This window comes from Sediminibacterium goheungense (assembly GCF_004361915.1).
In the GTDB taxonomy this organism is placed as follows: Bacteria; Bacteroidota; Bacteroidia; order Chitinophagales; family Chitinophagaceae; genus Sediminibacterium; species Sediminibacterium goheungense.
Genome location: NZ_SNWP01000010.1, coordinates 1,672,911 through 1,767,879 on the forward strand (window position 1 = coordinate 1,672,911; position 94,969 = coordinate 1,767,879).

Genomic DNA, 94,969 nt, shown 5'->3' on the forward strand with positions numbered 1-94,969 from the left:
TAAAACTGTATTTCATTTTCTGATTTCTTATTCCTTATTAAGCTGTTTCTTATTTCATTTTTCTTGCTAAAGTTTATTTACTTTCACGCCCGAGTAAGTGCGTATGAGTCAGCAAACAGAATATTTATTACGGGTAGAAGCTGTAAGTAAAACGGAAGCCGGTAACCTGATTGTTCACCCACTAAGCTTTCAGTTACCTTACCAAAAAAAACTGGCAATTGTAGGAGAAACAGGATCGGGTAAAAGCTCCCTGCTTCGTATGATTGCCGGACATATTGCACCCAATGCAGGAAAAATATTTTTCAAAAACCAGCGGGTGTTAAGTCCGCCGGTAACCTTGTTACCCGGACATCCGGGCATCGCTTATCTCTCACAGGATTTTGAATTGCGCAATAATTATAAGGTTCATGAACTCTTAAGTTATAAAAACCTGCTGGCTCCCGAATCAGCCGAACAGTTATACCATGTTTGCAGGGTAGACAACCTGATGAACAGAAAAAATACAGAGCTTTCGGGTGGTGAACGGCAGAGAGTAGCACTGGCAAAATTGCTGGTAGGTGTTCCTGAACTTCTATTACTGGATGAACCATTCTCCAATCTCGACCTGCCACAGAAAAAAAATATCAGTGCTGTTATTCATGCCATTAGTGAACAGTTGAAGATTACCTGTATTATGGTATCACATGATCCATTGGATACATTAAGCTGGGCCGATGAAATCATGGTGTTTAAAAATGGTCAGCTCATACAATATGATGTTCCCAAAAACATCTATCAGCATCCTGCCAATGAATATGTCGCCGGGTTATTTGGTCCTTACAGTGTATTAAGCGGTCTCTATCATCCATTCAAAACCAAATGGGGTCTTCGCGATACACGCTCTCTTTTATTCATCAGACCTGAACAGCTACAACTCACCGATTCACATGAAAATGCAATAGACTGTGTAGTTACACAAGTACTTTATTGTGGTGCTTACTTTTTGGTAACAGTAAGTAATGGTGAACAATCGATGATTGTGCAGACAGATAAAGCAGGTTACCAGAAAGGTGATCTGGTATGGGTTACTATAAAAAGCTAACCGACCCTCCCTTTATTCCCTTCTCCCTGCGAAAAAAACTATACAAATCAGACATCCCGTTTTGCAAAACGGATTCTTGCAGGGAGAAGGGAATAAAGGGAGGGTGAGGATCAAGTTGTTTTAAAATACTGCCGCTGCTTTTAGTTTACCCCATAACTCATTATCAAAACTCGATAAAGCCAGCTGTGTTTGTCCGGCAGATTCTCCCAGTCTTATGATTACAAGTCCTTGTGAAGGCACTACATATATTTTCTGATCATCCTTACCCAAAGCAGCATAGGCATCGGCAGGAGCATTGGGAAAGAGATGAGTTGAAAACACAAACTGCAAGGTGGGCAACATATACGAACCCTTACCATTGAGCCAGGTTAGATAACCATAAGATGGATTAAGGCTTTGCGAGCTGTTGGTCTGCGCCTTGAAATAATTGGTATCAGCAAGTATGGTTGTCTGATCCCATTTGCCTTTGGCCAGCAAAAGCAATCCAAACCTCGCCATACTTCTTGCTGTACTGATATATACATTGTTATAACCGAGTTTTACCCATAAGCCATTCATACCAATACGATCACGTATTTTTTGCTGGAAGTATTGGTTGTACGTTAATCCACTGGCGCTTTCAATTACTTTATCAAGCAAGGTATAGGGGGCATTATGATAGGCCCATCTGGTTCCAGCATCTGCTTTGTACTGCAGGCAGGCGGGTGTGGTACAATCTGAATCGGCAACACCATCATCCAAACCAGTTGTCATAGTGAGCTGATGTTTTACCGTAATCAGGTTTTCTTTGGCGAGGGGTAAGGAGGTCCAGCCTGTACCGATATACTGAGATGTTCTGTAATTGATATTGATGATTCCCTGCTCCTGTGCAATACCCGTTAAAAAAGCCGTCATGGTTTTGCCTGCCGATGCCCAGTACCAGTTACTGTCTGCCGTGAAGGTTCCGAAATATTTCTCAGCAGCTATTTTACCATTTTTTAGAATGATAAACGCCTTTGTATTTTTTTGCTGGAGATACGTGTAAACATCATTCAGGCCCGTTTCATTCCAACCAAGGCTGGCAGGGGTTGCGGTTTCCCAGGTAGAAGATGGAAAATAAAGCGTCCCAGTATTGGTTACCGGTGCTGGAGCCGTTGTGGTATTCTTCTTGCAGGAAGAAATACAAATCATGATTAGTACAACGAAAAAAATATTTCTCATAGGATATATAAAACCGTTTGACCTGATTTTTCTTTTTCGGTTTAATGGGGTCTGATGGTTCGTGAATCCCCTTCTACTCGAATCTACGCGATTATTCAGCGCATATGAGCAGAGGTATGCAGTTTTCGGAGAGAACACCTGAATGTCTACAATTACCCTGCTCCGGATTGAAGTCCCTCGGAAAATAAAAGCGATTCTGATATATCAGACTAAAATTCAACTATCAATCCAAATGTTGGTGTTACCTGTACTTCTGCATTGGATAATATCAAAGGAATGGCATTACTTCCATTGGCAGCAATGGGTTGTCCGTTAGTAGTAAGGAATGATTTGTTATCTGGTGTACGCTGAAATGTATATTGTGGCATACCGCTTACGGTAGCACCATACCAGTTGGTAATATCAATAAACAGGTTGAGTGTTGTTTTTTTATAGTTCCATTTTTTATCGATGCGGATATCGCTGGCATGGAATGCCGGTAATCGGTTCGCGTTGAACCTTGTGTAATCCAATACACCTGTGCCCAGACTAAGGTAATTGAGTCTCGATGCATTCAAATCAAAAGGTGTTAATGGTGCTGCGCCCTGGTAACGGAACTTCAAACCCAGTTCCCAGTTGCGTGGTAATTTATAACCCATGGTAATACTGAGTAGCTGACCATTGTCCCAACCCGCCGGTAAATAATTACCGCTGCTCCCGGTAAATTCAGATTTATACAAAGTATAGCTGAGTATACCAAAGAAGCGTTTGGTAAGTTTTTTCTGCATAAACAATTCCATACCATAGGCTCTTCCTTTTCCGTTTTGTACAATGGCCTCATTACCAATACTGCCAAACTCCGTTCCCTTATTGGCAAGGCTTATGCCTTCGGTTATGCTTACGGGATACTGTCCATAATTTTTATAAAATCCTTCCACTGTTAAGCGAAAGCTGCCAGAGGGTATGTATTCCACACCAGCAGTATAGTGTGTGCTCTGAATATAGTTGCCCGGATTTTTACCCAACGTTCCCATAAATGCCAGCTGTGTGTAAGAAGGCAATTTGTAATAGCTGCCCACACTTGCGTTGAGGTTCCATTTGGGAGCCATTGCATAGCTTACTGAAATACGTGGTGATAACTGTTGCAATGGATTGGATTCGCTGTTCGATAAACTATTGGCATCCAACCGCACACCTGCACTGAGCGCAACCCTTTCATTCCATATTTTTTTGCCCGCCTGTAAAAAAGCACCATAGCGTAAAAAGTCTACATTGCTGTTCGCTTTGATCCTTACTTCTGGCTGAATGATATTTCCATTCTGATCACGCAGTTCTTTACGGTACAGGTTTTCAAATCGGTTTACAAAATCAACATACTGTAATACAGCACCATAACTTATTTTCCATCCGGCCGTATTACTGGTAACATCAAAGCGCAGTTTGTTTTCTGTTTCGCGGCTGTCGGTGTATAATGTTTGCGTGGCAGGTGTAGGGTTTTCGTTGTCTTCGTATTTTTCTACTGTGTTATTCAAAGTGTTTCTACTGATAGCCAGGTTCCAGAATCCTTTGGCAGTAAGTTTTTTCAGACTGGCACCAACCGTATAATTCCACTGGTTGATACTGGGATTACTATTGATTACATACAATTTCTCCGGCGTTGCTTTTTTTGGTGCCGCAAATCTGAACTCATCAATAGCACCCAAACCCAAAAAGCTCAGAGTGGTAGTTGGGTTGATTTTGGTCGTAGTTTTCAGTTGAAAGTCCCAGTAATTAGGCCTGATCGGCAGGTCAATGGCCTGAAACAATAATTGCAGGTAACTTCTTCTTACCGATGCCAGATAAGTGGTTTTATTACTGAGCGGACCATCTGCAGTTAATGCCAGTTCAGTGGCACTGAGTATTACGTTACCCTGTGTTCTTTTGTCATTGCCTGTTTTTTGTTTGAATTGCAATACGCTGCTTAAGGCATTATCATAACGGGCATCAAAAGCACTGGAGCTGAGTTTTACTTCTTCAATAAAATTCGCATTGAGAATACCCTGCGGACCACCGCCACTACCCTGCGTACCAAAGTGGTTGATCACCGGAATTTCTATACCATCGAGGTAATACACATTTTCATTGGGTGCACCACCACGTATAATGATATCGTTTCTGAATCCACCGCCACCAACACCACCACCTACGCCGGGGAGTGATTGAATCACTTTACTCACATCAAAATTACCCCCCGGGTTTCTTTTGATCTCTTCAATGGTCATGCGCTGCACACTCAGCGGCGTTTCTATACTGGCAGCACGTGCCGTGTTTCTTCTGCCCGTTACTGTTACATCAGACAATACAGTACCCATTGACTCCATTTCAACAGACACTACATTGATATTACCATTGGTAACGAGCAGGTTGTTTAGTAAAACGGTTTTGAAGCCAAGACTATTGATGGTTATATTATAAGTACCAGGTAATAACTGTGTAAAGCGGAATGCACCCGTCGTATCAGACAGGGTAGTAAGGCCAGCAGGACTTAATGAGATCGTTGCACCACTAATTGGTCTTTGTGAGTTTTTATCGATCAGGGTACCGGTGAGGTTTCCTTCTTTTATGGTTTGCGCATTTCCTGTAGACCATAAAGCGAACACTAAAAAAATCGTCTGCATCCATCTGTTCAACATATCTCCTGTTTTTCTGCTGTAATAAACAACAAAACAGGCTTTTTGTTTATATAATGCCACCCTTTCTTCTTTCCCTCTGCAAAAAAGGTTCGGTAATTAGTACTTCACGAAAAAACAGGGCGGTTTTAGTGTAGTACGATACTTTTCTCCATGTCTTCCAGCGCCACGCCTTTTGTTTCGGGCATCATTTTCCAGACATAGAGCAATTGCAATACCATCATTATAGCAAAGAAGCCGAAAATATAAGTACCAGGTACATTGGCCGCAAAGAAAGGAAATACCTGTGCCACCAGTGCCGCAAATACCCAATGTGTTAAACAGCCAAATGAAGTACCACTTGCCCGAACCGAATTGGGAAACAGTTCTGAAAGAAATACCCAGATTACCGCACCCTGCCCCACAGCATGCGCCGCTATGAATAAAAACACATAGTATACAATCATGCTTTTATCGGCACTGTTAAATGAAAAAGCAATCAGTGAGAGCGAAACAATATAACCGATGGAGCCAAGGTACATTAAAGCCTTTCTTCCAAAACGGTCTATCAGGTACCAACCTGTAATGGTAAACAAAAGATTTACCGCACCAATGCCGACCGTTGATAACAAGGCCCCGCTTCTTTCAATACCGGCCATTTCAAAAACCTTGGGTGCGAAATAGATGATGGCATTGATGCCCGACATCTGGTTGAAAAAAGCAATGAGAAATGCCAGTAATAAGGGCCAATAGAATTTTTTTGAAAATAGTTTTTCTTTTGTTGCTGAAACAGATTGCTGAATGGCGCTGATCATTTCGTCAGTAGCATCACCCGTCAATGCCAGTACTTTTTTGGCGGCTGCTGTATCTTTTTTATACAATACCAGCCACCGTGGTGTTTCGGGTGTAAATAACATGAGTACAGAAAACAATAAAGAAGGAACGGCCACCACGCCCAGCATCCAGCGCCAGTCCTGCTCTCCGCCCAAACCCTGTAACAGATAATTGGAAAAATAGGCCAGCATGATGCCTGCTACCACGTTGAGTTGAAAAGAGATCACCATACGGCCCCTGTATTTGGGTGGTGCTATTTCAGAAATATATACGGGTGCCACTACAGAAGAGGCACCGATACTCAATCCGCTCAAAAAGCGAAAAGCCATAAAGCTGTAAACATCCTGCGCCAGTGCTGCGCCGATAGAAGTAATGAGAAAAACTATACCTATCCAGAATAAGGTTTTCTTTCTGCCGATACGGTTGGCGGGAATATTGCCCAGTGCGGCACCAAAAACAGTCCCGTACAATGCCATGGCGATGGCCGTACCATGCATCCAGTCGCTGAGGTTCCATAAAGTCTGGATGGCCTGTTCAGCACCTGAGATAACAGCAACATCCAATCCAAATAAAAGTCCGCCCAAACCAACGGTTATGGACCATAAGGCTAGTTTCTTATTCATGGCAGCAAGCTTGTAGTTAAATATAAGACGGAAAGTCCGTCAGTCCGAAAGTCCGGAGATAATTTCTGTGTTTCTCTATGCTTTCAGAGGTATCTATAGTTGCCGCTGATAGCACAGAGCATTCAGCATACAAGAGTATTATAGAAACAAAAAGGAGCCACTTTGCAGTGGCTCCCGGATACACATGAGAACGGTACTGTCTGTAGAAACAGCCTGTAACGATGATGCTATAACGATTTTCTTAGGTAAAGGTTACCATAAGTCGATTTCAATGAATAGGCCGGACCCTTACCCAATGCTGTTGTAATAGAGGTATAGAAATCTTTCTCTACTTTATCAGTAATATTGAGTGTTAGGTTTGAGTATATCTGACCATAATGTGTAGTGGCAGATAATTTACCAGTCGTGTTTTCATTCACTGCTACATCAATACCACCATAGGTAGCGTCTACTTTAATGGGGGCATTGTAATTCACCATTTCAACGATCCCGTATTTTGCTTTGAGAAAAGTAGAGAGCTGGCTCTGCGGAACTTTTACCTCAATGGTAATTTCCATATCTACCCCTTCAGAATAATAACGCGCTCCTCTATTATCGGCTGAGAAAGTTTTGAAATCTTCCTTAGAAGTAAAGACTGTTTTTTTGCCATCCTGTACAATCGTATATCTCTTCGGAAGTTTATCCAGATCCTTGATAATGTTCTTAATACTAAGTGTATTACCGCTGGTATTTTCAATCAGCTGAAAAGCATCGTTGTTTTCACCATTGTTGATACTTACGCTTGCAGTAATGGATACTTCAGGTTTATCCCAGGTACTTACTTTAATGACTTTGGGATAGTCGAAAGAAAGTTCCAGTTCCTGACCAGCTTTCAGCGGGTAAGTTTTGGTAATAGTTTGCTGTGCCTGCAATGCGTACAATGAAATACTGCATAACAGGGTCAATAATATTCGCATGACCGTTGTTTTAGGAGTTGATTAGTTGGATTTACGCAGGTATACTTTTCCGTAGTTGGAAGTAAGTGTCATATCTACGCCGCCGCCATTCAGTTTACCTTTGATATGGTTATCGCTGTAGCTTACCATATCGCCCGACTTTTCAATATCGATTTTAAAATCAGAAGAAGCCAGTATTTCACCCCATGATGTATTCAGTTTCAGGTTGGCTTTGGCTGCTGGCGACATAGATACATCTACGTGTCCGTAAACAGATACCAGTGAAATAGGTCCTTTGATATTTTGTCCGAATTTCACGTCTACGCCGCCGTATACAGCTTTTACAGTGAGCGGACCGGTTACATTTTCAAGATCAACTTTATTGTACTGAACAGACACTTCAATTTCGCCTTCGAGGTTTTTAAAGGATGCCGTACTGTTCTCCATTACTTTGGAAAAGCTGTAAGAAATAGCCATTCCTTTCGGTACTTTAATTTTCAGTTTATTACTGCTTTTGCCAACAGGGGTTACTTCTACCGTTGTACCCTTATCACTTACGTTTACACCAAGGCCGGTATTATCCTGTAAGCCTGATGCGTTAATGGGTCGCAGGCCCTTGGCTCTTTCATCTTCTTCGCCTGATTTTTCACGTCCGGTGAAAACAATTTCATTGCCATCATACCCTTCTACTGTTACGCCAGGGGTGGTGATGATTAATTTTCCGGTTGATTTTGCCAGTTTAAATTCCTGTGCAAAAGAAGCTGCTGTTACCAGTAATGCTGCGATGGTGCTGAATATGATCTTTTTCATTTTTTTCTGTTTTCGTTTTTATATTTAGAGATGGGGGTCCGGGATTGAATCGTCATGCATGAACCGATGGATCCCGAATTGTGTTTATGTTGTTGTTTATGATCCTAAGGTTAATAAACTGGCATAGGCCCTGTCTTTCACTTCTTTATCTGTATTCACATCTTTCACTAGTTTTTCGAGTTCACCCAGTATACTGGTCTGTTTCATTTTGGTAAGTACCTGAATCAGTTCTACCTGTACAATGGGGTCTTTTTGTTTTTTAAGTGCTGCCGTGAGTTGTTTTCTTACATATGATTCACGATGAAATTTGGCTATCGCTTCCAATGCAGCCAGACGCACATTGGTATTGGGATCGTTATTCATAGTGTGAAATAATGCATCTACAATATCCCTGTCTGCATTTTTCATATCATAAGCTTTCATGGCTGCAGCAATACGTGTACTGGCAGATTCCATATTACCCAGATTGGCAAAGAGCATTTCTTTCCGCTGATCAACCTTCGCTACAAAAGATGCTGTTGGTGCTGTTACTATAGCGGCAGGGCTCAGCTCTTCTGTTCCCTGATTACCAATTTCCTTGTTCTCTGTTTCCTGCTCCTTTGTATCCTGTACCTTGCTCTCTTGTTGTTTTTGTATAACACCCGCCAACACCTGATCCTGTTGGCTATCGAGGTTCATCCACCAGATACCGAGTCCGGCCATTACCACCACACAGGCAGCGGCTACCCAGCGAATGGTACGGAAAGAAACCACGATGCCTTTTTTGGCTGGCGCTGCTTCCGTATGGCCCATGCGTTGCTGTATACGGGCCAGCACATCTGCTCCCGGCATACGGTCATCGAATGCTTCCCTGTTTTCTGCTACAAACTTTTCCAGTTCATTTTTCATACAAAACCTCCTTCACTGATGCTTTTCAAAATTTTTTGTTTGGACCGGTGGTACTGTATCCGCACATTGTTATAGGATATGCCCAGCATGATCGCTATTTCTTCCTGTGGTATATTTTCAAACAGGTAGAGTTGTACAATGGTCCGGTAAGTATCCGGCAGTTCTTCAATGGCCCTCTTCACTTCTTCTACTTTAAAACTAAAATGGGCCTCGTCGATACTCTCTTCTTCTGCAAAACCGGTTTTGGTATCATCCAGCTCTACCATTTTCAGTTTTTTCTGTTTCCTGATCCAGGAAATCGACTGGTTAATGGCTATTCTTTTCACCCAGGCCCTGAAACCACCCGTATTTTCAAATTTGTGAATGGCCTGAAAAGCCGACACAAATACTTCCTGCAACAGGTCTTCCGCCTCGCCGGTATGTGGCACCAGACGGAAAATGGTATTGTACACTTCTTTGGAATATTGATGGTACAACTGGGTGAAAGCAGACGTATCGCCCCTTTTACACCTTTCTACCACTTCATCCTGTGTTATTGTAAAAACCTGTTCCAAATCTGTTTGCCTGAGTACTTGTAATGATCTAATCGCAGCATCTTTCTCTATGTTACACAATTTACCCGAAAAAAATTTTGGAACAGATGAACTAAGAAAAACAGAAGAACCGAGAAACAGTAGAATATTCAACTTCGAAGTTTCTCTGTTTCTAGCCCCCTGTATAAAACAAAAGCGGCCCGATTGGGCCGCCTGAATTTTTCTTAGGATAGTGACGGGAGAAACGGAAGAACAGAAGATCTTTCAAGTTGGACATTCTTCTGTTTCTCTGTTCTTCCGTTCTAATACTTCTTCTTCTCCCTGATTTCCAGCACTTCTTTTTTCAGGGGTGCCAGTTCATTGGGGTCAAGGTGGTTCCAGGATGTATTGAATACCTGTTTGTAATAATCCTGCAGGGCCTCAATCAGCGGGTTAATTACACCGGGATCGCGGCTGAAACCAACATTATAGCTTCTTTCCAAAGTATTGTATACCGGTGCTATGTACACCTGTTTTTGTTTCAGCGGAATGCTCTTTGCCCAGAGTTTTTCTTTGGTGAGCGGTTCAGCCGCTACCAGGTTTACTTTTCCCGACAGTATAAAGAAGCCTGTGTATTTATACGCTGTTCTGTAGGTGGCATAACGCCCCTTACCTGATACATATTCAGAAAAAGAGTTCCAGTTTACATTAGAACCATTGATATCAAAGTCGATTTCAACCTGTAGGAGCAGGTCACTTTCTTTTTTATCGTTGTACACCACCTGGTCGTAGTATTCAAAGGGTCCGCGAACAGAATAGCCTTTTGCGGTGAGTGATTCATTATAATCTGCAGCCATGGCCTTAGAAAAATCACTGAATATTTTATAGTTGGAATAGGCAAATTTCTCCTGATAAGCCGGGTCTACCAGCAGGAACACTACCTGAGCCGATTTAGCTGGTGCTTTTTCAGGTGGTGCATAATCGTAATCCGGCGCTTTAATGGTAGGTACGGGTGGCGGTGCGGCCACTTTAGGGCCGGAACTGGCAATATACAATGCAGCATACGCTACTACTACGAATGATGCCAGTAAGTGAGTTTTGTTTCTCATATCAATTCAGATTTATGTAAGGTGTATACAGTAAAAAAAGCGAGTTGGTACATCAGCAGATCTATCCAGTCGCCCGTGCCTTGTAGCCAGCCGATCCATTGTAAGGGTTCAGTGAACATAACCAGTAACCACAATCCCCATTTCCACATCATTGGAACCTGGTTCCAACCTTTCCATATCCACACAAAACAGGTCCAGAGTGAAACACACCACAAATAATCGGGTATCCAGCCAGACCCGGGTAAAGAACTTGTTTCTTTATTCTGGTAAAACCAGGTTTCAAACAACACGGGATGTTTCCTTCCTTTCAGATAGATCCCTGTTCCCAATAGCAGCGGTAATACAATGAACGCAATTCTGGTATATGTTTTATTCTTCCCGTTCAAGTTCCTCTGTATTGATTTTGTCATCAAACGAAACCACTACATAGTTTTCAGATTTCAGTTTGCCGATCAGATCATTTTTATATTCCAGTATTTCTTCGAGTGAGGCAAACAAACGCGGCGATTTCCAGGTTTGTGTTACTTTATCTTTGAAATAACCCAGCTTTTCGAATTTCTTTTTAAAGTGCCCAACAGATCGGGTAGCCACTGAGCTGTAAAAATCTTTTGCTTTATAAATACCACTGATGATGGCAAACTTTTTATAATGCGCAGATCCTTTCGGATTACATTCTATACAGGTGGTAGAGAGATACATATATCCAAAACCACCTGTGGTATCGGCAAACTTGTCAATGGTCTGAACCTGCTTTGTGGTATCGGCATCCTGTGCCAAAAGACCTGCGCTACAAAACGCAGATAAGATGAATAATAGAATTATACGCCGCCGAAATCCCCCTGTATGCATTATAGTAAAATTAGGCTTGTAACGATATACAAAAAATACCTGAAAATGAGTAGTTTATGAGGTGAATGGTCAATACATTCATTCACCATTGAGCATTCACCATTCACATCCTGCTATTTCCTGCTGATATTATAAATCGCTACCGGCGGGTCGAGGTATTGGTTGCGGTCGTTCTGGAGGTAGATTTTTCTTACTACGCTCATGCCTTTGATTACTTTACCAAAAGCCGCATAACCCAGTTTGTCTTCTACATTTTCACCACCTTCATCGAGACCAGGCTGGTCATCAATACAGATAAAAAATTCGGCATTAGCCGTACCGGGTGCCAGTCTGGCCACAGAAATAATACCGTCTTTGTGTTTAATGCCGGTGGTGGCCGTGCTTTCATGAGGTATACCGGGTATGCTTCTTGCCTTATCGTTTTTGGTGCGCCACAAACCACCCTGCAGAATTTCTGTTTTGGGTGCATTGGAGGGCTGGTTATTTACATTAAGTACGCGATAGAAAGACGTGTTCTCATAAAAACCGGAGTCTACATAACTGAGAAAAGCGCCTGCTGTTTTCGGGGCCCTGTCTATATAAAGTTCAATTTCTATCTGCCCATACTTGGTTTCAATCACCACCACAGGATTACCCTTGCCTGTTTTTTCAGTACAACCCATCCAAAGGATCACGGCCAATATAATCGACAGAATACGATACATAGTTCCTCTTTATGTTCTACAACAATGGCTAAATTACTAAAACAACCCCTCCCTTTCTTCACATCTATCCCAATCATTGAAGGGTAAAAAGCAGCAGCTGTGTTTTTTCCTCTTTTGCAAAATTATTATCCGCTATCATCCATAAAGTTCTCTTTCCATTTGCCAATTTCGGACCGAGACACATGCCTTCTATATTGTCTGTATAAATACCCAGTTGATCCAGATTGAGTACTAATTTTTTCTGTAATGGTTTTGTTGGAGGTTGATTTTTGAGAGAGGAACTGTTTTGTATATCTGCCGCTACCGTCAGGTCTACTTCAAATATTTTAATGGTGCAGGGTATACGGCCTGTAGAAAAAGATCGCTCCATCACAAGCAATTTCTGGTTACCGAGGTAGAGAATATCCGGGATGCCATTTACCATGAAGCTGCCTGGGGGATTGGGTGCATGGGCTACCGGATCGAGTTTGTATGCATACTGCGCCGTGTTTTTTCCATCGATGCTATTAAAAGCATAGATACGAACCCAGGCTTCGTTGGGTATAAGATCTGCCTGAGGACCATCTTCATACCTTGGCTCTTCAAGACTTACATAGAGGGTTTTGAAATCAGTAGAAAAGCTGGCACCTTCGAGTACGCCATTTCTTCGGGGGCCATTCGCTGTTTGCTGCATCTGCAGGCCCGCCGGTAACGAGATGCTGCGCAGGTACTTACCAGATGTAGTTATGAAGTGAATGGCAGGATCCTGCAATATGGTGTCTTTTGCATTCAGTATTCTTTCCCCTTCGCTGGTCCATACCAGTTCTTTTGTTTTTGGGTTGAAGCGTATGGCCTCAGGATCGGGTGTTTTTGCGGGGTTTTGTTTAATGGAAGGGTAGGTAGTACCGTCTGGTTGTAAAAGGCTTACTGCTTCCTGAAACAGCACCGTATCTATTTTCTTTTCAGAAAAAGAAACGGAGAAGCGATAGAAGCGGGCCGGTTGTCTGTCTGAACGGTCGTCGCAAATGGTATAGAAAACATTCGACCCGGCATCATAATCTATCCCCGACAAACCACCAACCGTTGTACCCTTAAAAGAAAAATCATGTGGAATGGTGTATACATCTACCAGTTCCAACCCAGTAACCGTTTTTACCTGTCTTACTTTTTTTACACTACTACAGGATGCAACGATGGTTATACATACAAAAAGAATGAATTGTTTCAATGGTTTTCTTTTTCTGAGGGTTTAGGTATTATGGGGTAAGGAAAGTAAAATGCTTTCTAGGTTTATTCAAAAAAACTTCAAAAGAGTCAGTCATCCTAATTCCTAACACCTAGTACCCAGCACCTATTTCTTACTCAATTTTTTCTTATGCGAAAAAAGCCAGGGCAATAGTTTGGGTTCTGCGAATGCATTGTTCCAGCTATCATGCCCTACGCCCGGATATTCTGAGTAAGTAACATCGGTGGCGCCGGCCGTCATGAGGGCCTTATATAATTCGCGATTGGGCTCCGGAGAAACCACCGGATCTTTTTCGCCATGGAAAATCCACATCGGTACATCTTTGGCTTTCAGTACCAGCGCCGGAATATCTGCAATACCACAAATAGGGAAGGCCGCTGTAAAATAACCCGGATTACGCACCAGCAGATCATAACTACCAAAAGCTCCCATAGAAAGGCCCCCGAGATAAACCTGTCTTTCTAATATTTTTTTGTTCTGCAGGAGACTATCCATCAATGCTTTTACCAGTTGTTGTTCCACCGGTGGTTCCATATCTGTATTGGTAACCATTTTACCATCCACCCTTTTAAAGTTGGACCATGATTTACCGGTTGGACACTGCGGGAAGATAACAATGCTTTTGAAATATTTTCTGTTCTCTGGTTTCAGAAACAAGGCCGCACCATGCATAAGTTGTGCGTTATTATCATTGCCTCTTTCTCCCGCACCATGCAAGAACATCACCAGCGGGTAGGCCCTGTTTTTTTTATAGTTTTCCGGATACAATATGCGGTAACGAAGTGTATCTGTACCTTGTATAAACAGTTTCGACTGGAAGGCCGACAGGTCCTGCGCCTTTACAAGTGTAGCACAAAACAGAAACAGTATGAGCAGGCTGTTTTTCATATGAAATCGTTTAGGTAAATCTAATTAAAAATTTAAAAAGAAATACCAACAAAGACACTTGTGACTTATATTCTAAATACTTTTCCTTTTTGTGCTTACTCAAATGGTAAAGATATAAATCAGGCCTCTGTGATTGTTGTAATTGAGCAAAACACAGCTTTTTCGCAGTAATGGAAAAATACTTTCCCGGGATGATGAAAATATGATTGATATGCTCAAATATTTTTTGAATTAGAATCCTGCTATGATAATCCTTTCAGCGGTTTTCAACAGAAAGTGAATAATATGTTCTTCGCTTGAAGAGTTTCTGTTATTACTTTGAAAATAATATGGTTCCCGCTCCGGCGGGATTAAAAGGGAACCAGGTGCAATTCCAGGACTATCCCCGTAGCTGTAAGCTCCTTTATTAGTTGTTTATTCTGCACGCCACTGTTCACAAAACGGGAAGGCCTTAAACAACGGAGCAAGTCAGAAGACCTGCCGTATTCAAATAATTGGTAACAATGCTTTCGGTGGAAAAGTATGGTACTGCTGGTTAGGTCATACTTGACCCCAATCGTCAGCTCCTTAGGAATTTCATCTGCATTAAAAACTATAGTATGGAAAATTTTCCGTTGATACCCATTATCAACCAGTCTGGCAACCCTTTACCTGAATATGCTACACCCGGCTCTTCGGGTATGGATATCAGGGCCTTTCTCGATGAACCCCTTTCTCTACAACCGCTGGAACGAACACTGGTTGCAACTGGTCTATTTATTGCATTACCCGAAAATTATGAAGCACAGATAAGACCACGGAGTGGTCTTGCCATAAAACAGGGTATCACTGTTTTGAATACCCCGGGCACTATTGATGCAGATTACAGGGGTGAGATAAAAGTGATTATCATCAACCTTTCTTCTGAAACTGTTATCATTCAAAATGGCGATCGCATTGCACAGATGGTTTTTCAGAAAGTAGAGAAAATACTATGGGAAAAAACTGAGCAACTGTCAAATACAGAGAGAGGAATTGGCGGTTTCGGACATACTGGTAAACATTAGATATAACGAATTATAAAAAAAGAACCATGGGCTTATTTGATAAAAGAAACAATTACAAACCCTTTGAATATCCCGAAGTTTTACAATTTACAGAGGCCATCAACAAATCATTCTGGGTACATACAGAAGTAGATTTTACAGCCGACACTCAGGATTTTCATTCACACCTGAACCCTGCTGAACAAAACGCCATAAAAAACAGTTTGCTTACCATTGCACAGATAGAAGTAGCAGTTAAATCGTTCTGGGGAAATTTATATCATCATTTTCCGAAACCAGAACTGAACGGATTAGGAAGCACATTTGCAGAATGCGAATTTCGTCATTCTGAAGCCTATTCACGTTTGCTCGAAGTACTTGGTTATAACGATGAGTATGAAAAACTTATTGAAGTACCCATTATTAAACAACGTTTTTCCTTTTTATCGGGAGCACTCAAAAACGTAAATGCAGCCAATCAGAAAGAATACATTATTTCTTTTATTGTATTTACCATTCTTATTGAAAATGTTTCTCTTTTCAGTCAGTTTGCTGTTGTGCTTTCTTTTACCCGCTTCAAAGGTCTCATGAAAAATGTGAGCAATATTATTGCCTGGACCTCTGTTGATGAGCAACTACATGCCAATGCTGGTATCTATCTCATCAATAAGCTCAGGGAAGAATATCCCAATATGTTTGATGATGCCCTAATCAAAGAAACCGCGATGTTGGTACATGATTTTATAGAAATAGAAGAGCAGATTATAGACTGGATTTTTGTTGAAGGCCCCATCAACACCATTGATAAAACCAATTTACTAAACTTCATCAAATTCCGGGCCGATGAGAGCCTCCGAAAAATAGATTTCCCACAACAGTTCTTCATCAGCACCACACAATTTGCTCCTATGAAATGGTTTGAAGAAGAAGTATTTGCGAATAGCCTGGACGATTTTTTTGCTAAAAGACCTGTTGATTATACCAAACACGATAAGAGTATTACTGCCAACGACTTATTTTAACACCCATTTATACATCTTCTCAATAGATATACAACTCATGGAAATGACAACACCTTTGATTTCAAAAACACCACTTACAGAAAAACTCTGGTGGAAAAACGAAGAAAGTGAACAAATACTGAACAGAGGGTATCTGCTGAAGGGCGAAACCATTGATGGTGCCATAGACCGTATTTGTAAAGCCGCTGCACAACGCTTGTATAAGCCGGAGTTGACCGATGCCTTTCGTGAAATGATAGAGCGTGGCTGGATGAGTTTAAGTTCTCCTATATGGGCCAATATGGGAACCGAGAGAGGTCTCCCTATTTCCTGTTTTAATGTTCATATACCCGATAACATTGAGGGCATTACACATAAGCTTGGCGAAGTAATTATGCAGACAAAAATAGGAGGGGGTACTTCTGCTTATTTTGGTGACCTGCGAGGCCGCGGCAGTGCTGTTACCGATAATGGCAAAAGCAGTGGTGCTGTTAGCTTCATGCGATTATTTGATACAGCCATGGATACTATATCACAGGGAGGCGTGAGAAGGGGTGCTTTTGCGGCTTATCTCGATATCGATCACCCGGATATTGAAGAGTTCCTGAAAATAAAAAGCATTGGACATCCCATACAAAATCTGTTTTTTGCCGTATGCATACCCGACTACTGGATGCAGGATATGATTGAGGGGGATATTTCTAAAAGAGAGATCTGGGCCAAAGTGCTGGAATGCCGCCAACAAAAAGGATTACCCTATCTTTTTTTCACTGACAATGTAAATAGAGAAAAGCCACAGGTGTATAAGGACCAGAATTATACCATTCATGCAAGCAATCTCTGTAGTGAAATTCTGTTGCCTTCCAGCCTGGATGAATCTTTTATCTGCTGTCTTTCTTCCATGAACCTTGAATTATATGATGAATGGAAAGATACGGATGCCGTTCGTTTAGCCATTTTCTTTCTCGATGCTGTTTTGCAGGAATTTATTAATAAAACAGAGGGTAATCATTATCTGGCCAGCGCCAACCGTTTCGCAAAAAGACACCGGGCATTAGGATTGGGTGTTTTAGGCTGGCACTCCTACCTGCAAAAAAACATGATACCCTTTGAAGGGCTAAGGGCCAAACAGCTCACCACACAGATATTCAGTGATATTCGGGATAAAGCCGACAAAGCATCTACCGATCTTGCCCGTATTTACGGAGAACCCGAAGTACTAAAAGGTTATGGCCGCCGCAATACCACTACTTTAGCCATTGCGCCTACTACATCGTCTTCAGCCATTCTTGGACAAACATCTCCCGGTATAGAACCATTCAGCAGTAATTATTACAAAGCAGGACTTGCGAAAGGAAACTTTATGCGTCAGAACAAATACCTCAAACAATTGCTGGAGTATAAAGGTCTTGATACCGAAGATATCTGGCGTAGCATTATGCTGAACCATGGCAGTGTACAGCACTTAAATGAATTGAGCAAAGAAGAAAAAGATGTATTTAAAACATTTAAAGAAATAAGCCAGCTGGAAATTATTCAACAGGCTTCCATCAGACAAAAGTACATTGATCAGGCACAAAGCCTTAATCTAAATATTCCTCCCAATCTTGCCGTGAAAGAAGTTAATAAACTAATGATTGAAGCCTGGCAGCTGGGTATTAAAACGTTGTATTACCAGCGCAGCCAAAGTGTATCGAAAGAATTGGTAACCAATCTTGTGAGTTGTTCAAGTTGTGAAGCATAAAAGAATCTGTATGCAGATAAAAACTATTCTATCTTTTTTTCTCATCTTTTTGGTATCCTGTTCTACCGGCAAACAAAATCAACACAGCCTTAATGAAATACCTGATATATTAACCGGTAGTTTTGAAGATGACTATGGCATACAATATTCCATTACCCGACAATTATGGACGCAGGGTATAAAAGCAAAATACCATTTGCTTCAATATAATAAAACTGGTAATTACTTTATTGCAAGAAATGACAAAGCAAATCCTTCTGATGGTGGTTTATACACGCGTATTGATATTCTTTATCTTGACAATATGGATCCCTGGCATTGGGGTTATTGTCTCACAGCGTTTAAAGCCGGTAGCATAGAAGAAGCCATACATACCGCCGCTGCCGACAGAAAAAATCCAAAGAAAGGCTGCAATGGCTTTCCATTTTCAAGAATGCGTGAAATTATCAGGAAATAATAAAAGAACATAAATATCATTTCTTATTTAGAAAAGCTTCTCAAAATTTATTCCTTTTAAAACAAACTATAAGTAGTCTTTTTTCATTAGGGAAGTAATCTTCATACAACATCATTCTAATCCTATGGTTCGGAACCTTTTTCTTTAAAATATTGCAGGTTCAGATGCATACGACCCTTTTTTTACAAATAATTTTTTCCGCATAATCATCTTTTTCTATTAAGTACGTAACTTACTCATAAAGGAATGTTTTCCGTATTCATTATTGATAAAATTCTGCTGGAAAACAGCTTAGTAAACGTTGTATAAATAAGTACCCACTAATGATCTGAAATATGAAAAGTAAATCCTCTTTTTTCATTTCTACATTTCTTACAGGATTTATTCTTTTTTGCGGAATTTTTTCTATCTGTCATGCTCAAACAGCCAGGTCTGTAAAAATAAATACTATTCCTGCTCCGCTTTTCTGGAACAATATGCCCATCAGCTATTCTGCTAAGGCAAACAGTATTACCATTGTAGCCGGTGAAAAAACCGATATGTTCCGCGACCCTAATGTTACCTATAATACAGATAATGCCCCCAAGCTTTTATTTGAGCCCGACAACAACTTTGTTTTAACTACCTCTATTCAACATACTTTCTCCAGCAAATGGGATGGTGGTGCACTGGTACTCATTGAAGACAGTACCAAATGGATCAAGTTTTGTTTTGAAAAAGATTATACCGGGGCCAAAAGAGTCGTTAGTGTTGTTACCAAAGATATCTCAGACGATTGTAATTCCATAGCAGTTACAGGTAATAAAATATTTTACAAACTGGCTAAAGCCGATAATGTTATTACACTGTATGCCTCAAATGACGGTAAAAAATGGTTACTGATTCGTCATCTCCGGTTTAACCATACCCAACCCATTAAGGTTGGCTTCCTCGCTCAATCGCCTACCGGGAAAAAATGTGAAGTGTTGTTTTCAGATATTTCTTATCAGGCAAAAAAAATTGCAGATCCTTATAAGGGTGAATAAGATGATAGTTAATGCGTTGGCTCAATTCACTTTAAATGATACGGGTATTTGTTAACTATCATTCGAATGAAGGTCTCTTATTATTCACTTACCATATTGAAGTGCCTATTTATTAAACCTTAACGTATACACCATGGCAAAGAAAAAAACCTGGATCGACAAACTAAATGAAAAAAAAGAAGCAAAGGTGAAACGTACCGAAACAGACTTTGCAGACATACCTGCAGGTAGCAATATGCTAATTGCCACGCCCCAACTCATTGAACAGTACATCCGTGAAATCGCTCCCGGAAAACAGATTGATACAAAAACGATGAGAAAAGACCTTGCTTTATCAAATAATGCAGATTATACCTGTCCGGTTACCACCGGAATATTTTTAAGAACAGTAGCAGAAGCCAATTATGAAAAACTACAGAATGGTGAACCCCTGGATAGTATTACCCCTTTCTGGCGTGCCATTGACCCCCAGGGTACCCTCGCCAAAAAACTGAGTTTTGGAAAAGACTTTATTAGCGAACAACTGAACAAAGAAGCAGAATAAAAAGTTTTTTTTACTTAACTAACCGACGATTCAATTCATCGTTTTTAATAGCTAATTTCAGGAAAGCGACAGGTAATCTCTACTGTAAACAAAACCGTAAAAATAAAAAACCATGAAAACTACCCATCTTCAACATGTGCATGTTTCTGATACAACACTTGCCTGGTTAGCTGAAAAATACGAGGCGGTAGATGCCATGGATGCTGAAAAATACAGGCGTTTTCTGTCGGCTGATTGTGAATTGCAGTTTGGCAATAATCCAATTGTTCAATGTAACAACGAAATCATTGGCGGAATCAAACATTTCTGGGAAACCATTCGTGGGCTGAATCATTCTTTCATCAATATATTGGGTAACGACAATCACTTTGCCGCTGAAGCTATTATTGAATATACCAGAAAAGATAATCTTGTTGTGAACGTTCCCGGTGTTACCATTATCCAGCGAAATGAAGCCGGTTTGGCAAGCTCAGTTAAAATTTTTATTGATACTACACCAATTTATAAATAATGGGAAACCCTCTTTTAGAAAAAGATATTGTAGCCACTATTGGTGAGCAGAAGTATTATGTGGAGGTTGTTTGGCGAAATGGTAGCTTTTTTATGGATGAACCGAAAAATATTGATGGACAGGATCTCGGGCCCGATCCATATACCACACTGCTGGCTTCTCTGGCCGGTTGCACCCTTTCTACTTTGAGAATGTATATCAGCCGAAAAGGATGGAATATTCCGGAAATTAAAGTTGTGTTGAATATGCAACAGGAGCCCAACCCATTGCATACCCTTATAAAAAGAGAAATCATTTTCCCGGATTCAATTGACGCAGACTTGAAAGATCGTTTATTAAACATCGCCAGAAAATGTCCGGTTTCCAGAATTCTGGAAAATCATATCAGCATTGATACACTTATTATATAAACCATGGAAGTTCTACAGGAAGATAACGGAAATAAAGGAAAATTCTATATTCTGGTAAATGGCATGCAGGAAGCTGAAATGACGTACACCTGGGTAGGAACAGAGCGCTTTATTATCGACCATACCGAAGTAAATGATGCGCTGAGAGGTAAAAATGCCGGAAAACAAATGGTAGCAAAAGCAGTAGATTTTGCCCGAAAAAAAGGTGTCAGAATTATTCCCTTGTGTCCATTTGCGAATAGTGTTTTTAAAAAAATGGTTGAGTGGCAGGATCTGTTGTAACAAACTTCTTTTAGTAATAAAATGGCTTAACAGCACTGCTGCTGCATAAAAAGCAGACCCGGCATAAGCGGTTTTCCGGGTAGCCGGACCTGTTAGCCTGAATATTTTCACCCCTAAAAAACCTACAGGTTGATTACGAAACAAACCGATACACTATTTAAACACTTTGAAGACTATATTAAACTTAGTGACGCTTTAAAAACAGCGCTCACAGAAAGATTGGTTTTTAAAACCTTTAAAAAAGGGGAGCTGGTGCACGATGCCAACAAGGTTTGCACCAAAAGCTACTTTATTCAAAAGGGATTGATGCGGGTATATTTTTTAAAAGACGGAAAAGAAATCAGTGAGTACTTTCCGGCTGAGGGTGAATGGAGTAATTCTCCCAGAAGCTTCCGCACCAGACAAGTAGATATTTACTATATCGACGCTATTGAACAGGTAGATGCTTTTTGCCTAGGCGTTACAGACCTGATGTATTTATTTGAAAACTTTCCGGAAATGGAACGTTATGCACGTTTATCGATGGGTACTGTTTTCGGGCACTTCATGGAAAGAATCACTTCTATGCGTTTTACCACCGCTAAAGAGAAATACGATCATTTTATAAGCACCTACCATGATATTTACCACAGAATACCCTTGGGTATGATAGCATCCTACCTGGGGATTACCCAGGAAACCCTTAGCAGAATCAGGGCAGAAAAATAATTTTTTGATATAGGTCAAAAGCTGTGAAAAATCCAATACTGAGATTTGCAGCAGTATATAACCTTTATTAAAATGATAAAATTCTGTAAACAGATTGCGATCTTTCTCTCTCTCGTATTTTCTACAAAAGCCTATAGTCAGCTTGCCTTAGAGACACCTGGAGTAGAAAGTGTTTTGTATGTAAGTACCCAAAAAAATCAGCCACTTATTGTTGGGCTTGGTGGCTCAGAAGGGGGCAATGCCTGGGCCAGTGATTACTGGAAAAAAACAAGGGATCGGTTTCTTGAAAAAGGATATGCGTTTTTAGCCATCGGTTACTTTGGCTGTAAAGGCGCACCTGATACCCTGAATAAAATTGCCATTGAACAGGTTTATCAAGCTATTGAGATAGCTACAAAAAACGCGTTGATCAACAAAAACAAAATCGCCATCATTGGCGGATCGAGAGGTGCAGATCTGGCTTTGTTGCTGGGGTCTTACTATAGCAATATTAGCTGTGTGGTTAGTATTGTGGGTAGTAATGCCGTTTTTCCCGGTCATACCAATCATTTTTCTAGCTCTTGCTGGACCTTTGAAAACCAGGAACTACCCTTTGTTCCGGTGAATGATGCATCGATACCCTTTTTAATGAAGCGTGACCTAAGGGGCGCTTTTACCGCTATGCTTACTGATACTACAGCCGTTAACATAGCAGCTATAAAAGTAGAACAGATTAATGGACCCGTCCTTTTTCTCTCTGCAACCAAGGATGAGGTTTGTCCATCTACGCCTATGGCTGATAATATGGTAAACAGATTGAAGAATAAAAACTTTAAGTACTACTATGAACACAAATCTTTTGAAGGTGGTCATACAGCTCCTTTACAGCAGTTCGACTATATTTTTAGTTTTTTGGAAAAGTATTTTATAAAAAAGGAAGATTACTGAATAATTAGTTTAGCTATTGATTAAAAACTGTTGGTTATCTCTATAATATTTTTATCCTTTTTCATATATTAGGTACGTGGATATGTTTTATCCTAAATAACCCTACAATGAAACAGCTAACTCTAATAACTATTGCTACTTTTTTTCTCGCTTCCGCCTTCACTATTGTAAAGCATCCTAACGCTTCCGAATTAAATGGCAGCTGGAGGCCCATCAGACAATCTATTGGTGGCAGTGAGCTACCGATTACTCTTTTTCAATCGCAAAAACTTATTATCCAGGACAGCAATTATGTGTTACAGGCAGAAAGTGTTGACAAGGGCATTTTGCAATACCAGAACGGGCGAATGGATATTTACGGAAAAGCAGGTATAAACAAAGGCAAACACTTTACCGCCATCTATAAACTTGAAAATGAAGAACTCAGCATTTGCTATAACCTAGCCGGCGATAACTATCCCTCCGGTTTTGAAACAAAGGGAAAACCAACTTTGTTTTTATCGGTATTTAAAAAAGAACAGGATGGCAAAGAATAAAACAACTGCAACTGAAAAAAGTGTAGATGCATTTTTAAACGCTATAAAAGACGAAACCAGACGCGAGGATTGTTTTATACTGGTTGAATTACTCAAAAAAATAACCAAGCAGGAACCCGCTATGTGGGGGGCGGGTATTGTGGGTTTTGGAAGCCATCACTATGTATATGATAGTGGTCGCGAAGGCGATAGTCCCAATATTGCATTTTCGCCAAGGGCCTCTTCTATAGCCATTTATTTATCTGGCAGTTTTGCGGACCGGGAATCTTTGCTGTCAAAATTTGGTAAACACAAAACAGATAAAGGCTGTGTACATATTAAAACAGTTGCCGACATCGACAGAGCGGTATTAACAAAAATGGTTACCAAACACATTCAGCATATTAAGCAATTGTATCCTGATAAATCTTAAACAGCATATCAGTATTCTTATTTCTTTTCTTACAATTGATGCTGCTGCGCATACAAAACCATCATTGCTGTATTCTTCAGATCCAGCTTTCGCAGAATGTTGCGGCGATGCGTATCTACGGTATAGGTACTGAGAAATAATTTATTGGCGATTTCATGGCTGGTTAATCCCTGCCTAATGAGTTGTATTATTTCTTTTTCTCTTTTGCTCAATACATCTGCCTGTGGTTTGGCAGCTGGTTTTTCTGCCGACCACATGAAAACAGTTTTACCTGATACAGCTTCTTCTATTGCAGAAAGCAATTCATCAGACGACAGGTTCTTGATGAGATAGCCCATTACGCCTGCTGTTTTACACTGATATATAATATCGTTGTCATTTTCCATACTCAGCATAAGTATAATGGCCAATGGGTTTTCTTTCAGTATCTCTCTGGCCACATCAACGCCTTTGCCATCGGGCAAATGATAATCGAGTAACAAAACATCCGGTCGCTTTTCTTTATAGAGCGCAAGGGTTTCTTTGGCACTATATGCCTGACCTACCCAACTGAGCCAGCTTATTTCTTTTGTAACACTCTGTATGCCTTCTGCAAAAATCTTGTGATCATCTGCAATGGCGATGCTTAATTTTTTCATACTACACGGTTTCTTTTTCCATTAATATTTCAATAATTACCGTTGTACCCAAATGGCTGCTGTCGATATTTATTTTACCCTGCATATACTGCACATGCTGACGTATACTCTGCCAACCTATTCCTTCTTCTTTTCCCGGCTCAAAGCCTTTACCATTGTCTTCCAAAAGCAATGTAAGTCTTTGTGTGTGTTCTTCCTCCCAAATTTCGATATTAACCTCTTTAGCAGCTGCATGCTTTTTAATGTTGTGCATCAACTCCAGTACAATTCTGTAAAGTGCCGCTTCTGTTCGTAAAGGATACCTGTTTTTTATAGCGCTGTTATATTCCACCTTAAACTCTTCGCCCATATTCCAGCGGGACACTGCTTTTTCCAGTACCCTATCAAGCCCTTGCTCCTGTAATTGAACAGGCATAAGATCGTGTGCAATATTCCTGAGATCATTTACTGCAAGGTCTAACTGCTCGGCGATCCATTCCTGCTCAGCAGGATAGGGTTTTAAACGATAATGCGCGCCCATTCTGATACCACCAAGCAGACCTCCCAAACCATCATGCAATTCTCTTGCCAACCGGTTCCTTTCTTCTTCCTGTGTCTGGATAATTTTATCAGCTGCGGTTCTTCTTTCTTTTTCCAGTGCCTGCATAGCCTGTTCCTTCTCGCTCTTATAAAAATTATAGCGCTGTGTAAGTCCGAAAGAAAGAATCGTACTCTCTCCCAGAAAACCTACAGGCGATCCATACATATTGGCAAAAAACATCCAGTCACTGCCGATATGATACTGAGATAACAGCAGAAGAACGATATAGACACCAAAGAAGCAAAAAGCGATCAGGAAAAACAGAGATAGCTCTCTTTGTGCTTTGTATCCCTTCCATATAAAAAGCAATACTATACCGAGCCCGGCAAGCCAGATAATATTCATGGTGGTGAGATAGCCATAACGAAGCAACGGACCGCTGCTTGGAATATCTGTTAACAACAATCCAATACTCGATACCAGCAACAATAGCTGTATTGCCCGAATGGTTTTGGTGTAATTGCGTTGTGTATTGGGTATGGTAAAAAAGCGGGCCGTGAGTTCCAGTAAAAAAATATAGGAGATATTTGAGAAAAAGGGCCTCGACTTGCTGGTAAAATCTGGCAGGTCAGGCCAGAAATAGCGGAAACCCATACCCCACTGCGATAAGATCCAGATGGCCGAAAACGTTACATACAAACAATAAAACAAGTGTATCTTTTCCCTGAGCGATGCCAAGAGAAAAAGATTAAGCAGGAGCAGCAGAATGATCCAGCCAATAAACATTCCATGAAAAAAACTTCGCTCAGACAGATAAGCAGCCAATGACCTGTCTTTCACAAGACGTAAAGGAATATTCAACGACTCACCCTTTTTGTCTACACGTATCAGGTAATTATGTGTACCCGTTTTTACTGGGTACCAATAATCCGGATCATCTAATATTCGTTGTTCATATTTATAATAATCGCCCGACTGGTACACTTCCTCCCATACCCCTTCCAGCTGCTCATAGATGCGGATATCGTTGATATGCGGGTTGGCTATCTGTATCCAGCTGTCATCTGAAACAGTGGGCTTAACTGATACCCACCATACCTGTTTGGTAAAGCCCGCATTAAAAAAACCATCCTTTATCTGCTCACTGCTTTTGCTGATCGCTGCTGCTGCCTGCGCCGGTGTATATACAGCATCTGGCGCAACCTGGAAAACGGGTTTGGTAAAATGGCGGCTAAGATCAGTAAGATGAAATGAACCCAATAACAAAAACACAAATAGCAGGACTGCTCCTGTTATAAGCATGGGTGTTTTCGCTTTGGATTTTAAAAGCATAGTTGAACGGGGGGTTCCAACCATAACAATACGAAAAAAGCCCGGATTACGGGCTTATGTCATAAAGTTTTTACGGAACTATGAAAGGATAATAAACAGAAGAACAGAGAAATATCCAATTACGAAGTTGGATATTTCTCTGTTCTTCTGTTTATTTAAAAGCTGGCGGGTGCATTTCATCCCAGCCTGTCTTGTCCTGATAATATTTTGCGGCTGTGAGTATACTGGCTTCACCAAATAGCTTACCGATAAAAGAAATACTGGTAGGCGTATTGCTTCTTCTGTCGAAGCCTGTTGGCACACACAATACGGGATGTCCGGTGAGGTTGGTGATGGCCGACTGGTTTCCGCTACCTCTTGTTGGACAAATAATCACATCGAACTGATTCACAACTTCATTTACTTTCTGCATCAGTATGTTTCTGTGGCGATTGGCGTTGATGTATTCAACAGCTGGTACAAAACGCGATACACGAAAAGTATTGGGCCAGTCGAACAATCCCTGTCTTGTCATCAGGTCATCTATATCGTTTCTCGTAAAATCATCAAAAGCTGCCGCACATTCTGCACTGATTACGACATCCATAATATTAAAGGGGTATACTGTACTATCAGGAAAATCAACTGGTATTAGTTCAACGCCCATATCACGGTATGCCTGTAATACTTTTAGTTCTGTTCGGCTGGTATCGGTGATTCTGTCGAAATAGTTTTTGGCATAACCGATTTTCATTTTTCTGATATCGGTTTCAGGTTTATAGTTAAAGGGTTTATTTACAGCACTCAAATCCTTTCCATCTGTTCCTTTAATATAGTTAAATACTATGGCGGCATCTTCAGCACTTCTGCAGATGGGTCCTACTTTATCGAGGCTCCAGCTCAACGTCATGGCACCGCTTCTGCTGATCGCACCAAATGTGGGTCTTAAACCAGTTGCTCCACAGGTAGATGCGGGTGAAATGATGGAGCCCCAGGTTTCTGTACCGATGGCAAAGGGTACCAGACCCGCAACTGTTGCAGAAGCCGATCCGGCTGATGAGCCAGATGAACCAAAGCGGGTATTCCATGGATTTTTTGTTCTGCCTCCATACCAGTAATCACCCATGGCCAATGCTCCCAGTGTAAACTTAGCGACCAGTACAGCGCCCGCTTCTTTTAATTGTGTATATACAAAGGCATCCTCATCTATCACCTGATTTTTATACGGCTCCGCTCCCCAGGTAGTTTTGGTGCCCTTTACAGCAAATAAGTCTTTGAGGCCATATGGTATGCCATGCAGGGCACCACGGTATTTACCCGCAGCTATTTCTGCATCAGCTTTTGCAGCCTGTTCCATAGCAATTTTTTCGGGGATAGAAATTACACATTGGAGGCTATCACCATATTTTTTTATTCTTTCAATAAAAAATTTTGTGAGCTCGGTTGAGCTGATTTTTTTATTCTTCAGCAGCGAAGCGAGTTGTGGTATAGAATACCAGGCCAGTTCGTTTCTGTTTTCCGGTAATACTACATTCTTCGGAATCTTCCAGTCAATTTTTTCCTGCTTCTCATTAAAGACCATACCCGGTAAAATGGCGCTGTGTGTAAGTGTGGGTGTTATGTGATTGGCCAGTGTTTGTTTGTGCATTTGTTTAAACACGCCCTCATTCTCTTTGATTCCGGGATACATACTATCTATTTCTTTCTGCGTAAATTTCAGATCGATCAAACGAGCAGCAGCCGGAATATCATTTTTAGAAAGTGTATCCTGAGCCTGCGAAACAGAGCATACCAGGATAAACGAAGCGGTAATTAGGTTTCTCATAAATATTTAGTTCTACTATTTTTTAAAATTTCTAAAATAAAGTCAAGAACGATCCTCTTCGTTTCTCTCTTCAATAAAAGCATAGCATTTGGCAAACCCGAATCTTCGAAGTTCTTTTTGCAGGGAGACGGGATGTTTTAAGTACAACAATTTTATTCCATTTCGGTTGAAGCAAATGTATTTCCGTCTTTGATATCGCCTGTGGTAAAGCCTTTTTTAAACCAGTACATTCTTTGTTTGGATGTACCATGTGTAAATGCATCCGGATTAACCGTTTTGCCGGCAGCCTGTTGCAGTCTGTCGTCGCCAATAGCATTGGCTGCCGCCAGCGCCGAAGCAATATCACCCTCTTCCAATATATTCTTCTGGCGTTGTGCATGATGCGCCCATACACCAGCCAGAAAATCGGCCTGTAGCTCCAGCTTCACCGATAGCTTATTATATTCTGTTTCACTCACACCCGAACGCATTGCCTGCAATTTGTTTGTGGTTCCCATAAGCTCTTGTATATGATGCCCCACTTCATGTGCAATTACATACGCCATGGCAAATTCTCCTTCAACAGAAAAGCGCTGCTGCAGTTCATCAAAAAAAGAAAGATCAATATAAATTCGTTTATCAGGCGGACAATAAAAGGGTCCAGACGCAGCGCTGGCGAAACCACATCCGGATGAGGTTGATCCACTGAATAAAACAAGTCGCGGCTGTTCATATACATCACCGATTGACCGGTAAACAGAATCCCATACATCTTCTGTATCAGCAAGTACTACTTTTGTAAATGCGGCCAGCTCTTCTTCTCTCGGACTGAATTTTGTTTCAGTAGTGGGTTGTTGTACCACCTGTTGTAATACTTCATTGGGATTGCCGCCCATGATCAGGTATAAAACCACTATTACAACAGCACCTAGTCCGCCGCCAATAGCAAGAGGTGCTTTGCTGCCTCTCCGGTCTTCTACATTATCGCTTTGTCTTCTTCCCTGCCAGCGCATATAATTTTTATTTTTATTCTTTTTACTTAAGATTTTTTACCCAGAGATATTCGTCTATCAGTTCGTTGTTTTTAAACACTGCTTTTTGCCTGATGGCTTCCAGGTAAAAACCATTTTTTTGCAATACCCGCATCGATGCCCGATTGTGCTCAAATACATTAGCCTCAATACGCACGATTTCTTTTTTCTGTTCTGTAATGTATGCACATAATAAGCGGGTGGCTTCAGAAGCTATTCCCATTCCCCAATAGGGTTCACCTACATAATAACCAATCTCTACGTTTTTCCGATATACATCTTCTTTCGGAATACAACCACAACCGCCTACTAGTTTCTGCTGCCATAACATAGCAAAATGCTGGGCCTGCTTTTCTGTCGCAGTTTTATGGATCCACTGTAAAGCATCTGCAACTGTGTAGGGACTTGGAAAAAAATCCCGCATATTGTTCCAGATATTCCTGTTATTGGCTATTGCAGCCAGCGCCTGCGCGTCCTGTTTTTGCCAAGGGCGTAATATCAGATCAGTCATCCTGTTTTTTAATCTTTCTGTTCAGGTAATCACTATAATCGGGTAATTGCGATTCATATTCCTGGTGCATAAAAGGCGAAGTGATAAGAAAGTCTGCCGTGGCCCTGTCACAAGCCATTGGAATATTCCATAGTACACAAAGTCTGAGCAAGGCTTTTACATCACTATCGTGTGGCTGTGCTTCCATCGGATCCCAGAAAAAAAACATCATATCTATTTCTCCATTGGCAATCATGGCTCCAATTTGCTGGTCGCCCCCCATTGGTCCGCTCATGAGTTTTCTTACCGGGCGATCCATTTTTTCCTCTATCAGTTTGCCTGTGGTTCCTGTAGCAAAGAGTTCATGTTTTGATAAAACTTCCCTGTTATGTGCCACCCACTCCATGAGATCTGCTTTTTTATGATCGTGCGCTACCAAAGCAATCCTTTTTCTGATACCTAATTTTTTTATCGTCGTCATTCGTTTATAATTAATGCTTATTTCAATAGTAAGGTAACCGTTTTTGCGGGTTCTTATAATGATGTTTCCGGTTTTATTTTATACCTGACAGCCACCCATGCTGTTATTGGATGTATGAGTATGATGAGTGCTATAAGCAATAACGGTACGTGAATAATGAACAGGAATAAGAGTAGTAGTAACAGATAGAGTGGATAGATAAATAACAAAGCCGCAAATAAAACAGAATCATAAAAAACCGTTTTCCTTGTTTTCTGAAATACCCATTTTTGAATGATGCTATAAAGCGGTAGATGAAGAAAATAACCTATAATTGATAGTAATAAAAAAATGTCTTTTTTTCTATGCTCCGCTTTTGGGGGTAGTTGAATCATGGATTTTAATTGATTAAAAATAAGTTCATTGAAATTTCTGATGTTCTGAACATCCTGTTCGTAGGGTAATTGTTGGTTTATGGGTAAAGGTTCTGAAAGTTCAAGTCTGACCTCCTTTCCGATCTGTTTAAAACTATTATAGCTAATGGCAGCTAACATTACCTGTACAGGAATCTTTTGTTGTTTCGCCATTATAGAGATTCTAGCTGCTCCTTTTTTAAAAGGCTGCAGTTCATGTGTATTCAGACAAATGCCTTCAATAAAAATCAAAACAATTTTACCTTCTGCCAACAGTTCGAGCGATTTTGTAAATGCATATTCATTCAGGTGCAGGTTTTCCCTTCCTTCTGATAAACGATAGATGGGTACCATATGGAGCAGATTAAGCAAAAAGCGGTGCCAGGGCTTGTGAAAAGCATCGCCCCGGGCCAGAAAATAAACAGGGTCCCGAAATTGTGCGGCTATAATAATGGCATCGAGGAAAGAATTGGGGTGATTCGCTATCAATAGTATGGGACCTTTTTCCCTGAAAAACCGAGAATGCACCGTTTGAAAATCTACGCAGAAAATACTCAGGGCAAGTCGTATTGGCAGCTTTAAAAGGGCGTAGATCAATGAGAATTGGTTTCCCCTAAAATACACTATGTAATGTTGTAATGCTGTTTTTACAGGTTTTAAGATCGGATTTTTTAGCTATTTTCTATTTATATACACTGGTTATCTAAAAAATCATACCCGTTTATTTCTTTTAATAAAAAAACCACTCCCTAGACAAGGAGCGGTTCTTATTTACTAACCCATCTTAAAAAACGCTTTATGCTTCGGCGGCCGCTTTGGCTTCTGTCAGTTTGGCTCTGATTTTTCCTTCGATTTCGGCCGACAGTTCCGGATTATCGAGCAGGAGTTGTTTTACAGCATCCCGACCCTGACCCAGTTTATTGCTTTCATAGCTGAACCAGGATCCGCTTTTCTGTACAATTCCCAGTTCTACGCCCATATCGATGATTTCACCCACTTTACTGATACCGCCTCCGAAAATAATATCGAATTCAGCTGCACGGAAAGGTGGTGCCACTTTGTTTTTTACCACTTTTACTTTCACCCTGTTACCTACGGCCTCATCACCATCTTTGATCTGTGTCATACGACGGATATCCAAACGTACAGATGCATAGAACTTCAATGCATTACCACCGGTGGTAGTTTCGGGATTGCCGAACATAACACCGATTTTTTCACGGAGCTGGTTAATGAATATGCAAACCGTATTGGTTTTATTAATCGTAGCCGTAAGTTTTCTCAATGCCTGGCTCATCAAACGTGCTTGAAGGCCCATTTTGCTATCACCCATTTCTCCTTCCAGTTCACCCTTGGGTACCAGGGCGGCAACAGAGTCGATTACCACAACATCCAATGCACCAGATAAAATCAACCGGTCAGCGATTTCAAGCGCCTGTTCTCCGTAATCTGGTTGCGATATCAGCAGGTTGTCTACATCTACACCCAATTTCTGTGCATAGCTGCTGTCAAATGCATGTTCCGCATCGATAATGGCACACATGCCTCCTTTTTTCTGTGCTTCAGCAATCACATGAATCGCTACTGTGGTTTTACCGGATGATTCAGGTCCATATATTTCAATAATTCTTCCTTTCGGTAAACCGCCTACACCCAATGCTGTATCGAGACCTATTGAGCCGGTGGAAATTACTTCCATGGCATTTTCGGCTCTCTCATTCATCATCATTACACTTCCTTTTCCAAAGTCTTTATCAATCTTATCGATCGTCAGCTTGAGGGCTTTTAACTTTTCTGCGTTACTCATGGTTAACTGTTTTGAATTTTAATGGGACTGTAAAAATAATCCCGGGAAATGAAATAAACTAATTTTTTTAGTATTTTTTTTACTAACGGTTTTAGTTTGTCCTTATTGTGCTAAAGTAGGGGTTTGTTTTTTCCGGCGGTACCGTATTTATACCTGATTTTAGAAGGAGTTTTGCACATAGTTGGGGGGAAGTCGGGAAGACCGATAGTCGGAAAGTCCGAAAGATGGTCTTTCCGGAACAAAAACTCCGTGTATCCCAACGCCTCACTCCTTTACCTCTGTGGTTTTTTACCACGGAGTTTCACAGAGTAGGACACAGGGTTACACGGAGGGTGTTTTAGTAAATCAAATTTCTTCCGGACTCCCTCACTAATAAGTATTCGTCATATCCTCATCCACACAAATGATAAAATCTGCACGACCAAGGTGTTCTGCGTTGAGTTTATGGATGTCTTTTTGTGATACGGTACTGATGGTTGCTATTTTAAGTGATGGGTTCTGTCTTTTCAGGTACCAGTTCAGTCCATCATAGAAATCGGAATGATAGGCGCCATTATAATGAATAAGTAATGACCCTGGTTGGTAATATTTCAACATAAAATGCGCCATGGTAGCGTCTTTTATGGCCTGTGCCTTTGGAAGGTTTTCACCGCCATGTCCGCCCATCATTTCAATCATTTTTTTATAGCCCGGCAGCTCCGCATCATAAGCAATGGGTAGGGGTGCGATCCAGGCTTTTTCTTTCGCAGATAAGGTATCTAATACAGCAAAGCCACCCTTTGAAACCATGGAGGCATAACGACGTGGTACATTACTGGCCGCAAAAGGTATTTTATTTTCTTTGGCAAAATTTACCAGTGGCGCATAGTCGGTTGGATAATTCTTCCAGAGCCTTGCCATCGAGTCTAATTGTTTTTGTTTGATGGCTCCGGCTAAGTATAGGTCGAGGGCTTCCTGATTATCCTGTTCAAACATTTCGGCTCCCAATACAAGGTTACGTTTTTCTTTTAGGTCCTTTGTTACCTCCAATTGCAGCCAATGAGCAATTGCGTTGTTATGATATTCACCAAAGAGTAAGATATCTTTATCAGAAATTGTTTTCAGCATTTTTTCATAGCTGATTTTTTTTCCTTTTGCATTGTAAAGTACATACGGCTGTTTCTTCTGCGCAAGGGCAGAAAGAGAAACCCAGACAAAGAAGATAACGAAGAATGGTTTTTTCATATAGCAATGTTAACAAAAACTCCGTGTAACGCTGTGTCGTACTTTGTGAAACACTCTGGTTTAATTGATAGAATTTTTTAACCACAGAGGTAAAGGAGTGAGGCACAGCGTTACACGGAGCTTGTTTATCAGCGATTATATTCACTCAGCCAATGAAATTGTTTTTCAGCGAGACGGTATTGTTTGTTGGTTCTTTTCAGTCTTACAAATAATGTATCGCCTTTTACAGGACCCCTCAATGTAATGGTACTACTATCGGGTATACTATATCGCATCGTAAACAGGCTGTCTGAATTTTTTCCTCCCCACCTGAATGTTACCTGTTGTTTGGTTGTATCGATAAAATAGCCAAAATAAGAGCGCCCGTAGGCTTTACGAAACAAGGTATCTGAACTGATCATACTACCGGTTGTTCCGGGATGAAGAATCATATTTGTCCAGCGGGTTGAATCGCCCACCACTGCAGGAATCGTGTCTTTATTCAGCACAAAATCTGCCACGTCATAAATACCTGAACGAAATGGTTTTTGATCACTGGGGTTCTTTGCAGACTGATATTGATCATATGCATTATAAAAAGGAAGAATCATCACCAGCACTACAAACAAACCCTTCAATACATAACGTGTTATTCGTTGCCATTTTTTGGGGAGGCTTACCTGATAAATGGTACCCGCAGCAGCCTCTCTGTTTAACAGGAAAAACGCTGTAATTCTTTTGTGTTCCTGCACAACCAGAAACAGACACATGATAACCAGGTGCGTTGAAAATAATTTTACCGGAATATCATAGCACAGGTTCATCGCCATAACATTGGTAAATACGGCCAATCCTACCAGGGCTCCGGCCGTGGTTGTTTTACGATTAAACAGAAGCAGTCCTACAAACACTTCCGCTGCTCCCGAAAAAACCTGATAGGGTGTTGAATAGCCAATAAACATCCAGGAAAAACGCATGGGTAAATACTCGCCTAGTGGTGTTGCGAGCTGACTCATTGATGGAAACCACATCTGCAAAGCAAATAATTTGATAATACCATAGCCGAATGATACCATGGCTACATGGTATCGAACAATGGTTACCAACAGGTAATTCCATTTAGGATACGATGTTTTATTTCTATCACTCACCGTCCAAACCATGGCCACTAAAAAAGATAAGAGTGAAAAAAACCAGAGATGTGTCCATGCCCAGGATGTATCACCACTTCCATTAATCGGCACCAGTTCTTTGTATACCCTGAAAATATTTTTATTCGCAAACTGAACAAGCTGGTCTTCTATCCATTGCCAGGGTTTATTTACGTCCTGTACCCATTCAAATGGGAGATTGCTGATCCATGTCCAGGGAGCAATGGATATCATAAAATACACAAAGAAGAAGCGAAACAGTATTTTCTGCGTGAAATTCCATTGGGTGTTGGTGTTCATACAGTTGGGGTTGTTTGTATGAATGTATTAAAAAAGAAGAGGAATGTTTGATTTTTTGATCTTCGTTTTTTTGATTTTCCTGTAATTGCCTAAGATGAGATTCTTCTTTTTGCAGTCGCAAATACATTGAATGTCAGAAAATCGGGGTTGGTATTATTGCAGTAAATAACTGTTTCCCGGTTATTATTAACCAAAAAGAGAATGCTTTGTGTATACTAAAATGAGGATCGTTTCCTTAATTACCAGCCTATTCCATAATCTTCACCATGGTTACTGCTTCCTCCCCAGAACGAGCCGTGTTTCCAATCAAACCAGATTGCATTGATCGGTCCGCTGGTGCGGTCTTCGAAACTCAATGTATATCCCATATTGCGTAGTTCCTTTCTTACCCATTCTGGTGTATTGCTGTGTAATAAAAGGTTTCCGGAACGGGGTGCGCGATCGGCTGTTTTATTACCTCCCAGCGATAACCATAATTGATTGGTATTGATATTAGCGGCTTCACTCGCTTCCTGTACCGTCATACCAAATTCTACCATATTGAGGAAAAACTGCAGGAGGTTCTGATCCTGTGTATCTCCTCCCTGCACAGCAAATGATAACCAGGGCTTACCCTCTTTTAATGCCATTGATGGTGTAAGTGTTACCCTTGGTCTTTTTCCCGGTGCCACCACATTGAATGGATTAATGGTTGAGTCTAATACAAAACTCTGCATACGCTGACTCATTCCAACGCCGGTTCTGCCTGCAATACAAGCCGGCAGCCACCCACCACTGGGGGTAATAGATACCACCCATCCTTCTTTATCGGCCGCTTCCACCGATGTTGTACCCATCCATAAAGCATCCTTATATTCTGCATCAGTAATAGATGCCAATTGGCGCTGGTCGTGCGTGGGCGCAAAACCTCTTTTGTTGCTGGTGTCTTTTACATCATATCCGCGACTCTTTAATAAACCGATATAGGGATTTGTTTTTCCTTCAAAAGGATATGGGTCTCCCGGACCTGCATTAGCATCGTTTCTGTCCATACGAATCTGCGCTGCTCTTTGTTTTGCATACGATTTGCTCAGCAATCCTTTCATGGGTTCTTCCGGAGCAACATAAGAATCGCCATAATAAAAATCACGATCTGCAAAACTCAGGTTCATGGCCTGATAAACTGTGTGTATATACTTCGCAGAATTATATCCCATATTTTTCAGGTCGAAGTTCTCCAGTATATTAAGCGCCTGTAATAATACCGGACCCTGTGTCCACTGTTTCAGTTTATATACATCAATCCCTTTATAATTCGTTTGAAGGGGTTCTTCTTCGATAGGTTTCCAATTAGCAAGATCTGCTTTGGTAATCAATCCTCCCTGTTCCTGTGCACCTCTCACAAATTCATCTGCTATATCACCTTTATAAAAACGATCGTACGCTGCATAAATCGCTTCCTTTCTGCTTTTGCCTGTTTTCAGTGCGTTTTGTTCTGCCTCCACCATTTTGGTGAGTGTATTCAGTAAGTCTTTTTGTACAAAAATTTCTCCCGCCTCAGGTGCTTCTCTTTTTTCGCCGGCATGTGTGAGAAATACCTGCTTACTATATTGCCATTGTTTAATCTGATCTTTTCCTCTCTCTATACTGTTTGCAGTTTGCGCCTCTATCGGATAACCAGCTGCCAGATCCATTGCAGGTGCCAATACTTCTTTCAGACTCATGGTTCCATATTCTGCCAGCATAAAACAGATACCCCCGGGTGTACCTGGTGTGGTGGCTGCGAGCGGGCCATACTGTGGTGGAAAATTCATGCCCTTGCTCTTAAAAAATTCAGGTGTTGCACCGGTTGGTGCAACACCCATAGCATTGATGGCAATTACTTTTTTTGTTTTCGGATTATAAATGAGCGCCTGTGTTTCTCCTCCCCAGCTCAACACATCCCACATAGTACAGGTAGCGGCCAGCATAGCGCAGGATGCATCAACAGCATTGCCTCCTTTCTGAAATATCATTGATCCTGCAGTTGCTGCCAACGGTTTTCCTGTAATCGCCATCCAGTTCTTTCCATGTAATGGTGGCTTCTGTGTTTGCTGTGCGAATGTGAATGATGAAACAAACAATGATGCAATGAGGAGTTTTTTCATTTCTATGGTTGTTTTGTAAATATAAGTATGAAAGTCCGGGGTCCGAAAGTCCGAAAGAAAAATGCTGTTTTTGACCAGTCTGATCAAAAACAGCAATGTGTGAGAAGAAATTACTATTATAATTTTTTTGCTGGCTTCGGACTTTCGGACTCCGGACTTCTAACTACTACGCCATTACCGCAAGCATAGAAAGTAAATGTTCTCCCGCTCCCTTGTTCCCTTGTACCTTGATCCCTGCTTGTTCTGGTTTAATTCCTTTGGTGAATAATCGCCAGGCTATTTCTCCTTCGATGGTAATAAGGTTTTCTGCTGTCTTTATATTTTCTACCTGTTTCCATTTTGTTCCATCATGGTATAAATGCCAGGTTCCCCCTGCTTCTCCTGTTATATGAAAAGATAACAGGTCTCCTTTGTTTCCCGGAAAATTCCGGTAATGGTAGGATAATGCACGCATCGAAGTTTCTAAATGTGGATGATACCATTCTCTTGTATACAATTCCCGTTCTTTTCCTACAGCCAGCCTGATCTGTTGTTGGTGGTGCCATTTTTCTGTATACTCTCTTGCCCAGTGAAACCAGTTGGCAGACTGTTCTTCACCTGCCCAGGCAACAGAAAACATAGCAGGCGCAAGTGGGTCTATTGTAGGCAGGTATGCTGCTATTTCAGTATTTGTTTCTTTGAGCAATTCAATCACCAACTTCGGGCTCATTCTTTTTGCTGCTTTGATCCAGTCGGCGTTTAGTGTATTTAAATAATTCAGTAAGTCGTGATACCCTTTTATTTCTCCTGGAGGTACACCAAAATACTGGTCTCTTTGAATAGATAGAATCCTGATATTACCATCCAGTAAATGCAGTATTACATCTTCTACTTTCCATTCAGGAGCAATGGTTTGTTTTTTCCAGTCGGCAGGAGATAATGTTTCCAGTAATTCTACTAATTTCTGATCAAGCGCTGGAATACGATCTGTAATGATGATTGGACCAGGTGAATTCATGGTTGTAAGATACTTAAACAGAAGAATAAGAAATAAGAAATAAGGAATCAGAAAATAATGTTTAAATACTTCCTCATTTCTTATTCCTTATTTATCTGTTTCATATTCCCCTATCCAATCAGCCCTGCTGCTTTACTAATCTCCAGCATTCTATCCATGGGTTTTTTAGCGGCGAGTCGGAGTGTTTCATCCATGTGAATTTCCGGTTGCTCATACATCATACACAGGTATAGTTTTTCCAGTGTATTCAGTTTCATGTGTGGACAATCATTACACGCACAATTATTATTGGGTGGGGCTGGAATAAATGTTTTATCAGGACTTGCCTGTTGCATCTGGTGGAGAATACCAGTTTCGGTAGCAACAATATATTCTTTACTGCTATCGGTTTGTGAATATTTCAATAACTGTGTGGTACTGCCGATATAGTCAGCTACTGCAAGAACAGCTTCTTCACACTCGGGGTGGGCAATAATTTTAGCCTGCGGGTGTCTTACTTTGAGTTTTGTGATTTTTTCCAGACTGAATATTTCATGTACCATACAGGCACCATTCCATAAAACCATCTCCCTTCCGGTTTTTTTGGCCAGGTAAGCACCCAGGTTCTTGTCGGGTGCAAAAATGATGGGCTGGTCTTTTGGAACACTTTCGATAATCTTCTCCGCATTGCCACTGGTACAGATGATGTCTGACAGCGCTTTAATCTCCGCTGTGCAGTTTATATACGATATGACGATATGATCGGGGTGTTTGTCTCTGAAGGCCTTAAATGGCCCCGCAGGGGCACTGTCGGCTAAGGAACAACCTGCTTTCAGGTCTGGTAACAGTACTTTTTTACTCGGATTCAGGATCTTGGCTGTTTCTGCCATAAAGTGTACGCCGGCAAATACGATAATACTGGCATCGGTTTCGCGGGCTTTCTGGGCCAGCCCAAGACTATCTCCAATATAGTCTGCCACATCCTGTATATCTGGTTCCTGGTAGTAGTGTGCGAGAATGATTGCATTTTTTTCTTTCTTAAGTCGCTCAATCTCGGCAAAAATATCCAGATGCGCATCTATTTCTATATCGAGAAAACCTTTTTCCTGTATTTTTTCTTTCGCTGCAGAAATGTTCATAATCACGGTAATAATATTTAATAATACTTATTTATATAAATCACTTATTACTATTAGGGGTGTGGATTTCGGGATAACTTACTTATCCCCATTGTACAAAGTTAATCTGTACAGGTTTATCCACGCTAATTAACATGTTTTTCCACGGGTTAATATTCCGGTAACATTGAAAAAGACCATTTTAACCCACATCGGTTAATAACCCAATACACATAACCCGATTTTCACTATCCACTTTTCTTTCACTGTGCGTTAACACGGAGGAAAATGAGGGAAATCGCTGATGTCTGATCGCTGGTGTCGGATTTGGCGGTATTTATTCGACTGGTTTCCACAATCGGAACTGTAAAATACTCAGTTTTCCACCGAAATGAAGGGTTATAAACAGGGGTATGTGGAAAATCTGAAATGTCAGATACCGGATGTCAGATGTCAGATTTGAAAAAATTATCTAACATCTGACATCTGCGATCTACCATTGTTTCCAAATTCAACCCCCATCTGACTTAAAATAGGTTTTCCACAATTTGTTCAAATGGTTTAAACCCCTATTTTTGCCTCCCGCCGTGTGGCGGCTTTTATTTATTATACCAATTAAACTGATTTATGTCTGTTATTCAAAGAATTCGTGACAAAGGTGCCTGGATCATTTTCGCCATTATTGCATTGGCCCTGATAGCTTTTATCCTTCAGGATGGTGTAGGAAGAGGTGGTAGTGCTTTCTCCAATACTTCTGTAATTGGTAAGGTAAACGGAGAAAAAATTGACCGTCTAGATTTTGAATCAAAACTGGCCATGCAGGAACGTATGTATGGTGCACAGGGCGCACAGCGTGACCAGCTGATTGGAGCTTTATGGAACCAGGAAGTAGAAAGAATGGTTTTATCTCAGGAATATCAGAAACTCGGTTTGCAGGTTTCACCTAAAGAATTGAGTGATATTTTATTCGGACCCAATTCTCCACTACGTCAGGAATTTACTGATCCCAATACTGGTGAATTTAAAGTAGCTGAAGCAAGACAGGCTTTTAATCAGTTAAAAAAGAGCACTAATAAAGAACAGATCGACATGATCAACAAGGCTTATATAGAGCCTACGATCCAACAAACATTAAGGAGCAAATACCTCGCACTGTTACAAGGTGCTTCTTATGTTCCTAAATGGCTGGTTGAAAAACAGCAGGCAGATAATAATGCGATTGCAAATATCTCTTATGTGTACATGCCATATGCAGCTGTTTCTGACAGCGCTGTTAAAGTAACAGATGCAGATATTGATGCTTATGTAAAAAAGCATAGCAAAGAATACCAGAAAGAAGAAGAAACACGTTCTATCAATTATGTATACTTCAATGCTTCTCCAAGCGGTGCTGATACTTTGAATACACTGAATCAGTTAATGAGTTTGAAAGAAGAGTTTGCAACTACTTCTGATGTAAGCGCTTTTCTTACCAGAGTAGGAACAGAGTTGCCTTATTATGATAGCTATTTCAGCAAAGCAAGAATGCAGCAACCGAATAAAGATTCTATTACAAAAACACCGGTTGGTACATTGTATGGCCCTTATCAGGATGGTGGTAATTTTACCATTGCAAAAATGATAGGAGTAAAAAACTGGCCCGATAGCGCACGTGTTCGTCACATTCTTATCGGAACCGTTAATCCTCAAACACAGCAGCTGTTAAGAGCAGATAGTACCGCAAAAAAATTAGTGGATAGTATCGAAGCTGCCATTAAAGGCGGTGCAGATTTTACAGCCCTCTGCGCAAAATATTCTGATGATGGAAATAAAAATACCGGCGGTGTTTATGAATATTTCCCTCAGGGTCAGATGGTAATTCCATTTAACGATTTCTGTTTCGATAAACCTGTTGGCACTAAAGGTGTGGTGAAAACTGAGTTTGGTTACCACTATGTAGAGGTACTCGGACAGAAAAATTTCAACCCTTCTTATAAAATTGCTTATTTATCTAAGCCGGTTTTAGCCAGTGGAGAAACGGTTAGTGCTGCCAGCACGGCTGCTGCACAGTTTGTTTCCGCTGCAAAAGGAAAGAAAGAGTTTGATGCCACTGCATTAAAATCAAATCTTACCGTACTTACCGCTGCTGAAATTAAACAGAATGATTTTAATGTAAATGGTGTTGGACAAAGCCGTCAACTCGTTCGTTGGGTGTATGAAAACAAAATGGGTAGCGTATCTGAACCAATTGAAGTAGGCGACAGGTATGTAGTGGCTATGGTTTCTGCCATCAATCCTGCAGGTAATATGTCTCCAGCAGAAGCAAGACCATTGGTAGAAGGATTCGTTCGCAATGAGAAAAAAGCGAAACAAATTCTCGAAAGCAAATTCAAAGGAGCAACCCTTGAAGCAATTTCAGCTGCAATTGGTTCTCCGGTACTTCGTGCAGACAGCCTGAGCTTCTCTACTCCGTTTTTGCCCAATGTAGGTAGTGAACCCAAAATTGTAGGCGCTGCATTTAACAAATCTCTACAGGGTAAAGTAAGCGCACCGATTGCAGGATTAACAGGTGTTTTTGCCATTAAAGTTGAAAGCAATAGTGCCCGACCAGGAGTGATGGATACAGAAACCATCAAACAAACCCTGATGCAAGGTGGCCGTGTGGCTGTATTCCGTGGCGTACAGGCCCTGAGAAATGCAGCTGTTATTAAAGACAACAGATTTAAATTCTATTAATCTTATTCCGGAGTAAAGTCCGGTTATAGATTAGATTATACTTAGAGCCCGGGTAGTAATACCCGGGTTTTTGTTTTATAAGATAACCATCCGATTCATAGCGCCGGACTTAGGTCCGGCGCTGTAAATTGTAATAGTGCCCGGGATTGTTAGCGATTTCCAAAACCGAAAACAGAATTCCCGGATATATGGTAATTTTGTTTATAATTTGAGCGTATGGCAGAAGTGATTGTAAATAAGGTAGCCGAAAGTGGGCTGATCAGTTTGGATCTGGAAAACTATTATCCCAAAGAAAACAGAAAAGTATTTGATCTCAAGGATCATTTATTTATGGGTTTGATTCTTAAGGAAAAAGATTTTCGCGCTGCATTACTGCAGATAGACTGGAATACTTACAAAGACGCATACGTAGCCATCACTTGTTCTGCAGATGCTATTATACCCATGTGGGCATATATGCTCGTGGCCAGTTATCTTGAGCCTGTTGCCAAAATGGTTGTATTCGGATCAGAAGAAGATTTGATTAACCAGGTTTTACTAAAGAACATTGATAATATTGACAATACAGAATATACCGATCAGCGTATTGTTGTGAAAGGCTGTGGAGACCTGGCTATTCCCGAAGCGGCTTATGTTGCCATTACAAAAAAGCTAAGGCCGGTCGCTAAAAGTATTATGTATGGTGAGCCCTGTAGTACGGTACCCATTTTTAAAAAGCGATAATAAATAAAAAGGCGGTCTACAAGCAGACCGCCTTTTTGTATTTACTTCTTCAATAGTTTTTCATTAAAGAGTTTTAATATACGTTTATATTCATCCGTCCAGCTGCTCGGTTCCACAAAGCCGTGGTCTTCCATAGGATATACAGCGAGCTCCCAATTGTCTTTCCCGAGTTCAATCAGTTTTTGAGATAGGCGAACAACATCCTGAAAATGAACATTCACGTCTACCATTCCATGACAGATCAACAGATTATTTTTCAGTCCTTTTGCAAAATTAATAGGAGATGATTTTGCATAAGCAATACTATCATTAAATGGTTCGTTCAGAATATTGGAAGTATAACCATGATTATAGTGTGCCCAGTCTGTTACGGGTCTTAAAGCTGCACCGGCTTTAAATACATCGGGCGTAGTAAACAAGCCCATCAGCGTAATAAAGCCACCATAGCTTCCACCATAGATTCCGATTTTGCCAGCGTCGATGCCATATTTTTCAGTGAGCATTTTGGCGGCATCTACATGATCATCCAGATCTTTTCCACCCATATGACGGTAGATACCAGTTCTCCAGTCGCGACCATAACCACTACTGGCGCGGTAATCGATATCTATAACGGTATAACCTTGATCGGCCAATAAGTTGTGGAACATGTATTCGCGGAAATAGGAGCTCCACCAGTAATGTACGTTTTGTAAATAACCAGCACCATGAACAAAAATTACAGCGGCCTTATTTTTTTTCGCCTTGGCTGGTTCATAAAGTCGTGCATAAATCTGCTGACCATCTCTTGCCGGAATGGTAATTACCTGAGGGTCTTTCCATGCATAGGCTTTAAACTCTTCAGTCATGGCTTTATTGGTAACCTGTGTTACAGGTTTGCCTGCAGCATTTTCCTGTACAAATAATTCCCATGGTTTGTTACTGTAAGAATAACGGTAGGCAATCCATTTCTCATCAGGTGACATGCTAACTTCATAACCACCTGTTTTATCGGTGATTTTCTCTTTACCATTTCCATCGGTACCAATTCGGTACCAGTTTAATTTTCCTGGATGTTCTTCGTTGGTAAGGAGGTAAAATACTTTATTATCGTTGCTGAGCGAAACAGACTGCACTTCATATTTTCCGCTGGTGAGTGCTTTTTTGCTATTCGCTTTTACATCATATACATATAAGTGTGAGTAACCGGTAGCCTCACTCTGAAAATAAAAACGATTATCATCTATCCAGCCGAATGTTGCACCAAAACCACTTACACCGGGTCCGCCGATCCAGGCTTCATCACGCTGACGATCGAGTAATTTCAGCTTGCCTGTCTCTGCATCCAGCTGCATGATCCAACGATCTTTATTGTCTTGTGAACGAATGTCAACGATGGCTACAGATCCGGATGCATTCCAGTATGGTCCGTTGATCATGACACCACGAACAGGTGCGCGACGATTGCCAAATAATTTTGGATAATCTTTTACATAATCGGGTTGATCCATAATACCCGGAATAGCAGCAGAGTCTGTTGCAACGGCAATGAGCTTGTCTTTTGTTTTATCATAAATAAAAAACTCATATTTGCCGAGGGGTGCTCCCACTTTGGTTCTTGCCGGAATGTCGGTAGTGAAACCTGACTCGGTAACATAATCTGGGACAATGGTGTTTTTTCCAGAAGCGGGTGCTGTATATAAGCGATAGGTTACAAATCGACCGTCGGGACTGATCTGCAGGTTCTGTAAGTTTTTATCGCCAATACCAATTGATCTGAGTTCCACAGAGTCGCGGTTTACACGCAGAAAATCTGCACGGGCATCTCTTTTTTCTTTTCTTTCTCTCAGGACATCAAATAAATCCAGTTGCTGTTGACGTAACCAGGGCTCCTGCGTTTGAACACTCGCTGGTGTAGACTGCTGCGATCTCTGTGGAATAACGGAGGTGTTGTTAAAACCACCACCACCAAAACCACCGCGACCACCGCCCGTGACTACAGAAGTAACTGTCGGTGTTTCTGAACCCCTGCTGATATTGGTTAATTGAAGCGTAATACCGGATTCAATATTCCAGCTGAATAAATTCTGGTTTCTGTTATACACAACCCATTCATCATTCAGGATAAAACGGGGAGAAAATTCCGGATCCTGTGTTTGGGTGATACGTGTTGTTTTGTTGGTGGCTACATCTACAAGGAAGAGATCACCTTTATGCGTATATACTTTTTTGGTACGCTTATCATTAAATACAGCATTGTTTACTGATTGTACCAATTGAATTTCCTGAAGATTGGCTTTAACGGGTGCTGATGAACCGATAGTATATGCATATATCGAATCAGAAATTTTCTGATCAGGGTTCCAGCTAAAGAAAATCTTTTTACTGTCGGGACTCCAGAAAACATTGGAGGGAGATGTGCCGATCCATTTAGGATCACGCATAATTTTTTCAACCGTAAGTTGAGCAGATGCAGTAATGCCGGCCAGCAGAAAGCCGACGATAAGCAGTTTATTTTTCATTCGTCTGGTTTATCCGATAAATCTATAGTAACGGGGGCGAATGAGAAAATGAATTTTATAGAAGGGTGAACTTGGATGGGCAGGATGGAGAGAGATAACTTTGATGGTAGGTAATGATATCATAGCCATCCCTTCTAATCCTGTACATCCAAGTTATCTGTAGTAATTATTTCTTTCTATCTCTTCTCTTACTTTATCAGGAACAAGATAGCGGACCGATTTTCCTTCGCGAATATTATTACGGATTAACGTAGCTGAAATATCAAGCATGGGCGCATCGAGAATTTGCAAATTTGTGTTCCAGGTTTCTGTGATATCGAAGCCGGGTCTTTTGTAAATAATGAATGGATACTCTTTTATCAGTAGATCAGCATTCTTCCATTTTGGCAGGTTCTGAAAACCATCGCTACCCATGATAATGCTGAAATGATGTTGCGGATATTTTTCGCGTAGATAAGTAAGTGTATCAATGGTATAAGAGGGGCGTGGCAGTTTGAATTCCACATCTGAGGCGCGGATACGCGTTTCATCGTCGATAGCCAGGTTTACGAGATGAAGCCTGTCGTACTCGTTTAATAGGCCAGCAGCATTTTTAAAAGGATTCTGGGGAGAAACCACCAGCCATACCTGTTGAATATCGGTTTGGTTCACCACATGTGATGCTATAATAAGGTGTCCGGTGTGAACGGGATTAAAAGAACCAAAATAGAGACCAATATTCATCTAAGTGATTGATTATCAATTATTTAGCATTATTTTACGTCATCTACAAAGATACTCCTTGCTTCACTTAATCTAAGGCTGAGATGGTATCCTGCAACTGAGATAGAAATCGGGTCGCCCATTGGGGCTACCTGTTCTACCTGTACCAGTTCACCAGGCACACAACCCATTTCCATCAACTTGATAAAGATCTCGTCTTTTTCAAAAGAATTGATCACCGCTTTTTGTCCTGCTTCTAAATCTGACAATCGTTTCATCGCCTGCGTATAAATATTATATAAAGGTAGCATGGTAGGATAGGTTTTTGTTACGAATTTTGGAGTATTAGAGATATACGATGATGAACAGTATTACGTTTCGTTACGCCGACAGACAATTGAATCTTCCCAATAAAACCGCTACCCGGGTTTTTGTAGGAACCATTTTTAAGAAGGAGAAGAAGAAGCTGGGAGGCATCAATTATGTTTTCTGTTCAGATGAATACCTGCTTACCATTAACCGGAGTTTCCTGCAGCACGATTATTATACTGACATCATCACCTTTGGTTTATCAGAGCCCGGTGAACCGGTGGAAGCTGAAATTTATATCAGTGTAGATAGGGTAAAGGACAATGCCAAACAACTGGGTGTTTCTTTTAAGGATGAAATGTTACGTGTAATATTTCACGGGGCATTACATCTCTGCGGGTATAAAGACAAGCGGAAAGCTGATATTACCCAGATGCGAACAAAGGAGGACTTTTATCTGCGCAAGTTTTCCTCTCAGTTCTAATTCTTGGCACCCTTTAATTCCAAGAGACTATACCGACTCCTTCATTTCTTGGGCCGGTGCATATAGAGAGAGCCTATGGAACCTGGATTATCATGATTATAAGGATCTGGTTTGATTAATCTTACCTACTATGAGAACATGTGTTCTAGGTGCTCACCTTAATACCGCTAAATAATTAGGTGTTGAATCAATGATACAGTGGCCGGGATCAATAAAGAAAGGAATGGAAACCGATACTATCGGTTAACCGTCGAAACAAATTCGAGTTGATCACGCTAGCGGCAATAATAATCAGCCAATTACAACTCGACATATGTTCCACAAAACACAGTTTCATCCCGAAACATCACACTAAGAATTGTTCCACGAATCCCAGTTTCATCCTGAAACATTGCTTAGTTTTGGGTTATGGCAAGAAAAAGATGGACCCCACAAACCGAAATCACCGATTCTCTTATACGGTTAAGGGAAAAAAGAAAGTGGCAGTTAGCTTATCGCCGGTATGTGGTAGAGCAAAAACCAAGCGAAACCTATGCTTCTTACTTTGGTTTAGACATCCAAACACTAAGGGACTGGTTTACGCTTCAGTTTTGTGAACCAATGAGTTGGGATAATTATGGCAAAGCCTGGCAGATTGAACATATTATACCTGCTACCTACTTCAATTTTGAAGATGAAAAGGATCTAAAGCTTTGTTGGAGCTTTATTAATATGCGGGTTCAGCCGGTAGAGGAAGAAAGTCAGCATAGTTCCTCCTTCAACCTTCTCTCAGCCAAGACCTATTTTACCCAGCTGCAAATAAAGACAAAGGAGAAAAAGTGCACTGAAATGTTAGCTAAACTCATTGAGATTGAGGCTGGACATGTTGATATACCTGATGCCGTCTATTCATTTTTGGTTAACCAACAGGAAAGGATAGAACAGATTCATGCATTAACGGCAGAAGAATTGGACCGGTTAAACAGAGGGGCCGAGTTAAAAGAGATTCTGCTTGAACGTGAAATCCTTAAAAAGTTCAGCTAATGCCTATGGCCTGAACTATCTTTGCAAACTATGTTTCCGCAATACGATGTAATAGTAGTGGGTGCCGGCCATGCCGGTTGTGAGGCCGCTGCCGCCGCCGCCAATCTGGGCAGTAAGGTTTTATTGGTAACCATGAATATGCAGACCATCGCCCAGATGAGCTGTAACCCCGCCATGGGTGGCATCGCCAAGGGACAGATTGTTCGGGAGATTGATGCGCTGGGTGGATACAGTGGTATAGTGTCTGATCTGAGCACCATTCAGTTCCGAATGCTGAACAGGAGTAAGGGTCCGGCCATGTGGAGCCCGCGCACCCAGAACGATCGTATGCTTTTTGCTGCCAAGTGGAGAGAAATGCTGGAAAACACACCCAATGTAGACTTCTATCAGGATATGGTTCGGTCCATCATTATTAAAGACGGCAGGGCCTGTGGGGTGGTTACGGGTCTGGGGCATGAAATAGCATCCAAAACCGTAGTGGTAACCAGCGGAACCTTTCTTAATGGTATTATTCATATCGGCGAGAAACAGTTTGGTGGTGGGCGAGTGGCAGAAAAAGCTGCCACAGGCATTACTGAACAACTGGTGGAGCTGGGTTTTGAAAGCGATCGTTTGAAAACAGGTACACCGCCACGAGTTGACGGCCGTAGCCTGGATTACAGCAAAATGGAAGAGCAGAAAGGAGATGATGAAATTGTGGGCTTCTCCTATACCGATACCCCCCGTATAAAAGCCGCCGACCAGCGCAGCTGTTATATTACCTATACCAACGAGAAAGTACACGATATTTTAAAAACAGGCTTCGACAGAAGTCCGATGTTTCAGGGAAGAATAGAAGGAACGGGCCCCAGGTACTGCCCCAGTATTGAAGATAAAATCAACCGCTTTGCAGACCGTGAGCGCCATCAGCTCTTTGTAGAACCCGAAGGCTGGAATACCGTGGAAATCTATGTAAACGGTTTCTCGACCTCCTTACCAGAAGAAGTTCAATACGAAGCAATTCGTACTGTTCCGGGGTTTGAGAACTGCAGAATATTCAGACCTGGATACGCGATTGAGTACGATTATTTTCCACCCACACAATTACAGTATTCTCTCGAAACCAAACCGGTTGCCAATTTATTTTTTGCCGGACAAATCAATGGTACCACGGGTTATGAAGAAGCGGCCTGTCAGGGCTTGATGGCGGGCATCAATGCGCACCAGAAATCGAGAGAGCTGGCCCCTGTTATTTTACAGCGTAGTGAAGCCTATATCGGTGTATTGATTGATGACCTCATCAGCAAAGGTACCGATGAACCCTATCGCATGTTTACCAGTCGCGCAGAATTCAGAACCCTCCTGCGCCAGGACAATGCCGATCTGCGTCTCACAGAAATGAGTTACCGGCTCGGACTGGCTTCGCAGGACAGAATGGATAAAGTGATCAGCAAGCGAAACAATGTTGCGGCGGTGAAGAAAATATTACAGGAGCTGAATGTGGAGCCGGATCAGATCAATCCTTATTTTGAAAAAATAGGATCTGCGCTGATTACCGAAAAACAAAAAGCCTCCAAAATTATCCTGCGTCCGAATGTGGACCTGCCGTCAATGGCTGAATATATTCCTGCATTAAAAGATGCCATAGCAGCGTTTGACCGCGACAGCCTGGGGCAATCTGAAATACAGATCAAGTACGAAAGATATATTGAGAAAGAACAGGAGATAGCAACCAGAATGAGCCAGATGGAGAATACGCAGATTCCGGATAGCTTTGATTACGATCGCGTTGCAGCGCTATCAAACGAGGCCCTGCAAAAATTCAAACGCATTCGTCCGAGAACATTAGGACAGGCAAGCCGTATCAGCGGCGTAAATCCGAGCGATGTGCAGATATTGATGGTGTATATGGGGAGATAGTTTCACGGCTTCTCTTAGCGCCCTCTAGATTGATTTTACTCATTGAACAAATCGTAGAGTAAGCGCCCCCTTTTTCAGGATTGCACAAAAAATGAGTAACTTTTCGAATGAAGCTGCAATTTCTTCTACTAGCTACTATATTGACCGCAGGCTCCTATGCACAAAAAAAAGACACTATTTTTTTGCGCAGACATTTTACAAGAACACCGGAAACGGAATATTTTGCTATTTATATTGACACAGGCCAACACATAAAAAAACAACTCACAAAATTTACGTTTAGTGAATTTGATAGCGCTACTTATTTTGATGAGCTCGCTGAACTTCAACCAGTACAAAAACAGAATATACCCTCAGGCTTTCCAAAAAAATGGATCGCCTTATACCGGCTAAAGGGAAAATATTATTTGTACAGCCCATCTGACTATGGCAACCATTACCGCTTTGAAATTACCGATAGCACAACGATTGATTATACCATGGAAGGACCCGAGCCCAGCAGACTCGAAAAGATCTATACTGCTTCATCCAACCGGCTTACCATTCAGCGCGAAAATAAATGGTGGCCCAAACAGGTTCAAATTGAGTTGATAGATACAGCCAGGGGAATAGCCGTATTCACATATGGTTTTCCGAATGCAAATAAAAAACCCGAACGCCGCTTACTCGTAGACGCAAACAAAGTACATTTTTTTCCGGCCGTGGTGAATCATGGAACCAGTAAAACATTCGAATACGATTTCGACAAAATTAATTTTGAGGCTTTGCTGAAAAGAAAAAAGCAAGCACACGTAAATCAACCCCGCCGATAAATCGGATGAGCCACAGATTCACAGATTGGTTTTACGCTAATCTGTGTCTTAATTATAGCAACAATTATAACTCCCCAAACAATCACTATCTTTATTAGTATACAACCAGATAATGCTATGAGATCTATTAAGAATATCTTATTCCTCATTCTTCTTATTCAGGTTTTTTCCTGTAATCAAAAACAAACAACCGTAGCAGACTATTTCGCACACAAAGATTCTGGTGTTCAGGTAGCGGGCATTAAAATGGTTCCGATACAAACACCGGTGGGTACTTTTAAAGTCTGGACCAAAACCATCGGCAATAATCCCCGCATCAAAGTACTGCTACTGCATGGTGGTCCGGCCATGACGCATGAGTATATGGAAGCTTTTGAAAGCTTCTTCCCCAAAGAAGGTTTTGAAATGATTGAGTATGACCAACTGGGTTCTTATTACAGCGATCAGCCCACCGATAGTTCTCTGTGGACCACGGAACGTTTTGTGGAAGAAGTAGAACAGGTACGCGTAGCACTGGGACTTAATAAAGACAATTTTTATATTCTTGGCAATTCCTGGGGTGGTATCCTCGGAATGGAATATGCATTGAAATACCAGCAACACCTGAAAGGACTGATCATTTGTAATATGATGGCCAGTATTCCGGATTATGAAAAATACAATGCTGTTTTGCGCTCGCAGATGCGGGCGAGCCTGGTAGACAGTTTACAGGCATATGAAGCCAAGGGCCAGTTCAAGGACCCTACTTATCAGTCGCTGGTTTTTCAGGAATATTACACCCAACACCTCTGCAGGCTCCCCGAATTACCCGATCCGGTGGCGCGGGCCTTCAAACATGTTAACGAAAGTATATATGTTATGATGCAGGGGCCCAGTGAATTCAAAGTGGGCGGCCGCCTGCTTACCTGGGATCGAAAGGCCGATCTACCCAAAATTACCGTCCCCACCCTTACCGTGGGTGCCAGATACGATACCATGGACCCCGCTCACATGGAATGGATGAGCAAACAGGTGAAGAACGGAAAATACCTTTACTGCCCCAATGGCAGCCACCTGGCCATGTGGGACGACCAGAAAGTATTTATGGAAGGGGTTATAAAGTTTATCAAGGAAACGGATGCCGGAGAATAACAGAGGCTCTTTTCTTAGCGCCGGACTTAAGTCCGGCGCTAAGAAAAGCTGGCGAACAGCTTCTCACCGATTCATTTTATCCGTTCATCCTTAAAACAATAAAACCTTTTTTGCCAGCCCGCTTATTTATGTAGCTTTAAAGTCTTCCTAAAACCAATCTAAACACTACCATGAGAAGATTAAAGCTCCTGTTTTCAGGGCTCCTGTTTGCATCATTGCTGCAGGCCCAGGAAACATTTCAGGTTAATGGTGTTGGAGACAAACGCGACGGATGTTATGCGTTTACCAATGCCACCATTGTAAAAGATGCACAAACCACCTTAACCAATGCCACACTGGTGATTCGAGACGGAAAAATTGTTTCCGTAGGCAATGGTGTAGCAATACCCAAAGATGCAGTGGTGGTTGACTGCAAGGATAAATATATCTATCCTTCTTTCGTAGACATCTTTAGTGATTATGGGATGCCGCAGGCTCAGCGTCAGCAGGGCGGAGGCGGATTTAATTTTAATGCACCCGCTCAGTTAACCTCAAGTCAGAAAGGTGCTTATGGTTGGAACCAGGCATTAAAATCTGATGTTCAGGCCTACAAAATATTTTCGGCCGATGAGTCACGTGCAAAACCTTTACGCGATATGGGTTTTGGTACCGTACTCTCTCACCAGAAAGATGGTATTACCCGTGGAACAGGAACCGTGGTTACACTGGCCAATGATGCCGACAATTATCTGATTGTAAAAGACAAAGCATCTGCACACCTGTCTTTCAATAAAGGAACTTCTACGCAATCTTATCCTGGTTCGCTGATGGGAACCATTGCATTGCTTCGCCAGACTTATCTGGACGCTCAGTGGTATAAGAACAATCCCGCTGCAGCCGGTTTACAGGGTGATGGCGTAAACATTACACTGAAATATTTTAATGACCAGCAAACACTTCCACAAATCTTTGATCCGGCCGACAGAGCGGGTACAGATTTCTGGAACATCATCCGTGCAGACCGTGTGGGCGATGAGTTTGGTGTTCAGTACATTTTAAAGGCAACAGGTAAAGAATACCAGCGCATTAAAGAAGTAGCCGCTACCAAAGCGCCATTGATTGTTGGACTGAATTTCCCCGCTGCCATGGATGTGGAAGATCCGAATGATGCCCGTCTGGTATCATTGGCTGATATGAAAAATTGGGAGCTGGCACCTACCAACCCCGCTGCTATTGAAAAAGCAGGTATTTCATTTGCATTAACTTCTGCCGACCTGCGCGATGCCCGCACATTTATGACTAATCTGCGCAAAGCCATGGAAAATGGTTTAACTGAAAAAGGAGCGTTGGAAGCATTAACCAAAACACCGGCTACATGGTTGGGTGTATATGATAAAGTAGGTAGTATTGATAATGGCAAACTGGCCAACTTCGTAATTACTACCGGTCCTGTATTTGCAGAAAGAACCACTATTCTCCAGAACTGGGTACAGGGTAAAAAACACGCAGTGAACGAAAGCGCCTGGAACAGTGTAACCGGTTTGTATACTTTAACTACCAATGGTAGCAAAGGAACCAACACGTATACGGTAGATGTAAAAAGCAGTTCATCAGCAACCGTAATCGCAAAAGATACCGTTACCGCTACATTCAGCTTCGATGGCAAAGCAGTGAAGTTCAGCTTTGCACCTGAAAGACGTTCACGTAATATTATCCGATTCAGCGGTTTTAACAATGGCGGCGACTGGAACGGTATGGCCGAAGATGCAGAAGGGAACAGAATGACCTGGACAGCAACACTCAATTCAGCAAAACCAGACACAGCGAATGCGCGCACAAGACCAACACCTCCCAACAGGATTGGTAAAACCATGTATCCCTTTACTGCATTTGGTTCAGATTCTACTTTACCTCAACAGGGAAATTACCTGATTAAAAACGCTACCGTGTGGACGAGCGAAAAAGAAGGTAAACTGGAAGGAACAGATGTATTGGTAAAAGCAGGAAAAATAGTACGCGTAGGTAAAAACCTGAGTGATGCGGCTGCTACTGTAATTGATGGTACAGGTAAACACCTTACAGCCGGTATTATTGATGAACACTCACATATCGCTTCTGCTTCTACCAATGAAGGTGCACAGAGTGTAACATCTGAAGTTCGTATGCAGGATAACCTCGATCCGGATGATATCAATATCTACCGTCAGTTAAGCGGCGGTGTAACCACTTCACATATTCTGCATGGTTCTGCCAATACCATTGGTGGTCAGACACAGCTGATTAAATTACGCTGGGGCGTGAATGATGAAGAGCTGAAATTCAAAAACTGGGATCCATTTATCAAGTTTGCATTGGGTGAAAACGTAAAACGTACTTCATCTACCAATAACAATCGTTTCCCCGATACACGTATGGGTGTTGAGCAGGTATTAACCGATGCCTTTACCCGTGCGGTAGCCTATGAGAAAGCGATGAAAGCAGATCCGAAAGGTACCCGTCGCGATCTTGAACTGGATGCGTTGGTAGAGATCATGAATAAAAAACGTTTCATCACCTGTCACTCCTATGTACAGAGTGAGATCACAGCTACTATGCGTGTTGCTGAAAAATTCGGTTTCCGTGTAAACACATTCACGCATATTCTTGAGGGATATAAAGTGGCCGATAAAATGAAAGCACATGGTGCCGCTGCATCAACCTTCTCAGATTGGTGGGCGTACAAAGTGGAAGTAACCGATGCTATTCCATACAATGCCTATATTATGAACAAAGTAGGATTGAATGTTGCCATCAACTCTGATGATGCTGAAATGGCGCGTCGCCTGAACCAGGAAGCAGCAAAGAGTGTAAAGTATGGCGGTTTGTCTGAAGAAGAAGCGTTGAGAATGGTTACCATAAACCCGGCAAAAATGCTGCATGTTGATGACAGGGTAGGAAGTATTAAAGCAGGCAAAGACGCAGATCTTGTTTTGTGGAGCGATAATCCATTGAGTATTTATGCCAAGGCAGAAAAAACAATGGTAGATGGTATCATCTATTTCGATCGTGAAAAAGATGCTGCTATGCGCAAACAGGTATTAGCAGAACGTACAAGACTCATCGGTAAAATGGTGGGTGAAAAACGCGGTGGCCGTCCAACCATGCCGGCAACACCCAGTTACAAATATGTACACACCTGTTTAGACCATTCTCACAAACTGGGTATGCTGGAAATTGAGGCAGAGGAAGAAACCCATGGCGATAACCAATAAACTACTGCAACATGAAAAAATCATTTTTATATATAAGCGTGCTTACACTGTTGCTTTCAAAAGCAACGGTTGCGCAGGATGATGTGTATCCTGCAGCCAGGCAAACGAAAAAAACAGCCATTACCAACGCCACGGTGCATGTGGGTAATGGTAATGTAATCGAAAACGGTACCGTTGTTTTCGATAATGGAAAGATCACGTATGCAGGTGCTGCCTCTGGCGCGCCTTCTGCTGAAACTACAATTGATGCAAAGGGCAAACATGTATACCCCGGTATTATTCTGCCTGCCTCCAACCTGGGCTTGCAGGAAATTTCGGGTGTGCGTGGTAGCACCGATATCAATGAACTGGGTGATTTGAATCCATCGGTTCGTTCTATTGTAGCCTATAAAGCAGAGTCTATTATCACCAATACCATCCGAGCCAATGGTGTTTTGTTTGCACAGGTAATTCCTGGCGGACAATTAATCGCTGGTCAGTCTTCTGTGGTACAGCTTGATGCATGGAACTGGGAAGATGCGGCTTATAAAGCAGACAATGGCATGCATTTTTATATGCCTAGCCTTTTGGCGCGTCCGGGCGGCGGCCGTTTTGCGGCACTGCTGGCATTGCTGGGCCCACAGCAACAATCAGATCCCGTAAAAGCAGCACTCGACAGAATTGAAGGCGTAAAAGCGTTTTTCAGAGAAGCGAAAGCCTATCACCAGAAAGATGCAGGCAAAGAAATCAACCTGAAATTTGAAGCCACCAAAGCATTGTTTGATAAGAAGCAAAAATTCTACATCCATTGCTCACAGGTAAAACAAATGTTGATTGCGATTGACTTTGTAAAAGAGTTTGGTTTTGATGTGGTACTCGTAGGTGCCGGTGAAAGCTGGCAGGTGGCCGACATCCTCAAGCAAAACAATATCTCTGTGATTCTTACACAGGAGCATAACCTGCCCACGCTGGATGATGATGATGTGGATCAGCCCTATAAATCAGCTACCTACCTGCAAAAAGCAGGGGTACTGTATTGTCTGAACGATGACGACCCACAGAACCGTGGACGTAACCTGCCCTTTAATGCGGGTACTGCAGCAGCCTATGGTTTGGGTAAAGAAGAAGCGCTGAAAGCCATTACCTATAACGCAGCCAAAATTCTGGGAATTGATGACAGAACCGGAACACTGGAAGTGGGTAAGGATGCCAATATCGTTATCAGTGAAGGTGATATCCTTGATATGAAGAGCAGTATTATTACCAATGCCTTTATACAGGGCCGTGGTATCAGCCTGCAAAGCAAGCACACACAGTTATTTGAGCGCTACAAGCACAAATACGGCATTAAATAAAAGACAAGATTGTCTATCAAAAGCCCCGGCAACTTAGCCGGGGTTTTTTTGTGCCCCTCCCCCCGGCCCCCTGAAGGGGGTGTTTTATCTCTGCTCCATGGCGGACTTACCAGTTCGGTAAAAAAGTCACACCCCCTTTAGGGAGCCGGGGGACATCAGCGCTAATCGCCATCCTTCTACCCCCGTTACCGCTCATCGTTCTTATAGGGTCCTTAACAGGTGTCGGTCTGTAACGTTTCTACTTTTACTACGTTTAGTTTCGTATAAAGTGCCCGGTCAACCTGCAAAAGCCGGGAATTGGATACTGCGATAAACTATAAACTGACTGTATGAGACCCTTATTAACCATTCTGAGCCTGTTTCTGTACATGGCTAATCTGTTTGCCCAACAAACAGAGAAAGTGGTGAAGAAAATACCCGCTGTTAGAACCACACAGAAAATTGTGATTGACGGAAACCTGAAAGATTCCGCCTGGCTACAGGCGCCGGTGGCCACTGATTTTATTGAATGGAGACCCACTTTCGGCAATAAGGAAGATGAAAAGAACAGAACTGAAATCCGTATTCTGTACGATAATAATGCCATCTATATTGCAGGTTATGCTCATGAAGCAAGTCCCGATAGTATTACCAAAGAGTTAGTGGGTCGTGATGTTGTGGGTGTGAATGATTTTGTTGGTGTGATCTTCGACACCTATCACGATAAAATCAATGGCTTTGGTTATTATGTTACCGCTCTGGGTGAACAGTTTGATGCAAAATATTCATCGAATGGAGAAGACGGCAGCTGGAACAGTGTATTTGAAAGCAATGCTGTTATTCAGTCAGATGGCTGGACCTTCGAAATGAAAATACCGTATGCAGCCATTCGTTTTGGTAATACCAAAGTGCAGGACTGGGGCATCAATATCACCAGAAGAAGAAGCAAGAGCGGAAAGCAGATGATGTGGAGTCCGACCGACCCGGCCATTGGTGGAAATTTTCTCGCACAGTTTGGCTTATGGACAGGCATACAGGATATTAAACCACCTGTTCGTTTGTCGTTCTCACCCTATCTCTCTACCTATGCCAATCATTTTCCTTATAACCAGCCGGGTGTAAAAAATACCACCACATCTATCAATGGTGGTATGGATGTGAAATACGGAATTAACCAGGCTTTCACTTTGGATATGACACTGATACCCGATTTTGGTCAGGTACAAAGCGATAATCAGGTATTAAACCTTACGCCCTTTGAAGTACAGTTTAATGAAAACAGAACTTTTTTTACGGAAGGAACAGAGCTTTTCGGAAAGGGCAATTTGTTTTACAGCCGCCGTATCGGTGGAACACCGATGCACCTTGGTAAGGTTCAGGGCCAACTGCAGCCCGGCGAAACAGTGGGTAAAAATCCGGTTGAAACGAGATTGCTGAATGCCAGTAAAATAAGCGGAAGAACCAGTGGTGGTTTGGGTATTGGATTTTTCAATGCCGTAACCAAGGCGCAACATGCGAGTATAGAAGTAGGTGGTGAAGAAACCAGAAAAATTGAAACCAATCCGCTCACCAATTATAATATCATTGTTTTTGACCAGACACTTAAAAATAATTCCAGTGTTTCATTGATCAATACCAATGTAACCAGAAGCGGAACCGATTATGATGCCAACGTAACAGCAGCGCTTTGGGATATTTACGATAAGAAAAACACCTGGAATGTAAACGGACAAGTAGGTGTAAGTCAGCTGATTGGTTATGAAGCGCCTGGTAAAACCCTAACCGGTTATAACCACACACTGGGCTTCGGTAAAACAAGCGGTCGTTTTAATTTCAACGTATGGCAGGAGCTGGCAGACGATAAATACAACCATAACGACATGGGTTATTTTACCAATAACAACTATTTCAACAATGGTGTATGGCTGGGATACAGGTGGTTAAAACCTAAAAAATGGTACAACCGTATCAATGCCAATATCAACGCGAATTATTCCATGCGTTACAAGCCGATGGATTATCAGCGATTTAATTTTAATGCCAATTTCAATGCACAATTGAAAAACTTGTGGTGGGCCGGGTTTAATTTCAATCTGAATCCTGAACAAAATGATTTCTTTGAGCCAAGGGTAAATGGTAAGGTATTCAAGCGCCCCGGCAGCTGGATGGCGGGCTTCTGGTTTGAAACCAATAGTGCCAAAAAATATTCTGCCGTGGTTGAATTCTATAACCGCACATTTAATCAGTATGGTTCCAATACGCAGGAAATCTTTTTCCGTAACAACTATCGCTTCAATAAAAAATTAACGATCACAACAAGCACTTTTCTTCAGCTAGCTCATAATAACCTGGGTTATGCAACCATGTTTAGTCAGGATAGCATTGTATTTGCTTTGAGAAAAAGAAATACGGTTGAAAACGTATTGAATATCAAATACAATTTCACTAATAAAATGGGTCTTTCTTTCCGGGCCAGACATTACTGGAGTAAAGTGGCCAATAAGGAATTTTTTAAACTGCGTAACGATGGTTACCTGAACTCCATAGCCGGTGGTATTAACCGGAATGTGGATTTCAATGTAAACTATTTCAATATCGATATGGTATATACCTGGCAGTTTGCATTAGGCAGCTTTGTGAACATTGTATGGAAAGATGCCATCAGTACGTTTAATCAGGATACCCGAACCAAATACTTTAAAAACTTTGGCAATACCATCAATGCCGACCAACAAAACAGTATCTCCATCAGGGTCATTTATTTTCTGGATTACCTGTCGCTGAAGAAAAAGAGCTGAGAGTGAGTGAGCAGTGAGTAGTCAGTAGTGAGTAAGGAAATTGAAATCTAATACTCACTACTGACTACTGACTACTCACTATTCCCTACCTTAGCTATATGAGTAAGAAATTATTTCTCCTGGATGCGTTTGCCCTCATCTTCCGCGCTTATTATGCGTTGATACGTAATCCACGCATTACTTCTAAAGGAAAGAATACCAATGCCCAGTTTGGTTTTACCAATACTTTGTTTGATCTCATCAACAAAGAAAAACCGACACACCTGGCCGTTTGTTTTGATACACATGCACCAACCGAAAGACACACTGATTTCGCTGATTACAAAGCCAATCGTCAGGAAGCACCGGAAGATCTGCTGGAGTCCATTCCTGATATACAGAGAATTATCAAAGGATTTAATATTCCGGTAGTGGAAATGGATGGTTATGAGGCCGATGATGTAATTGGTACCGTTGCCTGGCAGGCTGCTGATAAAGGTTATGAAGTATATATGGTTACGCCCGATAAAGATTATGGGCAGTTACTCATACACCCGGGTGTATATATTTATAAGCCACCCGCTTTTGGTAATCCGGCTGAAGTGTTGGATGCTGCTAAAATATGTGAGCGTTGGGATATACAAAGAGTAGAACAGGTGGTAGATATGCTAGGCCTGATGGGAGATGCTGTAGATAATATTCCCGGTATTCCCGGTGTGGGCGAAAAAACAGCGGCTAAACTGCTGAAAGAATATGATACGCTGGAAAACGTACTGGCTAATGCCGATAAAATAAAAGGTGCGCTGGGCGAAAAAGTACGCAATGCTGTAGACCTGGCGGTGATGAGTAAAAAACTCGCAACCATTATTACCAATGTACCGGTTGAATTTCATGAAGAAGATTACCGCCTGAAAGAATGGAACAGAGAAGCCCTTAATGAAGTGTTCACGGAACTGGAATTTAAAACACTGGGTAAGCGGATTCTTGGAGAAGACTTCAATTCTTTTCATGCGGCACCACAGGGTGTGCAGACAGACTTGTTTGGCAATGCTGTTCAAACACCCAAAACAACGAAATCTGTTAAGTCAGCAGAACCTGTAGAGCCGGTAAGTGGTCCGGAAACTGAACAGGCTGGTTTGATTGCAGAAAAAAACATCAACAATACACCCCATCATTATGAGTTGATACAAGGTATTGATGCTATTCAGCAACTAATTATAAAGCTTAGCGGGCAAAGAGAAATCTGTTTTGATACGGAAACAACAGGAACCGATGCCAATAATGTAGAACTGGTAGGCCTTAGTTTTTCTTTCAAAGAAGGAGAGGGTTATTATGTGCCATGTCCGCAGGATCAGCAGGAAGTACAAAAAATATTGGAACTGTTCAGGCCTCTTTTTGAACAGGATCAAATTACCTGGGTGGGACAAAATACCAAATACGATTTACTGGTGCTGAAGTGGTATGGCATAGAAATAAAAGGTCAGCTATTCGATACCATGCTGGCGCATTACCTCATTGAGCCGGAAGGCAGAAGAAGTATGGATTTATTGAGCGCACAGTACCTGGGTTATGAGCCGGTACATATAGAAGAGTTGATTGGAAAAAAAGGTAAGGGTCAGGGTAGTATGCGCGATGTGGAACTCGAAAAGATAAAAGAGTATGCGGCGGAAGATGCGGATATCACCTTCCAGCTTAAACAGGTTTTTGTTCCGCTATTAAAAGAAAAAGAAGTAGCGCCCGTTTTTGAGAATGTAGAGAACCCGCTGGTACGTGTATTGACAGATATGGAATTTGAAGGTGTAAAGATCGACGTGGATTTTTTGAAACAATACAGCAAAGAGCTCGAAACAGAAGCCAAACGTTGCGAAGAAAGTGTGTATGCTCAGGCAGAAGTAAGGTTTAACCTCGCTTCGCCCAAACAATTGGGTGAAGTGCTGTTTGAAAAATTGAAACTGGATCCTAAGGCTAAAAAAACAAAAACGGGTCAGTATGCAACGGGAGAAGATGTATTATTAAAACTGGCAAATCAGCATAAGATTGTAGACGATATTCTGGGTTTCAGGGAACTAACCAAACTCAAATCAACCTATGTTGATGCACTACCAGAAATGATCAATCCTAAAACCGGCAGGGTACATACCAGTTATGCGCAGGCTGTGGCCGTTACCGGAAGGCTGAGTAGTAATAACCCCAACCTCCAGAATATTCCGATCAGAACATCCAGAGGGCGTGAAATCAGGAAGGCATTTATACCCAGAGAGGAGGGGCGTGTATTGTTGAGCGCAGACTATTCACAGATAGAACTGCGGATTGTAGCTGCGATAAGCGGTGACCCGAATATGTGTGAGGCTTTCAGACAACATAAAGATATTCATACTGCTACTGCATCAAAAGTGTATGGTGTTCCGGAGAGTGAAGTAACCAAAGAAATGCGTTACAAAGCCAAGAGTGTAAACTTTGGAATCATCTATGGTCAGGGTGCATTCGGACTGGCAGATAATCTGGGTATCAGCAGAACTGAAGCCAAAGAAATCATTGATAACTATAAAAAAGAGTTTCCGAATATTCAGCGTTATATGGATGAGCAGGTAAACTTTGCCAAAGAGAATGGATATGTGCAGACGCTGGTGGGTAGAAAACGCTGGCTCAAAGATATCAACAGCAGCAATTTCACCGTGCGTGGTTATGCGGAACGAAACGCCATTAATTCACCCATTCAGGGAACGGCTGCTGATATGATTAAGCTGGCGATGATCAAGATTCACCATGAAATGAAAACCGGAACCTGGCAATCGAAAATGATTTTACAGGTACACGATGAATTGGTTTTTGATGCGGTGAAAGAAGAAGTAGAACCATTAAAAGAACTTATCATTCGCTGTATGACCACAGCGATGCCCCTGCCACATGATGTACCAGTAGAAGCAGAAGTGGGTATGGGAAGTAACTGGCTGGAAGCGCATTGAGAATAAAGAAACAGAAGAACAGAGAAACAGAGGAATTTCGAATTAGTTGATGATTCGATATGCCTTATTGAGTATTATTAAATTATTGGGCGTGAATACAAACGAAGCAACCATACACAAGTTCTATACTGCTTTTCAGCAGCTTGATTATGCAACGATGCAATCCTGCTATCATCCCGAAGCGGTATTCAGTGACCCTGTATTCGGGCTGCTGGATGTACATGAAGTAAAAGCCATGTGGGAAATGCTTTGTACAAGGGCAAAGAATTTCTCACTGACCTATGGAAATATACAGTTGTTGGATGATGAGTATACAACCACCGATTGGAAAGCCATCTATATCTTTTCTCAAACCGGAAGAAAGGTAGAAAACCAGATCAAAGCGCATATGCGTTTCAAGGATGGGTTGATTATTGAACATTCAGATGCATTTTCCATTTATCGGTGGAGCAAACAGGCTTTCGGACTTACGGGATGGATGCTGGGCTGGTCAGGTTATTTCAATAAGAAACTACAGTTAAAAGCCAGGATCGGACTTCAAAAGTTTATGGAACAATAGCGAAATCGCTACGCGGACTTAAAAAATGTGATACTGTATCTGGACAATCAGCCAAAAAAACTTCGATAGATATCTACAGACATCTTTATCAGATGAGTCTAATATTGCCATACAGTTAGGAGAATGAATGCATTCTCAACTTAGTTTGGCTAAAAAATGCGCCCCGTCTTTCCAGATGGGGCTTTTTTATATATAACCTCGTTCTTTAAGAATAACGATAACGGACATTGATGATCTAACCAATCAGATTGCTACCTTTATGTGCATAGATAAATGCTGTAATAATGAACTGGAAAGCCTTTTTTCAGAATGCGCAACTTATTGGATCAAGGTATTTTATGCTGGCGCTCATCGGGTTTCTGTTGTTTTATGTACTGTTCAGAAATAAATGGTTATACAAAAAAATACAACAGCGTTTTCCGAAGAATAAAGATTATGCCCGGGAAATCATGTATTCACTGGTAACCATGCTTATTTTCAGTTTGGTTTCATCCTTTGTATTTACACACCCTTCCATCCGCCCACATACCAGAATGTATAAAGAGATTGGTGATTATGGCTGGTTGTACTATTTTGCCTTATTTCCGGTGATGCTTTTCATGCATGATACTTACTTCTACTTTATGCATCGGTTGATGCACCATAAAAAAATATTCAACTTTGTTCATCTGGTGCATCATCAGTCAACCAATCCATCGCCCTGGGCCGCTTACTCCTTTCATCCGGTAGAAGCCTTTATTGAAATAGGAATTCTTTTTGTGTTTGTGTTTACACTGCCCATGCATAAAACGCATTTGCTTATTTTCTTTTTGTTCATGATTGTGTACAATGTATACGGTCACTTGGGTTATGAGCTCTATCCGAAAGGGTTCAATAAAACATGGGTGGGCAAATGGGTGAATACTTCTGTTAATCACAATCAGCACCACCAATATTTCAAGGGAAACTATGGATTGTATTTCCTTTTCTGGGATCGTATGCTCGGAACCATACGTGAGGATTATGATACCCGTTTCGAAGAAGTGAAAACAAGAATAGCGGATAAATCATAAAAATCATCAGTGTAAAGAGATCTTCTTTTTACAGAATTCCTCTTTGTTAACAATCAGATAATCTGATTCTTTCATTTTCTGACCCAATTTTACGGTCTCAAATAATGATGGCCGTGCAAAGCAATTCATCTATACTGGTATCCGTAGCTTCGGTGAAAGAGGGAACAGAGACTTCGTTCACGGCCTTGTTCAATGAATTTCACTCTAAACTCTTTCGTTTTTTTCAAAAAAGAATAGGTCAGCATGATCTCGCTTGTGAACTCACACAACTAACTTTTATCAAAATCTGGCAAAGCCGACATACTCTTTCAACAGATTACGGAATGGATATGCAGTGTTTTACCATTGCCTCCTCTGTATTGATTGATTATATACGAAAGTGTTCAGCAGAGAAAAGGTCTGCACCCACAGCAGAGCTGGAAATGGCAGACACCTCAATGGTACATGCGGATGGTAGTTTTGAAACAGCTGATTATATTGAAGTTGCTACCAGTAGCTTACCACCGGTACGTAAAAAAATTTTTTTACTTAAAGTCGTTCACGGCTATTCCAATAAAGAAGTGGCCGAAAAACTTTCCATATCTGTAAAAACAGTGGAAGATCATTATTCAAAAGCCATCAGGCAATTGCGTTCTATTGCTACCGTATCGCAACTATTTCTTTTTATTAACGGCTGAGTGTTACCAAATTATTACCAGCAGGGGTAAACAATACTTTATTACGTATTCATTATTAGCAGCGTTTATTTTATGCAGGTAACCGAAAACCTTTTACAGCGTTTTTTTGATCAACAGTGTGATGCCGATGAGGCTAACACTGTTGTATCATACCTGTATACGCATCCGGAAGAAGTAGAAAAATGGCTGGGACCAGATTGGCAGCAGGCGGGCAAAGAAATTCCGGTACCGGCATCTTACCGGAAAGAAATGTGGAGGAGCATAGAGGGCGAAATACAGATCCATCAGCCCAGAAAAATCGACCAGAGAAATATATACCTGTCGGTCGCCGCTGTTCTGCTTATCATGCTTTGTGGTTGGTGGTTTTTTTCAACAGAATATGCGCCGGCGGTTCAACAGCCGGTTCTGGCAGCGCAGGAAAAGACAGGTGCCATCGAACTCAGAGCCAATACAACGAAAGGGTCCATTCATATTCAGCTGCCCGATGGTTCTGACGTTACGCTGGAACCGGGTTCTACAGTAACCTATGCCAAAGAGTTTGCCGGAACAGAACGAAAAATTGTACTCAACGGTAACGGCTTTTTTGACGTTACAAAAAATATCAGCAAACCATTTGTTGTAGTAACAGGAGAAATAACCACCACCGCATTGGGTACTTCTTTCCGTGTTACAGAAAACAAGGAAGGTGTAACAGTTAAGCTGTATACAGGAAAAGTAGTAGTGAATAAAATAAGTTCCGACAAACATTGGGGTGGTCCGGTATACCTGTTACCGGGTACATCTATGAACTACTCACGGCAACATTCCAGAACTACCGTTGGTTCTTTTGATCCTGAATGGAATGGTGTAAATAAAACGATAGCGAAACAGCAGAAAAACATAAAAACGCCAGTACAGCTGAGTGAACTTTATTTTGACAACACACCACTTACAGATGTATTGCTGCAACTGGAAGAACGATTCGCCATAAAAATTCAATACGATTCATCTGTTATCAATAATCATTTTTTTACCGGAAAAGTATTGCCAACCGATTCAGTAGAAACACTGCTGCACGTAATTGGGAATATGAATGGGTTCATGATAAACAAAGAAGGAAACAACAGCTTTCTTTTAGTAAAAAAGCAATAAGAAACATATCTGTAAAAGGTACACATATGGTCATACCATGTGCAGGATACTTTTTGCAATAACCGAAACAAAAACTTATGAAAACAATGGTACAGACAAAAAGACTGCTTTTCGTTCTGCTGTTGATGGTTAATGCCATTACACAGCTGGCAGCACAATCATCAGTGGCCGATGTTACAGGCTCTGTATTAACGGAGAAAGGAGAGACATTACAGGGGGTTACCATCATTGCAAAAAAGCAGGGTGCATCGGGCAATGAATTGCTCTCGGCAACTACCAATGAAAAGGGGGTTTTCACTTTCAGACAATTACAGGTGGGTAGTCGATACAATTTCAGTTTTTCTTATGTAGGTTATGAAGATGGCGTACAAAACGGTTTTGTAGTAAAGCAGCAGGCACAAACAAACTCGATTCTGATCAGGTTGAAGGAAAAGAATAGTCGGCTGGATGAAGTAGTGGTAACGGCATTGGGTATTAAACGACAGGAAAAGGCTTTAGGTTATGCGGCACAAACCATGAAAGAAAATGATGTGAATGATGCCCGCTCCAATAATTGGGTGGGCTCATTATCGGGTAAAGTAGCTGGATTGAACCTGATTTCTCCGGGTTCGGGCCCATTGAATTCTGTACGCGTATCACTTCGTGGCGATGCTTCTATGAATCCGGAAGGAAACAATGCCCTGATTGTACTGGATGGTGTACCGATGAATAGTGGTCTTACTTCATCGGGCGTAAGCAACGCCTATGGTGCAGGCTCCGGTAATGATGTGCCGATTGATTTCGGGAATGGTATTTCTGATATTAACCCCGATGATATTGAAAGTATTACCGTACTGAAGGGGCCAGGTGCAACGGCTTTATACGGAAGCCGTGCTGCAAATGGAGCCCTGCTGATTACAACCAAGTCGGGAGCCAGAAAAGAAAAAGGAATTGGTGTAACACTCAATAGCAATATCAGTTTCAATACGGTTTTACGCTGGCCCGATTACCAATATGAGTATGGACAGGGAACAGGAAAGGCGCTGAATGCAAATGGAGAAAAATATTATTCCTATGGAGCTTCAGCAGATGGCGCAAGTACCGGAGGAACCAGCAGCGCTTTTGGTCCGAGGTTTAATGGACAGAGCTATTTTCAATATGATCCGGTAGTAGAAGGACAGTCTCCTACCCGTGTACCATGGAGGCCTTATACAGATAATATCAAAGGCTTCTGGAGAACAGGGTCAACCATTACCAATAATATTGCGCTGGAAGGTGGCGGCGAAAATGGTTCGGTGAGGGCATCGCTCACCCATTCGAAAAACGAATGGATTATGCCTAATACTGGCTATAAAAGAATTACAGCAGCATTGAGTGTGAACCAGAAAATATCTGATAAGCTGCGTATTACATCAAAAATCAACTATACCAATAAGCAGAGCGATAACTTACCTGCTACAGGTTATAATAACCAATCAATTTCTTATTTCATGATTTTCCAGAACCCGAATGTTGACCTGGCCTGGTATAGACCGATCTGGAGAAAAGGCATGAACCAGATTGACCAGGTACACCCGTTCAGTTCTTTTATTGATAACCCTTACCTGATTGCTTATGAAATGACCAATGCTGTGAAAAGCAATATGATGGTAGGAAACATTGCTGCTAACTATGAGTTCTCAAAAAAACTCGATTTCATGGTTCGCTCGGGTGTGAGCATGACCAATGAAGAGCGGGAACAGAAACGTCCTTATAGTACGGCTAATTTTCAGAGAGGATATTATAAGCAGCAGACGATTCTGGATTATGAAATCAATACAGATATATTATTGTCTTATAAAAACAAAATCGGATCAAATATCAATATCACAGCGTCGGCAGGTGCCAATGCTATGAGCCGTTCATACAAACGTGTAGACGGAACCGTTGAAGGATTGGTAACACCGGGTGTTTATAAATTAAGCAATGGCATCAGCAATCCGCTGATGACGAATGTGAACAGCAATAAGAAAGTAAACAGCGTTTACGGAACAGCTTCGTTTTCATATAAAAACCGGTTTTTTGTAGATGTGACCGGTAGAAACGACTGGTCAAGTACACTACCTGTTCAGAATAATTCATTCTTCTATCCATCAGTAAATACCAGTGTTATTCTGAGTGAGGTATTCAACTTGCCTAAAAAGATTTCTTTTGCCAAGCTCCGCTTTTCGGTGGCACAGGTGGGTAATGATACTGATCCATATAAGACCAGTAAGTATTATGGCATGAGCGATTTTCCAAGCTCTGCTTCTGTGCCTACTGTTTTACACAACGTAAACTTCAAGCCTGAAATTTCAACCAACTATGAAGCGGGCTTAGACATTCGTTTGTTTAAAAACAGGCTGAATCTGGATCTTACCTTGTATAGCAACCTTACTAAAAACCAGATATTGGATGTACCACTGGACCCTACTACGGGATATTCAAGAGCAGTATTGAATGCAGGTTCTGTTCGCAATCAGGGTATTGAAGTTGTGCTGAATGCCACACCTGTAAAAACCAGAAACTTCAGCTGGAACACTATTCTTACCTGGTCTAAGAACCAGAACCGTGTAATGGAACTCGCTGAAGGTATGGACGGTAAGCAGGATATCGGATACGGTGGTAACGCCACCATTCAGGCAAGAGTAGGTGGTACAACAGGTGATATCTATGGTTTTGGTTTTGCACGTTCACCACAGGGACAGATTATTTACAATAGTGCGGGTTTACCTGTACGTCCGGCTGAAATTCAATATATCGGAACGGCTTATGCAGACTGGAAAGGAGGTATCAGAAATGAATTTACTTATAAGGCATTCCGCTTCAGCTTTCTCTTCGATGGTCAGTTAGGAGGTATGATCTACTCACAAACCCATCATAAAATGACCGAACAGGGTAAACTGAAACATACACTGCGGGGCCGTGAAGAAAACTTTATTGTTGGTGATGGGGTAATTGAAAATCCTGATAAATCATATTCACCCAACACCACCAAGGTATTACCCGTTGATTATTATGTAGAATATTACCGCAGGGCCAATGTTGAATCCAATTCATTCGATGCCTCATATCTTAAGTTGAGAGAAGCGAGATTGGAATACAGCCTGCCTAAAAAAGTGTTGGGTAAAACATTGTTCAAACAGGTAACACTGGCTTTATATGGTCGTGACCTGCTCATGATTACCAGCTTCCCCATTTTCGATCCGGAAACGGCTGCGTTGAATGGCTCTACGATTTTACCGGGTGTTGAAATGGGTCAGTTACCATCGAGCAGAACATTCGGTGCCAATATTACCCTTAAGTTTTAATTCATTAACCGTAATTATATGCAACAATATAAACCATATACTTTATTGCTGATTGCCGCAACACTGTTATTCAGCGCCTGTGATAAAGATTTTGCAGAAGTAAATACAGACCCCAATCGCATAGATAAAATTAGTCCCGGTACTTTATTGAATCCGATTATTTATGAGGTCTCCTCATTTAATACCAGAAGGGCAGATGATTTTACTTTTAACCTAATGCAGGTGGCATTGCCTTTTCCAAGTGCATCGGGTGGTGTACATCGATATGATGTAGCGGAGAATGCGGGTAGCTCTACCTGGACAACGTATTATCGTTGGTTAACCAATGTAAAAGAAATGTATAATGCGGCGGTTGAGCTAAACGACCCCAATTACCAGGCCATAGCCCTAACGCTGAATGCATGGATCTATGCAAACCTTACAGATTGTTTTGGCAATGTACCCATGACAGAAGCAGCAAAAGGCGACGAGGGTATTCTACGTCCTGCATTCGACGAACAGAAAGATATTTATACGAAAATTATTGCTGATCTCGATTCTGCCAACAATCTATTTGTTACAACAAGAGCCATGAATTTCGGAACAGAAATTTTATACGGTAACAATGTTACCAACTGGAAGCGATTCTGTAATTCATTACAAATGCGTTTGTTATTGCGTGTATCGAAAAGAACGGAGATGAATGCTATGACCAGGCTCCGTGCTATGATCGATAACCCTGCAAAATATCCTGTATTCACCAGTAATGATCAGGCGGCTGTTTTAAAAGTAACCGGTCTGGTACCCAATGTATCGCCCTGGGGAAGAGCGATTGATTTCACTACATTCCGTGCGATGGGTAAATTTTTTCTGGATCAGTTAAACAACCTGAATGATCCGCGTCGCGATAAATTTGCTACCACGGCCAGACCCTCTACCGGTACAGGTAACCTGGGTTATATGGGCATACCAAGCGGGTATTCAGGTGGAGAATCGCAGTTCAGATATATTCCATCGAATTTGAATATAGCACTGGTAACGGCGCCTATGATTTGTGTACTCATGCCTTATGCAGAAGTAGAACTCATTAAGTCTGAAGTGGAATTGTTTTTTAATAATACTGCGGCGTCAAAAGCAGCGTATGAAAAAGGCGTGAAAGCTTCAGTTGAGCAATGGGGCGCTGTAATGCCCGCTACTTATTTTAATACACCTGATGCTGCTTTTAACGGAACACTGGAGCGCATTATGTTACAGAAGTATATAGCGCTGTTTTTTGTAGATCATCAACAATGGTTTGAATACAGAAGAACGGGCTTCCCGGTATTGCCTACTGCAGATGGAATGGTGAACAATAAAAAAGTACCGGTTCGTTATATGTATCCCATCAACGTACGTTCCACCAATACCGATAATTACAACAAAGCAGTACAGGCTATGGGTGGCGATAATTTCAATGTAAAAGGCTGGTGGGAAAAATAAATAGTATGATCTGTGTAATGCCGTGTTTTCTGTGGCAATACATAACGATTCAATAATTTAGGTAGTAAAATATAGTAAAGAGATTTGCCACTGCAGGTACAGCGAAACACCGAAAAACATTCAATATGCAAAGACGTTCATTCCTTCGAAACTTCAGTTTAGCAACCATCGTTTTAGGCGCTCCCGCTATAAGTAGTGCTGCCGGTACGAATGCCAAACAGAGAACCGTATCCGGAAAAGTACACAGCAACGGAAAAGGCATTGCCGGTGTAGCTGTAACGGATGGGTATACAGTAGTAGCAACCGATGCGCAGGGTAATTATAGTTTTGAGGCAGATGCCCGCGCCGAATTTGTATACATCAGCACACCTGCCGGTTATGCGTTCAATCAGCAAAATCATATTGCCTGGTTTTATCAGTCACTGGCGGCCGATCAATTAGCAGCCAAAGCCGATTTTTCGCTGGAGAAATTAGCGGTAGACGATACCAGACATCAGTTTGTGGTATGGGCAGATACACAGATGATTTCGCAGGCCGATTGCGACCAGCTGAAAACTACAGCTGTACCGGATTTAAAGGCATTGGTAGCATCTTACCCCAAAGACAGTCTCTTTCATGGCATCGGCTGTGGCGACCTGGTGTGGGATAAGTTTCAGTTCTTCAAAGATTATAAGGAAGCCATTGCAGCAACCGGTGTTACTTTCTTTAATGTAATTGGTAACCATGATATGGATCTGGATGCGCGTACCGATGACTATTCATCCAAAACATTCAAACAGCAGTTTGGACCTACCTATTATTCTTATAACCGCGGACAGGTACATTATGTAGTACTGGATGATGTGTTCTTTGTAGGTACCGCAAAAAAATACATCGGGTACATTACAGAGAACCAGTTACAGTGGCTGGAGAATGACCTGAAAATGGTAAAACCCGGAACAACAGTGGTGCTCAGTGTGCATATTCCCACCAATACCGGCGCGGCGCGAAGAGCGAAGAAGGAAGAAGAGATGGGGGGGACCGTAACCAACAGAAAACAGTTGTATAAAATACTGGCACCGTATAAAGTGCATATTATGTCGGGCCATACACATTTTAATGAAGCCTGGGAAGAGGGAAATATTATGGAGCATAACCATGGTACTGTTTGTGGTGCCTGGTGGACGGGCCCCATTTGTGGCGATGGAACACCCATGGGTTATGGAGTGTATGAAGTAAATGGCAGCGATATAGAATGGTATTATAAAGCTACCGGTAAAGAAAAAGAACATCAGTTGCGCGTGTATGAAAAAGGCAGGCTGAAAGAAGCACCCACGGAAATTGTGGCAAACGTATGGAACTGGGATACTAAATGGAAAGTGGAATGGTGGGAAGATGGTGTGGCCAAAGGCACCATGGAGCAGCGGGTAGCCAGAGACCCCTGGGCCATTGAATTGTATGCGGGCCCATCCTTACCATCGAAACACCCCTTTGTGGAACCCACACTGGCCGATCATTTATTTTTTGCCAAACCATCAGCAGGTGCAAAACAGATAATAGTGAAAGCTACCGATCGTTTCGGTAAACAATACAGTGAAACCATTAACCTCGCTTAGTATAGTAAAGTCCAATAGATCCTATCTGAAAAACAAAAAGCGGAATGTAAATAAGCATTCCGCTTTTCTATGTACACCAGAATCACACTGACGAGAATAGAATTATTCTTATCTTACAGATACCCCCATTTGTAAAAAACAAAAATTGCATTTATGCAATACAACAAAACCCAATACAAATTGTGGCGCTGGTGGCATCCGATGGTATTACACTGGATCATCAATCCCGGACTGGCCATCAATGAACTGATTTTTGGTCAGCGGGTCCCCAGAATCACGCTGGTAGAAAAGAATACGAAGAAAACACTAGGGGAACGAACCTATATTCCCTGTCCGCATTGTAACACTTTGCATCCCGGTATGAAATGGTCAGGACAAAATAAAACAGCCATGCAAAACTGGTTTGGATTGTACTGCGATCATTGCGGCAAAATTATTCCCTGTCTTATCAATCTTACTACGCTGGTAATACTGATTGTAACCGCTCCTATCTGGTACTGGTTTAAAGAGTCTATGAAAAGAAAATGGCTGGCACAACAACCGGCCCGTTACAAAAACCTTGTACTGAATGATGATTCCAATGCCTTTGCTGGTTATGGCTGGATCAAAGAGGGTTTATCTTTTGGCTTTTTTATGTTTTTTGTAATGACAATAATAATCAGGCCCCTTGTTATGCAAGAGCCTATTACTGGTCCGTCAATACTATCGGGTCTCATCGCCTGGCCGCTGGGGGGCTTGTCATATGGTTATCTTATGAAGCGTTTTACCCGTGTAACAAAACAGTCTCAATATAAATAATGTCAGGTATTTTTTGTTGGCACTGAATGCACAGCAATACACCGAATAAAAAAGCGGTTAGTATGAAAATACTAACCGCTTTATATTTTATAGGTCATTGACCATTCACGAACTCACCTGTTCATCGAAGCCAGAAACTCTTCATTATCCTTCGTTCCTCTCATACGCTTCAATAATTCGTTCATCGACTCTTCTGTATTCATATCGTTAATGTACAGACGGAGAATATTCATTCTTTGTAATACTTCTTTATCCAATAACAAATCATCGCGACGGGTTGAAGAACCAACCAGGTCAATGGCAGGGAAAATACGTTTGTTCGCCAGTCTGCGATCCAGTTGTAATTCCATATTACCGGTACCCTTGAATTCTTCAAAGATTACTTCATCCATTTTACTACCGGTTTCAATCAGCGCGGTAGCCAGGATGGTGAGTGAACCGCCATGCTCAATTTTACGGGCAGCACCAAAAAACTGTTTGGGTTTCTGCATGGCATTGGCTTCCACACCACCACTCAATACCTTACCACTGGCAGGTGCAACGGTATTGTGTGCACGGGCCAAACGGGTAATAGAGTCGAGCAGGATTACCACATCATGACCGCATTCAACCAGTCTTTTGGCTTTTTGTAAAGCGATGGTAGATACTTTCACGTGTTTTTCAGCGGGCTCATCAAAAGTAGAAGCGATCACTTCTGCTTTCACGCTGCGCTCCATATCGGTAACCTCTTCCGGACGCTCATCAATCAACACGACCATCAGGTAACATTCGGGGTGATTGGCAGCGATGGCATTGGCCACTTCTTTCAGCAACATGGTTTTACCCACTTTAGGTTGCGCCACAATCAGTCCACGCTGTCCTTTACCAATGGGTGTGAACAGGTCCATGATACGTGTGCTGTAATTATTCGACGTAGTAAAGAGGTTTAGTTTTTCGTAAGGGAACAAAGGTGTCAGGTAATCGAAGGGAACGCGGTCGCGTACTTCATCCGGACGTTTGCCATTGATATGATCCACTTTCAGCAGGGCGAAATACTTCTCTCCTTCTTTCGGCGGACGAACAGCACCCTGTACCGTATCACCTGTTTTCAGACCAAATAGTTTGATCTGTGACGGAGATACATATACATCATCGGGTGATGATAAGTAGTTATAATCTGAAGAGCGAAGGAAACCATAACCATCGGGCATCATTTCCAGCACACCTTCTCCGAGGATTACGCCTTCAAATTCAATATTAAAATTGGGTTCTTTTTTGTGGTGACGTTGTGGCTGCTGTGCGGGTGCTTCCTGGGGCAAACCGGTCTCTGGAGCTTGTTGTTCAGTTTCTCCTGCCTGTGTACCGTCTTCGGTATTAACAGTATGCTGAGGTGCTGCCGCTTCCTCTGTTTTTTCGTTCCTTGCTTTTTTAACAGGGCCACGTTTGGGAGCCGCTTTTTCAGGCGCTTCCTGCATTACTTCCGCTTCTTCGGTACCATTGGATGTTTTAACGGTAACAGGTTTGCGGGCACGCGCTGTTTTTTTCTTGGGATCATCTTTCGACTCACTGGCCTGAACAGCCTGGTTATCTAGGATCTTGTAAATAAGACCCTGCTTGTCGAGCTTTTTGGCACCCGAAATCTTTAACTGCTCAGCTATATCAAGCAGCTCGGGCAATAACATGTCATTTAATTGCAGAATATCGTACATAAACTCTATTGATGGGAAAAATTCAAATTATCATCATTCAAAATCCAGTCTAAGGAAATGCGGGCTCAGATCGGAAAAACTTGGGTAATATATTGATTGGAAGAGGATAAACTGACCTGTCGAGAGCAAAAAAAGACGGTATCAGCTTGGTTTCCGATGCAATGTTAAGCGAAAAAAATCAAAAACAAAACAAAAAATTCATTTAAAACCGGAGCTGGCAGAAAGGATTAAGGGTATTTTCTCCTTATGTATCAGGAAACTGGGTTTTGTCAACAATTCTGCTGATCATCTGGTCAAGTTCCTGCGCACTCATTCTTAAATACTGTAATATCTGTTCGTTTTCTTCGATGGTTTTCTGTTGAAAATCCATCAGATCCGTTAAACCAATAATATTGGCTACCGGCCTCCGTATTTCGTGTGATTGTATTTTGGCAATTTCTTTCAGTGCATCTACATGTTTCTGTATCTGAATCTCCTGCTCCTTACGTTCTGTAATATTGATAGAGGCAATTACCAGACCCGATAAGGTTCCGTTATCGTCGAAAACACCATAATACCGGCGGAGAAACCATTTTTTTTCACCATCCGGATAAGTGATCATATGTTCGTGCGAAACGGTTGATTTCTGTTTTTCAAGCATTTTTTTATGCTCCTGTGCCAGTGCCTGATCTGATTCTGGATAATACTTTGTGAGCCTTTCGCCTACTAAAAAAGGCGCTCCGAACATTTTTATGGCATGCTCCTGTGCCTTTCGGTTGGCATATTTAATACAGAAATCGGTATCCATATAAATCAGCACATTGTCGGAGCTATTGATGATAGACTGCAGGGTTTTTTCGGAAGCAGCTATCTGGTCTCTCTTGTTTTTCAGCTCCGTAATGTTCTTGGAAATACCAACTACATAATGAATAAGGCCATTATCATCTGTAATGGGAAACAACTCGCTCAAACTGGCTGTTCCATCTTCAAAATCTTCTTCAAAACTAATGCTATGTCCTTTTTCTACACATTCAATAAAACGCAAACGAATGGCATCGATAATGCTGGAACGAAGCATGTCTTTAAATTCCTTACCAATTACCGACTCTTCTGTAACACCAAATTTTTTTAGGTAGGCGGGATTTACGTATTCCATTACAAACTCTTTACCGCTGCTTTGTACTCGTACGATAAACACTGCATCAGAGGTGAGTTCAATCAATGATTGGAACAGTGATGATTGGATCATGCGGTTTGGATATGGAATGGATAAAAAAGCGACTAAAAATATACATTTTTCGGGGCAATTATGAAGAAATTGGCTGTGAGCTTTGAGCTATGCGCTGCGAGCCTTGATGGGTGGTTATTGCAAGCTTTCCGCGATGATTGAAAAACAGGGCAGGACCTGCGAATTACTTTTTCTTACTACATTTCTTTAATCGAAACACTCAGGTGTCTGAATAGGCCGTTGACCCATCAAACTCAACGTATGCAAAGGTGCAGCTCATGGCTCATCGCTCAAAGCTCACAGCCCCCAATACTCTTATCTCCCTTATCTTTGCGCTATCATCAAGCAAGAGCAAGCAATGTTTAACAAGAGAACCAGAATTAAAGACCTGCTGAGTAGCAGCACCACCGGACAGGAAACCATTGTAATGGGTTGGGTACGCACTTTCCGTAACAACCAGTTTATAGCATTGAACGACGGTAGTACCAATAACAATTTACAGGTAGTGGCCGAACTGGGCTTGCTGGATGAAGCAACACTGAAACGCATTACCACCGGTGCTTCTTTAAAAGTAACAGGAACGGTAGTGCCATCACTGGGTAAAGGACAAACCGTGGAGTTGAAAGCTACTACCATTGAAGTGTTGGGTGATAGTGATGCAGAGAAATATCCTTTACAACCTAAAAAACATAGCCTTGAATTTTTGCGCGAAATAGCGCACCTGCGCTTCCGTACCAATACATTTGGTGCTGTGTTCCGCATCAGACACGCACTGGCATTTGCGGTACATAAGTTTTTTAATGAAAAAGGTTTTGTGTACCTGCATACGCCCATTATTACTTCCAGCGATGCAGAGGGAGCGGGTGAAATGTTTCGGGTAACTACCTTACCATTCGATAATCCACCACGCAAAGAAGATGGCAGCATCGATTTTTCAGAAGACTTTTTTGGCAAGAGCACCAACCTCACGGTAAGTGGTCAGCTGGAAGGTGAGCTGGGTGCCATGGCTTTTAGTGAGATCTATACTTTTGGTCCTACTTTCCGTGCAGAGAACTCAAATACCACCCGCCACCTGGCAGAGTTCTGGATGATAGAACCTGAGATGGCTTTTTATGATATTGAAGACAATATGAACCTGGCGGAAGAGTTCATTCAATACCTGATTAAGTATGTGATGGAACATAATGCCGATGACCTGGCATTTCTCGATCAGCGACTGGCAGAAGAAGAAAAACAGAAACCGCAGAACGAGCGTCAGGAATTTGGTTTACTGGAGAAGTTGAAATTTGTGGTAGACAATCAGTTTGAGCGTATTACTTATACAGAAGCCATTCAGATATTATTAGACTCACCACACTACAAGAAAAAGAAATTCAAGTTCGATGTAAAGTGGGGTATCGATATGCAGAGTGAGCATGAGCGTTACCTGGTAGAGAAACATTTTAAGAAGCCTGTGATTGTTACGGGTTATCCTGCGGCCATCAAGGCGTTTTATATGCGCCTGAACGATGGTTGTGAGCCGGGTAAAGAAACTGTAGCGGCCATGGATATACTGGCACCGGGTATCGGAGAAATTGTTGGCGGATCGCAGAGAGAAGAGCGTCTGGAAAAACTGGAAGCCAGAATGAAAGACATGCATATACCGGCCGAAGAAATGAGCTGGTATTTAGATACCCGCCGTTATGGCACCGTACCACATGCCGGCTTTGGTTTGGGCTTTGAGCGCATGGTACAGTTTGTAACCGGCATGACGAATATCCGCGACGTCATTGCTTTTGCAAGAACGCCAAAGAATTGTGAGTTTTAGAGAGAAGCCATTAGCCATTAGCTATTAGCTTTTAGCCAGGAGTAGTAAATTGCGAATAAAACACGTCTCTTTCTAACAGCTAATGGCTAATAGCTAACAGCTTGCAGCTTCTTCAAAAACTTTTTCTGCCCCCACACGTATATATTACATGCAAAATGAAAATATCATTCGGCTGAAAAAGCAGCTGGAAGAAGTGAGGCCCTCGCTTGTAGAACATGCTTTGTACCATAGTTTAGAGAACCTTCAACAACTGCAGTTGTTTACCGGGTATCATGTATTTGCGGTATGGGATTTTATGAGTTTGCTGAAATCTTTACAGCAAAAACTTACCTGCACCTCCCTACCCTGGATGCCTGTGGGTTCTGCCAATACTAGATACCTGATCAATGAAATTGTACTGGGCGAAGAAAGCGATGTAGATGAAGCGGGTAAGAGAACCAGTCATTTCGAGTTGTACCTCGCTGCCATGGAGAAAATGGGGGCAGATACCACCGCCATCAGGCAGTTATTACTCTATCTGCAAAATGGCGCCACGGTACAGCAGGCCATGGAAAGTTTGCAATTGCCGGTGGCCATTAAAGATTTTGTAGGCTATACTTTTCATATCATTGAAAAAGCGCCGGTGCATGTACAGGCGGCAGTATTTACTTTCGGAAGAGAGGACCTGATACCCGATATGTTTATGGGTTTGGTGAAGGACCTGTCGATACATTATCCGGAACAATTGTCTGTATTTAGATATTATCTGGAGCGGCATATTGAGGTAGATGGCGACCACCACAGCCACCTGGCCATGGAAATGGTAGCTGAGCTTTGTGGAGAGGATGCCTTAAAATGGGAGCAGGCTACAGAAGCGGCCATCAGTAGCCTGAAACATCGTAAGAAGCTATGGGATGCTGTGCTGGGGCAGGTGGCCGCTGTGTAATACAGGTGCCTATTGGTTTTGCGGTTTTTGGTACTATAAACCGCAAAAAATCTGCTTTAATTGTGGATTATATGTGAAAACCCCCTATTTTTGCTGCCCGCTTACGCTAAAGCTACAGCGGGCTAGCCCGAAACCCATGGGTTTTTGGTTGCAGAAAGATGTTTTGGTGCGCTTGCGCACCGAAGCTTCAGCGAAGGTGCGGTAGCTCAGTCGGTAGAGCAAAGGACTGAAAATCCTTGTGTCGCCGGTTCGATCCCGGCCCACACCACAAGCCAGATAAGGCTTTCAAGCGATTAGCTTGGAAGCCTTTTTCTTTTGGTTAAACAATAGTTAAACAAATTCTATAATTTATCTTTTAAAAGATTTTGATAAGTTCACACTAATGCAGTTAGACCTAAGTTAACTAGATAACATTAGTCCTATTGTCAGCTTTACCACAAAACATAAAACGGAACTGCCCAAAGGTTTTTACCGAATGGTGCAACTTCTTTTCCTGCATATAAAACGATACCTCCTGCGAAATCATTTCCGGTTAGTTCCTGGAATACTTTGATGCCTTTAAAATCATCGGCATTTACTAATTCAGTTTTTTTTACCTCAATGGCGAATACAGATCCATCCGGCTTCTCAATAACAAAATCCACTTCCTTACCATCACTTGTTCGGAAATGATAGAGTTCAGCTTTTAATGCACTGTTGCTTAGTTGTTTCAAAAGCTCTGTAGCTACAAAGTTTTCAAGCAAATGGCCGAAGAGTTCCGGCTTGTTTTGAGCTATGTCTTCAAGATTGTAATCGAGCAGATGAGCAATCATGCAGGTATCAAGTAGATAACCTTTTGGCGACTTCACAAGGCGTTTGCCGATATTGCGGAACCACGGTTTTACATCAAAGGTCAGGAACATCAACTTAAGGATATTGCGGTACTGCTTTCCGGTAACAGAGTTTAGGCCAACTTCACGCGATATATCAGAGTCGTTCAATAATCCGCCGGTACGGGTTGCAAGTACACGGAGTAAATTCGGGAGCACCGACATTTTATCCAGCTCGGCAATCTGTCTTACATCCCTTTGAAGGATGGTCGTTATATAGCCATCAAACCACGTCTTACGCTGATCATTATCGAGAAGGGATATTTCCGGGAAGGTGGCTCTTTTGATCGCATCAACGATGGATAGCCCCCGGTCATCTATGCCCCTAAAGTCCATATTCAGGATACGCTCAAGACCACCCGGATTATTGTGAGTAGCTTCTGCCGCCGTAAAAGGGTAGAGCGTCATAATAGCCATCCGACCTACAAGCGGGTCGGAAAGCTTTGGCAAAGCCAGGATATTGGCTGAACCCGTTAAGAGGTACTGACCGTTGGCATTTGCCTTGTCGGTTAGCCGGGCTTTATCCACCACCACTTTCAATGCTCTGAACAGTTCCGGCACAAGCTGAACCTCATCAATGATCAAAGGCAGGTCGAAACCAGTCAGGAAAGCCTCTGGTGCAGAAGAGGCCGCAGCCATTTGGGTAGGCCGGTCAAAACTCACATATTGAGCCGGGTGATTGTCCTGGCCGATTTCTGGGGCTATCGTCTGAACAAGCGTGCTTTTACCGGCCTGCCTGGCCCCATTCAGGAACACGATCGGACTTACTTTTAAAGCCTCTTTGATCCGCTTCGTTATGTGTCTGTTGAAATAGTTCATGCTCATTCCTTGCAAATCTAAGAATACTATTTAAAATATTTAAAGCATAACTTTAAATTTGCAAGAATATTTGTTTTCTTTTTACTTTTTTGCAAAATTATTGGCTGATGCGGTGAATAATTTCCTTATTCGCCGCATAAAAGCGGGGAATATATGTATATCCATGAACGGGGTGTTCAGTTCGCAGCTCAAACCTCTCCCTCTCCCTAATCTCCCCTCACTATAACCCCTACCTTAACTGTACTGTCACTGTACTCTAATCCTTATGTGCCTGTAAAACTGGGCCAAAAAGGCTATTTTCTGATACAATCCATTGATTATCATAAACGTTCACAGTGTTCATGTGAACACTGTGAACGAAAAACAGCAACCTGGGCCCTTAGATTTGTTCTGGCAATGCGCAAAGCCACCAGCTCACTTCAATGCAGGGAAGTTGACCGGTAAGAAAACAACCTTGTAAAACAGGTGCCCTGAGATGGAACATCAGCTTCCATACAAGGAACACCCCAAAACAAAAACAAATGGCAAAACAAGACGGCCTGATTCGTTTAAAAAGGCAGGATTACGGATTCACTTTTGGAAAATTCCGAAACTTTCCAAAAGTTGAACCAGGGCAAATCTGTCAATAGTTTTCGAATGCTGTATTGGAAATAATGACCTCCAGCTGAGGGATATCTATAATGAAACCGATACCCCACAAGGATAATCCTGTAATCTGCTCTTTGTACAGACAAACATGTATAGATAAAAAAACTGCAGTAAGAAAAGTGTATGGAAGTTGTTAATAATACAGATACACCCCCCGGTATTACCTGAATACCAACTTCCATACGCTTTGAAAAGAAAATTATTTCTTCTGTTCTGATTGTTTTTCGGCACCGGCTTTATCATTGCTGCCATCTCCGAAGATGGATACACCAATACCCAGGCTCAACCAGGGTTTTCCCTGATATACCCAACCAAATTTTTCCTGATTACTTCTGGTAAGAAAATCCCATCCTACAAACAGGCCCATCTGAATCTTACCACTCTGGTATACATACCCGGTAATCATTGTTAACCCGGTTAAATTGCTTACGATATTATTTTTGTTATTGGTAATGTTGGTAGAGTCAATGGAAAGATTACTTAGTCCAAGACCCACTAATATATTATGATAACGATCATTTCTGTAAGGACTGGCCCGCCACTTAATACCCCCGGCGCCGGCAATGGAAATACTACCATTGAAATCACCATCTTTTAATCGTAGTTTTAATGGGAGAGAAATAACACCGGCAGAAATATCAGCTCCCCGACCTATATATTGATTTGCATAACTGCTGATATAAGCAAGGGGTACCACGAAATATTTTTGATCTTGTTTATAGTTCCTGCTGTCTCTATCAACAGCATCTAATACAGAATACGTAGCTGTGTTCTTATAGTTATAAGTATAAAAATCAGTAAGGTTGATAGGCTGAATATGCCCATTAACTTTTTTTGTATAATCAAGGATCTGAATGATACCGGTGGCAGACGATCCGCTACCGTTTATTTTAATGAGCCGGAATAACTGGCCAACTTTGGTTTGAACAGAAGTGGCACCATTTACTAATTTGCCTGTATCGTCAGATTCATGCATTTGTACAACGGTATTCCATCTGTAAAGCCCGAGTACCGGTTCATTCTGAGCGAATACCGCTATCTGAATCAATAGCATTAATGAGCTAAGCAGCGCTTTCATAAAACTTGGTTTTGTAATGAGAAAGAAATAATACCGTAAAGGAATTCAAACCGCATCATTACAGAAAGGTGATTTTTCTCTTTCGCTACCGGGAATTTTCCCGTTGGAAATACCAGCGCATTTTTCAAATATTGGATCCTAAATCAAAATTTATGGAAACAAAAAAGAATCAAACAAAATCAATTAAAGGTCTTGAATATGTTATTGGAATGTCAGGTGCTGAAGTTAAAAAGGCAGTGCTGGCGTTTCGAACACAATATGGGGATCAATTAAAAACAAATGGAGTTGTATATGATATGAACGATATCCTAAAATACATAGCGAATGTATTTATCCCGTTTTCAGAGGCGAATAAACCAAAGAATAAAGACGAGAAATGGGTTGTAGGGCATTATTTTATGATTTACAATGAAAGGTTGGCATTCTGTATTATTCCGACTCTTTATAATAAGAAGACAGGTTTCATAAAAGACAGGTTCGCTAAAAAAACAATGAAAGTCATATTTCCGAATATTAAAAACCAATACCCCCCCTCAATAAAAAATGAAAATCCTCCTGGCAATGGCGAAGCCTTCGACAAAGGCGGTATGTGGCCTTAAAATTTGTATATTAGGCAATGCTATCATATATACCCTTTAGTCAAATCATTGAGCTGGTTGCGGCGATAGCGGCTTTTATATACCTTAAGAAAGAAAAAAAGTATCCATGGCCATGGTTTACATGGTTTCTGGTATTTGTGTTTCTGGTAGAGTTTTCAGGCTATCTGTACAGGATAATACAGGTATTGCAAGGGAATAAGGCGGTAATAAACTATATCATCTATAAAATATACCTGCCGATTGAATTCCTTTTTCATAGCTGTCTATTGTTTTTGTTTACAAACACACACAAAAAACTTACCAGGTATTATGCAACCGGACTGATTCTATTCTTTATTCTTTTCACTATCGAATTGAGTAATGTATCGATAAATACCTATGTGGTTACCAGTGATTTGTTTGGAGCTTTTTTTCTGTTAACAGGTTGTTTGCTGTATTATTACTATTTCCTGCAACAGGAGCATCACGTGGAGGTAATGAAGTTTGCCCCTTTTTGGATTGTAACAGGACTCTTTTTTTATCATTTTATAAGTTTCTCTTTGTTAGCTTATTTTAACGATCTGGTGCTTATAAATATTCAAAAAAAGGGAATTCCAGTAAGGCATTATGTAATGAGTGTGGTAAACTTTATTTTTTATGGCTCATGGATATACGCATTTAAAATCCAGCAGAATCATTTAAAATGGCGCTGAATATCCTTTTAACTATATTCCTGTTTTTTGTGGCAGGCAGTTTCCTCTTTGCCTATGTACTGTTATACAACGAGCGAAAACGAAAACATGCTGCCGAAAAAAAAGAAATGCAGCGACTGTTCGATCAACAGTTGCTGCAATCTCAATTTGAAGTGCAGGAGCATACCTATTCTGTACTCAGCAGAGAACTGCATGATAATATTGGCCAGTTGCTCAACAGTACCAAATTGCTGATTGGTGTGGCGCAAAGAGAAATTGGTTCACCGCCACCCGTTTTAGATACGGCCAATGAAATACTCAGTAATGCCATCAATGAAATCAGAAATCTGTCGAAAAGTTTAGACAAAGAATGGCTGGAACAATTCAGGTTGCTGGAAAATATTTCATTGGAAATAAAACGAATCAATTTAACCGGCAGCATCACAACATCTCTGGAAACCACCGTTGAAAAGATAGCATTGGTTTCAGATAAACAATTGATACTTTTCCGTATTATCCAGGAGGCCCTCCAGAATGTAATCAAACACAGCAAGGCAAATAAGGTACTGATAAGGATCAGTGAAAAGGAACATGTGTTATATATCAGCATAGCAGATAATGGTATTGGCTATCATCCGGAGCAAACAGCAACTGCGGGTGTGGGTATTCTTCATATGCGTAAAAGAGCGGAGATTCTGGGAGGTAGTATGGAACTGACCAATGGCGACTTTGGCCAGGGTCTCACCGTTCATCTTTCAATACCCTTATTCTATGAAAACACCTAAACCAATGATTCATATAGGTCTGGCAGACGATCATCAGCTGTTTCTGAAATCACTCACGCTGATGTTACACAGTTTCGGTAATTATATGGTAGTGTTGGAGGCACTGAATGGAAAAGAACTTTGTGAAAAAATACCACTTACACAACTAAAGCCTGATATTATTCTGATTGATGTTAATATGCCGGTAATGGATGGTGCCGCCGCTACAAAACAAATAGCAGCTCTCTATCCCAATATTAAACTGGTGGCTTTATCAATGAATAATGACGATCATACCATTATCAATATGCTTCGTGCCGGTTGTTGTGCCTACCTGTTAAAAGATACGCACCCTGATGAGCTGGAAAAAGCCTTGCATGAAATACACACCAAAGGATACTATAATGCCGATGCTGCCAATATTAATTTCCGACGTTTGTTATTTGCAGAGCAGCAACAGGATGGTCATAGGATTACTGAAAAAGAACTAGGCTTTTTAAAGTATGCCTGTACCGACATGACCTACAAACAAATAGCCCATGTGATGAAACTGAGTGAAAGAACCATTGACGGCTACCGGGAATCTTTATTCGGAAAACTGCAGGTACAAAGCAGGGTGGGTTTGGCTATGGAAGCTTTACGCAGGGGGTTGATCAAGCTTTGAAAAAAAAGTTCTGATCAGACAAGCTAGCAGCACTTTTGATGAATATGTAATTGATAACCTACAAACAATATATGTATGAATATCCGTGAATTACTGCATTTTGAAGAAGAGGGTAAGATAGCATTGAAAGAAGAAAAAACCTTACGCCTCATTGTTGGTATACTCGGTATGCTATTACCCTTCTTGCTCTATTTTTCGGTTGCGATCTATAGTGATTATTATAGTGTTATGCCAAGCATCAGCCATTACTATTTTACCCGGGGCTCATTTTTTTTACACCTGGTCGTTATAATTTTTAGCTTGATTTTGATTATATATAAAGGGTATGATCAGGCCGATTTCTGGTTAAGCTCTACGGCAGGATTTGCCGGACTACTGCTGTTATTCTTTCCAACAGATAATATAGAAGATTACCTCTGCGGAAAAGACTATCTGCTTGATTTGAAAAACAGACCACCAGATCTTGTTATTACACAAATGAAAAATAGTAGTACAGCAAATATTCATCTCATAAGTGCTGCCATTTTTTTTCTGTCATTGGCTATTATGAGTATTTTTTTCTTTACCAGGGTCAGGCCCAGAGCATCCAAAGAAACGGTTTATCTCACAAGAGGCAGAGTGATACAGAACAGGATTTATTATGTCTGTGGTTTTTTTATCATTACTCCGCTGGTAATTATGATTCTGGCAGGAACTACAAGCCTGATTGATCCTGTGTATTACGAAACAAATCACTTTACATTCTGGCTGGAATGCATTGCATTGATAGCTTTCGCTTTTTCATGGTTTACAAAATCTAATACAATTATTAAAGGGAGTGTTATAAAAGAAAGTGAGTACCAACAACAGATGCCTATGACGAACCTGAAAAAAGATACAGTCTGATTTACAGATAACAGTATAGGATACCGGGTAAAACAAAAACCTTATCAGTTCAGATTTACCGATAATAATGTGTTTTTTGAATGAATATTTTTATCTTCCAAAAAACACTTATGAGAAAAAAATACTTTCTGGTTATTTGCTGCCTGATAACCATTTGTTCTTTTGCGCAGGATACCGCCGCCATTTACCTGAAACTACAGGAAATAGCCATTATAGACCAAAAAGTAATGATGCCCATGCGCGATGGCATACGGTTGGCTACTGATATTTATCGCCCCAAGGGCAACCAGAAAGTGCCGATTGTTTTTTCGAAAACACCCTATCAGTTCAATACCTGGGTAGATGGTAAAATGACTACCCGTACCATGGAAGAAGCTTATAATGCAGTATCAAGAGGCTATGCCTATGTGGTACAGAATGAAAGGGGCCGGTATTTTTCAGAAGGTGAATGGGATATTCTTGGTGCACCCATTACCGATGGCTATGATGCTTTTACCTGGATGGCCAAACAACCCTGGAGCAATGGTAAGATTGGTGTGATTGGCTGCTCCTCTACCGCAGAATGGCAGATGGCTGTGGCTTCTCAAAACCATCCGGCACTGGCAGCCATGGTGGCACAGGGTTTTGGGGCAGGAGTAGGCCGTGTAGGTAAATTTATGGAGCAGGGCAACTGGTACCGTGGTGGTGCGCAGCAAATGTTATTCACCGCCTGGCTCTATGGTACACAGAACGATAAATTCAAACCCACATTCCCTAAAAATATTCAGCAGAAAGATTTACAGCGTTTACAAAGGTTTTATGATATGTCTACCGAAATGCCGCGTGTTGACTGGGCTTCGGGTCTGCGTCATTTACCCGTGCAGGATATTATTAAAAATGCAAAGGGACAGGAAGGTATTTATGAAGACATGATTCGCCGCAAACCCAATGATCCCAAATGGTTCAAAGGAGGTTTGTACCATGATAATATGCCACTGAATGTACCGGCTTATTGGTTTGTATCCTGGTACGATGTATCATCTGCTCCCAATATTGCACTGTTTAACCATGTACGCAAAACCGCTAAAGAAAAAGCCATAGCCGATAACCAATACCTCGTAATAGCACCGGTACTGCACTGCTCTTATAAGCGTGCCACAGAAAATACCATTGTGGGTGAAAGAAGCGTAGGTGATGCCCGCCTGAATTACGACGAGCTAACCTGGGGTTGGTTTGATCTGTTGTTGAAAGGAGAGAAAAACGATTTCAAAGATAAAAACCCCAGGGTGCGTTATTATACCATGGGCAGTAATAAATGGCAGCAGGCAGAAAGCTTTCCGCCCCCGGGAGCTGAAATGCAGAGTTTCTATCTTACCAGTGGCGGAAAAGCCAATACCCGCAATGGCGATGGTATGCTGAGCAGTACTGTACCCAAGGAAGACAAGCCAGATGCTTTTGTGTACGATCCGATGAATCCGGTTCCTTCCTATGGTGGTAATGTTTGCTGCACGGGTAATGCAGTACAGGGAGGCTCTTTCGATCAGTCGAAAATGGAACTGCGTGATGATATTCTTGTATATACATCTGATGAGCTAAAAGAAGGAATAGAAGTTAGCGGTTTTATAGAATCAACACTCTTTGTATCCTCAACAGGACCGGATACCGACATCACTATTAAACTGATTGATGTGTATCCTGATGGTAAAGCGTATAACCTCGATGAAACCATACAGCGACTGCGTTACAGAGAAGGGTATGATAAAGAAGTATTCATGCAGAAAGGTAAAGTGTATAAAGTAGACCTTACCCCCATGGTTACCAGTAACTATTTTGCCGCCGGCCATCGCATTCGTATAGAAGTTACGAGCAGTAATTTCCCCAGGTTCGAAAGAAACATGAATACAGGTGGTAACAATTATGATGAAGCGACCGGCATAAAAGTGGAAAATAAAATTCATCACTCAACGCAATATCCATCGGTGATCAAGTTACCGGTAGTAAAAAAATAATCAGTAACGGAAATAAAAAAGAGGAAAGTATTAGGGATGAACTCATTTCGCCCTGATACTTTTATTATTAACACAGTAAAGTACTTTCGTTTTCATGAAATCTGGTAGCCTGTACAATAAACGTTTATTCACCCAATTCACTACAACTATTATTTTTTGCTTTGCTCTTTTCATGGCAAATGCACAGCAGCAAAAATTCTATACGATAAAAGGCAAAATAGAGGGGCTTAGTAAGGCAACCATTTATCTTTCCTGTTCAGATGAAACCTATTCGTTTCAGGACTCAGTAAATTCTATTGATGGCAGTTTTATTTTTTCTGGTAGGTTGAAAGAACCGGTGATGTATATGTTGAAAACTAATCAAACCCAAAATGCCACACTTCTTTTTTATCTGGAACCCGTAAACGTCAGCATCAACGGATCAAAGGATTCACTGAACAAGGCCATCGTGAAAGGGAGTGCTTCTAATATAGCCTATAAAGAATGGGCCCAGACCTGGATGAGTATAGCTTCTCAGGCGGGTCCGATGTATAAAAGACTGGATTCTGCCACACAAAACGGAAAAATAAATGCCTCGCCGGAAGAGCGGAAGGTATTTGATGATGGTATGCAGTCGCTGTCGGTACAATTAAATGCGGCGGTAATGGCATTTATTAAAAAGTATCCGCAATCACCCGTATCGCCCTTTATCATATACGACAGGTATATAACCTACCCCGATCCGGAAATGGCCAAAAAAAGCTTTTCCATGCTGGGGGTTGCAGCTAAAAACAGCTTATATGGCAAGCGTATAACCGAGTACCAGCGAATAGCTGCCAAAACAGGTATAGGTGCCAGCCCTGATTTTATGTTGAAAGACAGTTCGGGGAAAATGGTAAAACTATCGTCTCTGAGAGGTAATTATGTATTGGTCGATTTCTGGGCCAGTTGGTGTGTACCCTGCCGAAAAGAAAATCCCAACATTGTTGCCGCTTACCGAAGGTTTCATGAAAAAGGCTTTGATATTATCAGTGTGTCGCTCGATACACAAAAAGAAGCCTGGTTAAAAGCAATACAGATGGATGGCCTAACCTGGAAACATGTAAGTGATTTGAAAGGTTGGGATAGCGAATTGGTAAAAGAGTTCGGTATAAAAGTGGTACCTACCAGTTTTCTGCTCGATAGAAACGGTAAAGTAATCGCCGGAAATCTTCGTGGTACTGCTTTACATGATAAACTCGAACAGCTTTTTATGCCATGAGATAAATAGAGTTATTTCTCCCCTTCTATTGTTTAACAACCTTTGGTGTTTCGATAATACAAGCTTCATTAATTGTTAAGGGTCAGGTTATTGTATACTCGTTTCAGAATAGTCCCGTCTACCTGGGATATGTATTTATCTACTTTTCTACCCGCCTGATCGATTAGACCAGCCTCAGCTGATATATAAAACTAATTTCGGATTATCAGTTGTGTTGTATTTACAAGTGGTTTAGCCCTTCGTCGTAAGATCGATATAAGAGGATAAAGCCAGAACGGATACAACATTTCTATAGCCAACTAAAACTAACTGAGTACTTATCATGGCCGTTTAACAGCGGAGCAGTGAGTGTTCGGTTGTTTCTAAAAACAAACTGCTATGATGAGAAAGTTACTTTTCTTATTCGTTTCCTGCTATGTAATGATGTGGGCGAATGCCGCTACTGAAAAACACCCCTCAGGTCAGGAACAAAAAAAACAGACATTCACAAAAGCTGCACCCCAAAAGCATTCGTCAGATGAAGTTCAGTGGAACTTAGTGTATAGTGATGCAAAAGTAAAGCTGTATGTAACAGCCATCGAGTGTTTGGGTACACCCTCTCTAAGGTTAAAATTTGAAAGTTTATCTGAGACAGATCTTCAGGTGAGTTATAAAATCTGGGAGAATGCGGTTTTCTCAAAACCATTTAAACTCTCTGCAAAACTCAGTTTTGAAGGCATCTGTTCACCAGAATACAATAACCTGCTGGTAGAATCTATTCCTGCCGGTGCTTCAGTAGCAGATATAAAAGTGCAAGTGAATTACCAACCCTAATCTAATCCTGTATGCATATCAAAAACCTTTTTAACAAGGTAGTATTGTCGTTTCTGGCAATACTACTTGGCGTTTTAACCCTGAACGCTCAGACCCCACTTTATACCGGTGTACTGGTGAGTGATGTGGGTACCAGTAATAATATTGGTCAGGCCAATACCAGTAGAAACATTGCTGTAGATGCAGTGGGTAATATTGGTGTGGTATATGTAGGCAGCGCAGGTTTGCGTTTTGCCAAAAGTGTTAACCGTGGACAATCTTTCCTGCCCAGTGTACAACTGCTAAGTACAGCTACCTCCGGTAACTGTGAAGTGGAAGTGGCAGACAACGGTAATATTTATGTGATCTATTCCAATGGATCACAGTTACAGTTGTTTATCAGTCTCGATGGTGGTGCTACTTTTACCGGTCCGAACAATCTTGGAACGGGCAGTACACCACATATTGCTTCTTATGGGTCCAATGTATATGTAGTTCCCCAGAATGGATCTGTTGTGTACCGCAACAGTAATAATGGTGTGGGTGCGTTTTCGAGTGTATCCCTGGGAAGCTCATGGGTCTATGCAGATATACGTGTTGACAAAGCGAATGGCGATGTGTATATGATTGCCGATAACCCAACTTTATATATGTTCAGAAGTACTAACAGTGGAGCCACTTTCTCGCCTGTTACTATTTCCGGTTCTGTATTTTATTCTTCTTATGCCATTACAACCGGGCCATTGGGTAAATTTATTTATGCAGCAGGAGGTTCTAACGCTAATGGTTACCGTATTGACTTTGCAACCGGCTCATCTACCTTACTTACAGTAGGTACTTCTGCTGTTGCACAGGGACGTACGCTTCTTGCTGATGAGTTTGGTAATTTTGTTGATGGTTATGCACCAACAACTTCCAGCGTGGCCATTCGGGTAAGTGGCGATAGAGGAACTACTTTTGGAGCACCTATTACCATCGCCAATGCAACTACACATAATATTGTGCGCAATGCTTCTACACAGGATGTAGACATTGTATATCAGGGAACAGATGGTAAAATTTACCTGGCAGCCTATCCCAATCTTTTAAAAGGGTTAACGGTTTCTAATGTAAACGCATTTTATTGTGCAGGTGCTACCGGAACGCTCAATTATTCAGCAACAGGGGCCCTGCTTAATTCCGGTAATCAGTTTATTGTACAGCTAAGCGATAAAAACAGAAGTTTTGCTAACCCAACTACCATTGGAAGCATTTCTTCAACCAATGCAACCGGCACCATCAATTTCACGATACCCGATACGGTTTCTTCAGGTACCCAATACCGTATTCGTGTAATAAGCACCAATACAGCAGTAACCGGTGCGGATAATCTTTTTGATATTTCTATCAACCCAACACCAGTTGCCAATATAACCACCAGTGGCGCTACTTCTATTTGTGAAGGTAGTCCGGTGTTACTGGCAAGTAGTGCGGGTAATTCTTATTTATGGAGCAATGGTGCTACCACCAGCTCTATCAGTGTGAATGTTCCGGGAACGTATACCGTAACGGTAGGCAATGGTTGTGGTTTAACCGCTACATCCGCTCCGATTACAGTAAATGTTACCCCCAAACCGGTGATCAATGTAACGGGCTCACTTACTTTATGTGGCACGGGTGCATCAGTAGGCTTATCCTCTTCCACAACAGGTACGGCTTATTTATGGAGCAATGGTGCCACCACGCAATCCATTACAGCTACTACTGCCGGAACCTATACGGTAAGGGTAACCGGAGGAGGTTGCACGCTTACCTCATCTCCCGTAACGGTTGTGGTAAATACATTACCCACCGTATCGGTAGCCAAAACAGATGAAACCTGTGTGGGTGCATCCAATGGTACTATTACCATCAATGCTACCGGCACTGCCACTCCTTTCCAGTATTCAATAAATGGTGGTAATAGTTTTGTGAGCAATAATAGCTTTACAAACCTGTCTCCGGGAACCTATACTGTTATTGTAAAAACGGCAGGTGGTTGTACAACAACAGGTCAGCAGGTTACGATTGGTGTAACACCAGATGTTACAGCGCCTGTTCCTACAGTGGCCACTCTTCCTGTGATTAATAGAAGATGTGCTGTAACGGTAACAACGATACCAACCGCAACCGATAATTGTTCGGGTGTTGTAAACGCAACAACTGAAAGTAACCTGAACTTTACTACTGATGGTACCTATACCATTATCTGGAAATATAAAGATGCTGCAGGTAACGAAACAACACAAACACAAACGGTAATCGTATCGTCACCCAAAATAGGTGTGTCTGGTGCTGCTAACAATATTCCGAACGGCAATACGGCAACCATTGTTGCAGACAATACCGATTTCGGCACCATGCAGCCAAGTGTATCTATCAGTAAGTCATTTACGATTCAGAATACAGGTACTCAACCTTTAACAATTACAGCTGTAAACAGTAGTAATAACGCATTTACTGTAAGTGCACTTAGCTTACCGCTGGTAATACCAGCCGGTGCCAATGAATCTTTCAGCATTGGTTTTAACAGTGCTACAGTAGGCGTACAACAGGCTACCATTACCATTAACAGCGACGACTGTAATGATACGAGCTATACATATGCAGTAAAAGCGACGGTGGTTTGTATCGATCCAACATTCTTAAATACCAATATAAATATTCAAAATGCAACCACTGCAAACAGTTGTGATGCCGTGGTGAATTATCCATTATCGGTAACTGGTGCACCGGCACCCAATGTATCTTACACGTTCAGTGGGGCAACCATTGGTGCCGGGGTTGGTACAGGTAGTGGACAAACTTTTAACAAAGGCATTACACATGTAGTAGTTACTGCTACCAATATATGTACAACAACAACTACTGAGTTTGATGTAGTAGTTGTAGACAGTACCCTACCCATCGCCACATCACAAAACATCACAGTTCAACTGGGTGCCAATGGTACAGCAAGTATCACCGCAGCCCAGGTGAACAATGGTTCAAGCGACAATTGTGGTATTGCAAGTATCGCAGTAGATAAAACAAGCTTCGACTGCAGTAATGTAGGAGCGAACACGGTAACCTTAACGGTAACCGATGTTAATGGCAACAGCAGTACAGCAACAGCGGTAGTAACGGTAGTAGACAATATCCTGCCGATCGCCACATCACAAAACATCACAGTTCAACTGGGTGCCAATGGTACGGCAAGTATCACAGCAGCACAGGTGAACAATGGTTCAACCGACAATTGTGGTATTGCATCTATCAGTGTAAATAAAACAACATTCGACTGCAGCAATGTAGGCGCGAACACCGTAACCTTAACAGTGACGGATGTAAACGGTAACAGCAATACAGCTACAGCGGTAGTAACGGTAGTAGACAATATCCAGCCCATCGCCACATCACAAAACATCACAGTTCAACTGGGTGCTAATGGTACTGCCAGTATCACAGCAGCACAGGTGAACAATGGTTCAACCGATAACTGTGGTATTGCATCTATCAGTGTAAATAAAACAAGTTTCGATTGCAGCAATGTAGGCGCGAACACGGTAACCTTAACGGTAACCGATGTAAACGGTAACAGCAGTACTGCAACAGCTACTGTAACAGTAGTAGATAATATTGCACCAACCATTACTGCTCCTGCTAATATTACGGTGAACACTAACCTTAACTGTACAGCTACTGGTGTAGTATTGGGAACACCGGTTAGTGCAGATAATTGTACCGTTCAATCTGTAACCAATAATGCACCTGCAGCATTCCCGATAGGTAATACAACTGTTACCTGGATAGTAACCGATGCATCTGGTAGAACAGCAGCAGCTACGCAGGTAGTAACGGTGAAAGACGCTACAGCCCCTACGCCTCAACTGGCTACACTTCCAGACATTACCGGTCAGTGTTCAGTAACTGTTAGCACGGTACCAAAAGCAAATGATAACTGTTCGGGAATTATTAATGCAACCACAACCAGTCCTCTGGTATATAGTGCTCAGGGTACTTATACTATTACCTGGAGATATACCGATGCAGCAGGCAATATCAGTACACAAACACAGAAAGTGATTGTGAAAGATGATACACCACCGGTAATCAATTGTCCTGCACCGATCACTGTAACAGCACCTGCCAATCAGTGTGGCGCAACTGTAACGTATAGTACACCTACCGTCAGTGATAATTGTGGAGGAGGTAATACCGGAGTACAAACATTAACAAGCGGTGCTCAGTTCTTCGATTACGCCGACAACAGAATGGAAACCCAGAATAGTCCGGGTCTGCCGATGACCTTTGTACCAACAGATGGTCAGAAACTGGCAGTGTTCCTGGTGAATTGTGGATCTACACATTATATGTATCAAAATGTCACTTTACCGTCAAGTGGTCCTATTAATCTGGGACTTGATATGAAGTACACAAACCATTTTACAGGCGGGTTCAGTACCAGCCAGTTTATAGCGATAGAATTGAGAAATCCATCTACCAATGCAATCATCGCTACCCTTTTCAAAACAAATCCGGGCGCAGCACAATCAACACCGATGACTCATTATAACTTCGATCTGTCGGCTTATGCTGGTCAGCAGGTTCGTTTACAGGTGGTGGATGCGGTGATTAATAACTTCTTTATCGATGTACAACTGGATAATATCACTATACCAGGCAGCAGTCTCGTAAACGGAAGCTTTGAAACAGGTGATTATACAGGATGGACAATCGGAAGCGCAAGTACCTCTTGCGGAACTTTCGGAATCGGATCAGGTCCATCTTTAAGTGTGGTACAGAAAGAGGGGCTGCCATCAGGTTCAGTCTTCCCGATCGGAACTACAACGAATACATTCGAGGTAACTGATCTGGCGGGCAATAAAACTACCTGCAGCTTCAATGTAACTGTGAATGCACCTGAAATCAGCATCAGCGGTAACGGAACAGAAATAGTAAGTGGAGATAATACACCATCAACTACCGATCATACCGATTTGGGCGGAACCATACCGGGTACAGCTATCAGTAAAACATATGTAATTGCAAACAATGGTACATCTGCATTAATCATTAATTCAATTAATAGTAATAACGCAGCGTTTACCAGATCAGGTATAAGCTTACCTGCAACAATACAGCCTGGTCAAACAGCCAGCTTCACCATTAGCTTCAATGCTACAGCACTCGGAACACAAACAGCAGTAATATCTGTTGGTAATACCGATTGTAATGAAGCAAACTACAGCTTTGCAGTAAAAGCAGAAGTAACCTGTACCAATCCTGTATTCATTAACCTGAATCCACAGGTACAGGCCAATACAACCGCAAGTAGTTGTGTTGCAATAGTTAACTATCCTTTAGCAATAACAGGTATACCTGCACCGGGCCTTAGCTACACATTCAGTGGTGCTACTACCGGATCGGGTTCCGGAACAGGAACAGGTAATACCTTTAATAAAGGAACCACACATGTAATCGTAACAGCGGTGAATCCATGTAGTACGGTGCTGTATGAGTTTGATGTAATCGTTAGCGATATAACAGCTCCAATTGCAATAGCACAGAATATCACAGTGAACTTAAATGCCAATGGTGCAGCTACGATTACTGCAGCCCAGATAAACAACGGTTCAAGCGACAACTGTGGTATAGCGAGCATCGCATTAGATAAAACAAGTTTCGACTGCAGTAATGTAGGAGCGAACACGGTAACCTTAACGGTAACCGATGTAAACGGCAACAGCAGTACAGCAACAGCGTTAGTAACGGTAGTAGATAATATCAACCCAACCATTACTGCTCCGGCGAATATTGCTCAGGGTACCGATGCGGGCGTATGCGGTGCTACTGTAAACCTCGGAACACCGGTAACTGCTGATAATTGCAGTATAGCCACGGTAAGCAACAATGCACCTACCCTGTTCCCTGTAGGTACTACGATAGT

General features: G+C 41.7%; 77 protein-coding genes, 1 tRNA gene and 1 riboswitch. Of the genes, 45 read left to right on the forward strand and 33 right to left on the reverse strand.

All coding sequences use genetic code 11. The annotated features are described in order from the left end of the window. Positions 1 to 103: 103 nt before the first annotated feature. Positions 104 to 1,081: an ABC transporter ATP-binding protein gene (locus BC659_RS07145; RefSeq protein WP_133473984.1), complete on the forward strand. Its 978-nt coding sequence runs from the start codon at positions 104 to 106 to the stop codon at positions 1,079 to 1,081. 120 nt (positions 1,082 to 1,201) lie between these two features. Here the strand turns inward: BC659_RS07145 and BC659_RS07150 are convergent, their stop codons facing one another. The 13 genes from BC659_RS07150 to BC659_RS07210 form a co-directional block, all read right to left on the reverse strand. Beyond that, a complete protein-coding gene (locus tag BC659_RS07150) occupies positions 1,202 to 2,281 on the reverse strand; it encodes a serine hydrolase domain-containing protein (protein WP_133473985.1) in 1,080 nt (359 codons plus the stop codon). Positions 2,282 to 2,490: 209 nt separating this feature from the next. Then, entirely contained in the window at positions 2,491 to 4,992 is a 2,502-nt protein-coding gene (locus BC659_RS07155; protein ID WP_211340721.1) for a TonB-dependent receptor, read from the reverse strand. A gap of 65 nt (positions 4,993 to 5,057) precedes the next feature. Beyond that, positions 5,058 to 6,365, reverse strand: coding sequence for a sugar porter family MFS transporter (locus tag BC659_RS07160; protein WP_133473986.1), 1,308 nt, complete (start codon positions 6,363 to 6,365; stop codon positions 5,058 to 5,060). A gap of 227 nt (positions 6,366 to 6,592) precedes the next feature. Beyond that, positions 6,593 to 7,321, reverse strand: coding sequence for a hypothetical protein (locus BC659_RS07165; RefSeq protein WP_133473987.1), 729 nt, complete (start codon positions 7,319 to 7,321; stop codon positions 6,593 to 6,595). A 21-nt stretch (positions 7,322 to 7,342) separates the two neighbouring features. Continuing rightward, the gene (locus tag BC659_RS07170) at positions 7,343 to 8,110 is read right to left on the reverse strand and encodes a DUF4097 family beta strand repeat-containing protein (RefSeq protein WP_133473988.1); all 768 of its coding nucleotides are present in this window, start codon (positions 8,108 to 8,110) and stop codon (positions 7,343 to 7,345) included. Positions 8,111 to 8,206: 96 nt separating this feature from the next. Continuing rightward, positions 8,207 to 8,998 (reverse strand): HEAT repeat domain-containing protein, encoded by a 792-nt coding sequence (locus BC659_RS07175; RefSeq protein ID WP_133473989.1) that lies wholly within the window; start codon positions 8,996 to 8,998, stop codon positions 8,207 to 8,209. Beyond that, entirely contained in the window at positions 8,995 to 9,684 is a 690-nt protein-coding gene (locus BC659_RS07180) for an RNA polymerase sigma factor (RefSeq protein ID WP_162847376.1), read from the reverse strand. Before BC659_RS07180 ends, BC659_RS07175 begins: the two co-directional genes overlap by 4 nt. 149 nt (positions 9,685 to 9,833) lie before the next feature. Then, positions 9,834 to 10,619: a hypothetical protein gene (locus BC659_RS07185; protein ID WP_133473991.1), complete on the reverse strand. Its 786-nt coding sequence runs from the start codon at positions 10,617 to 10,619 to the stop codon at positions 9,834 to 9,836. Then, complete coding sequence (locus BC659_RS07190) at positions 10,616 to 11,005, reverse strand: hypothetical protein (RefSeq protein ID WP_133473992.1); 390 nt, start codon at positions 11,003 to 11,005, stop codon at positions 10,616 to 10,618. The genes BC659_RS07185 and BC659_RS07190 overlap by 4 nt, the downstream gene beginning before the upstream one ends. Beyond that, complete coding sequence (locus tag BC659_RS07195) at positions 10,989 to 11,396, reverse strand: hypothetical protein (RefSeq protein ID WP_133473993.1); 408 nt, start codon at positions 11,394 to 11,396, stop codon at positions 10,989 to 10,991. The genes BC659_RS07190 and BC659_RS07195 overlap by 17 nt, the downstream gene beginning before the upstream one ends. Positions 11,397 to 11,581: 185 nt before the next feature. Further along, entirely contained in the window at positions 11,582 to 12,172 is a 591-nt protein-coding gene (locus BC659_RS07200; RefSeq protein WP_133473994.1) for a peptidylprolyl isomerase, read from the reverse strand. A 73-nt stretch (positions 12,173 to 12,245) separates the two neighbouring features. After that, positions 12,246 to 13,379, reverse strand: coding sequence for an esterase-like activity of phytase family protein (locus BC659_RS07205; protein ID WP_133473995.1), 1,134 nt, complete (start codon positions 13,377 to 13,379; stop codon positions 12,246 to 12,248). 123 nt (positions 13,380 to 13,502) lie between these two features. Further along, the gene (locus tag BC659_RS07210) at positions 13,503 to 14,285 is read right to left on the reverse strand and encodes a carboxylesterase family protein (RefSeq protein ID WP_133473996.1); all 783 of its coding nucleotides are present in this window, start codon (positions 14,283 to 14,285) and stop codon (positions 13,503 to 13,505) included. 313 nt (positions 14,286 to 14,598) lie between these two features. After that, positions 14,599 to 14,784, forward strand: a riboswitch (cobalamin riboswitch). 100 nt (positions 14,785 to 14,884) lie between these two features. Between BC659_RS07210 and dut the strand changes: the two genes are divergently transcribed. From dut to BC659_RS07275, 13 genes are all read left to right on the forward strand, one after another. Continuing rightward, on the forward strand, positions 14,885 to 15,331 hold the full coding sequence (dut, locus tag BC659_RS07215; protein ID WP_133473997.1) for a dUTP diphosphatase: 447 nt from the start codon (positions 14,885 to 14,887) through the stop codon (positions 15,329 to 15,331). A gap of 26 nt (positions 15,332 to 15,357) precedes the next feature. Continuing rightward, positions 15,358 to 16,332, forward strand: coding sequence for a ribonucleotide-diphosphate reductase subunit beta (locus tag BC659_RS07220; protein ID WP_133473998.1), 975 nt, complete (start codon positions 15,358 to 15,360; stop codon positions 16,330 to 16,332). A gap of 43 nt (positions 16,333 to 16,375) precedes the next feature. Continuing rightward, positions 16,376 to 18,055: a ribonucleoside-diphosphate reductase subunit alpha gene (locus tag BC659_RS07225; RefSeq protein WP_133473999.1), complete on the forward strand. Its 1,680-nt coding sequence runs from the start codon at positions 16,376 to 16,378 to the stop codon at positions 18,053 to 18,055. A 10-nt stretch (positions 18,056 to 18,065) separates the two neighbouring features. Then, positions 18,066 to 18,512, forward strand: coding sequence for a hypothetical protein (locus tag BC659_RS07230; protein ID WP_133474000.1), 447 nt, complete (start codon positions 18,066 to 18,068; stop codon positions 18,510 to 18,512). 335 nt (positions 18,513 to 18,847) lie between these two features. Further along, positions 18,848 to 19,537 carry a DUF1349 domain-containing protein gene (locus tag BC659_RS07235; RefSeq protein ID WP_133474001.1) on the forward strand — a complete coding sequence of 230 codons (690 nt, stop codon included), beginning with the start codon at positions 18,848 to 18,850 and terminating at the stop codon, positions 19,535 to 19,537. A 133-nt stretch (positions 19,538 to 19,670) separates the two neighbouring features. After that, on the forward strand, positions 19,671 to 20,081 hold the full coding sequence (locus BC659_RS07240; RefSeq protein ID WP_133474002.1) for a hypothetical protein: 411 nt from the start codon (positions 19,671 to 19,673) through the stop codon (positions 20,079 to 20,081). A gap of 112 nt (positions 20,082 to 20,193) precedes the next feature. Further along, a complete protein-coding gene (locus BC659_RS07245) occupies positions 20,194 to 20,592 on the forward strand; it encodes a nuclear transport factor 2 family protein (protein WP_133474003.1) in 399 nt (132 codons plus the stop codon). Continuing rightward, positions 20,592 to 21,002: an OsmC family protein gene (locus tag BC659_RS07250; protein ID WP_133474004.1), complete on the forward strand. Its 411-nt coding sequence runs from the start codon at positions 20,592 to 20,594 to the stop codon at positions 21,000 to 21,002. The genes BC659_RS07245 and BC659_RS07250 overlap by 1 nt, the downstream gene beginning before the upstream one ends. A 3-nt stretch (positions 21,003 to 21,005) precedes the next feature. Further along, positions 21,006 to 21,284 carry a GNAT family N-acetyltransferase gene (locus BC659_RS07255; protein ID WP_133474005.1) on the forward strand — a complete coding sequence of 93 codons (279 nt, stop codon included), beginning with the start codon at positions 21,006 to 21,008 and terminating at the stop codon, positions 21,282 to 21,284. A gap of 129 nt (positions 21,285 to 21,413) precedes the next feature. Continuing rightward, positions 21,414 to 21,992, forward strand: coding sequence for a Crp/Fnr family transcriptional regulator (locus BC659_RS07260; RefSeq protein ID WP_133474006.1), 579 nt, complete (start codon positions 21,414 to 21,416; stop codon positions 21,990 to 21,992). 72 nt (positions 21,993 to 22,064) lie between these two features. After that, positions 22,065 to 22,919: an acyl-CoA thioester hydrolase/BAAT C-terminal domain-containing protein gene (locus tag BC659_RS07265; RefSeq protein ID WP_133474007.1), complete on the forward strand. Its 855-nt coding sequence runs from the start codon at positions 22,065 to 22,067 to the stop codon at positions 22,917 to 22,919. Between the two features lie 107 nt (positions 22,920 to 23,026). Further along, a complete protein-coding gene (locus tag BC659_RS07270; protein WP_133474008.1) occupies positions 23,027 to 23,455 on the forward strand; it encodes a hypothetical protein in 429 nt (142 codons plus the stop codon). Continuing rightward, the gene (locus tag BC659_RS07275) at positions 23,442 to 23,867 is read left to right on the forward strand and encodes a DUF1801 domain-containing protein (RefSeq protein ID WP_133474009.1); all 426 of its coding nucleotides are present in this window, start codon (positions 23,442 to 23,444) and stop codon (positions 23,865 to 23,867) included. The genes BC659_RS07270 and BC659_RS07275 overlap by 14 nt, the downstream gene beginning before the upstream one ends. A gap of 29 nt (positions 23,868 to 23,896) precedes the next feature. Here BC659_RS07275 and BC659_RS07280 read toward each other — a convergent pair whose 3' ends face one another. From BC659_RS07280 to nadA, 13 genes are all read right to left on the reverse strand, one after another. Further along, positions 23,897 to 24,505, reverse strand: coding sequence for a response regulator transcription factor (locus tag BC659_RS07280; RefSeq protein ID WP_133474010.1), 609 nt, complete (start codon positions 24,503 to 24,505; stop codon positions 23,897 to 23,899). A 1-nt stretch (position 24,506) separates the two neighbouring features. Then, on the reverse strand, positions 24,507 to 26,327 hold the full coding sequence (locus BC659_RS07285) for a sensor histidine kinase (protein WP_211340722.1): 1,821 nt from the start codon (positions 26,325 to 26,327) through the stop codon (positions 24,507 to 24,509). Between the two features lie 181 nt (positions 26,328 to 26,508). Further along, the gene (locus BC659_RS07290; protein WP_133474012.1) at positions 26,509 to 28,161 is read right to left on the reverse strand and encodes an amidase; all 1,653 of its coding nucleotides are present in this window, start codon (positions 28,159 to 28,161) and stop codon (positions 26,509 to 26,511) included. Between the two features lie 152 nt (positions 28,162 to 28,313). Next, complete coding sequence (ypfJ, locus tag BC659_RS07295; protein ID WP_133474013.1) at positions 28,314 to 29,153, reverse strand: KPN_02809 family neutral zinc metallopeptidase; 840 nt, start codon at positions 29,151 to 29,153, stop codon at positions 28,314 to 28,316. A 22-nt stretch (positions 29,154 to 29,175) separates the two neighbouring features. Further along, on the reverse strand, positions 29,176 to 29,682 hold the full coding sequence (locus tag BC659_RS07300; RefSeq protein WP_133474014.1) for a GNAT family N-acetyltransferase: 507 nt from the start codon (positions 29,680 to 29,682) through the stop codon (positions 29,176 to 29,178). Then, the gene (locus BC659_RS07305) at positions 29,675 to 30,142 is read right to left on the reverse strand and encodes a methylglyoxal synthase (RefSeq protein ID WP_133474015.1); all 468 of its coding nucleotides are present in this window, start codon (positions 30,140 to 30,142) and stop codon (positions 29,675 to 29,677) included. The genes BC659_RS07300 and BC659_RS07305 overlap by 8 nt, the downstream gene beginning before the upstream one ends. A 53-nt stretch (positions 30,143 to 30,195) precedes the next feature. Further along, entirely contained in the window at positions 30,196 to 31,158 is a 963-nt protein-coding gene (locus BC659_RS07310) for a lysophospholipid acyltransferase family protein (protein WP_342775718.1), read from the reverse strand. A gap of 172 nt (positions 31,159 to 31,330) precedes the next feature. Further along, positions 31,331 to 32,341: a recombinase RecA gene (gene recA, locus BC659_RS07315; protein WP_133474017.1), complete on the reverse strand. Its 1,011-nt coding sequence runs from the start codon at positions 32,339 to 32,341 to the stop codon at positions 31,331 to 31,333. 369 nt (positions 32,342 to 32,710) lie between these two features. Then, a complete protein-coding gene (locus BC659_RS07320; protein WP_133474018.1) occupies positions 32,711 to 33,565 on the reverse strand; it encodes a ChaN family lipoprotein in 855 nt (284 codons plus the stop codon). Positions 33,566 to 33,693: 128 nt separating this feature from the next. Beyond that, on the reverse strand, positions 33,694 to 34,995 hold the full coding sequence (locus BC659_RS07325; RefSeq protein WP_133474019.1) for a hypothetical protein: 1,302 nt from the start codon (positions 34,993 to 34,995) through the stop codon (positions 33,694 to 33,696). Positions 34,996 to 35,234: 239 nt separating this feature from the next. Further along, positions 35,235 to 37,121 (reverse strand): gamma-glutamyltransferase family protein, encoded by a 1,887-nt coding sequence (locus tag BC659_RS07330; protein WP_133474020.1) that lies wholly within the window; start codon positions 37,119 to 37,121, stop codon positions 35,235 to 35,237. Between the two features lie 166 nt (positions 37,122 to 37,287). Continuing rightward, the gene (locus tag BC659_RS07335) at positions 37,288 to 38,118 is read right to left on the reverse strand and encodes a maleylpyruvate isomerase N-terminal domain-containing protein (RefSeq protein WP_133474021.1); all 831 of its coding nucleotides are present in this window, start codon (positions 38,116 to 38,118) and stop codon (positions 37,288 to 37,290) included. Positions 38,119 to 38,228: 110 nt separating this feature from the next. Continuing rightward, positions 38,229 to 39,236: a quinolinate synthase NadA gene (nadA, locus tag BC659_RS07340; protein ID WP_133474022.1), complete on the reverse strand. Its 1,008-nt coding sequence runs from the start codon at positions 39,234 to 39,236 to the stop codon at positions 38,229 to 38,231. Between the two features lie 606 nt (positions 39,237 to 39,842). On the opposite strand from nadA, the gene BC659_RS07345 reads away from it, so the two are divergent. Together BC659_RS07345 and BC659_RS07350 are read left to right on the forward strand one after the other, a co-directional pair. Next, positions 39,843 to 41,930, forward strand: a complete 2,088-nt coding sequence (locus tag BC659_RS07345) for a peptidylprolyl isomerase (protein ID WP_133474023.1) — start codon at positions 39,843 to 39,845, stop codon at positions 41,928 to 41,930. A gap of 216 nt (positions 41,931 to 42,146) precedes the next feature. Next, positions 42,147 to 42,653, forward strand: a complete 507-nt coding sequence (locus tag BC659_RS07350; protein ID WP_133474024.1) for a DUF2480 family protein — start codon at positions 42,147 to 42,149, stop codon at positions 42,651 to 42,653. A gap of 41 nt (positions 42,654 to 42,694) precedes the next feature. Here BC659_RS07350 and BC659_RS07355 read toward each other — a convergent pair whose 3' ends face one another. From BC659_RS07355 to BC659_RS07365, 3 genes are all read right to left on the reverse strand, one after another. Further along, complete coding sequence (locus BC659_RS07355) at positions 42,695 to 45,154, reverse strand: prolyl oligopeptidase family serine peptidase (RefSeq protein WP_133474025.1); 2,460 nt, start codon at positions 45,152 to 45,154, stop codon at positions 42,695 to 42,697. Positions 45,155 to 45,307: 153 nt separating this feature from the next. Next, a complete protein-coding gene (gene nadD, locus BC659_RS07360; RefSeq protein ID WP_133474026.1) occupies positions 45,308 to 45,877 on the reverse strand; it encodes a nicotinate (nicotinamide) nucleotide adenylyltransferase in 570 nt (189 codons plus the stop codon). 29 nt (positions 45,878 to 45,906) lie between these two features. Continuing rightward, the gene (locus tag BC659_RS07365; protein ID WP_246027088.1) at positions 45,907 to 46,167 is read right to left on the reverse strand and encodes a FeoA family protein; all 261 of its coding nucleotides are present in this window, start codon (positions 46,165 to 46,167) and stop codon (positions 45,907 to 45,909) included. Between the two features lie 47 nt (positions 46,168 to 46,214). Between BC659_RS07365 and ybeY the strand changes: the two genes are divergently transcribed. The 17 genes from ybeY (at position 46,215) to BC659_RS07450 (ending at position 72,378) form a co-directional block, all read left to right on the forward strand. Then, positions 46,215 to 46,649, forward strand: a complete 435-nt coding sequence (ybeY, locus tag BC659_RS07370; RefSeq protein ID WP_246027089.1) for an rRNA maturation RNase YbeY — start codon at positions 46,215 to 46,217, stop codon at positions 46,647 to 46,649. Between the two features lie 408 nt (positions 46,650 to 47,057). After that, positions 47,058 to 47,672 (forward strand): hypothetical protein, encoded by a 615-nt coding sequence (locus tag BC659_RS07375; RefSeq protein ID WP_133474027.1) that lies wholly within the window; start codon positions 47,058 to 47,060, stop codon positions 47,670 to 47,672. 30 nt (positions 47,673 to 47,702) lie between these two features. After that, complete coding sequence (gene mnmG / locus BC659_RS07380; RefSeq protein WP_133474028.1) at positions 47,703 to 49,571, forward strand: tRNA uridine-5-carboxymethylaminomethyl(34) synthesis enzyme MnmG; 1,869 nt, start codon at positions 47,703 to 47,705, stop codon at positions 49,569 to 49,571. Between the two features lie 107 nt (positions 49,572 to 49,678). Beyond that, positions 49,679 to 50,383, forward strand: a complete 705-nt coding sequence (locus BC659_RS07385; protein ID WP_133474029.1) for a hypothetical protein — start codon at positions 49,679 to 49,681, stop codon at positions 50,381 to 50,383. A 117-nt stretch (positions 50,384 to 50,500) separates the two neighbouring features. Further along, complete coding sequence (locus BC659_RS07390) at positions 50,501 to 51,514, forward strand: proline iminopeptidase-family hydrolase (RefSeq protein WP_133474030.1); 1,014 nt, start codon at positions 50,501 to 50,503, stop codon at positions 51,512 to 51,514. Positions 51,515 to 51,684: 170 nt separating this feature from the next. Next, the gene (locus BC659_RS07395; RefSeq protein WP_133474031.1) at positions 51,685 to 54,744 is read left to right on the forward strand and encodes an amidohydrolase family protein; all 3,060 of its coding nucleotides are present in this window, start codon (positions 51,685 to 51,687) and stop codon (positions 54,742 to 54,744) included. 11 nt (positions 54,745 to 54,755) lie between these two features. Beyond that, positions 54,756 to 56,078, forward strand: a complete 1,323-nt coding sequence (locus tag BC659_RS07400) for an amidohydrolase family protein (protein WP_133474032.1) — start codon at positions 54,756 to 54,758, stop codon at positions 56,076 to 56,078. A gap of 329 nt (positions 56,079 to 56,407) precedes the next feature. Beyond that, entirely contained in the window at positions 56,408 to 58,855 is a 2,448-nt protein-coding gene (locus tag BC659_RS07405) for a DUF5916 domain-containing protein (RefSeq protein ID WP_133474033.1), read from the forward strand. A gap of 98 nt (positions 58,856 to 58,953) precedes the next feature. Beyond that, positions 58,954 to 61,800 carry a DNA polymerase I gene (polA, locus tag BC659_RS07410; RefSeq protein ID WP_133474034.1) on the forward strand — a complete coding sequence of 949 codons (2,847 nt, stop codon included), beginning with the start codon at positions 58,954 to 58,956 and terminating at the stop codon, positions 61,798 to 61,800. A 91-nt stretch (positions 61,801 to 61,891) separates the two neighbouring features. Beyond that, positions 61,892 to 62,359 (forward strand): nuclear transport factor 2 family protein, encoded by a 468-nt coding sequence (locus tag BC659_RS07415; protein WP_133474035.1) that lies wholly within the window; start codon positions 61,892 to 61,894, stop codon positions 62,357 to 62,359. Between the two features lie 284 nt (positions 62,360 to 62,643). Continuing rightward, positions 62,644 to 63,411 carry a sterol desaturase family protein gene (locus tag BC659_RS07420; RefSeq protein ID WP_133474036.1) on the forward strand — a complete coding sequence of 256 codons (768 nt, stop codon included), beginning with the start codon at positions 62,644 to 62,646 and terminating at the stop codon, positions 63,409 to 63,411. Between the two features lie 104 nt (positions 63,412 to 63,515). Then, positions 63,516 to 64,088, forward strand: a complete 573-nt coding sequence (locus BC659_RS07425; protein WP_133474037.1) for an RNA polymerase sigma factor — start codon at positions 63,516 to 63,518, stop codon at positions 64,086 to 64,088. Positions 64,089 to 64,160: 72 nt separating this feature from the next. After that, entirely contained in the window at positions 64,161 to 65,219 is a 1,059-nt protein-coding gene (locus BC659_RS07430; protein WP_133474038.1) for a FecR family protein, read from the forward strand. 77 nt (positions 65,220 to 65,296) lie between these two features. Next, positions 65,297 to 68,527, forward strand: coding sequence for a SusC/RagA family TonB-linked outer membrane protein (locus BC659_RS07435; protein ID WP_211340723.1), 3,231 nt, complete (start codon positions 65,297 to 65,299; stop codon positions 68,525 to 68,527). An 18-nt stretch (positions 68,528 to 68,545) separates the two neighbouring features. Beyond that, positions 68,546 to 69,985 (forward strand): SusD/RagB family nutrient-binding outer membrane lipoprotein, encoded by a 1,440-nt coding sequence (locus tag BC659_RS07440; protein ID WP_133474039.1) that lies wholly within the window; start codon positions 68,546 to 68,548, stop codon positions 69,983 to 69,985. A gap of 125 nt (positions 69,986 to 70,110) precedes the next feature. After that, positions 70,111 to 71,580: a calcineurin-like phosphoesterase C-terminal domain-containing protein gene (locus tag BC659_RS07445; protein ID WP_133474040.1), complete on the forward strand. Its 1,470-nt coding sequence runs from the start codon at positions 70,111 to 70,113 to the stop codon at positions 71,578 to 71,580. Positions 71,581 to 71,733: 153 nt separating this feature from the next. Then, positions 71,734 to 72,378, forward strand: a complete 645-nt coding sequence (locus tag BC659_RS07450) for a hypothetical protein (RefSeq protein ID WP_133474041.1) — start codon at positions 71,734 to 71,736, stop codon at positions 72,376 to 72,378. A gap of 113 nt (positions 72,379 to 72,491) precedes the next feature. Here the strand turns inward: BC659_RS07450 and rho are convergent, their stop codons facing one another. Both rho and BC659_RS07460 read right to left on the reverse strand, forming a co-directional pair. Then, positions 72,492 to 74,066: a transcription termination factor Rho gene (rho, locus tag BC659_RS07455; RefSeq protein WP_133474042.1), complete on the reverse strand. Its 1,575-nt coding sequence runs from the start codon at positions 74,064 to 74,066 to the stop codon at positions 72,492 to 72,494. 244 nt (positions 74,067 to 74,310) lie between these two features. Beyond that, positions 74,311 to 75,294, reverse strand: a complete 984-nt coding sequence (locus tag BC659_RS07460; RefSeq protein ID WP_133474043.1) for a PAS domain-containing protein — start codon at positions 75,292 to 75,294, stop codon at positions 74,311 to 74,313. 337 nt (positions 75,295 to 75,631) lie between these two features. Here BC659_RS07460 and asnS point away from each other — a divergent pair, with 337 nt between their 5' ends. The 3 genes from asnS (at position 75,632) to BC659_RS07475 (ending at position 78,273) form a co-directional block, all read left to right on the forward strand. Further along, on the forward strand, positions 75,632 to 77,080 hold the full coding sequence (gene asnS, locus BC659_RS07465) for an asparagine--tRNA ligase (protein WP_133474044.1): 1,449 nt from the start codon (positions 75,632 to 75,634) through the stop codon (positions 77,078 to 77,080). Between the two features lie 148 nt (positions 77,081 to 77,228). Beyond that, entirely contained in the window at positions 77,229 to 78,005 is a 777-nt protein-coding gene (locus BC659_RS07470; protein ID WP_133474045.1) for a DUF3050 domain-containing protein, read from the forward strand. Positions 78,006 to 78,200: 195 nt separating this feature from the next. Further along, positions 78,201 to 78,273, forward strand: a tRNA-Phe gene (locus BC659_RS07475). Positions 78,274 to 78,436: 163 nt separating this feature from the next. Here the strand turns inward: BC659_RS07475 and BC659_RS07480 are convergent. Both BC659_RS07480 and BC659_RS07485 read right to left on the reverse strand, forming a co-directional pair. Next, the gene (locus BC659_RS07480) at positions 78,437 to 79,693 is read right to left on the reverse strand and encodes an ATP-binding protein (RefSeq protein WP_162847379.1); all 1,257 of its coding nucleotides are present in this window, start codon (positions 79,691 to 79,693) and stop codon (positions 78,437 to 78,439) included. 847 nt (positions 79,694 to 80,540) lie between these two features. After that, complete coding sequence (locus BC659_RS07485; protein WP_133474047.1) at positions 80,541 to 81,419, reverse strand: hypothetical protein; 879 nt, start codon at positions 81,417 to 81,419, stop codon at positions 80,541 to 80,543. Between the two features lie 152 nt (positions 81,420 to 81,571). Between BC659_RS07485 and BC659_RS07490 the strand changes: the two genes are divergently transcribed. The 9 genes from BC659_RS07490 to BC659_RS07530 all read left to right on the forward strand — a co-directional run. Beyond that, positions 81,572 to 82,018, forward strand: coding sequence for a hypothetical protein (locus tag BC659_RS07490; RefSeq protein WP_133474048.1), 447 nt, complete (start codon positions 81,572 to 81,574; stop codon positions 82,016 to 82,018). A gap of 17 nt (positions 82,019 to 82,035) precedes the next feature. Continuing rightward, on the forward strand, positions 82,036 to 82,710 hold the full coding sequence (locus BC659_RS07495) for a hypothetical protein (RefSeq protein WP_133474049.1): 675 nt from the start codon (positions 82,036 to 82,038) through the stop codon (positions 82,708 to 82,710). After that, positions 82,701 to 83,474, forward strand: coding sequence for a sensor histidine kinase (locus tag BC659_RS07500; protein ID WP_133474050.1), 774 nt, complete (start codon positions 82,701 to 82,703; stop codon positions 83,472 to 83,474). Before BC659_RS07495 ends, BC659_RS07500 begins: the two co-directional genes overlap by 10 nt. Further along, complete coding sequence (locus tag BC659_RS07505) at positions 83,461 to 84,117, forward strand: response regulator transcription factor (protein WP_246027090.1); 657 nt, start codon at positions 83,461 to 83,463, stop codon at positions 84,115 to 84,117. The genes BC659_RS07500 and BC659_RS07505 overlap by 14 nt, the downstream gene beginning before the upstream one ends. A gap of 75 nt (positions 84,118 to 84,192) precedes the next feature. Next, positions 84,193 to 85,002, forward strand: coding sequence for a hypothetical protein (locus BC659_RS07510; RefSeq protein WP_133474051.1), 810 nt, complete (start codon positions 84,193 to 84,195; stop codon positions 85,000 to 85,002). A 110-nt stretch (positions 85,003 to 85,112) separates the two neighbouring features. Beyond that, positions 85,113 to 86,990, forward strand: a complete 1,878-nt coding sequence (locus BC659_RS07515) for a CocE/NonD family hydrolase (protein ID WP_133474052.1) — start codon at positions 85,113 to 85,115, stop codon at positions 86,988 to 86,990. A gap of 94 nt (positions 86,991 to 87,084) precedes the next feature. Beyond that, the gene (locus BC659_RS07520) at positions 87,085 to 88,230 is read left to right on the forward strand and encodes a TlpA disulfide reductase family protein (protein WP_133474053.1); all 1,146 of its coding nucleotides are present in this window, start codon (positions 87,085 to 87,087) and stop codon (positions 88,228 to 88,230) included. A 381-nt stretch (positions 88,231 to 88,611) separates the two neighbouring features. After that, positions 88,612 to 89,043 carry a hypothetical protein gene (locus BC659_RS07525; protein WP_133474054.1) on the forward strand — a complete coding sequence of 144 codons (432 nt, stop codon included), beginning with the start codon at positions 88,612 to 88,614 and terminating at the stop codon, positions 89,041 to 89,043. A gap of 11 nt (positions 89,044 to 89,054) precedes the next feature. Further along, positions 89,055 to 94,969, forward strand: a 5,915-nt coding sequence (locus BC659_RS07530; protein WP_133474055.1) for an HYR domain-containing protein, incomplete at its 3' end; no start/stop codon positions are given.

Excerpts from the sequence above, each read along its gene's own strand:
- BC659_RS07255 (WP_133474005.1), top strand. The coding sequence starts at position 21,006 with ATGGAAGTTCTACAGGAAGATAACGGAAATAAAGGAAAATTCTATATT.
- BC659_RS07165 (WP_133473987.1), bottom strand. The coding sequence starts at position 7,321 with ATGCGAATATTATTGACCCTGTTATGCAGTATTTCATTGTACGCATTG.
- dut (WP_133473997.1), top strand. The coding sequence starts at position 14,885 with ATGGAAAATTTTCCGTTGATACCCATTATCAACCAGTCTGGCAACCCT.
- BC659_RS07250 (WP_133474004.1), top strand. The coding sequence starts at position 20,592 with ATGGGAAACCCTCTTTTAGAAAAAGATATTGTAGCCACTATTGGTGAG.
- nadA (WP_133474022.1), bottom strand. The coding sequence starts at position 39,236 with ATGAACATTTCTGCAGCGAAAGAAAAAATACAGGAAAAAGGTTTTCTC.
- BC659_RS07470 (WP_133474045.1), top strand. The coding sequence starts at position 77,229 with ATGCAAAATGAAAATATCATTCGGCTGAAAAAGCAGCTGGAAGAAGTG.
- BC659_RS07345 (WP_133474023.1), top strand. The coding sequence starts at position 39,843 with ATGTCTGTTATTCAAAGAATTCGTGACAAAGGTGCCTGGATCATTTTC.
- BC659_RS07325 (WP_133474019.1), bottom strand. The coding sequence starts at position 34,995 with ATGAACACCAACACCCAATGGAATTTCACGCAGAAAATACTGTTTCGC.
- BC659_RS07275 (WP_133474009.1), top strand. The coding sequence starts at position 23,442 with ATGGCAAAGAATAAAACAACTGCAACTGAAAAAAGTGTAGATGCATTT.
- BC659_RS07435 (WP_211340723.1), top strand. The coding sequence starts at position 65,297 with ATGAAAACAATGGTACAGACAAAAAGACTGCTTTTCGTTCTGCTGTTG.
- polA (WP_133474034.1), top strand. The coding sequence starts at position 58,954 with ATGAGTAAGAAATTATTTCTCCTGGATGCGTTTGCCCTCATCTTCCGC.
- BC659_RS07480 (WP_162847379.1), bottom strand. The coding sequence starts at position 79,693 with ATGAACTATTTCAACAGACACATAACGAAGCGGATCAAAGAGGCTTTA.
- BC659_RS07520 (WP_133474053.1), top strand. The coding sequence starts at position 87,085 with ATGAAATCTGGTAGCCTGTACAATAAACGTTTATTCACCCAATTCACT.
- nadD (WP_133474026.1), bottom strand. The coding sequence starts at position 45,877 with ATGAATATTGGTCTCTATTTTGGTTCTTTTAATCCCGTTCACACCGGA.
- BC659_RS07240 (WP_133474002.1), top strand. The coding sequence starts at position 19,671 with ATGGCAAAGAAAAAAACCTGGATCGACAAACTAAATGAAAAAAAAGAA.
- BC659_RS07330 (WP_133474020.1), bottom strand. The coding sequence starts at position 37,121 with ATGAAAAAACTCCTCATTGCATCATTGTTTGTTTCATCATTCACATTC.
- BC659_RS07490 (WP_133474048.1), top strand. The coding sequence starts at position 81,572 with ATGGAAACAAAAAAGAATCAAACAAAATCAATTAAAGGTCTTGAATAT.
- BC659_RS07350 (WP_133474024.1), top strand. The coding sequence starts at position 42,147 with ATGGCAGAAGTGATTGTAAATAAGGTAGCCGAAAGTGGGCTGATCAGT.
- BC659_RS07290 (WP_133474012.1), bottom strand. The coding sequence starts at position 28,161 with ATGAGAAACCTAATTACCGCTTCGTTTATCCTGGTATGCTCTGTTTCG.
- BC659_RS07235 (WP_133474001.1), top strand. The coding sequence starts at position 18,848 with ATGAAAAGTAAATCCTCTTTTTTCATTTCTACATTTCTTACAGGATTT.
- BC659_RS07515 (WP_133474052.1), top strand. The coding sequence starts at position 85,113 with ATGAGAAAAAAATACTTTCTGGTTATTTGCTGCCTGATAACCATTTGT.
- recA (WP_133474017.1), bottom strand. The coding sequence starts at position 32,341 with ATGAGTAACGCAGAAAAGTTAAAAGCCCTCAAGCTGACGATCGATAAG.
- BC659_RS07170 (WP_133473988.1), bottom strand. The coding sequence starts at position 8,110 with ATGAAAAAGATCATATTCAGCACCATCGCAGCATTACTGGTAACAGCA.
- BC659_RS07525 (WP_133474054.1), top strand. The coding sequence starts at position 88,612 with ATGAGAAAGTTACTTTTCTTATTCGTTTCCTGCTATGTAATGATGTGG.
- BC659_RS07320 (WP_133474018.1), bottom strand. The coding sequence starts at position 33,565 with ATGAAAAAACCATTCTTCGTTATCTTCTTTGTCTGGGTTTCTCTTTCT.
- BC659_RS07375 (WP_133474027.1), top strand. The coding sequence starts at position 47,058 with ATGGCAAGAAAAAGATGGACCCCACAAACCGAAATCACCGATTCTCTT.
- BC659_RS07440 (WP_133474039.1), top strand. The coding sequence starts at position 68,546 with ATGCAACAATATAAACCATATACTTTATTGCTGATTGCCGCAACACTG.
- BC659_RS07450 (WP_133474041.1), top strand. The coding sequence starts at position 71,734 with ATGCAATACAACAAAACCCAATACAAATTGTGGCGCTGGTGGCATCCG.
- BC659_RS07270 (WP_133474008.1), top strand. The coding sequence starts at position 23,027 with ATGAAACAGCTAACTCTAATAACTATTGCTACTTTTTTTCTCGCTTCC.
- BC659_RS07460 (WP_133474043.1), bottom strand. The coding sequence starts at position 75,294 with ATGATCCAATCATCACTGTTCCAATCATTGATTGAACTCACCTCTGAT.
- BC659_RS07510 (WP_133474051.1), top strand. The coding sequence starts at position 84,193 with ATGAATATCCGTGAATTACTGCATTTTGAAGAAGAGGGTAAGATAGCA.
- BC659_RS07355 (WP_133474025.1), bottom strand. The coding sequence starts at position 45,154 with ATGAAAAATAAACTGCTTATCGTCGGCTTTCTGCTGGCCGGCATTACT.
- BC659_RS07185 (WP_133473991.1), bottom strand. The coding sequence starts at position 10,619 with ATGAGAAACAAAACTCACTTACTGGCATCATTCGTAGTAGTAGCGTAT.
- BC659_RS07220 (WP_133473998.1), top strand. The coding sequence starts at position 15,358 with ATGGGCTTATTTGATAAAAGAAACAATTACAAACCCTTTGAATATCCC.
- BC659_RS07385 (WP_133474029.1), top strand. The coding sequence starts at position 49,679 with ATGAAGCTGCAATTTCTTCTACTAGCTACTATATTGACCGCAGGCTCC.
- BC659_RS07425 (WP_133474037.1), top strand. The coding sequence starts at position 63,516 with ATGATGGCCGTGCAAAGCAATTCATCTATACTGGTATCCGTAGCTTCG.
- mnmG (WP_133474028.1), top strand. The coding sequence starts at position 47,703 with ATGTTTCCGCAATACGATGTAATAGTAGTGGGTGCCGGCCATGCCGGT.
- BC659_RS07145 (WP_133473984.1), top strand. The coding sequence starts at position 104 with ATGAGTCAGCAAACAGAATATTTATTACGGGTAGAAGCTGTAAGTAAA.
- BC659_RS07505 (WP_246027090.1), top strand. The coding sequence starts at position 83,461 with ATGAAAACACCTAAACCAATGATTCATATAGGTCTGGCAGACGATCAT.
- BC659_RS07230 (WP_133474000.1), top strand. The coding sequence starts at position 18,066 with ATGCAGATAAAAACTATTCTATCTTTTTTTCTCATCTTTTTGGTATCC.
- asnS (WP_133474044.1), top strand. The coding sequence starts at position 75,632 with ATGTTTAACAAGAGAACCAGAATTAAAGACCTGCTGAGTAGCAGCACC.
- BC659_RS07390 (WP_133474030.1), top strand. The coding sequence starts at position 50,501 with ATGAGATCTATTAAGAATATCTTATTCCTCATTCTTCTTATTCAGGTT.
- BC659_RS07160 (WP_133473986.1), bottom strand. The coding sequence starts at position 6,365 with ATGAATAAGAAACTAGCCTTATGGTCCATAACCGTTGGTTTGGGCGGA.
- BC659_RS07445 (WP_133474040.1), top strand. The coding sequence starts at position 70,111 with ATGCAAAGACGTTCATTCCTTCGAAACTTCAGTTTAGCAACCATCGTT.
- BC659_RS07335 (WP_133474021.1), bottom strand. The coding sequence starts at position 38,118 with ATGAATTCACCTGGTCCAATCATCATTACAGATCGTATTCCAGCGCTT.
- BC659_RS07285 (WP_211340722.1), bottom strand. The coding sequence starts at position 26,327 with ATGCTTATAACAGGAGCAGTCCTGCTATTTGTGTTTTTGTTATTGGGT.
- BC659_RS07365 (WP_246027088.1), bottom strand. The coding sequence starts at position 46,167 with ATGCTACCTTTATATAATATTTATACGCAGGCGATGAAACGATTGTCA.
- BC659_RS07395 (WP_133474031.1), top strand. The coding sequence starts at position 51,685 with ATGAGAAGATTAAAGCTCCTGTTTTCAGGGCTCCTGTTTGCATCATTG.
- BC659_RS07405 (WP_133474033.1), top strand. The coding sequence starts at position 56,408 with ATGAGACCCTTATTAACCATTCTGAGCCTGTTTCTGTACATGGCTAAT.
- ybeY (WP_246027089.1), top strand. The coding sequence starts at position 46,215 with ATGATGAACAGTATTACGTTTCGTTACGCCGACAGACAATTGAATCTT.
- rho (WP_133474042.1), bottom strand. The coding sequence starts at position 74,066 with ATGTACGATATTCTGCAATTAAATGACATGTTATTGCCCGAGCTGCTT.
- BC659_RS07400 (WP_133474032.1), top strand. The coding sequence starts at position 54,756 with ATGAAAAAATCATTTTTATATATAAGCGTGCTTACACTGTTGCTTTCA.
- BC659_RS07175 (WP_133473989.1), bottom strand. The coding sequence starts at position 8,998 with ATGAAAAATGAACTGGAAAAGTTTGTAGCAGAAAACAGGGAAGCATTC.
- BC659_RS07485 (WP_133474047.1), bottom strand. The coding sequence starts at position 81,419 with ATGAAAGCGCTGCTTAGCTCATTAATGCTATTGATTCAGATAGCGGTA.
- BC659_RS07420 (WP_133474036.1), top strand. The coding sequence starts at position 62,644 with ATGAACTGGAAAGCCTTTTTTCAGAATGCGCAACTTATTGGATCAAGG.
- BC659_RS07245 (WP_133474003.1), top strand. The coding sequence starts at position 20,194 with ATGAAAACTACCCATCTTCAACATGTGCATGTTTCTGATACAACACTT.
- BC659_RS07430 (WP_133474038.1), top strand. The coding sequence starts at position 64,161 with ATGCAGGTAACCGAAAACCTTTTACAGCGTTTTTTTGATCAACAGTGT.
- ypfJ (WP_133474013.1), bottom strand. The coding sequence starts at position 29,153 with ATGCGCTGGCAGGGAAGAAGACAAAGCGATAATGTAGAAGACCGGAGA.
- BC659_RS07210 (WP_133473996.1), bottom strand. The coding sequence starts at position 14,285 with ATGAAAAACAGCCTGCTCATACTGTTTCTGTTTTGTGCTACACTTGTA.
- BC659_RS07305 (WP_133474015.1), bottom strand. The coding sequence starts at position 30,142 with ATGACGACGATAAAAAAATTAGGTATCAGAAAAAGGATTGCTTTGGTA.
- BC659_RS07300 (WP_133474014.1), bottom strand. The coding sequence starts at position 29,682 with ATGACTGATCTGATATTACGCCCTTGGCAAAAACAGGACGCGCAGGCG.
- BC659_RS07280 (WP_133474010.1), bottom strand. The coding sequence starts at position 24,505 with ATGAAAAAATTAAGCATCGCCATTGCAGATGATCACAAGATTTTTGCA.
- BC659_RS07500 (WP_133474050.1), top strand. The coding sequence starts at position 82,701 with ATGGCGCTGAATATCCTTTTAACTATATTCCTGTTTTTTGTGGCAGGC.
- BC659_RS07495 (WP_133474049.1), top strand. The coding sequence starts at position 82,036 with ATGCTATCATATATACCCTTTAGTCAAATCATTGAGCTGGTTGCGGCG.
- BC659_RS07265 (WP_133474007.1), top strand. The coding sequence starts at position 22,065 with ATGATAAAATTCTGTAAACAGATTGCGATCTTTCTCTCTCTCGTATTT.
- BC659_RS07200 (WP_133473994.1), bottom strand. The coding sequence starts at position 12,172 with ATGTATCGTATTCTGTCGATTATATTGGCCGTGATCCTTTGGATGGGT.
- BC659_RS07225 (WP_133473999.1), top strand. The coding sequence starts at position 16,376 with ATGACAACACCTTTGATTTCAAAAACACCACTTACAGAAAAACTCTGG.
- BC659_RS07150 (WP_133473985.1), bottom strand. The coding sequence starts at position 2,281 with ATGAGAAATATTTTTTTCGTTGTACTAATCATGATTTGTATTTCTTCC.